Consider the following 114,520-nt stretch of genomic DNA (forward strand, 5'->3'; position numbering starts at 1 on the left):
CTGCTGGACCTGCTGCCGCAGTTCGACTCCAAGCTCATCCCGGGCTCCATGCGGCGGCCCGAGCACCTCGACCCGCGGGCCCGGACCAAGCCCACCCGGATGGTCGCGCGCAGGACCGACGGGACGGAGTTCCCCGTCGAGGTCACCAGCGCGAACCTGGAGAACGGGCAGCAGGCCTACGACAGTTACGGCTACACCGGCGACGAGCTGCTCATGCTCGTCGTACGCGATCTGTCCGGGACCGTCGACACCGAGGCCGAGCTCGCGCGCTCGCAGCGGCAGACCGAGATGATCCTGCGGGCCGCGGCCGAAGGCGTCGTCGGGACCGACACCGACGGACGGATCGTCCTCGTCAACCCGGCCGCCGCCCAGATACTGGGGTACCGGGCCAGCGACCTCGGCGGGCGCGAACTGCACACGCTCGTCCTGCACTCGCGCCCCGACGGCTCTCCCTTCCCCTACGAGGACTCACCGCTCGCCGACACCCTGCGCTCCGGGCGCAAGCACCGGGTGCGCGGGCAGGTGCTGTACGCCAAGGACGGCTCGAAGGTGCCGGTCGACCTGACGACCGCGCCCGTGCGCGACGGCGACCAGCTCGTCGGCGCCGTCATGACCTTCACCGACCGGCGGCCCTACGACGCGGTCGTCGAGGAGAAGGAGGCGGCGGAGAAGGCCCACGCCGAGGAGCTGGAGCGGCTCTCCGAGGAGCATGCCTCCGAGCTGACCGCCCTGCGCCAGCAGCACGTCGCCGAGGTGGAGGAGCTGCGCGAGCGGCACGCCGAGGAGCTCGCCGCGAACGAGGAGCGCTACGCCGCCCTCGGGGAGCGGGAGAAGGACCGCTTCGAGGCGCTCGCCGCCCGGCACGAGCAGCTGCTGACCCTGCTGGGACGCTCCCTGCGCGGGCCGCTGGAGGAACTGCGCCGCGAACTGGCCGCGCTCGCCGCCGACGACGCCGGGCAGCTGTGGCCCGAGGCCAACCAAGTGCTGCACCACCTCTCGGCCGGCTACTCGCGCATCACGACGCTGATCGACAACGTCCTCGGCTACCAGCGGCTCGACGCCGGCAGTGAGAACGTCGCCCGGACGAAGGTGATGCTGGACGCCGTCGTCGCCGCCGGTGTGGACGGGGCCGTCGAGCTCATCGGGCCCGGGCGGGTGCAGTTCGCCGTGCACGCGCCGCCCATCGAGGCCGAGGTGGACCCCCGGCTGCTCGCCACGGCCCTCGCGCATCTCGTCGCGGACGTGGCGGGCGTGGACGCGACCGGCAACACGCCCGTGTCGGCGGGCGGTTACCTGGACAACACCGTCGTGGTGGCGGCGGCGCAGCGCGGTGAGGTCGTCCGCATCGAGGTGCGTGGGCCGTACGCCGGGGGTGACACCGTCCACGAGCCCATCGTGCGCGGGATCGTCCGGGCCCACGGCGGCGTGCTGCAGACGCACGAGGTGCCCGGGATGAGCGGGAGCGCGTACGTGCTGGAGGTGCCGCTCGGGGGCGGGGCCGGGGCCGTCGCCGCGCAGCCGGTGGACGAGGGTGGTGCCGCCGCTCCGGCGGAGCAGACCTCCGGGGGAGGGCGGCGCCGGGCTCGGCGGGGCTCGACCGACGCGTTCCTGGACGCGGACGTTCCGGCGGCCGAGGGTGACGGGGCCGCCGGTGACGGTGCTGCTGCCGGTGCCGATGCCGGTGGTGCCGAAGGGGACGTGCCGACCGGGCGGCGCCGGCGGCGGGCCGCCGGGGAACCGGCCGCTCTTCCCGCACAGGCGTCCGGTGAGGGCGCCGCGTCGGGCGGTACCGGGCGGCGGCGCGGCCGGGCGGCCGAGGACGCGGGTGCGGGTTCCGGTGCGCCTGCCGTCGCGGGTGCGATCGCGGGAGCCCCTGGCGCCGCCACCGCCGGGGCCGTCGGGAGTGCCGTCCAGGGTGTCGCCGAGGGGGCCGTCGTCACGGCCGCCGAGCACGCGGCCGGGACCGCGGCCTCGGGGACGGGGCTGGGCGGGACCGTTCCGCCGCAGGGTGTGCCCGCGCCGCCGTCCGGGCGGCGGGCCCGGCGGGAGCCGGGTGAGCAGCACGCGCTGCCACCGGCCCTGCCCGCGCCCTCGTCCGGTGAGGCCACCGGTGGCCCGGGCGACGCGGCGCAGCAACAGGGTCAGCAGCCGACCGGGCGCCGGCGGCGGGCGCTGGCCGCCGCGAACGAGAGGGCGGCGGCCGCGCAGCAGGCGGCGGGGCCGCGTCCGGTGTTCGCACTGCCGCCCGCCGAGTCCGACCAGACGGCTCCGGCCGGGCAGGAGGCGGTGACGGTTCCGCCCGGCACGGCGGGTTCGCCCGAGGCCGCCGGCGTCCCGGGTGCCGCCGGACCCGCCGGTGCCGGCGGAGCCGGGGCCTCCGCGGCCTCCGGCGACGGAGGTGCCGACGAAGGCCGGCACGACGCCGTGCCGCACGACCAGTCCGCCGATCACACACCTCCGCAGCCGCATCCCACGAGCGCGCCGACCGGGCGCCGGCGGCGTGCGGTCGCTCCCCAGCCGGCCGAGGCGGCCGAGGCGGCTGGGGCGGCCGGAGCGGCCGCGGCCCAGGCGCCGGGTACGGGTGCGCCGAGTACGGCGGTGCCGGTCGCGCCGGATGCGGCGGTGCCGGTCGCGCCCGGTGCGCCGGGGAGTGGGCAGCCGGTGGGGTCGGCGGTGCTGGGTGCCTTGCCGGGTGCCATGCCCGCGGGGCCCGGTCAGAGGGCTGTCACCCAGCAGGATGCCGCTGGTCAGATGCCTCATGCTCGGGTCGGCCCGGGGCATGCCGCTCCGGGGCAGGGCGCGCCCGCGCAGGCCGGGCTGCCCGCCGGTCAGGGGGCGCCGGGTGCGGCCGTTCCGCCGCAGGGCATGGCGGCCGCGGCGCAGGGCCACGCCGTTCCCGCGCGGGACAACGTCCCGCAGGCCGACGTCCCGCAGGCCGACGTCCCTCAGCCGCAGGGAACGGTCCCGCCGCAGGGCATCTCCGCGCCTCCGCCGGGCGTGATCGCACCCGGGCAGGACGTCGCCGTACCCCCACAGGGGGCTGCCGTACCCCCGCAGGGGACTGCCGTACCCCCGCAGGGTGTCGGTGTGCAGCCGCAGGTCGTGTCCGTGCCCGCTCAGGGTGGGCTCGGGCAGAGTGTGCAGGCCGTTCTTCCGGGGCAGGCGCCGGTCCAGGCCGGGCCGCAGGGCGCGCAGCCGCTGCCGCAGCAGGGCGGTGTCGCGCCGGAGGCGCAGGCCTCCGCCGGGCAGCCGCTCCCCGCCGAAGCCGTGGCAGGGCCGAACACCGCCGGTCCGGCCCCCGCCCCCGCGCCGCAGCCCTGGCCCGCCGCCGACGACACCTCGGGAGCCGGTGTCGCCGTACCGCAGGCCGCCGCGCAGCCCGGCACTCCGGCGCCGGGCACCCCGCTGCCCCCGGAGGGCGTGCCGCGGGCGGCGCAGCCGTTGCCCGCCGAGGCCGGGGCGTCCGCCGATCCCCACTCGACGCAGGGGCGGGCGATCAGCGTGCGGACCCTGGGCCAGGGCGTGCCGTTCAACCGGCAGGCGGCGCAGGTCCAGCAGCCGTCGGCGACGCCTCCCCCGCACCAGCCGGGCGGATCCGGCCGTCGCCGCAAGCTCGGCACCCCGCCCGACCCGGCCGCCCGTACCGAACAGGCGGCGCGTCCCGAAGCGACGCCCCGTACCGATCAGGCGCTCCGCACGGAGCAGGCCGCCCGGCCGCATCCGGCGGCCGAGCCGGTGCCCACGCCGGTCCCGGCGCAGGTGCCCGCCCAGGTCTCCGCGCCCGTTCCGGCGCAGCCGTCCCTCGCCGGCCAGTCACGGCCGGCGCAGATGACCGAGGGCGGCGGGCGCTCGTACGCCATAGGTGCCCCGGACGAGAACGCCGCCGAGGGCCCCGAGCCGCTGGACGGTCCGGGCGGTGCCGTCGAGGTGGCCGATCCGCCGCGCCCGCAGCCGATGGACGACGAGTTGCCGCCGGAGCCGCTGGACAACCCGCGCCGGCTGCTGGTGTGGCCGGCGCCGGACGTCAGCACGCAGCAGGGGCTGAGCGACCGCGGCTACCGGCCGGTGATCGTGCACTCGCGCGAGGAGGTCGACGCGCAGATCGCGGCCTTCCCCGCGGCGCTGTTCGTCGACCCGCTGACCGGTCCGATCACGCGGACGGCGCTGCAGTCGCTGCGGCAGGCCGCCGTGGCCGCCGAGGTGCCGGTGCTGGTCACCGCCGGTCTCGGGCAGGCCTCGCGGGACGCGGCGTACGGCGCCGATCCGGCGGTGCTGCTGAAGGCGCTGGCGCCCCGGGACAGCGAGCAGCACCCGCCCCGCGTCCTGCTCGTCGAGGAGCACGCGGAGATCGCGCTCGCGCTGACGGCGACGCTGGAGCGGCGCGGGATGCAGGTCGCGCGGGCCGCCAGTGACGCGGACGCGGTGGCGCTGGCCGGGCAGTTCCGGCCGAACCTGGTCGTGATGGATCTGATGCAGGTGCACCGGCGGCAGGCCGGGTACGCCGGGATCATCGACTGGCTGCGGGCGAACGGGCAGCTGAACCGCACCCCGCTCGTCGTCTACACGGCCGCAGTCGACCAGGCCGACCTGCCGCGGCTTGCGTCGGGAGAAACGGTGCTCTTCCTCGCCGAGCGGTCCACCAGCGGCGAGGTGCAGTCCCGGATCGTCGAACTGCTCAGCCGGATCGGCAACAACTAGCCTCCGGGGGCCTCGGGCTCAGCGCGCCGTGAGTCTGCGCGCCGCCTCCTTCACCGAGGCGCGCAGGCGGTCGCGGTCGGTCGCGTCGTCGCCGACCAGGATGCGCCGCATCTGCGGGACGACGGCGGTCCAGTTGGCGAGGGCGGTCAGCAGGAAGAGCAGGTCGGCCGCCGGGATCGCGTCGGTGACGACGCCCCGGTCCTGACCGTCCTTCAGAGCGGCGACCTTGCGGCGGTAGTGCTCCTGGCGGTCTGACTCGTGGGGCAGCTCGGCGCTGCCGTACTCCAGGCCCTCCCAGAAGAGCAGGCGCAGCAGCTCCGGGTGGTCGGCGTGGTAGTCCATCAGACGGTCGATCCAGCTCTCCAGGTCGTCCGGGTCGACGGGCACGGCCTCGGCGAGGTGGAGCATCTTGCGTTCCAGGACGATCGCGAAGAGCTCCGCCTTGTTGCCGAAGTAGGCGTAGATGAGCTGCTTGTTGGCCTTCGCCTCGGCGGCGATGCGGTCGATGCGGGCACCGGCGATGCCGTGCCGGGCGAACTCGGCGACCGCCGCCTCGAAGATCCGGGCCTTGGTGGCCTCGGGGTCCCTTGCTGCCATGCGATGAGGGTAGCGCGCCAGGTAACCAACCGTTTGGTTGACAGGAATGAACGAGCCGCCCATGCTGTTGGGCAGTTCGCCAACCAACCAGTTAGTTGTTAGAGCCGACTCCAAGGAGTCCTCCCCTCATGTCGTCAGCGACGTCGTCAGCGGCCACGACCGCACCCCACCGCACGGCCCCCGCGCGACGGGACCGCACACCCGCCCCCGGCCTCTTCCTCACGTTGATCGCCGTGTGCAGCGCGGTGACCGCCGCCAACATCTATCTCGCCGCCCCGCTGCTCTCCCTCATGGCCCGCGACTTCGGCTCGGCGCCCTCGGCCGTCGCCTGGATCGCCTCGGTCGCGCAGCTCGGCTACGCCGTCGGCCTGCTGTTCTTCGCCCCGCTCGGCGACAGCGTGAACCGGCGCCGGCTGGTGGCCGGGCTGACACTGGTCACCACGGTCGCGCTGGTCGCCAGCGCGGCCGCGCCGGGCGTCGGGGCGCTCGCGGTGGCCGTCTTCGTCGCCTCGGCGGCGACGGTGATCCCGCAGCTGCTCGTGCCGCTTGTCGCCGAACGCGCCCCAGCGGACCGGCGGGCCCGGCATGTCGCGGCCGTGATCGCGGGCCTGTTCACCGGGATCGTCGGGGCCCGGGTGCTGGGCGGTCTGGCCGGGCAGGCCTTCGGCTGGCGCTGGGTGTTCGCGGGCGCGGCCGTGCTCACGCTCGCCCTGGGGCTGGCCACCGCCTCCGTCCTGCCCTCGCGGCGGCGCGGGACCGGTTCGCTGTTCTCGGGGTTGGCCGCCCTGCCGTCGGTGCTGCGCAGTTCGTCCGACCTGTGGCGGGCCTGTGTGCGGCAGGCCGGCATGTTCGGTGCGTGGAGCGCGCTGTGGACGTCGCTCGCGCTGCTGCTGACCGGGCCGGCGTACGGGCTGTCCACCGCGACGGCCGGGCTCTTCGGACTGTTCGGGCTCACGGCGACGGCGGTGGCGCCGCTGGCCGGCGGGCTGGTGGACCGGTTCGGCGCGACCCGGGTCGTGCGGTCGGCGTATCTGCTGGCCGCCGTGTCGGTGCCGCTGTTCTGGCTGGGCGGGCACGCGCTGGCCGCGCTGTTCGCCGCCGCCGTCCTGATCCACGCGGCGCTCGTCGCGTCGCATGTCGCCAACCAGACCCTCGCCCTGACCGCGACCTCCACCCCGGCCACCGCCAACACGGCCTACGTCGTCGCCGGTTTCGCGGGCGGCGCGGCGGCGTCGGCCCTCGCGGGAGCCGCGTACAGCCACTTCGGCTGGGGCGGGGTGTGCGGGGTGGCGGGATTGTGGCTGGTGCTGGGGTGGGGGCTCAGCCGGCCGCGGCGGTGAGGGCATGGTCGTGGCGGGGAGTCTCCCGGACGGGCCCATGCGGCGAGGAGCCCGCGGCGGACGCCGGGGGCTCCTCGCCGCGGTCAGGTCAGGTCAGGTCAGGTCAGGTCAGGTCAGGGACGTGACGTCCAGCTCGCCCTGTGCGTACTGCCTGCGCAGCACCTTCTTGTCGAACTTGCCGACGCTGGTCTTCGGGACCGACTCGATGACCGTCCAGCGCTCCGGGAGCTGCCACTTGGCGATCTTGCCCTCGTCGGCGAGGAAGGCGCGCAGGGTCTCGAAGGTGGCGGTGGCACCCTCCTTGAGGACCACCGTGGCCAGGGGGCGCTCACCCCACTTGTCGTCGGGGACGGCGACGACCGCGGCCTCGGCGACGTCCGGGTGGGACATCAGCGCGTTCTCCAGCTCCACGGAGGAGATCCACTCACCGCCGGACTTGATGACGTCCTTGGCGCGGTCGGTGAGGGTCAGGTAGCCGTCGGGGGAGATGGTGCCGACGTCGCCGGTCTTGAGCCAGCCGTCCTCGCTGAACTTGTCGGCGGGGCGCAGCGGCTCGGCGTCGGGGCCGTTGTAGTAGGCGCCCGCGATCCAGGCGCCGCGCACCTCCAGCTCACCGGCCGACTCGCCGTCCCACGGGAGGCGTTCGCCGCCCGGGCCGGTCAGCCGGGCCTCGACGCCGGCCGGGAAACGGCCCTGGGTGAGGCGGTAGGCGAACTCCTCGTCCGTGCCGACCGCGGCGGCCGGGGGACGGGCGACCGTGCCCAGCGGGGACGTCTCGGTCATGCCCCAGGCGTGGCAGACCCGCATGCCCAGCTTGTCGAAGGCCTCCATCAGCGACGGCGGACAGGCCGAGCCGCCGATGGTGACCTGGGTGAGGGAGGAGACGTCCCGGGGGTGCGCGGTCAGCTCCGCGAGCAGGCCCTGCCAGATGGTCGGGACGGCGGCGGCGTGGGTCGGCCGTTCGCCCTCGATCATCGCGGCGAGCGGGGCCGGCTGCAGGAAGCGGTCCGGCATCAGCATGTTCACGCCGGTCATGAACGTGGCGTGCGGCAGGCCCCAGGCGTTCACGTGGAACTGGGGGACCACGACCAGGGAGGTGTCCTGGTCGGTCAGGCCCATCGACTGGGCCATGTTGACCTGCATGGAGTGCAGGTAGATGGAGCGGTGGCTGTAGACCACGCCCTTGGGGTCGCCGGTGGTGCCGGAGGTGTAGCACATGGCGGCGGCCTGGCGTTCGTCCAGCTCGGGCCAGTCGTAGGAGGTCGGCTTCCCGGCGATCAGGTCCTCGTACTCGTGGACCTGCGCGGTCGCATCAGCGAGCGCCGAGCGGTCCCCGGGGCCGGTGACGACCACGTGCTCGACGGTCTTCAGGTGCGGCAGCAGCGGGGCGAGCAGGGGGAGCAGCGAACCGTTGGCGATGATCACGCGGTCGGCGGCGTGGTTGACGATCCAGGCCAGCTGCTCGGGCGGGAGGCGGAGGTTCAGGGTGTGCAGGACCGCGCCCATGGACGGGATCGCGAAGTACGCCTCGACGTGTTCCGCGTTGTTCCAGGCGAGGGTCGCCACGCGCTCGTCGGCGGTGACGCCGAGGTCCTCCCGCAGCGCGTGGGCCAGCTGGGCCGCTCGGGCGCCGATCTCCGCGAAGGAGCGGCGGTGCGGTTCGTCCTCACCGGTCCACGTGGTCACCTGCGATGTCCCGTGGATCGTCGACCCGTGGGTCAGGATCCTCGAGATCAGCAGCGGTACGTCCTGCATGGTGCTCAGCACGGCGTCCTCCCGGGGCGACATTGCCTACGCGGTGGTAAGGGTTGCGCTGATTCTGCGCACATACCACGCGGTATGTCACTAGGACCGGGTGATCGATCACATCACGCCATGCGGGCGCGGCAGCTCACAGCGGTGCCGGACAGCGTCCCGTGGAGCCTCTCACCAGGCAGAACGGCGGGCGTCACGAGCGGACGAGCCCCAGCTCGGCGTCCTCGCGCAGCTTGCCCAGGGCCCGGGACACGGCCGACTTCACCGTGCCCACCGACACGCCGAGCACCTCGGCCGTCTGGGCCTCGCTGAGGTCCTCGTAGTACCTGAGGACCACCATCGCCCGCTGCCGGGCGGGCAGCCGCATGATCGCCCGCCACATCGCGTCGCGCAGCGCCTGCTGCTCGGCCGGGTCGTCACCGCCGGGAACCGGGTCCGGCTCGGGCAGCTCCTCGCAGGCGAACTCGTCGACCTTGCGCTTGCGCCACTGCGAGGTCCGCGTGTTCAGCAGCGCCCGGCGCACGTAGCCGTCGAGGGCGCGATGGTCCTCGATGCGCTCCCAGGCGACGTACGTCTTGGCGAGCGCGGTCTGCAGCAGGTCCTCCGCGTCGCTCGGGTTTCCGGTGAGCGAGCGGGCGGTACGCAGCAGCACCGGCTGGCGGGCCCTGACGTACGACGAGAACGACGGGTACGGAAGGGTCTGCGCCGTGGGTGCGGCCGCCTTCGAAGCGCTCGTGCAGACGAGTGTGGTCATGGCTCAACGCTATGAGCGGGGCGGTGCCGGGCGGATCGGCCGCAGGTCCCGAAGCGGGGTCCCCCTCAGGTTGTAGGGGTGGGGGTGACTCCACCTCCTGTAGGTGGAGCGGCGGGAGCCTCGTACTGCGGGTTCACCCCTGCGGGGTACCGGCCAGGACCAAAGCGGAAGGGGGCGTTCTAACCCGGGGGCCGCAAGGGATGAAGCGTTCCCGCACTTTTCGGGCACAGCGCCCCGCTCCGGCGCGTCGCGACCGCTCCCCCTTTCTTTTTTCGAACGTACGTACGAAACTAGAGTCATGGCCACCACCGACCGGCAGGCCACGACGCTGGCCCTCGCACACGCCCTGTCAGCCGCCGAGCGCGGGCTGGCCGTCATCCCCCTGTCGCGCACCAAGCTGCCCGCGCTGCGCTCCCCCCACCGCGACGACCCCACGCCCTCCCCCTGCCACGGCGAGTGCGGCCGCCTCGGCCACGGGGTGTACGACGCCTCCAGCGACCCGGGCCGCATCCGCGAGCTGTTCGCCGCCGCCCCCTGGGCGACCGGCTACGGCATCGCCTGCGGCCTGCCCCCGCACCATCTGATCGGCATCGACCTGGACGTGAAGACCGGCACGGACTCCTCGGCCGCCCTGCGCGAGCTGGCCCTGCGGCACCTGTTCACGATCCCCCCGACGGTGGTGGTGCTGACCCCGTCCGGCGGGCGTCACCTGTGGCTGAGCGGCCCGCCCGACCTGGTCGTCCCCAACTCCGCGGGCCGCCTCGCCCCCGGCATCGACATCCGGGGCGCCGGCGGCTACCTCGTCGGCCCCGGCTCCCGCACGGACCGGGGCGTGTACGCCGCCGCGCCCGGCACCGCCCACCTGCCCCCCGCCCGCTGCCCGCGCTCCCTGTTGCGGCTGCTGCTCCCGCCACCCCGCGCCCACCACCTCACGCCCGCGACGGCCGGCGGACACGGCGAGGGCCTGGTCCAGTTCGTCCTGACCGCGCACGAGGGCCAGCGCAACACCCGCCTGTTCTGGGCGGCCTGCCGGGCCTACGAGGAGGGAAGCGGCCCGGCGCTCGTGACCCCCCTGGTCGAGGCGGCCCTGAACACCGGCCTGTCCGAGCGTGAGGCCCGCGCGACGATCGCGTCGGCGGCCCGGATGACGGGACACCGGCCCTGACCCGAGCCCTGTCCCTGAGCACCGGAAGACCCCCCATGCACCCGTACGGCAACACCCCGGCCATGGCGCTCGCCCGCCTCGTCCTGGCCTCGGGCCGCTCGGTCGACCTCGCCGAGCTGCGCTTCACGTCGACCTACGGCGATCTCCCGGCGGGCTACCCCTGCAAGCCGGTGAACGACCTGCGCATCGCCCGCCTGGTGCGCGCCGCCGAGCGTGCCCGTCCCGGCACGCCGGTCCATCTGGTGCCGCCCGCGCGCGAGTACCCCGACCAGTACGCGGGCGGCCTCGGGCCCGTGGAGGTGCTGCCGGCCGTGGCCTGCCTGGGCACCTTCCAGTCCACGGCCCTGGACCCGGCCCGCGACCCGGTCGCCTACCGCTCGCGCCTGGTCGTCGTCTGGTTCCAGGCCACGCCCCGCCTGCCGTCCGGCTGCGACGCGGAGCCCGCGCTGCGGGACCTCGACTGGGCGGCCCTGGCCCGGGACGCCCGGACCGCCTCGTAGGGTCGTCCGATGAGCGTCTCCCGAACGGAACTGCTGCGTGATCAGTTCGAACTGACCTGGTCGCTGTTCGAGTACCACCTGGAGCGGCTGGAGCCGGAGGACTTCCTCTGGGAGCCCGCGCCGCACTGCTGGACGATGCGCCGGGCCGCCGACGGCACCTGGACCCCGGACTGGGCGGACACCGAACCCGACCCGGTCCCGGTGCCCACGATCGCCTGGGTGAGCTGGCACATCGGCTGGTGGTGGAGCGTCGCCCTCGACCACGCGCAGGGCCGCCCGCCCCGCGACCGCGCGGACGTCGTCTGGCCCGGCGAGGGCACCGCGACCGTCACCTGGCTGCGGGACCTGCGCACCCGGTGGCTGGCGGTCCTGGACGGCCTGGACGAGACGGACCTGGACGCCACGGCCCCCTTCCCGTGGCCCGGCGATCCCCGGTACACCGTGGCGCACATGGCGGCGTGGGTGAACACGGAACTGACCAAGAACGTCAGCGAGATCGGCCAGCTGCGGCTGCTGCGGGTGGCCTCCGCGGTACGTCAAAATCACTAACGGCACGCCTGTGACCTGCGAGAAGGCGGTTCGTTGAAGCGAGCATGCGAATGCGTCTGCTCTCCCGTGCCGCTGTGCTGCTGCTCGCCCTCGTCGTCCTCCAGGTCGGTTCGCCCGCCCTGGCCGGTGAGGGCGGCGGCGGTGACAGCCGGTCGGGCTCCGTCGATCCGCTCACCCCGTTCGCGCAGGGCTCCTCGGCCCTCGCGAGCATGGCCCAGCCGTTCTACACCGCCTTCAGCCAGGCCGTCTCGCCGCCGCCGAGGGCCTGATCCGGCGGCGCCGCCGCGCCGCACATGTCATCGTGAGGGCATGAGCATCGACGTGCGCCCCGCGACGGACTTCGAGGACGTCCGCGCCGTGCTCGGCCCGAAGTCGCCGACCGCCAGCGTCTGCTGGTGCCTGAGCTACCGGATCCCCTCCAAGCTCAACAACGAACTGCGCGGCCCGGCCCGCGGCGCCTACGTCGCCGAGCTGTGCCGCGCGGACGTGCCCCCGGGCGTGCTCGCCTACGACGGCGACGAACCGGTCGGCTGGGCCGCCGTCGCCCCGCGCGCGGACACCTCCTTCGCCCGCAGCCGCAGGATCCCGCACCTCGACGACCTGCCCGTCTGGTCGCTGTGGTGCGTCCGGGTCCGCCCCGGCCACCGCAAGCAGGGCGTCTCCCACGCCCTGATCGCCGGCGCCGTCGACTTCGCCCGGGCCCACGGGGCACCGGCGATCGAGGCGTACCCCCTCGACAACGGCGACGCCAGGGTCGACCTGACGATGGCCTACGCCGGTCTGCGCAGGAACTTCGAGCGCGCCGGCTTCACCCTGGCGGCGGCCACCACCTCGGTCCTGGCCGGTCATCCCCGGGTCCTGATGCGGCTCGACCTGCGCTGAGAAAAGGCCCGACCGCTGGCGACGGGGGATGCACCAGCGGTCGAGCCATGGCCAAGGGTAACAAGCGCTTGCGCACGGCGAGCCGACTGACCGTCAGAACGTCGCACTTGTGACTCGTTTCACTCAACTTCCTTGAAAAACTTGCCTGTTGGGCAAAACAGGGCTCATTCGTCGCACGGCGGATCGTAGGAGAGGCGGGACAGGTACGCGCGCCAGGTGTCCGGCGTCAGCACGCCCCGGGTCATCGCGCAGATGCGGTCCACCGCCCGGTCGACGTCCAGGTCCCAGATCCGGATGGTGTCGGCGCCGCTGGACACCCCGAGCATGTGGCTGCTGGGGCTGAACGCCAGGAAGTTGCCGGTCTCGGCACCCGGGCTCATCGACTGGCCGATCGCGGTGGCCCCGGCGGGGTCGGCGACGTCCCACAGCCGGACGGTGCTGTCGTTGCCGCCGCTGGCCAGGGTGCGGCCGTCCCGGCTGAAGGTGAGGGACACGACCGCTTCCGTGTGGCCGGTGAGGCGCTTGTCCTGGGAGGCACGGGCGGGGTCCGTGACATCCCAGAGGCGGACGGAGGTGTCGTCGCCGGCGCTGGCCAGCGTCCGGCCGTCGCGGCTGTAGGCGAGGGCGTTGACGGCTCCGCGGTGTCCCTTGAGCGGGGTGCCCATCAGGGTGATCCGCGCCGGGTCGTCCGCGTCCCACAGCCGGATGGTGCCGTCCGCGCTGCCGCTGGCGAGCGTGCGGCCGTCGGGGCTGAACACCAGGAAGTTCACATACCCCTTGTGACCGGTGAGGGGCGCGCCGAGCGGCCGGGGACGGGACGGGTCGGCGATGTCCCACAGCCGGATCGTGCGGTCGTCGTGGGCGGTGGCCAGCACGCGCCCGTCGGGACTGAAGGCCAGCGGGTCGGCGTACCGGATGCGCAGGGGGATGGAGGAGCGGTACGGAACAGGGTGCTCCGGATCACTGAGGTTCCACAGCCGCACGGTCCGGTCGCCCGTCACGGCCGCGACGGTGCGGCCGTCCGGGGAGAACTCCAGGGTGCGCACACCGTCCTCGCCCGGCCCGAAGGGCTCGCCGATCCGGACCGGCCTGCCGGGCGTCCGCACGTCCCACAACCGCACCCGGCCGTCCCGCCCCGCCGTCGCGAGCACCCGCCCGTCGGAACGGAACGATCCCGTCCGTCCGGTCATGTCCGACCTCGGCAGCGCCCACAGGCGGACCTTGTTGTCACCCGTGCCGGTGGCGAGGGTGCGGCCGTCGGGGCTGAAGCCGAGCGCGTACATCTCACCGCTGCTGCCCGCCAGGGGCCCGCCGACCTGTGACGCGTACGCCGGATCACCGACCTTCCACAGACTCGCGGTGCTGTCCGCGCTGGCGGCGGCGAGCATGCTGCCGTCCGGGCTGAACGCCACGGACCAGATCGGGCCGGTGTGGCCGGTGAGCGGCGCTCCGATCTGCTTCGGGCGATGCAATTCGGCCATGTTCCACAGGCGGACGGCGTTGTCCTCTCCGCCGCTGGCCAGCGTCCTGCCGTCGGGGCTGAAGGCCACCGAGTGCACGAGGGCGCCGTGGCCGGTCAGCGGCGTGCCGAGCCGCTGCGGACGACCGGGGTCGGCCACGTCCCACAGCCGGATCGTGCCGTCGTCGCCGCCCGCCGCCAGCGTCCGGCCGTCCGGGCTGAACGCCACCGAGCGGGCCGCGGCCGTGTGCCCGGTCAGGGGCTCGCCGCGCGCCCGCGGCCGGCGCGGATCGGCCACGTCCCACAGCCGGACGGTGTGATCGTCGCCCGCGGAGGCGAGCGTGCGGCCGTCCGGGCTGAAGGCGATCAGGTAGATGGTGCCCTCGTGGCCGGTCACCGGCGCGCCGAGCCGCTTCGGACGGCCCGGGTCCGTCACGTCCCACAGCCGGATCGTGCCGTCGTCGGCGGCGCTGGCCAGCGTCCGGCCGTCCGGGCTGAACACCGCGCTGCTCACCCAGCTCGTGTGGCCGGTCAGCGGTCCGCCCAGAGGCTCGGGGCGCCGGGGGTCGGACACGTCCCACAGCCGGACGGTCCGGTCGTAGCTGGCCGTGGCCAGGGTCGTGCCGTCCGGGCTGAACGTCGTGAGGTAGACGGCGCCGGTGTGGCCGATGAGGGGGGTGGCCAGCGGGGCGTTCACGACGGACATCAGGCGGCTGTTCGCGCCCTCGTCGTCCGGCCGGAGCCGGTGGGCGACCAGGTCGAGCTGCGCGGACAGCGAGGGATCGGTGTCCTGGACGCGGTCGGCCTGGGCCAGTACCTGCTCGAACACGGCGTCGTCGCGCTGCTTGAAGGCGATGACCGCCGACCCGACGGCCAGCACCGCGAGCACGACCAGCGCCGCCACCGCGCCCCGGGTGATCCACAGGAAGCGCCGGCGCAGCCGGACCGAGGCGGCCAGGAACTCCACCGCGCTGCGGGTCAGGAACGTGTCCCCGGCCGACCTGGCCCAGGTGTGGGCCTGCTCCAGCCGCGAGCCCCGGTAGAGCAGGGAGGTGTCGCGGTCCGACTCCTCCCAGGCCCGGCCGTCCTCCTCCAGGCGCTGGCGCAGCAGGTTGCCCTGGCGGTCCTCGTCGATCCAGTCGCGCAGGCGCGGCCAGGCGTGCAGCAGCGCCTCGTGGGTGATCTCCACGGTCTCCGCGTCCAGCGTCACCAGCCGGGCGCGGACCAGCGCTTCGAGGGACTCCTCGGTCTTGCCGGGGTCGTTCGACTCGTCCGCGAGCTGCCGCCGGGTGCCGCGCCGCCGGGTGGCCTGGGTGTCCTCGCCGAGCCTGACCAGCCGGAGCAGGAGCAGCCGTGCCGCCGTGCGGGCCGCCGGGTCGAGCCGGGACCAGGCCCGCTCGGCGGTCGCCGCGACCGCGCCCTGGATGCCCCCGGCCGCGCGGTAGCCGGCCAGCGTCAGCCGGCCCGCCTTCCTGCGCTGCCAGGTGGCGAGCAGGGCGTGCGACAGCAGCGGCAGCACACCGGCGTCGTGCGCCCCGCGCGGGCCGTCGGCACTGACCTCCCGGACGATGAGCTCGGCCAGGCCCGGCTCCAGCTCCAGCCCGACGGCCTTGGCCGGTCCGGTCACCGCCTCGCGCAGCTCGGCGGCGGTGAGCGGCCCGAGCACCATGTGGCGGTGCTGGAGCGCGTCGGCCAGCTCCGGATACCGCAGGCAGCGCTCGTAGAAGTCGGCCCGTATGCCCAGGACGACGACCGCCGGGGCCGGTTCGCCGGGGCGGGCGGGTGTGCAGGCGGCGTGCAGGACCTGGATGAAGGCGCGCCGCTCCGCCTCGTCCGGGCAGAGAGTGAACGTCTCTTCGAACTGGTCGACGATGACGACCGGGCGGGCACCGGTGGGGGCCTCGCGCCGGGCCCAGGCGGTGACGGCGGCGCGGACGGCGTCCGGGAGGAGGGGGGCGCGGGTTTCCTCCGGCTCCGCCGCGGCCCGCCCGGCGCTCACCGGGACGACGAGCTCCAGCTCCGGTATCCGCCGGGTCAGCTCCGCGAGCGGATCAGCACCCGGCACGAGCTGCACGACCTGCTCGACCCGACCGGAACCACCGGCACGGTGACCGCCGTGACCGGCCCGGCCGTGACGGGTCCGGCCTTGGTCGGCTCGGCCTTGGTCGGCTCGGCCTTGGTCGGCTCGGCTGTGGTCGGCCCGGGCGTGGTCGGCCCGGGCGTGGTCGCCACCGGGGCCGGGGTTCGCGCTGTGGCTGTGGGTTGCGCCGGGGCCGTGGGTTGCGCCGGGGCCGTGACCAGTGCCCTGACCGTGGCTCGTGCCCTGTCCGGCGTGGCTGGTGCCCTGTCCTCCGGGACTGCCGGCCCGTCCGTGGTCACCGCCCTGCCCCTGACCGGCGCCCTGGCCGCCGGAGCTGATGCCCTGACCGGGGCTGATGCCCTGCCCTCTGGGGCTGATGCCCTGCCCCCCGGGGCTCGTGCCCTGGCCGGTCCCGGCGCCCGGGCCTCCGGTGGCGCCGTCTGCCGCGCGGCCGGCTCCGACCCTGCCGTCCCTGCCGCCCCTGCCGCCCCTGCCGCCCCTGCCGTCATCGTCACCGTCGGCGCCGGTCAGCGCGCCGTCCCGGAGGGCGGGCACCAGACCGGCGTTGAGCAGCGAGGACTTCCCCGCCCCCGACGCGCCCACCAGCATGACCAGACCGCCCGTGCCCGACACCGCCCGGAGCTGGGTGACGAGCGCGTCCGTGCTCCGCTCCCGGCCGAAGAACCACCGGGCGTCCTCCCGGCGGTAGGAGGCCAGCCCCCGGTACGGGCACACACCGCCCGGCGCGGGCGGCGCCTCGGTGGCAGGCCCTTCCTCCGCCGCCGACGCCGCGGGACGCTCGCCCACCGGGTCGGCCACCGCGCGCTCCCACAGCCGCTGCCACTGCGCGAGGTCGTACAGGCCCGGGGAGACCGGCGTCGGCCGCGCCCGGCGCGCCTCGGGGATCAGCACGTGCAGCACCGCCGCGAGGGCGGTGAACTGAGCGGGTACGTTCCGGGCCCGGCGCCAGTCGCTGATCCGCTGGGCGGACACCCGTACGGGCCGCCCGCGTTCGTCGATCCGCTGCAGCCGCCCGACCGACTCGGACACGCGTTTGAGTGGAGGGTTGCCTGCTTCCTTGTACAGCAGTGCGAGGCGTTCCGCGAAGGCGGTGCGTGCCCCCGAGTCGGAACTCAAGGTCTCCACTCCCCACTGGTCACGCCGGGACGTCCGACGTCCGGTCCGGAAAACTCACTCTATACATCTGACCTGCGGCAATACCCTCCGCTTGACCCCGGAACCTCCCCGTCCATGGCCGGAAATGGCAGGATCCGGACCCAGCAATCGCACCCATCCGGTCAGCCTCCGTCCGAGTCGGACGACGGTGACTCCACCGTTCGGCACCGGTCCCCACGAGGGGAGGGACCGGTGTCGGACGACGTGGTGATCCTCCCTGCGGCCGGCGCCCTACAACCCCGCCGACCGCGCTCCCCAACCCCGCCGACCGGGCCGGCCGACGCACCATCCGGCCGGTTCGTACGCGGGATCCGGCCGGTTCGACCCCAGGCCCGCTGGGCAGGCACCTCCCGGTGGGCCGTCACTTCCCGATGCCCACGGTCCGTGACGCCGTCCGGAGGGGGACACAGGGTCATGAAGGTCGTCATGCGGGTCTCCGTCGACCGCGATCTCTGCTACGGATCCGCCGAGTGCGCCCACCGGGCCCCGGCGGTCTTCGACTTCGTCGACGGGTACGGCGTCGTCCGTCCGGGCCGGGAGCGGACGCCGGAGGGCGATCCGGACGTCCTTGAGGCGGCGGAGCGGTGCCCGAGCCAGGCGATCGCCATCACCAGGGCACCGGCGCCCGACCACCCGTGAGCGCGGGCGGACGCATGCCGTTCCCCGACCTGCTCGCGGTCTTCGCCCACCCCGACGACGAGTCCCTGGCCGCGGGCGGTGTCCTCGCGCGGCACGCCGCGGCGGGCGCGCGCACGGCGGTCGTCACGGCGACCTGGGCACCGGACACCCCGCGCGCCGCGGAACTGGCCGAAGCCCTGCGCGTCCTCGGCACCGGCCCGCCCCGGATGCTCGGGTACGCCGACTCCCGCCTCCCGCCCTCGGCCCCGGACCGGCCCCGCCTCCTGGACGCCCCGCTGGACGAGACGGTGCGCGAACTGGTCGCGCACCTCCGCGCGTTCCGCCCGCGGATCGTCCTCACCCACGACGCGTACGGCGGACTGACCGGCCACGAGGACCATGTGCACACCCACCGAGTGGCCCTGCTCGCGGTCCAGGCCGCCGGCCTCGAACGCCTCTACCCGGACGCCGGCGCCCCCTGGCGGCCGGACGCGCTGTACCTGGCCACGCACCCCCACTCGGCCGTCCGCTCCTGGGCCGGCCTCCTGGCTCCCACGGGCAAGCGGATGTACACGGTCCCGGACGACCACGTCACCGCCGCGGTCGACGTGTCCCCCTGGCTGGACCGGAAGGTCGCCGCGATCCTGGCCCACCGCACGGAGGTCGGACGGGGCGCCGCCCCGGGCCTGATCGCCGCGCTGCCGGACCGGGAACGCGCGCTGCTGCTGGGCACGGAGTGGTACACCCGCCTCGGCCTCGCCCCCACGCCCCCGGGCGGCACGGACGCGGACGCGGAGCTGTGGTCATGAGGCCGCACCGAAGCTCCACCGCAGACGGGACAGCGCTCGGGCCCGGGTCTCCACCACGGCCATCCGGGCCTCCCGCTCGCCCCGCTCCATGTGCGCGGCCTTGCCGGTGACCTGCCCCTCCCACTTCCGGTACAGCAGCCCCACCTCCCGCGAGAACCATCCCCGGCTCACGGCGTTCAGCGCGAGCAGCAGGCCCGTGTCCTCCGAGGCGGGCAGCGCCATCCAGCCGCCGAGCGCGAGCAGCAGTTCCCGCCGGACGAACAGCGAGGCCGGATGGACCTGGGCGAGGAACCCGTTGGCCTTCCAGTACTCCAGCACGTCCCCGCGCTCGATCACCCCCTCGGCGGGATCGCCCGGGAACCCGGCCGTCGACCCGTCGGGCAGCAGATCCAGCACCCGGGACGTCACCCAGGCCAGGCCGCGGTCCCCCTCCAGCACCGCCAGATCCCGCGCGAGCACCCCGGGCGCGAGCAGGTCGTCGGCGTCCAGCACCTTCACGTAGGAACCCTCGGCGTGCGCCAGCGCCATGGTCCGCGCCACCCCGGGCCCGCCACCCCGCCCCTGCCGGAACGTCACCCGCCGGTCCTCGGGCACGAACGGCCGCACACCGTCGCCCTCGCCGTCCTGCTGGATCACCCAGTGCCACTCCCACCCCCTGGGCAACCGCTGCGCGCACAGCGACGCGTAGGCCTCCGGCAGGAAGCGGGCATGGGGTCCGTGCACAGCGGTGACGACGACGATGCACCGACTCACAGGGGCTCACAGCCTTTCCGGGTACGGGACGCTCCTGCCGGAACCGGACATGCAAGCGACCCCCGACCGGAGAACCGGGCCGGGGGCCGTGCTCACTGCTCAGCAAGCGGAGGCGGTGGGATTTGAACCCACGGTGACATCGCTGCCACGACGGTTTTCAAGACCGTTCCCTTCGGCCGCTCGGGCACACCTCCCCGCACCTGCCGTGACCGGCGGCGCGGGGACAAGCGTAACGGGTCGGTGCGGGCGGGTGGGGGTCAGTTGTCGCCGACGCGGGAGCCCAGGGTGACCTCGGTGGTGTGCTGCTTGCCGTCGCGCTCGTAGGTGATCGTGACCTTGTCGCCCGGCTTGTGGGTCCAGATCTCGCCGATCAGCGTCGGGCCGGAGTCGATCACGTGGCCGTCGAGCTTGGTGATGACGTCACCCGGCTTCAGGCCCGCCTTGGCGGCCGGGCCGCCCGGCTCGACCGGTGCCGAGCCGCCCGCGCCCTGGTCGGTGATCTGCGCGCCGTCGGAGCTGTCGTCCAGGGAGACGGACGCGCCGATCTTCGCGTAAACCGGCTTGCCGGTCCGGATCAGCTCCTGGGCGACGTACTTCGCCTGGTTGATCGGGATGGCGAAGCCCAGGCCGATCGAGCCGGACTGGCCGGTGCCGAAGCCGCCGTTGCCGGTGGACTGGATCGCGGAGTTGATGCCGATGACGTTGCCGTGCGCGTCCAGCAGCGGCCCGCCGGAGTTGCCCGGGTTGATCGACGCGTCGGTCTGCAGGGCGCTCATGTACGACGCCTGGCTGCCGCTGCCGTCGCTGGAGGCCACCGGGCGGTTCTTGGCGCTGATGACGCCCGTCGTCACCGTGTCGGACAGGCCGAACGGGGCGCCGATCGCGATGGTCGCGTCGCCGACTGCGACCTTGTCGGAGTCGCCGAGCGTGAGCGGCTTGAGGTCGCCGGGGGCGTCCTTAAGCTTGATGACCGCCACGTCGTAGCCCTGCGCGTTGCCGACCACCTGGGCGTCGTACTTCTTGCCGTCCGGGAACGTCGCCGTGACCTTGCCGCCGTCCACCGCGTCCGCCACCACGTGGTTGTTGGTGACGATGTGGCCCTGCTTGTCGAAGACGAAGCCCGTGCCCGTGCCGCCCTCGCCACTGGTGCTCTCGGCTTCGATCGTGACCGTGCTCGGCAGCGCCCTGGCGGCCACGCCCGCGACCGTGCCCGGGTCGCGCTTGACGTCGCCGCCGCTGGTGGAGGAGGAGACCGTCGTCGAGCCGGTGCTGTCGTCGTTGTTCTTCGCCAGGGTGTAACCGAGGCCGCCGCCCAGACCGCCCGCGACCAGCGCGGCGATCAGGATGCCGGCGACCAGCCCGCCGCGTCCGCGGCCGGACTTCGGCGCCGGCTGCTGGTACGACGCGCCCCAGCCGCCCGGGCCGGAGCCGGAGCCGCCGTCGTGCGGACCGGCCGGCGGCGGGGGCGGGGGCCAGGAGGGGTCGGGGGCGGAGGAGGAGACGCCGGGGTGACCGGCGTCGCCGGGGGCGCCCTGTCCGTACGGCCCCTGGGGCGCCGGAGCAGCGGGAGCGTCCACCGGCACGGGGGGTGCGGACGGGGCGGGGGGTACCGCGGTGCCCTCGTTCTCGGTGCTCACAGCTTCTCTCCTCGATCCACGGCTGTCTGTCCTGGGTCGCACTCGGTCGCGCTCGGTCGCGCTCGTCCACGCCGGTCGGCGGGGCCGGCGCGGTACAGCTGTGCTTGTCCCTTTGTATGCCGTCAGCTTTTCCCACAGGCCGTCAGAGCACCATAAGCGGTGGCTGTGGGTCCGGGGCCATTCTTTATATAGGGCATTACTGACTAAAGAGGTGCAATCCCAGTGCTTCCGTCCGGATCCGCCTCTCGGTCCGGTCCGTCCGACCGGACGCGTACCCGCATGCGGTGGCACCATGACGCGGTGACCCACGCTCGCCGGCATCCGATTCAAGTCGTCGCCCACCGCGGGGCCTCCGAGGACGCCCCGGAACACACCCTGGCCGCTTACACCAAGGCGATCGAGGACGGCGCGGACGCGCTCGAATGCGATGTGCGCCTGACCGCCGACGGCCACCTGGTGTGCGTCCACGACCGACGCGTCAACCGTACGTCCAACGGCCGCGGCGCGGTCTCCGCCCTGGAGCTGGCCGACCTCGCCGCCCTGGACTTCGGCTCCTGGAAGACGCGCGACGTCTGGAAGGGACGGGACGAGGAACCCGACTGGGAGCACCGCCCGGAGGACCGCGAGGCGACCTCCGTCCTCACCCTGGAGCGGCTCCTGGAACTCGTCGCCGACGCCGGGCGCCGGGTGGAGCTGGCCGTCGAGACCAAGCACCCCACACGCTGGGCGGGTCAGGTCGAGGAGCGGCTGCTGGTCCTGCTGAAGCGGTTCGGCCTCGACGCCCCGGCCTCCGCGGAGGAGTCGCAGGTCCGGGTCATGAGCTTCTCGGCCCGCTCGCTGCACCGCGTGCGTGCCGCCTCGCCGACCCTGCCGACGGTCCATCTGACGCAGTTCGTCACGCCCCGGCTGCGCGACGGGCGACTGCCCCCCGGCGTGCGGATCGCGGGTCCCTCCGTGCGCATCGTGCGCAACCACCCCGCCCACATCGAGCGCCTGAAGCGGGCGGGCCACCAGGTGCACGTGTGGACGGTCAACGAGCCCGAGGACGTGGACCTGTGCGTCGGCCTGGGCGTCGACGCCATCATCACCAACCGTCCGCGCGCGGTGCTCGACCAGCTGGGCCGCTGAGGTTCCGGGCCGGCGTCGACGGCCCCACGAGTCCCATCAGACCCACGCACACCCCTTGACCCCGCCCCCCGACGGACGGGATGCTCCCCTCTCGGCCACAACGACGATTTCCAGCCACGCAATCTCGGGGAGTGCTCCGGCGCGTTCGATCCGTATTCGATCGTGTGAGTGCGTCACCGGACGTGGATTGGCCGGTTTCCGGTACAGGCCAATGGGGCATCCACACCGTGGCGTGGGGCGAAGGAGGTCTCGGGGGTGGCGTTGGTGGTGGCACAGGAGGTGCCCACGTCGTCGAGCATGGCCGTACCCCATGGCCCTGCGGGCGTGGGGAAGGCGAGACACCGCATGCGGGCGCAGTTGCGCAGCGGCGGTGTAGCGGAATCGGTCATCGACGACGCCGTACTGATCCTCTCCGAACTGCTCAGCAACGCGTGCAAGCACGGCAGACCCCTGGGCGACGCCCTCTCCGGTGACGGCGACGTCCGTGCCGCGTGGCGCGTGGACCCGTCCGGCCGGCTCATCGTCGAGGTCACGGACGGCGGCGGCCCGACCCGCCCCGCCCCCGCGACCCCGTCGGTCACCGCCCACGGCGGCCGCGGGCTGAACATCATCACCGCGCTCGCCGACGACTGGGGTGTCCGGGACGACGTCCGCGGCGAGGTCACGGTCTGGGTCGTCGTCCACCACGACGTCCACGACCCGGACGCCGGCCACCGCCGCGACGACTTCGCGACCCGTGTCACCGCCCCGGCCGTGTCCCGGATACCGGGTCTGGACTTCGCGGACGCCTTCGACGACCTGGACTGAGCGCGGTACGCCTGGCCTGTGGGGAGCGCCGCGCAGCACCCGGCGCCGTCCACATGGACCCGGCGCCGTCCACAGGACCCGGCGTCCACAGGACCCGGCATCGTCCACAGGACCCCGTCCCCCGGGGCACGAACGGCTAGGCTCGCGCCCGTACCAGACGAGCCGTAACCGGGAGACCCATCGATGGCCAAGAAGCGACCCCAGACGAAGGCCAAGCGCCCGCAGACCACGGGCGGGGCCGCCGCCGTCGGCACCGAGGGAGACGTTCCGGTCGTCGGCGCCCGCGAACCCTGCCCCTGCGGCAGCGGCCGCCGCTACAAGGCCTGTCACGGCCGGGCCGCGGCCCACGCCGTGACCGAACTGGTGCGCCGCCCCTTCGAGGGCCTGCCCGGCGAGTGCGACTGGGTCGCCCTGCGCGAGCTGGTCCCGGCGGCCACGGTCGCACTGCCCCTGAAGGACGGTCTGCCCGAGGGCGTCCCGGCGGTCACGCTGGCCACGGTCCTGCCGATGGCCTGGCCCGCCCTGCGCCGCGACGACGGCTCGGTCCTGCTCGGCCTGCAGAACGACACCTCGTCGGGCGACATCAGCCGCGACCTCGCCGACACCCTCCAGCGCGCCCTGGAAGCGGAGCCGGGCACACCGGTGCAGGGCCGCCGCGCCCCGGCCGACGGTCCGCGCCTGCAGGACCTGCTCGACCCGGAGGGCGGCTTCGAGCCAGAAGTGCACAGCGGCTTCGAGTTCTGGGTCCCGGACCCGGAGAACGCCACGCCGGAGGTGGCCGCCTCCCTGGAGCGGGCCAACGCCGCGGCCATCCCGACGGTCAAGCTCCGGGGCGTGGACGCCGCGTACTGGTGCCAGACGCCGGAGAAGAACCACCTGCGGTGGGTCATGCCGCACCCCGAGGAGCAGCTTCTGGACGCTCTCGCGCGGCTGCACGCCACGGGCCGTTCCAGCCTCGGTGAGGGCACCCGCCTGGTCGGCTCCTTCCGCGCTCACGGGCTCACGGTGCCGGTGTGGGACCTGCCGAGCGGCGTCTCGGCCGAGGACGTGGAGAAGCCGGCGGCGGAGTTCGCCGAGCGCCTCGCGACGGCCCTGGCCACGGACGCGCCGCTGACGGCGGACGAGCGCCGGGCGCGGGGCGGGCTGACCAACCGGCAGGTCACGCTGAGCTGAGACCCGGCGCGCGGCAGGCCGGCCGGGACACCGCCCGGCCGGTCCCCCGTGCCCCCGTCGGGTCACAACTCCCGTCGGTGACACGCCAGTCGGTGACTGGAAAGGGCGAGATCGAATTTGCGAACCGCCGATCTCTTGTTACCGTTCCTGTAGCCCGGTTGCTGGTGCATCCCCCGTCGCCAGCAACCGGGTCTTTTCATGGACCCGGCCGCTCACGCAACGCGGTTGCGTGTCAACTCCCGGTTCGTGTGGGTCAGTTGCTCCCGGACCGCAGCAGCAGCGGCCCCTGTCCGGCCCGTCGGGCGAACTCCGCGATCGCCGTGTACGCCACCGGCTCGCCCCGTGCGGGCTCCCGGGGCGTCTCGCAGGTGCCCGGCTCGTCCTGGGCGCCCACCGCACAGGTGATCCGCACGGTCCGGGCCTGCGGCCCCATCAGGGTGAGCGCGGCGTCGAGCGCCTCACCGGTGGCGTTGCGGTAGTAGGTCCGCGCCCAGGTCCGCGCGCCCTGCGTCATCACGCAGGTCTGCGCCTCGACGCCGTCGGGGGAGGAGAGTTCGGGACCGCAGCGCACGGCGGTCGCCAGGCCATGGCCGAGCGTGGGCGGGCGCGGGACGGCGGACGACGCCCCGGGCGCCTTGCCGTCGGACGGGGAGGAACGCCGCCCTACGTGTTCCGTGCCGGAGGCGGCCGTGCCGCCCGCGGTCCGCTCGGACCGCACGGCTCCCGCTGCCGCCACCGCCAGCGGCAGGGCGACCGCGCACGCCACCCCGACACCCGCGAGGGCGAGCAGTCGGGTCTTACGGGGGTCCCGGCGGCGGCCCCGGGAATGACGCGGCATGGCCCCGGAACTTAACGCGCCGGGGCGTGTGCGGCGCCCGGCGCGCCCGACGGCCCTAGAACTCGGGCGCGCTCACACCCGTACGAGTGAGGGCCTCGACCACGGCGTCCACGACGGCCTCGACATCGGGCACCCACGGGGAGGCCGAGCCGGGCAGCGGTGCCCGCTCCCAGCGGATCTCGCCCTGGCCCGTCTCGGAGGGCGGCAGGGCCAGGTAGCCGCCCTCGCCGTGGAAGCGGAGGGAGCCGGGCACGAAGTCCTTGGCGTAGAGCAGTTCGCCGAGCTGCTCCATGGAGTACGGCTTGACCAGGATCGCCCAGCGGGTCGGCGAGGCGACGACCGGGCCGAGCCGCATGCCCGCGTGGTCGAGGACCTTCAGGGCGCGGGCGGCCGGGGCGGCCGGCAGGGAGACCGCGCAGGGGGCCTTGCCGCCGGTGGCCAGGACGATCGGCGCCGTCGGCCGGTTGCTCCACCACCAGCGGACCATGCGTCCGTCGGTGGTGGCCGCGAGCAGGCCGGGGTCGAAGGGATGCGCGCCGGGCACCGTGCAGTCGGGGTCGGGGCAGCTGCAGCGGGAGTGCCCCTGTGGGTCCCCCGCGACGCCCGGCAGCACGGGCCACTGCCATTCCGTCGCGTAGGTCAGGGCCGCGCCGATCGGCTCAGGCCTCCCGTCACTGCGCCGGAACAGGAGCCTGCGTCGCCTTCCGGGGATCTCGCGCATGAGCGCTCGTCCTTTCCGTTGCACGCCTGGCAACACGGTGGTCCATCACAACATGTGTCGATCACTTCACTGTGCGTACCTGTTGGCGCATCACACCCCTGCCTGAGGCAAGGGGAACCCCTATGGGTCGAGCAAGGGCTGCCTCCGCGGCCGTCCCGCCCATACTGCGTCCATCAAGAGCACGGGCGTGGCGTAGGGGTGGCGAAGTATGGCGTTTGCCGTCGCGCGTATTTCTCTCCGCCTCCGCCACGGGAGGATGGGGCACGGTCGTCGGTGGATAGGACGCCCGGTTCCGTCGCCAGGTTCCGGGTGGTTCCCAACCACCCCTGGCCTTCTCCGAGTACGTACCCATCACGACCGTTGTGACGCTCCGTCGAGCAAGCCCAGTCGACCGCAATAAGCCGTCCCCTGCGGCAGTTTCAAGCCAAATTTGCATTTCCGCAAGAGGAAGGCGAGTTGTTCTCTCGAACCTCACGGACACCAGGAATCCCAGCAGGACAATGCTGGACATCTCCTCACGAGTGCGTGTACATGTGGAGCCACTGCTGGCGGCGCAGAATGACATGGGGGTTTGCGATGCTTTTGAGCAGTACGCGCCGGTCGGGAGGCCGGACGCCATGAACGCCCCTCACCCTGCGAAAGTGGCTGGAATCGATTCAACGGTTCCGGCCCCCGCACACACTGTCGCGCCCGCCACGGGTATCACCCCGGCCCCGGCAAACCCACCCGCCCCACCCGGCGCGGTGCTCCAGGACCGTCTCGCCGGCTGGGTGTCCGATCTCACCACCCTGCACGAACTGACCGAACGGCTGGCCCGCACCACCGCGCTCGACGAGGCGCTGCACGAGACGCTGCGGGCGGGCGCCGCCCTCGTCGGCGCCCGGCGCGGCCTCGTCGTCCTGGAACCGGGCGACGGCCTCGGCCCGGACACCACCATCGGCCTGGGCCTGGCCCGCGCCGACCTGGGCCACATCGAGACGGTGCCGCGCAGCGCCCTGTCCCACGGCCGGATCCTCGACGGCCTGCCGGGCGGCGAGGCCGCGATCGCCCAGCCCGACCTCTTCGCCGAGGAGAAGCTCGACCCCCGCCACCGCGAGGTCGCGGCACGCCTCGGTTACGCCGCCAGCTACGCCCTCCCCCTCACCCCCGAGGCCGCCGGCCGCCTCGGCGCAGCCGTCTGGCTCTACGACGAACCCGCCGAACCCAGCGAGCGCCAGCGCCACCTCGCCGGCCTGTACGCCCGCTACGCCGCCGAGCACCTCGCCCGGCTCCTGGAACTGGAGCGCACACGCGCGTCCATGGCGACCATGTCCGACGAGCTGCTGCCCTCCCGGCTGCCCCGGGTGGCCGGTGTCCAGCTCGCCGCCCGGCACCGCACCGGCCCGCACGGCGGCGGCGACTGGTACGACGCGCTGCCGCTGCCCGAGGCCGCCCTCGGTCTCGCGGTCGGCTCCGTCACCGGCGCGGGACCCAGCGCCGTCGCCGCGATGGGGCGGCTGCGGGCCTCCCTGCGCGCCTACGCCGTGATGGAGGGCGAGGACCCGGTCGCGGTCCTGTCCGACCTGGAGCTGCTGCTGCGGCTGACCGAGCCCGCCCGCTCGGCGACCGCCCTGTTCGGCTACTGCGAACCGGCCGCCCGCAAGATCACGCTGGCCGGTGCCGGCCACAGCCCGCCGCTGCTGATCGGGCAGCGGCGCACGGAGTTCGTGGAGACCTCCGTCTCCGCCCCCCTCGGCATGCTCGCCTGCTGGGAGGCGCCCAGCGTGGAGATCCTCGCCGAGCCCGGAGAGACGGTTCTGCTCTACACCGACGGGCTGCTGCACCGCACCGGCGAGGCCACGGACCGGGCCTTCGCCCGGCTGCACGCGGCCGCTGCCGGGGTGCCCCGGGCGCTGCGGGGCGACCCGGGCGCGATCGCCGACCACGTCCTGCGCAGCGTGCTGCCGGACGGGCTGGACGCGGCGCGGGGGGCGGAGGACGTCGTGCTGCTGGCGGCGCGCTTCGAGTAACGCTCCTCGTCACCGGCCCCGGGCCCTCTTCCGTGCCGCCGTACAGTGGACGGTGGTCCAGTGCCGTATCGAGGAGGATGACCGTGGCGGAGGATCTCGCGGAGACCCCGGAGACTGCCGAAGAAGAGCCGATCAAGCAGCGGAAGAACGGACTGTACCCCGGCGTGTCCGACGAGCTGGCCGAGAACATGAGGAGCGGCTGGGCCGACACCGAGCTGCGCGATCTCGAGCCCGTCCCCCAGGCCGCCGAGACCGCCGCCCGCCGGGCCGCGCTGTCCGCGCGCTTCCCGGGCGAGCGTCTGGTGATCCCCGCGGGCAACCTCAAGACCCGCTCGAACGACACCGAGTACGCCTTCCGCGCCTCCGTCGAGTACGCCTACCTCACCGGCAACCAGACCGAGGACGGCGTCCTGGTCCTGGAGCCGAAGGGCGAGGGCCACGAGGCGACGATCTACCTCCTGCCGCGCTCCGACCGCGAGAACGGCGAGTTCTGGCTGGACGGCCAGGGCGAGCTGTGGGTCGGCCGCCGCCACTCCCTCACCGAGGCCGAGCAGCTCTACGGCATCCCCGCCTCCGACGTGCGCGAGCTGCCCGGGAAGCTGCGCGAGGCCACCGGCCCGGTGCGCGTCGTGCGCGGTTACGACGCCGGCGTCGAGGCCGCGCTGACCGACAAGGTCACCGCCGAGCGCGACGAGGAGCTGCGGGTCTTCCTGTCCGAGGCGCGCCTGGTCAAGGACTCCTTCGAGATCGGCGAGCTGCAGAAGGCGGTCGACTCGACCGTGCGCGGCTTCGAGGACGTCGTGAAGGTCCTCGACAAGGCCCAGGCGACCTCCGAGCGCTACATCGAGGGCACGTTCTTCCTGCGCGCCCGCGTCGAGGGCAACGACGTCGGCTACGGCACGATCGCCGCGGCCGGCCCGCACGCGTGCACGCTGCACTGGGTGCGCAACGACGGCCCCGTCCGCTCCGGCGACCTGCTGCTGCTCGACGCGGGCGTCGAGACGCACACGTACTACACGGCCGACGTGACGCGCACGCTGCCGATCAGCGGCCGCTTCAACGAGATCCAGCGCAAGATCTACGACGCCGTGTACGACGCCCAGGAGGCCGGGATCGCGGCGGTGAAGCCGGGCGCCAAGTACCGGGACTTCCACGACGCGGCCCAGCGGGTGCTGGCCGAGCGCCTCGTGGAGTGGGGGCTCGTCCAGGGCCCGGTCGAGCGGGTGCTGGAGCTCGGGCTGCAGCGGCGGTGGACGCTGCACGGCACGGGCCACATGCTGGGCATGGACGTGCACGACTGCGCCGCCGCCCGGACCGAGACGTACGTGGACGGTGTGCTGGAGCCGGGCATGTGCCTGACGGTGGAGCCGGGGCTGTACTTCCAGGCCGACGACCTGACGGTGCCCGAGGAGTACCGGGGGATCGGGGTGCGGATCGAGGACGACATCCTCGTGACGGAGGACGGCAACCGGAACCTCAGCGCCGGGCTGCCCCGGCGCTCCGACGAGGTCGAGGCGTGGATGGCCGCCCTCAAGGCCTGATACCCCGCCGGAAGGCACCAAAAATGCGCAGGTCAGCGCCGGTTGACGTGTGAGATCATGACCGACCTTGCCGGGCCGAATCGGGGAACGGGCGCGATCATCATGAAGAACGTTCAGACGGCGCTGACCATGCAGGACGCCATCCTCACCCTGCAGAAGTACTGGAGCGACAACGGCTGCATGATCACGCAGCCGTTGAACACCGAGGTCGGAGCCGGTACCGCCAACCCGGCCACGGCCCTGCGGGTGCTCGGCCCGGAGCCGTGGAGCGTGGCCTACGTGGAGCCGAGCGTGCGGCCGGACGACTCGCGCTACGGCGAGAACCCCAACCGGCTGCAGACCCACACCCAGTTCCAGGTGATCCTCAAGCCCGACCCGGGCAACCCCCAGGAGCTGTACCTCGGCAGCCTCCGGGCCCTCGGCGTCGACCTGAACGCGCACGACGTGCGGTTCGTCGAGGACAACTGGGCCTCCCCCGCGCTCGGCGCCTGGGGGCTGGGCTGGGAGGTCTGGCTGGACGGCATGGAGATCACCCAGTTCACCTACTTCCAGCAGGTCGGCGGCGTCGCCCTGGACCCGGTGTCGGTGGAGATCACCTACGGCCTCGAACGCATCCTGATGAACCTCCAGGGCGTGTCCCACTTCAAGGACATCGCCTACGCGCCGGGCATCACCTACGGCGAGGTGTTCGGGCAGAACGAGTACGAGATGAGCCGGTACTACCTCGACGACGCCGACCTCGGCACCAACCACCGGCTGTTCGACGCCTACGCGGCCGAGGCCCGGCGGCTGCTCGACCTGGAGCTGCCGGTACCGGCGTACACGTACGTGCTCAAGTGCAGCCACACCTTCAACGTGCTCGACGCGCGCGGCGCGATCAGTACCACCGAGCGGGCCAAGGCGTTCGCGCTGATGCGCGGACTGACGCACGAGTCGGCCAAGCTCTGGGAGCGGCGGCGGGCGGCACTGGAGCACCCGCTCGGGGTCGCGCCCGCGCCCGCCCCGGCCGTACGGGCCCCGCTGCCCAAGGTGCCCGGCGTCGAGACGCTGCTGTTCGAGATCGGCGTGGAGGAGCTGCCCTACGCCGACGTCGTCGCCACCACCGAGGCGGTGCGCGAGTCGGTCACGGCGAAGCTCGCCGAGACACGGCTCGGGCACGGGGCGATCACGGTGATGGCCACGCCGCGCCGGATCGTGATCACCGTCGACGGCGTGCAGCCGCGCGAGCGGGACACCGTGCGGACCGTGCGCGGCCCCAAGGTCGCCGCCGCCTTCAAGGACGGCGCCCCCACGCCCGCGTTGCTCGGCTTCGCCCGCAGCCAGGGCGCCGAACCGTCCGACGTGCGGATCATCGAGGTCAAGGGTGTCGAGTACGTTTCGCTCACCCGGCACGAGTCGGGGCGGCCGGCCGTCGAGGTGCTCAGCGACCTGCTGGCCGAGGTGGTGTCCGGGCTGCGCGCCGGGCGGAACATGCGGTGGAGCGACCCGGGCCTGTCGTTCTCGCGTCCGGTGCGCTGGCTGCTGGCGCTGCTGGGCCGTACTCCGCTGCCCGTGGTGGTCTCCTCGCTCTCCTCGGGCGACACCACGCGGGTGCAGCGGCAGGCGCCCTACCCGGAGGTCCGGGTGACCTCCGCCGAGGGCTATCCGCACTTCCTGCACATGCACGGCATCCTGCTCGACCGGGAGGCCCGCCGCGGGGCGGTGGTGCGCGGGGCCCTGGAGGCGGCGGCCGAGGTGGGCGGACGGATCGACGTGGAGGACCAGGCCGGGCTGATCGACGAGATCACCGACATCCTGGAGTTCCCGTACGCCGTGCGCGGGTCGTTCGACGAGCGCTATCTCGAACTGCCCGCGAGCGTTCTGACCACCGTCATGCGCAAGCACCAGCGCTATCTGCCCGTCCTGGACGGCGACCGGCTCATGCCGTACTTCGTCACCTTCGCCAACGCCCTGTGCGACGACGACGTGGTGCGGGCGGGCAACGAGGCGGTGCTGCGGGCGCGGTACGAGGACGCCGCGTTCTTCTGGCGGGCGGATCTGAAGGTGGCGCCGGAGGAGTTCCGCCGCCGGCTGGACAAGCTGACCTTCGAGGACCGGCTCGGCACGGTCGCCGACCGCGCCGGGCGGCTCGGCTCCCTCGCCCTTGACCTGGCCGGGCGCGCCGGGCTGCCGGAGGAGACGGTGCAGGTGGTGCGGCGGGCCGGGGCGCTGGCCAAGTTCGACCTGGCCTCCCAGATGGTCATCGAGTTCTCCGGTCTCGCCGGGGTGATGGCCGAGGAGTACGCCCGCCGGGCCGGGGAGTCCCCCGAGGTCGCCCGGGCGCTGGCCGAGATGGAGCTGCCGCGCTCCGCCGGAGGCGCCCTGCCCGCCGGGGAAGCGGGTGCCGTGCTGTCGCTCGCCGACCGGTTCGACCTGGTGACGGGCATGTTCGTGATCGGGGCGGCGCCGACCGGGAGTTCGGACCCGTACGGGGTGCGGCGGGCCGCGATCGGGCTGCTCAACGTGTTGCGCAGTGTCCCGGCCGTGGCGGGGATCCGGGTGGGTGACGGGCTGCGCGCCGCGGCCGTGCGGTACGCCGCCCAGGGCGTGGCGGTGCCCGCCGACCGGGTCGCCGAGGCCGCCGAGCTGATCACCCGGCGGTATGAGCAGCAGCTCACGGACGCCGGGCACGAGCACCGGCTGGTGCAGGCCGTGCTGGTGTGGGCCGACCGGCCCGCGCACGGGGACCGGACGCTCGCCACGCTGGAGCGGCATGTCGGCAGCGAGGCGTTCGAGGCGCTCGCCGCCGCGTTCCAGCGGGTGGTGCGGATCCTCCCCGAGGACGGCGTCGACGGGGCCGATCCGTCCCTGCTGACCGCGCCCGCCGAGCTGCGCCTGGCCGAGAGCGTGCAGACCGTGCGTCAGGCCCTGGAGGGCCGGGAGGACGATCTCGGCGCGCTGATCGAGGTCTCCGCCCCACTCGTCGAGGCGATCGGCATGTTCTTCGACGAGGTGCTGGTGATGGATCCCGACCCGGCTCTGCGGGCGGCGCGACTGGCGCTCCTGACGGAGGTGGCGGGGCTGGCGCGGACGACGCTGGACTGGGGAGCGCTGTAGGGCGCACTGCGCAAGGGGTACGGCGGTGTTTCACGTGAAACACCCCCCTGCCGCCAGGTCGGTCAGACCGCCATCAGCGGTGCGCCCTCGCGCCACTTGAGGACCTTGTCGAAGCTCACCACGGCTCCGCCCCGGCCCGGCTTGTTGCCGATGTGGACGTGGTCGGCGAGCTCCTCGATGAGGCACAGCCCCCTGCCGTTCTCGGCTTCGGTGTGCGCCGGCCGGACCGGGGGGCGGGACAGCCCTGCGGAGGCCGCGGGGAAGCCGGGGCCCGCGTCGGCGACCTCGATCCGGCACTTCTCGCCGTCGAGGTAGGCGGTGACCCGGTAGGCCTCCGAACCGGGGCCGCGTCCCGTGTCCCCGCCGTGCTCCACGGCGTTCGCGCAGGCCTCGCTGAGGGCGACGGAGAGGTCGTAGGAGATGTCGGGATCCACGCCCGCGGTCTCCATCGTGCCGATCAGCAGGCGGCGGGCGAGCGGCACGCTCGCGGCTTCGCGCCGCAGATGGAGTGACCACCAGATGCTCATGCTCCAGCCTCCCGGCCGCGGCTCGACATACCGTTACGTATTGCCCTCCGTGCCCGCGTGTAAGCGTGAAGTTGACGTGAGGCCGCCCATACGGCGGATGCGCACTGGTTCTGATCGGTGTATGTGGGGGCGGGCGGCGGCGCAGCGGGGAGCGAGGATCGGCGCAACCGGGGGCGCGCCGGACCAGAGCGTGACGTTCCGGTCGTACGGCATCTTGTTGGACCTGCCGTACGGGACGGGCGCGGCCAGTGCGATGATGAGCCCGCCATGCTTGCCCCCCACACGCCCACGAAGCGCTCCGGAGCCACGCTCCGGATCCTGCGGGCCGCGGTGTTCGCCGCGGTCTGCGTCGTGCTGGCCGGGGCAGGTCACGCCATGGCCTCCTGCGACGGCATCCCGCTGTGGACGCTGGGCGCCGGGTTCCTCGGCGTGGCCGCGGTGGCCGTCCCGCTCGCCGGGCGCGCTCGCACGCTGCCGGGCATCGCCGCCCTGCTCGCGGTCGGCCAGACGGTGCTGCACATGCTGTTCGGCCTGGGCCAGCACGGCACGGCCGCCGTCGCCGCACCGCGGCCGGCGGGTCTGAGCGACGCCGCGCTGGTCCAGCAGGCCGCACGGTTCGTGTGCGGCACGACGGCGGCGGCGATCAGCCCGGCACAGGCCCACAGGATCCTCACCGACGCCAGGGTCCAGCCGCCCGCGGGAGCGCACACGCACCTGGCCACGGACGCCGCGTCCGGGGCGTCGGTCCCGCTGTGGCCGTCCCTGCCGATGCTGCTCGGTCACGTCCTCGCGGCGCTCGCCGCGGGCTGGCTGCTGCGCCACGGCGACCTGGCGGTGCTGCGGCTGGCCGAACTGTCGGCGCAGGGTGTCGCCGAAGGGGCGTTGATCCGCTCGCTGCGGGCCGCGCTCGCGCTGGTCCGAGCCCTGCGCGTCGGACTGCCCGGCGCGCCCGAGGACCGTCCGCGCCCGGCACACGCCCTGCGGCCCGCGCCCCCGATACCCCGCACCATCGCGCTCCAGCACACGGTGATCCGGCGGGGCCCGCCCGCCGCGACGACTTCCGCAGCCGCACTCGCCCTCGCCGCCTGACACGACGCGACCACCACCGCTCCGCCGTCCCGGAACCCGGTTCTTCGAGCCCACGGATGCCCGGACACCCCGGAGGAGGGGGCCGCCGTCGTGCGGCACGCGCGCGTGCGCGTTCCCTCTTCCTCATCCCGACTCACAGCGGAGTGCTTCCTTCCATGAAGGCTTCCCGTATCGCCGCGGCCGGTGCCGCCGCCGGTGTCACCGTCCTCGTCCTGTCCGCCCCCGCCTTCGCGCACGTCACCGTGCAGCCCGAGGGCACGGCCGCCAAGGGCGGTTACGCGGTCGTCGACTTCAAGGTGCCGAACGAGCGCGACGACGCCTCCACCACCAAGCTCGAGGTCACCTTCCCGACCGACCACCCGCTGGCCTCCGTCATGCCCGAGCCGATGCCCGGCTGGAAGATCGAGGTCACCAAGTCCAGGCTGGACAAGCCGCTGGAGATGCACGGCGAGAAGATCACCGAGGCGGTCTCCAAGGTCACCTGGACCGCCGACGGCAAGGGCATCCAGCCCGGCTACTTCGAGAAGTTCCCGCTCTCCGTCGGGCAGCTGCCCGAGGACACCGACCAGCTGGTCTTCAAGGCCCTCCAGACGTACTCCAACAAGGAGGTCGTCCGCTGGATCGAGGTGCCGCAGGAGGGCCAGGAGGAGCCCGACAACCCGGCCCCCGTGCTGAAGCTGTCCGCCGCCTCCGAGGGCGGGCACCACGACGCGGGCGCCGATGACGACGCCGACTCCGAGTCGGCCGAGAAGGCCTCCGCCGAGACCGCCGCGGACGACTCCGGCTCCTCCGACGGCACGGACACCACCGCCCGCGTCCTGGGCATCGTCGGCATCGTCGTCGGCGCGGCCGGTGTCGCCTACGGCGTGCTCGCCGGCCGTCGGCGCAGCAACGCCTGACGCCGCTTCCACGCACGGCGCGCACCGGGAGCACGCCCCCGGTTCACGGGGTCACCCCGGTGCGCGCCGGGCCACCGACATCTGGGACATTTCTCTATGCGCACCAAGACCTTCGCCGCGGCCGCACTGCTCGCCGCCGCATCCCTGACCCTGACCGCCTGCGGCAGCGGCGACGACAGCAACAAGCCCGTCGCCGTGGTGTCGGAGGAGGCCGGTACCGACAAGGCCGCCACGGTCCTCGACAAGCCCTTCGAGAAGCCGGACCTGGTCCTCACCGACACACAGGGCAAGAAGTACGACCTCCGCGAGGAGACCGCGGGCAAGCCCACGCTGATCTACTTCGGCTACACGCACTGCCCCGACGTCTGCCCGCTGACGATGAACAACATCGCCGTCGCCACGAAGCAGCTGCCCAAGGCCGAGCAGGACGACCTGCGCGTGGTGTTCGTCACCACCGACCCCGAGCGCGACACCCCGGCCGAGCTGGCCAAGTGGCTCAAGGGCATCGACTCCCGGTTCGTCGGCCTCACCGGTGACTTCCCCACCGTCCAGGCCGGTGCCCGCACCCTCGGCATCTCCATCGATCCGCCGCACAAGGACAAGAACGGCAAGATCGTCTCCGAGCACGGCACCCAGGTCATCGCGTTCTCGCCGAAGACCGACGGCGGCTATGTGCTCTACGGCGAGGACGCCACCGTCCAGGACTACACCAAGGACCTGCCCAAGATCGTCAAGGGAGAGAACCCGTGAGGCGCCTCGGCCCGGCGGCCCTCGCCATAGCAGGGACCCTGGCCCTGGCGGGCTGCGCGGACTCGGACGCGGGCGGCGACGGCGGCTCGGGCGGCCAGGCGGAGCTTGCCGTCGGCTCCGCCTACATGCCGCAGCCGGTCTCCGAGGAGATGGCGGCCGGCTTCCTCACCGTCACCAACAACGGCGGTGCCGCCGACGAGCTGACGTCGGTCTCCAGCGACATCGCCGGCCGGGTCACCGTGCACGAGACCACCGGCGGGGCCATGCGGGAGGTCAAGAGCCTCAAGATCCCCGCCCATGGGCGGCTGGTGCTGAAGACCGGCGGCGACCACCTGATGTTCGAGCAGCTCAAGCGCAAGCCGAAGGAAGGCCAGACCGTCTCCGTCGAGCTGCGCTTCGCCCACTCCGACCCCGTCGAGGTGGAGATGCCGGTGAAGGCCGCCACCTACACCCCGACGACCGGACACTGACGGAGGGACCCCTGTGACTCCGACCATCGCCCCCCGCGTCCGGACCCTGGTTCTGCTGCTCCTGGCCGCGGTCTGCGCCCTGCTCGCCGGGGCCGGCCCGGTCTCCGCGCACGCCGCGGTGACCGGCAGCGACCCCGCGCAGGGGGCGGTGGTCGACCAGGCCCCGTCCCGGATCTCGCTCACCTTCTCCGAGCAGGTCGCGCTCTCCGACGACTCGCTGCGCGTGCTCGACCCCGAGGGCAAGCGCGTCGACACCGGCAAGCCGTCCGGCGTCAGCGGCACGACGTACGCGGTGCGCCTGCAGCCGGGCCTGTCCGACGGCACCTACACGGTGGCCTACCAGGTCGTCTCGGCGGACAGCCACCCCGTCGCCGGCGCCTACACCTTCTCCATCGGCGCCCCCTCCAAGACGAGCGTGGCCGTGTCCGGGCAGGGAGCCGACGACGGCGTCGTCGGCTGGCTGTACAACCTCGGGCGGTACGTGTCGTACGCCGGGTTCATCGTGATGGCCGGCGGCGCCGCCTTCGTGCTCGCCTGCTGGCCGCGCGGGTCCGGGGTGCGGCCGGTGCAGCGGTTCGTCGTCTCCGGGTGGCTCGCGCTGACCGCCGCGACCCTCGCCCTGCTCCTGCTGCGCGGCTCCTTCACCGGCTCCGGGAAGGTCGCCGACATCGTCGACCTGTCCCTGCTGGGCCAGGTGCTGCAGACCAAGACCGGCGCGGCCCTGGTCTCCCGGCTGCTGCTGCTGGCCGCCGCCGCGCTGTTCATCGCCGTGCTGTTCGGCGCGTACGACAAGCGTGAGGACCCCCAGGAGAAGCGGGATCTGACCTTCGGGCTCGCCATCGGCGGTGTCGTCGTGGCCGCGGGGCTCGCCGCGAGCTGGGCGATGTCCGAGCACGCCTCGGTCGGCATCCAGGCGGGCATCGCCATGCCGGTCGACGTCCTCCACCTGCTGGCCGTCGCCGCCTGGCTCGGCGGACTCGGCGCGCTCCTGGTCGCCCTGTACCGGGCCCCCGCCGACACCCCCGTCGACGCGTCGGCCGTACGCCGCTTCTCCCGGGTCGCCTTCGGCAGCGTGCTCGCGCTGATCGCGACCGGGACGTACCAGTCGTGGCGCCAGCTCGGCTCCTGGCCGGCCTTCACCGACACCCGCTACGGCCAGCTCCTCCTGGCCAAGATCGCCCTCGTCGGCGTCCTCGTCGGCGTCGCGTGGATCTCGCGCCGGTGGACGGGCCGGCTGGCGCCGACGGTGCCGGCAGCGGCGGAGCGGGAGAAGGTACGGGCCGGGGCGGGGGCCTCCGGTGACACGGAGGCCGGCACCGACGCGGGTGTGGCGCCTGCCGGGGAGTCCGCCGCCGAGGAACCCGGAGCCGGGAAGTCCACCGCCGAGACCCCCGCCGAGCCCACCGAGGAGCCCGCCGAGGAGCCCGCCGACGCCGAGCGTGCCGCCCAGCTCGCCCGGCAGCGGGCCGCGCGGGACGCCGCCCGGCAGAAGCGGCTGCGGGACGCCGACCCGAACCGCTTCGGGCTGCGCCGCTCGGTGCTGGCCGAGGCCGGCGTCGCGGTCGTCCTGCTCGCCGTCACCACCGTGCTGACGCAGACCGAGCCGGGGCGTACGGAGCAGGAGGCCAAGGCGGCCACCTCGTCCTCCTCCTCGTCCTCCACCGCCGACGCGGCGACGTCCGGGGCGCTCACCCTGAACATGCCCTTCGACACCGGCGGCCAGGACGGCAAGGGCGTCGTCACCATCGACCTCGACCCCGCCCGCGTGGGCGGCAACGAGATGCACGTCTACGTGGAGCGACCCGACGGCCAGGCCTTCGACATCCCCGAGGTCAAGGTCGAGTTCACCCTCGAGGCCAAGGACATCGGGCCCCTGCCCGTCGTCCCCGACCACCTCGCTACCGGACACTGGTCGGCGAACGGAGTGCAGATCCCCATGGCCGGCGACTGGCAGGTCGACGTGACCGTGCGGACCTCCGACATCGACGAGGTGACCGTCACCAAGAACGCGCAGATCGGCTGAACGACCATGCCCGACCAGTCCTTCCCCCAGGCCCGCACCCCCGAAGCCGCCCCGGACCACACCGAGGCGGCCTCCGCCCGCGAGGGCATCTCCCGGCGACGGCTGCTCGGCACCGCCGGCGCCACCGGACTCGTGCTCGGCACGGCGGGCACCGCCGCGGGATACGCCGCCGCGCCCTCCGAGGCGGCCGCTCCGCTCACCTCACTCGGCACCGACCGGGTGATGTTTCACGGGAAACATCAGCCGGGCATCACCGACGGCCTCCAGGCCCGCGGCCATCTCGTCGCCTTCGACCTGGCGGCGGGCGCCGGCCGCAAGGAGGCCGCCGCCCTGCTCCGCCGCTGGTCGGAGACGGCCCGGCGGCTGATGGCGGGCGAGCCGAGCGCCCACGGTGACACCGACGTGGCCCGCGACGCCGGTCCCTCGTCGCTGACGGTCACCTTCGGCTTCGGGCACAGCTTCTTCGCCCGGACGGGCCTGGAGAAGCAGCGCCCGGTGGCGCTGGACCCGCTGCCCGAGTTCTCCTCCGACCGCCTCGACAAGAAGCGCAGCAACGGCGATCTGTGGGTGCAGATCGGCGCCAACGACGCCCTGGTCGCCTTCCACGCCCTGCGCGCGATCCAGCAGGACGCGGGCCGGGCGGCCAGGGTGCGGTGGCAGATGAACGGCTTCAACCGCTCGCCCGGCGCCACCGCCCACCCCATGACCGCCCGCAACCTCATGGGCCAGATCGACGGCACCCGGAACCCGAAGCCGGACGAGCCCGACTTCGACCAGCGGATCTTCGTCCCGGAGAAGGGCGAGCCGGCCTGGATGGCGAACGGCTCCTACGCCGTCGTCCGCCGGATCCGCATGCTCCTCGACGACTGGGAGAAGCTCTCCGTCAAGGCGCAGGAGGACGTCATCGGGCGCCGCAAAATCGACGGGGCCGCGCTGTCCGGCGGTACCGAGACGACCGCGATGGACCTGGAGAAGACCGACGCCGAGGGCAACCTCGTCGTCCCGATCAACGCCCACGCCCGCATCACCCGGCCCGACCAGAACGGCGGCGCCGCGATGCTGCGCCGCCCGTTCTCCTTCCACGACGGCATCGACGCCGACGGGGTGCCCGACGCGGGCCTGCTCTTCATCTGCTGGCAGGCCGATCCGCTGCGCGGCTTCGTCCCGGTGCAGCGCAAGCTCGACCGGGGCGACGCCCTGTCGCCGTTCGTCCGGCACGAGTCGAGCGGGCTGTTCGCCGTGCCGGGCGGGGCGGCGGAGGGGGAGTACGTGGGGCAGAAGTTGCTGGAGGGGTGAGAGTCGGTCCGTGTGCGGGATTGCGGGGGATAGCGGTTCCGCGGGCCTATTAGGGTGAGGTCATGCCAGCGAGCTATGCGTATCTCGGTCCCGAGGGCACCTTCACCGAAGTCGCCCTGCGCACGCTTCCCGAGGCCGCCACCCGGGAGCTCATCCCGTACGTGTCCGTCCAGTCCGCGCTCGACGCGGTACGCGCCGGCGAGGCCGAGGCCGCGTTCGTGCCGATCGAGAACTCCGTCGAGGGCGGTATCACGACCACGCTCGACGAGCTCGTCGCCGGGGCCCCGCTGATGATCTACCGCGAGGTGCTGCTCTCCATCACCTTCGCGCTGCTCGTCCGCCCGGGCACGAAGCTGTCGGACATCAAGACCGTCTCCGCGCACCCGGCCGCCCAGCCACAGGTGCGCAACTGGCTGAAGAAGCACCTGCCGGACGCGCACTGGGAGTCGGCCGCCTCGAACGCGGACGCCGCCCGGCTGGTCCAGGAAGGCCGGTACGACGCCGCCTTCGCCGGCGAGTTCGCGGCCGCCCGCTACGGCCTGGAGGCCCTGGAGACCGGCATCCACGACGCCGAGAACGCCCAGACCCGGTTCGTGCTGGTCGGCCGGCCCGCCCGGCCCGCCGCCCCGACCGGGGCGGACAAGACCTCCGTCGTGCTGTGGCAGCGCGACGACCACCCCGGCGGCCTGCGCGACCTGCTCGGCGAGTTCGCCACCCGGGGCATCAACCTGATGCTGCTCCAGTCCCGGCCGACCGGTGCCGGCATCGGCAACTACTGCTTCTGCATCGACGCGGAGGGCCACATCTCCGACCGCCGGGTGGCCGAGGCCCTGATGGGCCTGAAGCGGATCTGCCTCCAGGTGCGCTACCTCGGCTCGTATCCGCGCGCCGATGTGCAGCCGGAGCAGGTGCGGCAGCCCCGGCCGGGGACGTCGGACGAGGAGTTCGTGGCGGCGGCGGACTGGGTCGCGCGATGCCAGGACGGCCGCTTCTAGGCTGGTCGCCGGTCTGTCGCCGGCCGGTCGTACCTGCTGATGGTCGTTATCCACAGAAGTTATCCACAGGTCCGCTTCTCGACCTGGGGACAAGTCGACAACGAACCATGAGCCAGTCGACAAATCGCCCTACAGGCCCCTGATGCGTCCATCCACGGGCAGGTCACCGTTCGTCCACCGTTTCCCCTTGCGTAACTCTTTGGGGTGACCCGTTTCCACTCGAAAGTGAAGGTAGAGAGGGTTTGCGGTGGGAATCCTCAAGGACGGCCGCGTCTCGCGGAGTGATCAATTTCGCAGTCCACAGATCTTCCGCACAGCCTGTGGATAACTCTTCGGCGGATGTGGATTCCTGTGGACAACCGAATCCCAAGTCCCGCTCCCCACAAGGTATTCGGGTCAATGGGACGCCCGCCGGATGCCTCGTTCCAGGGAGAGGCACGTCCTTTATTGACACTTCGCGCAATTCACTCATAACGGTACGTAAGACCCGACGGGAATAGTGAGTCGTGGGCGGTCATCCCACACCGGTAGCCTGGAGCGCGTGATTGACCTTCGCCTGCTCCGTGAGGACCCCGACCGTGTGCGCGCCTCCCAGCGCGCCCGTGGAGAGGACGTCGCGCTCGTCGACTCCCTCCTGTCTGCCGACGAGCGGCGCAGGTCGTCCGGCGTCCGCTTCGACGAGCTGCGCGCCGAGCAGAAGGCGCTCGGCAAGCTGATCCCCAAGGCGTCCGGGGACGAGAAGGCAGAGCTGCTGAAGAAGGCGAGCCAGCTCGCCGCCGACGTCAAGGCCGCCGACGCGGAGCGCGACGCCGCGGCCACCGAGACCCAGGAGCTGCTGCAGAAGCTCGGCAACCTCGTCCACCCGGACGTGCCCGTGGGCGGCGAGGAGGACTTCGTCACGCTGGAGACGCACGGCACGATCCGTGACTTCGCCGCCGAGGGCTTCGAGCCCCGGGACCACCTGGAACTCGGCCACCTCCTCGGCGCGATCGACGTCGAGCGCGGCGCCAAGGTCTCCGGCTCGCGCTTCTACTTCCTCACGGGAGTGGGCGCCCTGCTGGAGCTCGCCCTGGTGAACGCGGCGATGGCCCAGGCCACGGCGGCCGGCTTCACGCCGATGCTGACCCCGGCCCTGGTCCGCCCCCAGTCCATGGCGGGCACGGGCTTCCTCGGCCAAGCCGCCCAGGACGTCTACCACCTCCAGGACGACGACCTCTACCTGGTCGGCACCTCCGAGGTCGCGCTCGCGGCGTACCACATGGACGAGATCATCGACGCCGACCGCCTCCCGCTGCGCTACGCGGGCTTCTCGCCCTGCTTCCGCCGCGAGGCCGGCTCGCACGGCAAGGACACCCGCGGCATCTTCCGCGTGCACCAGTTCGACAAGGTCGAGATGTTCTCCTACGTCGCCCCGGAGGACTCGCAGGCCGAGCACCAGCGGCTGCTGGAGTGGGAGAAGCAGTGGCTGACCTCGCTCGAGCTGCCGTTCCGGGTCATCGACGTCGCCTCCGCCGACCTCGGCTCCTCCGCCGCCCGCAAGTTCGACTGCGAGGCGTGGATCCCCACCCAGGGCAAGTACCGCGAGCTGACCTCGACCTCGGACTGCACCGAGTTCCAGTCCCGCCGGCTGTCGATCCGCGTCCGTGACGGCAAGCAGGTCCGCCCGCTGGCCACGCTGAACGGCACGCTCTGCGCGGTCCCGCGCACCATCGTGGCGATCCTGGAGAACCACCAGCAGCCCGACGGCTCGGTGCGCGTGCCCGAGGTGCTGCGCCCGTACCTGGGCGGCCGGGAGGTCCTGGAGCCGGTGGCCAAGTGAGCGACACGGCCCCCTCGGGCGGCTTCCCCTACAAGCTGGTCGCCACCGACCTCGACGGCACGCTGCTGCGTTCCGACGACACGGTGTCGCAGCGCACCCGTGACGCGCTCGCCGCCGCCACCGCGGCGGGCGCGGCGCACATCGTCGTCACCGGCCGCGCGGTCCCCTGGACCCGGCACATCCTCGACGACCTGGGCTACGAGGGTCTGGCCGTCTGCGGCCAGGGCGCGCAGGTGTACGACGCGGGCGCCCGCCGCCTGCTGACCTCGGTCACGCTGGACCGGCAGCTCGCCGGGGTGGCCCTGGCCAAGATCGAGGCGGAGGTCGGCCCGCTGTACCTGGCCGCGAGCCGCGACGGCCTGGACGGCGAGGTGCTGGTGGGCCCGGGCTACGCGGCGCACGGCAAGCTGCCCGCGACCCCCTTCACGGACGCGTCGGACCTGTGGACCGCGCCCCTGAACAAGCTCTACATCCAGCACCCGACCCTGTCGGACGACGAGCTGTGCGAGGCGGCCACCCGGACCGCCGGCGGTTTCGTCACCGTCACGATGGCGGGCCCGGGCATCGTCGAGCTCCTCCCCCTGGGCCTGTCCAAGGCCACCGGCCTGTCGCTGGCGGCCCGCCGTCTCAAGCTCAGGGCGGCCGACACGATCGCCTTCGGCGACATGCCCAACGACATCCCGATGTTCGCCTGGGCCTCCTACGGTGTCGCCATGGCCGACGCCCACGAGGAGCTGAAGGCGGTGGCCGACGAGGTGACGTCCTCCAACGAGGAGGACGGGATCGCGGTGGTGCTGGAGCGGTCGCTGGGCTGAACCTTCGTGACGCGGGTACGGCGGAGGATGCACGGATCGAACGTGCGCGGGCGTCTCGGCCCGACCATGGCTTAGCAAGCCAGTGCCTTACCACTCGGCCAATCCTCCGGGTGGGCGGCCCACGCGAGGTGCGAGTCGCGTGCTCGAAGCGGCCGCCCCGGGCAGCTCCCCGTGTGGGGCAGGCTCCACGGAGAGGTGGCGACTACTCCGGAACCCGCCGCGGGCTGCCCTGACGGGAGCTGGACGTACTGCCGTGCATGGACATCGTCCCGCTCCTCTCCCAGACCGTGACGCCGGGCTCCTCGCCCGGCAGGGACACGACTACTCTGCCCTGCCGGGCGAATGGGACGCCACCGATTAAAACGGCGGGCGGGGACCACCCGTCGGCGGGCATGCCACCGGGCGGGGGGCGTGCATGCCACCGGTCGGCGGCCGGGGGAGGATCAGGCGGCGGGGCAGGGGACCGGACCGGACGGCCCGGACGTCGGACGGCCAAGGCACGGGACCGGAGGCGGTCGCTACCGCTTGCGCCACCTGCGCCGCCGGGCCTTGCTGAAGAACCAGCCCGCGGGCGGCTCGTCGGAGCGCCAGGGCTGCGGCTCCGGTGACTCGCGGCGCCAGCGCGCGGCCAGCATCCGGGCCCGGGCCGACGGCTCGGCGGTCTCGGCGGAGCGTATGAAGTCGTCGTCCAGAACGAGACCGTCCCAGGTGTCGTCCCCGGACCCGGATCCCGGTTGACCGCGGTCGTCGTACTGAGCCCTTTCGCCCGCCATGTGCGTCCCTCCCGGCCGTCCAACTCCCGTGCGGTGGCGCTATGTCCTGTTCGCCCAGTGTGCCTCGACGGGGGTGAAGCCCCCGTCAAGGCCGGGGCACGTCACTCCTCGCCGGCCAGCGTGAGCGAGCGCAGCTTCTGACCGGCGTACCAGGTGGCCAGTACCGTGACGGCGACCAGCAGCACCGTCGCCGTGGTCAGGCCCACGTCCGAGGTCACCAGCTCCCCGCCGGCCATCTTCTGAGCCACCGCCAGCGACCACTGCTGGACGCTCAGCGTGCGCGCGCCCGGCACCAGGGAGCCGAACAGGGCCTCCCAGACCAGGGCGTAGACGAGGCCGAACACCACGGCGTGCCGCGAGACCGTGCCGAGCAGCAGGAACAGGGCCGCGTAGGCGATGGAAGCGACCAGGGCCGCCACCGTGTAGGCCACGGCGATCTGCTGGCCGTTGCCGTTGAGGATGAAGCCGGCGATGAGCGTCGGCACCGCGGAGAACACCATGGTCACCGCGATGGCCACGATCAGCTTGGTGAAGATGATGGTCGGCCGCTTGATCGGCTTGGACAGCAGGTACACCACCGAGCCGTCGTCGATCTCCGGGCCGATGGCGCCGGTGCCGGCGATGACGCCGATGATCGGCACCATCGTGGCCAGGGCGAGGCCGCCGAGCAGGTCGGACGCCGTCTGGTCGTCCGCTCCGGCCAGGGCGCGCACCGCCACGGCGATCACGATGAGCAGCAGCGGCAGCGCGCCGAGGATGAGGGCCCGGCGCCGGCCGAGCAGGGCCCGGTAGGTGAGCCGGGCGACTGTGGGGTCGTACATCAGGGCCTCCTACGCCGCGACGAGGTACGAGAAGACGGACTCGAGGGACTCGTCGGACGGCGAGACCGTGAGCAGGCGGATGCCGTGCTCCCTGGCCACCCGCGGCAGCAGGGCCGTGAAGCGGCCGAAGTCGACGGCCTGGATGCGCAGCACGCCCTCGGCATGGTCGACCTCGATGCCGGACGTCGACGGGTCGGCGATCAGCGCCGCCGCGAGAGCGCGGTCGTCGCTGGAGCGCACCAGGTAGCGGTGCGGCCGGTCCGTCATCAGGCGGCGGATCTTGCGGAAGTCACCGCTGGCCGCGTGCCGTCCGGCGACGACGACCTCGATGTGCCAGGCGAGCTGCTCGACCTCTTCGAGGATGTGGGACGAGAACAGCACCGTGCGGCCCTCGTCGCCCATGCGCCGCAGCAGGTCCATCAGCTGCATCCGCTGGCGCGGGTCCATGCCGTTGAACGGCTCGTCGAGCAGCAGCAGCGACGGGTCGTGCACGAGGGCGGAGGCCATCTTCACGCGCTGGCGCATGCCCTTGGAGTACGTCTGGATCTTGCGGTCCTGCGCGTACTCCATCTCGACCGTGGCCAGGGCCTTCTGGGCCGCCTTGGCGCCCAGGCCGTGCAGCTCGGCGTTGGCGAGGACGAACTCCTTGCCGGTGAGGAAGTCGTACATCGCCTCCCGCTCGGGGACGACACCGATGTGCTTGTAGATCTGCTCGTTGCGCCACACGGCCTGGCCGTCGAGGGTGACCGTGCCGGTGGAGGGGGCCAGGAAGCCGCCCATCATGTTGATGAGGGTGGACTTCCCGGCGCCGTTGGGGCCGAGCAGGCCCGTGACGCCGGGGCCGATGGTCATGGTGATGTCGTTGACGGCGACCACGTTGCCGAACCAGCGGGAGACGTGGTCGATGGAGAGCGTGGTCACAGTCCCACCTTCTTGTAGCGGCGCATCAGGAGGCCGTAGCTCGCCGCGATCAGGCCGAGGGCGACGAGGACGAAGACGACGCCCTCGGCGTTGCCCGGACCCACCCCGCCGGGGAAGGCCGAGGTCGCGCCCAGGAACGCCGACTGCACACCGTCGACCAGGGTGATCGGCGAGAACAGCCCGATCCACGGCACGGCGTCGGCGCTGCCCTGGGCGTCGGCGATGGCCTGGAGGGTGGAGACCGCGCCGTAGGTGATGGTCAGCACGGCGATCACGGCCGCGATGCCGAAGCCGCGGCGCGGGGTGAAGGAGGCGATGACCAGGCCGATGCCGGCGAAGAGCAGTGAAAGCAGTGCCACGGACACGAGTCCCTGTGCGAATCCCTTGGTCTGGTCGGCGAAGTCGAGCTTGGCCAGCAGCGCGCCGACGTAGAGCACGAGCAGGGGAGCGGCCGTGAGGACGAACAGCGCCGAGGCCAGCGCCGCGAACTTGGCGCGGACGTAGTCGGCGGTCTCGATCGGCCGCGAGAAGTACAGGGGCACCGTCTTGAAGCGCAGGTCCCGCGAGACCGACTGGGGCGCCTGCGAGGCGACGTACAGGCTGATGACCGCCTGCATGACGATCGCGTAGCGCGTGTAGTCCAGGGGCAGTTCCTTGGCCTTGGTGGCGACCGCGACGGCGACCATGATGGCCGCGGGCACGCACATCACCACGAAGAGCAGCATCGGCAGGACCTTGGACTTCACCGAGCGGCCGAGGCCGTAGGCGCCGCGCAGCGACTGCGAGTACAGCGAGCGGCGGGCGTAGGCCCGGCCCAGGCGGGGGCCGTCGTAGCTGCGGTAGCCGATGTTGTGGATGCGGGTCTGGTCGCCCGGTGCCGGGGCCGGTGTCCCCGTGGAGTGCTCAACGGCCATGGCCGACCGCCTCCTTCCGCTGCTCGTGCCGGTCGCCGGCCGTGAAGACCTCGGAGATGTGGTGCCGGCGCTGCTCCATGCGCACCAGCCCGAGTCCGAGGTCGGCGATCACATCTCTGACCAGGTCGTACGTGTCCTCGCCCTGCGCGGTCAGCAGCAGGACGTGGCCCGCGCCGGGCAGGCCGCTGCCGTCCTCGGCGCTCACGCCGCGCGCCTGCAGCGCCTCGCGGACCGCTCGGGTGCCGTCCGGGTGCTCGTCGGTGTCGGTGACCTCGATGGCGAGGGTCGTGGTGATCTGCGTGAAGTCCGTGGTGGAGCTGGAGCGCAGGAGCTTGCCGCCGTCGATGACGACGACGTGGTCGCAGGTGCGTTCCAGTTCGCCCAGCAGGTGCGAGGTGACCAGGACCGAGATGCCGAAGTCGGTGTGGATGCGGCGGATCAGGCCGAGCATCTCGTCGCGGCCGACCGGGTCGAGGCCGTTGGTCGGCTCGTCGAGGAAGACCAGCTGCGGGTCGTGGACGAGGGCCTGCGCGAGCTTCACGCGCTGCTTCATGCCGGTCGAGTAGCCGCCGATCGGGCGGTAGCGCTCCTCGTACAGACCGACGTGGCGCAGGGTGTCGGCCGTGCGCTCGCGCGCGGCCGTGGGCGGCAGGCCGGACATGCGCGCCATGTGGACGACGAACTCGGTGGCCGAGACGTCCGGCGGCAGGCAGTCGTGCTCGGGCATGTACCCGACCCGCTCGCGGATGGCGGCGCCCTTGGTGGCGACGTCCAGGCCGAGCACTTCGGCGCGGCCCTCGGTGGCGGGGGACAGACCCAGCAGGATCTTGATCAGTGTGGACTTGCCGGCCCCGTTGGCTCCGACGAGTCCGGTCACACCGGGCCCGACGTCCACGGAGAGCCGGTCAAGCGCGGTCACCCGGGGGAACCGCTTGCTCAGGCTTTCGGTCGCGATCACAGTCACGTTTCGAAGGTAGGGGCCGTGCGCGTGGCGGTCGTCACTCCGCAGAGCTGTCTTGGGATCAGCCTCGAGTATTACGGGCCCTTAGGGGACCTGGTTCTTGAGAGTTACCACGGGCGGGGAGCCACTATTGACGAACTCTCTAACAACTGCCAGATTCGCCGGATGACGTTGCTCACGGGTGCGCGGGAGCGCCGGGTGCACACCGGCGGAGTCGAGCTGTGCGTGGCCGAGCTGGGTGATCCGGGGCGGCCGACCATCGTCCTCGTGCACGGCTACCCCGACAGCAAGGAGGTGTGGTCGCAGGTCGCCGCACGGCTCGCCGGGGACTTCCACGTGGTCGCCTACGACGTCCGCGGCCACGGCCGGTCCACCGCCCCGCGGCCCCTGCGCGGCGGGTTCACGCTGGAGAAGCTGACGGACGACTTCCTGGCCGTGGCGGACGCCGTGAGCCCGGACCGGCCGGTGCACCTGGTCGGGCACGACTGGGGGTCGGTGCAGGCCTGGGAGTTCACCACCGTCCGGCGCACCGAGGGCCGCGTCGCCTCCTTCACGTCGATGTCCGGGCCGTCCCTCGATCACTTCGCCCACTGGATCGACCGGCGTGTGAAGCGCCCCACCCCGCGCCGGGTCGGCCAGCTCCTCGGACAGGGCGCCCGGTCCTGGTACGTCTACCTGCTGCACACGCCCGTGCTGCCCGAACTGGCCTGGCGCGGCCCGCTCGGCAAGCGGTGGCCGAAGGTCCTGGAGCGGGTGGAGAAGGTGCCCCAGGGCGACTACCCCACCCCGTCCCTGCCCTCGGACGCCGCCCACGGGGCCTGGCTGTACCGCGACAACATCCGGCCCCGGATGCGCGGCCCACGTCCGGACGCGTACGCGCACGCGCCCGTGCAGGTCATCACGCCCCTGGCGGACCGGTTCCTGTCGGAGCGGCTCGACGAGGAGCTGGAGCACTGGGTTCCGCAGCTGACCCGCAGGACGATCCGGGCCGGGCACTGGATCCCGCGGACCCGCCCGGACCGGGTGGCCGCGTGGATCGGGGAGTTCGTGACGTCCGTGGAGGGCGGAAGCGCGCCACAGACGGCCGGCGGGACGCACGCCGAGCGGTTCTCCGGGCAGCTGGTGCTGGTCACCGGCGCGGGCAGCGGCATCGGGCGGGCCACGGCGCTGGCGTTCGCCGAGGCCGGCGCACGGGTGGTCGCCGTCGACCGGAACGCCGAGGCCGCGGCCCGCACCGCCGAGTCGTGCCACCGGGCCGGTGCGCCCGGGGCCTGGGCGGAGATGGCCGACGTCTCCGACGAGCGGGCCATGGAGGAGCTCGCCGAGCGGGTCACCGGCGCGTACGGCGTGGTGGACGTCCTGGTCAACAACGCCGGGATCGGGCTGTCCGGCTCCTTCTTCGACACCACGACGGAGGACTGGAGGAAGGTCCTCGACGTCAACCTGTGGGGCGTGATCCACGGCTGCCGGCTGTTCGGCCGGCGGATGGCCGAGCGGGGGCAGGGCGGCCACATCGTCAACGTCGCGTCTGCGGCGGCCTACCAGCCGTCCCGGGCGCTGCCCGCCTACAGCACCTCCAAGGCGGCCGTGCTGATGCTCAGCGAGTGCCTGCGCGCGGAACTCGCCGGACAGGGGATCGGCGTGACGGCGGTCTGTCCCGGCTTCGTCGACACCGCCATCACGTCGACGGCACACTTCGCCGGGGTCGAGGGGCCGCAGGAGAAGCGGCTCCAGCAGCGGGCGGCCCGCCTGTACGGGCTGCGCGGCTACCCGCCGGAGAAGGTCGCGCGGGCTCTCCTCCGGGCGGTCGCGCGGGACGAGCCGGTGGTTGCGGTGACGCCGGAGGCCAGGACCGCCCGGGTGCTGGCGCGGCTCGCGCCGGGGGTGCTGCGCAGGATCGCGAGGGTCAGGCCTCCCCTGTGACAGGACGCCAAAGTCCCTGTCCGGACCGCCAGTTGTCCACAGAGTCGGCCATTTTTCCTGTGGATAACAACACCTGGTTGTGGATCAAACCTGAAGAGTGAAACTCGATCGCGTGATTCACGTCTCTCCCCCACCCTGGTGGGATGGACAATCTTGGCGGGATGGACGAGAGACGCACCGTGAAGGTGTCGAAGTACCTGTCGAAGCATCTGCGCCACCAGCCGGAACGGATCGGGCTCGCTCTCGACGAGGCCGGCTGGGTGGAGATCGACACCTTGATCGCCGCGGCCGCCGCCCACGGCTTCCGGTTCACCCGCGCGGAACTCGATCATGTGGTCGCCACCAACGACAAGCGGCGCTTCGCCGTCGAGGGCACGCGCATCCGCGCCAGCCAGGGCCACAGCATCGAGGTCGACCTCGGCCTGCCGACGGCGGCCCCGCCCGCGTACCTGTACCACGGCACGATCGCCCGCCATCTGGAGGCGATCCGGGCCGAAGGGCTGCGGCCGATGAACCGGCATGCCGTGCATCTCTCACCGGACCGTGAGACGGCGACCCGTGTCGGCGCCCGCCGCGGCCGGCCGGTCGTCCTGACCGTGGACGCGAGCGCCATGCACCGTGACGGCCACGTCTTCCACGTCAGCGCGAACGGCGTATGGCTGACCCAGGCCGTGCCCTCACACTATCTGCGCTTTCCCGGACCCCGCTGACCTGCCGCGTTCCTCCGAGGCCACGGTGACCGTTTCACGTGAAACACGGCGGATCCGCCGGGCTCCCTTAGGCTCGTCGGCATGAGTCTGCGTCTGAGCACCGTGATCCTCCCGTACCGCCGCTGGCACGAAGGCGGCCGTACGGCCTGGACCCGTGCCGAGCAGCTCGGGTTCCACACCGCGTACACCTACGACCACCTCTCCTGGCGCACCTTCCGCGACGGCCCGTGGTTCGGTGCCGTGCCCACCCTCACCGCCGCCGCGACCGTCACCGAGCGGCTGCGGCTGGGCACGCTGGTGACCTCGCCGAACTTCCGGCACCCGGTGACCCTCGCCAAGGAGCTGATCTCCCTCGACGACATCTCCGGCGGGCGGGTCACGCTGGGCATCGGCGCGGGCGGCTCCGGCTTCGACGCCACCGCGCTCGGGCAGGAACCGTGGACGCCGCGTGAGCGCGCCGACCGCTTCGCCGAGTTCGTCCCGCTCCTCGACCGGCTCCTCAGCGAGGACGCGGTGTCGTACGAAGGCGACTTCTACGCGGCTCACGAGGCCCGCAACATCCCCGGCTGTGTGCAGCGCCCCAGGCTGCCGTTCGCGGTGGCCGCGACCGGTCCGCGCGGGATGCGCCTCGCCGCCCGGTACGGACAGGCATGGGTGACCACCGGCGACCCCAAGCTGTACGAGAACGGCACTCCTGAACAGTCGGTTCGGGCCATCCGCGCACAGGCCGACAGGCTCGCCGACATCTGTGCCGAGACCGGCCGCGACATGACCGGCCTCGACCGGATCCTGCTCACCGGGTTCACCCCGGAGCGCACCGGCCCGCTGCGGTCGCTGGACGCCTTCGTCGACTTCGCCGGACGGTACGCGGAGCTGGGGTTCACGGAACTCGTGATCCACTGGCCGATCCCCGACTCGGACTTCGCGGCCGACGAGAAGGTCTTCGAGCAGATCGCCATGGAGGCACCGGCGCAGCTGCGCTGAGCGCTCGGCGAGGCCCGGGGCAGGAAGCCCTGGTGACGGCGGTATCCACTCACCTGTGCACGGCCCCGCACGCCCGTGCAGGCATATGCGGGACAATGGCCGGGTGACCTCAGCGACCCGACAGCACGAGACCGCGGCCGAGACCCTCCCCCCACGGCTGATCGCCACCGACCTCGACGGCACCCTGCTGCGCGACGACAAGTCGGTGTCCCCGCGCACGGTCGCCGCGCTGGCCGCCGCCGAGGAAGCGGGCATCGAGGTCTTCTTCGTCACCGGCCGGCCGGCCCGCTGGATGGACGTCGTCAGCGACCATGTGCACGGCCACGGCCTCGCCATCTGCGGCAACGGCGCCGCCGTCGTCGACCTGCACGGCGGCCCCGGGGCCCACCGCTTCGTGAAGGTGCGTGAGCTGGCCCGGGAGAACGCCCTCGACGCCGTGCGGCTGCTGCGCGAGGCGGCGCCGGGCACGGTCTACGCGGTGGAGCAGACGTACGGCTTCTACCAGGAACCGGCGTACCCGAAGCTGCACATGGAGATACCCGACAACCTCGCCCCGGCCGAGGAACTGCTCTCCGCGGATCACCGGGCGGCCGGCGAGCCCGTGCTGAAGATCCTCGCCTACCACCCCGAGCTGGACCCCGACGCCTTCCTGACCCTGGCCCGGCTCGCCATCGGGGAGCGCGCCAACGTGACCCGCTCCAGCCCCAGCGCCCTGCTGGAGATCAGCGGCCCCGGGGTTTCCAAGGCCAGCACCCTCGCCCTGTGCTGCGCCGAGCGCGGCATCTCGCACGAGGAGGTCGTCGCCTTCGGTGACATGCCCAACGACGTGGAGATGCTCACCTGGGCGGGCCGGTCGTACGCGATGGGCAACGCCCATCCGGACGTCATCGCCGCCGCCTCGGGGCGGACCGTCGCCAACAACGAGGACGGGGTGGCGGTCGTGATCGAGCGGTTGGTGGCCGAGCGGCTCCGGCCGCGGGGCTGACCGGTCAGAGCAACACTCCACGCGCCGCGAGCCAGGAGACCGGGTTCACCGCCGAACCCGACTCCGGCGTGACCCGCGTCTCGAAGTGCAGGTGCGGCCCGGTGGAGTTGCCCGTGCTGCCCGCCTGGCCGATCCACTGGCCCGGATCGACGTGCTCGCCCTGGTCGACCGCGACCGACGCGAGGTGGGCGTACTGGGTGTAGTAGCCGTCCGCGTGCCGCAGCACGATCTCGATGCCGAAGGGCCCGCCGCAGGACACCCTCACCACCCGCCCCGCCCCCACGGCCCGCACCGGCGTGCCGATCGGCACCGCGAAGTCCTGCCCGGTGTGCCGGTTCGCCCACCGGGCACCGCCGCTGCCGTAGGACGAGGACAGCGTGTACGTCTCCACAGGAGCGACCCACGCGCTCGGGAACGCCGTCTCCGGCTGGTCGAGCCGGACGGCTCCGCGGCAGGCCCCGGCAGCGACCGCGGCGTCCGCCTCCCCTTGGAGCTGTGAGCGGGCCGACTCCAGCTTCTGCTCGATGTCCGCCTTCAGCGCGGCCAGTTGCCTGTTCCGCTTCTCCAGCGCCTGCCACTGGGCCGCGGCCTTCGCCTCGTCCGCGCTGAGCCGGGCCTCGGCCCGGCGGTTCTTGGCGATCGCGTTGTTCACGGCGAGATCGGCCTGCACGAAAGCGTGGTGACCGCGCATCAGACCGTCGGGGCTGTCGGCCAGGATCATCTGAGCGGCCACCGGCAGACCTCCGCTCGTGCGGTACTGGGCGCGGGCGATGCGGCCCAGGTCCTCGTGCAGGGCCGCGATGTGCCGCCGCTGGGTGTCGAGGAGTTCCTCCGCCCGCCGGGCCTTGGCCCGTTGCTCCGCCGCCTCCTCGCGGCCGGCCTCGTACATCTGCGTCGCCACCGCGGCCTCCTCGTACAGCCGCACCACCTCGGCGCTGAGTCCCGTGGCCCCGACCCGGCTGTGCAGCTCAAGGCCACCGGCGGGATCGGCGGCTGCCTCGTCCGCGGCCATGGGCCGGGCCCCGAGGACCGCCAGCACGCACAGCAGGACCGGAACGACCACGCGGTGGCGGCGAAGTGAACGCATGTCAGAGATCGTCACCCAGGATCGGGGCCCGGTCGCGCTCATGTCGTACGGCCGGGGGACCGGCTGAGCCGAACGGCTCAGCACGGCGCCCCGGCGGGCCCCGGCCAGGGCACGACGACGAGCGGCGCGCCTCGGCTCCGGCTAAGGCACGACGACGAGCGACTCCGACGCCGCCTCACGCTCGGCCATCTCCCGCAACGGCCCGTCCACCGCCACCAGCTCCGCGTACCGCCCGCGCTGCACCACCCGTCCCCGGTCCAGCACGATCACCTCGTCCACCGCCTCAAGACCCGCCAGCCGGTGGGTGATGAGCAGCGTCGTGCGACCCTCGGTGGCGGCCAGCAGGTCGGCCGTGAGCGCGTCGGCCGTCGGCAGGTCCAGGTGCTCGGCCGGTTCGTCGAGCACCAGGACGGGGAAGTCGGCGAGCAGCGCCCGGGCCAGGGCCAGTCGCTGCCGCTGCCCTCCGGACAGCCGCGCCCCGTGCTCGCCGACGAGGGTGTCGAGCCCTTCGGGCAGGCTGTCGGCCCAGTCCAGCAGCCGGGCGCGGCCGAGCGCGGCACGCAGGTCGTCCTCGCCCGCGTCCTTCCGGGCCAGCAGCAGGTTCTCGCGCAGCGAGCTGTCGAAGAGGTGCGCGTCCTGTGCGCACAGCCCGACGAGCGCGCGGACGTCGTCACCGTGCAGCGCGTACGCGTCCACACCCGCGAGCGTGTACGCGCCCGTGTGCGCGTCGAGGAACCGCAGCAGCACCTGGGCCAGCGTCGTCTTGCCGGAGCCTGAGGGGCCGACCACGGCGATCCGGCGGCCCTCGCCGAGGGTCAGGTCCAGCCCGGTGAGCGCGTCCCGGCCCTGCCCCGCGTACCGCGCGGCCAGCCCCTTGACGACCACCGGGAAGGGCGACGCGGGCGCCTGCCGGGGCCGCTCCGGCTCGACCACGGGCTCCGGCGCGTCCAGCACCTCGAAGACCCGCTCGGCACTGCGGCGCACCCGCTGCCGGTACTGCACGGCGAGCGGCAGGCCCAGCACGGCTTCGAACGCGGCGAGCGGGGTCAGCACGACGACGGCCATGGCGACACCCTCCAGCCGCCCGGCGGCGACGGCCTGTGCCCCGGCCACGGCCGCGGCCGTGACGGTCAGACCGGAGATCAGCGCGGTCAGCCCGGCGCCCAGTGCCGTGGCCGTGGCGGCGCGCGAGGCGATCCGGGTGAGTGCCCCGTCCGCCTCACGGGCCTCGGCGGTCCGCGCGGGCAGGGCACCGGCGACGGTCAGCTCAGCGGTGCCGGTGAGCAGATCGGCCACCCTTGTCGCCAGCACCCCGCGGGCCGGGGCCAGCCGGTGTTCGGCCCGCCGGGCCACGGCACCGGTGAGCAGCGGCACGCCCACGCCCGCGGCCAGCAGTCCGGCCGCGAGCACGGCCCCGGCCTCGGGCAGCAGCCACGCCGTGAAGCCGACGGACGCGGCCGAGACGACGACGGCCGCCCCGGCCGGGAGCAACCACCGCAGCCAGTAGTCCTGCAGCGCGTCCACGTCCGCCACGAGCCGCGAAAGCAGATCACCCCGGCGGGTCCGGCGCAGCCCGGCGGGCGCGAGCCGTTCCAGCCTGCGGAACACCGCGACCCTGGTGTCCGCCAGCATCCGCAGCACCGCATCGTGCGACACCAGCCGCTCGGCGTACCGGAACACGGCCCGCCCGATGCCGAAGGCCCGCGTCGCCGTCACGGCCACCATCAGGTACAGCACGGGTGGTTGCTGGGAGGCGCGGGAGATCAGCCACCCGGAGGTGGCCATCAGCCCCACGGCACTGCCGAGCGCGAGACTCCCCAGCAGCAGAGCGAGGCCGAGCCGCCCGCGCCGGGCACCGGACAGGGACCGGACACGCGCGAGGACACCGCCGGAGGCAGGCACGCCGACCGGCTCGGCCGCGGCCGCGGGCACCGACGGGCCGGCTCCGGCCGACCGCGCTCCACGGATCGCGGCAGGCGCGGTGGGCGCGGTGGGCGCCCCGTATGCCTTGGGTTCCGCCAGCCGCACCACTCGGTCCGCCACCTGAAGCAGCGCCGGCCGGTGCACCACCAGCAACACCGTCCGCCCGGCCGCCAGCCGCCGCACCGCCGCCACGACCTCGGCCTCGGTGGCACCGTCCAGCGCCGCCGTCGGCTCGTCGAGCAGCAGCACGGGCCGGTCGGCGAGGAACGCCCGGGCCAGCGCGAGCCGCTGCCGTTGTCCGGCGGACAGGCCCGCCCCGTCGTCGCCGAGCACGGTGGCGGCGCCCTCGGGCAGCGCGTCCACGAACTCCAGCGCCCCGGCGTCCCGCAGCGCCCGCCGCACCGCCTCGTCGTCCGCGTCGGGCCGCGCCAGCCGTACGTTCTCGGTGATGGTCCCGGCGTACAGGTGCGGCCGCTGCGGGACCCAGGCGATCCGGGACCGCCACTGGTCCAGGTCCGCGTCGGCGAGATCGACTCCCCCGGCCAGGACCCGCCCCTCGGCCGGGGTGACGAATCCGAGCAGGGCGGCGAGCAGCGTCGACTTGCCGGCACCGCTCGGGCCGACCAGCGCGACCGTCTCCCCGGCCTCGACCCGGAACGTCACCTCACGGACGGCGTCACCCGACCGGCCCGGGTACCGGACGGTCACGCCCTCGAAGGCCAGCGCGCCCTCGGGCACGGCCCGGGAGCCGGACACCGGCAGGGGTGTCTCCAGGACCTCGAAGATCTCCTCGGCCGCGGCGAGCCCCTCCGCTGCCGCGTGGTACTGCGCCCCGACCTGCCGCAACGGCAGATACGCCTCCGGCGCCAGGATCAGGATGACCAAACCGATGTAGAGGTCCATCTCGCCGTGCACCAGCCGCATGCCGATCGTCACGGCGACCAGCGCCACCGAGATCGTCGCGAGCAGTTCCAGCGCGAAGGAGGAGATGAAGGCGATCCGCAGCGTCCGCATGGTCGCCCGCCGGTACTCGCCGGTGATCCGCCGGATGGACTCGGCCTGGGCCTTGGCCCGCCCGAAGACCTTCAGCGTCGGCAGCCCGGCGACGACGTCCAGGAAGTGCCCGGACAACCGCGACAGCAACCGCCACTGACGGTCCATCCGGGACTGGGTGGCCCAGCCGATCAGCACCATGAAGACCGGGATGAGCGGCAGGGTGCCCACGATGATGGCCGCCGAGACCCAGTCCTCGGTGACGATCCGCGCCAGCACCGCCACCGGCACGACCACCGCGAGACCCAGCTGGGGCAGGTACCGGGAGAAGTAGTCGTCGAGCGCGTCGACGCCCCGGGTGGCCAGGGCGACCAGCGATCCGGTCCGCTGCCCGCTCAGCCAGCCCGGCCCCAGCCGGGTGGCACGCTCCAGCAGCCGCCCCCGCAGCTCCGACTTGACCGCCGCGCTCGCCCGGTGCGCGGCGAGCTCGGTGAGCCAGCCGACCAGCGCCCGCCCGACCGCGACGGCGACCAGGAGAAGCAGGGGAGTGCCGAGTTCGGACACCGCCCTGCCGTGCTGGAAGGCGCCGACCACCACCTCGGCGATGAGCATCGCCTGCACGATGACCAGCCCCGCCCCGAGCGCTCCCAGGGCGACGACCGCCACCAGGAAGCCCCGGGTGGCACGGGCGTAGCGGAGCAGACGCGGATCGATTGGTTTCACGTGAAACACACCTCAGTGCACGGGATCGGCGATGTGCTGCGTACCGATCCGCTCGCGGAAGACCCAGTACGTCCAGCCCTGGTAGACCATCACGAGCGGCGTGGCGACCGCCGCGCACCACGTCATGATCTTCAGCGTGTACGGGCTGGACGAGGCGTTGGTGACGGTCAGGCTCCAGTCCGGGTTCAGCGTCGACGGCATGACGTTCGGGAACAGCGTCAGGAACAGCACCGCCACCGTGGCCACGATGGTGAGGCCGGACAGGGTGAACGCCCAGCCCTCGCGCCCGGCCCGGGCCGCGACCAGCGCCATGACCAGCGACGCGACGGCCACGACCACGGCGACGAGCGATGCCCCGTCACCCCGGTCGGACTGCGTCCACAGCAGGAAGGCGAGAGCCAGCAGGGCGGTCACCGCTCCGACGCGCAGCGCCAGCTTCCGCGCCCGCTCCCGGATGTCACCGACGGTCTTGAGCCCGACGAACACCGTCCCGTGGAAGGTGAACAGCGCCAGCGTCACCAGGCCGCCCAGCAGCGCGTACGGGTTGAGCAGGTCCAGCACGCCACCGGCGTAGTTGAAGTCCTGGTCGATCTTCACGCCGCGCACGATGTTGCCGAAGGCCACGCCCCACAGGAACGCGGGCAGCAGCGAGGTCCAGAAGATCGCCGTCTCCCAGTTGCGCTGCCAGTTCTCCTCGGGCCGCTTGACGCGGTACTCGAAGGCCACGCCCCGGACGATGAGGCAGACCAGGATGAGCAGCAGGGGCAGGTAGAAGCCGGAGAAGAGCGTGGCGTACCACTCGGGGAAGGCGGCGAAGGTCGCGCCGCCCGCTGTGAGCAGCCACACCTCGTTGCCGTCCCAGACGGGCCCGATCGTGTTGATCAGCACCCGCTTCTCGGGCCGGTCGCGGGCGAGCAGCTTGGTGAGTACTCCGACGCCGAAGTCGAAGCCCTCCAGGAAGAAGTAGCCGGTCCACAGGACGGCGATCAGGACGAACCAGACGTCGTGCAGTTCCATGACGGTGCAGCTCCCTCGGCCTAGTAGGAGAAGGCCATCGGCTTGTCGGCGTCACGGAGGTCGCCGCCGATCTTCGTGGGCGGGTTGAGGTCGGCCTCGGTGAGCTCGGGCGGGCCCGCCTTGACGTACTTGACCAGCAGCTTGACCTCGATGACGGCGAGGATCGCGTACAGCACGGTGAAGACGATCATCGAGGTGAGGACCTCGGCCTGGGAGACACCGGGGGAGACCGCGTCCCGCGTCTGGAACAGTCCGTAGACGACCCACGGCTGGCGGCCCATCTCGGTGAAGATCCAGCCCCAGGAGTTGGCGATCAGTGGGAAGGCCATCGTCCAGACCGCCACCAGCCAGTACAGGCGGGTCAGCCGCGGTCGCAGCGGCGTGCGGAGCAGGACCAGATGCGGCACCTCGTCGTCCCCGGTCCGGAACGCCGCCGGCAGCAGGAACTTCCTCCGGGTGAGCCACAGTCCCAGCAGGCCGATCGAGAACGACGCCATGCCGAAGCCGATCATCCAGCGGAAGCCCCAGTAGGCGACGGGGACGATGGGCTTGTAGTCGCCGGGGCCGAACTTCTCCTGGAGTTCCTTGTTGGTGTCGTTGATGCCCGGCACGTACGACTCGAAGTCGCTGTGGGCCAGGAAGGAGAGCAGGCCGGGTATCTCCAGGGCGACCTTGTTGTGGCCCTTGTCGACGTCGCCGTACGCGAACACCGAGAAGGGTGCCGGCTTCTCGCCGTCCCACAGCGCCTCGGCAGCGGCCATCTTCATCGGCTGCTGCTCGTACATGACCTTGCCCAGGGTGTCCCCGCTGACCGCGGTGAGCAGACCGCCGACGGCGACGGTGACCAGCCCGAGCCGGAGCGAGGTCCGCATCACCGGGATGTGCTTCTTGCGCAGCAGGTGGAAGGCGGCGATCCCCACCATGAAGGCGCCGCCGGTCAGGAACGCCGCGGAGAAGCTGTGGAAGACCTGGTTGAGCGTGGTGTTCTGGGTCAGCACCAGCCAGAAGTCGGTGAGCTCGGCCCGGCCCCTCTCGCCGTTGATCCGGTAGCCGACCGGATGCTGCATCCAGGAGTTCGCGGCGAGGATGAAGTACGCCGACAGCAGCGTGCCGATCGAGACCATCCAGATGCAGGCCAGGTGGATCTTCTTGGGCAGCTTGTCCCAGCCGAAGATCCACAGGCCGATGAAGGTGGACTCGAAGAAGAAGGCGATCAGGGCTTCGAAGGCGAGCGGCGCACCGAAGACGTCACCGACGAACCGCGAGTAGTCCGACCAGTTCATTCCGAACTGGAACTCCTGCACGATGCCGGTGACCACACCCATGGCGATGTTGATCAGGAAGAGCTTGCCCCAGAACTTGGTCGCCCGGAGGTACTTCTCCTTCTCCGTCCGCACCCAGGCGGTCTGCAGCCCGGCGGTGAGCGCGGCCAGCGAGATCGTCAGGGGGACGAACAGGAAGTGATAGACGGTGGTGATGCCGAACTGCCATCGCGCCAGGGTCTCCGGCGCCAAAGCCAGGTCCACGTCGCCGCTCCTTACCTACGCTTGTGAAAGCGTTCACATTCACAAGCCATTATGCAGCACGCACTTTCGACGGATGGAGGGGGGCCGGTGTGACGCTCGTCAACCCTGACGTCCGGGGCGTGAGGGTGCCGGTTTCACGTGAAACAAGAGCCCGGACATGCAGCGAGCCGGCCGGCGCCACGCGCCGACCGGCTCCGCTTGCCTCTCCTGCTCAGCCGCTAGAGCTCCTTGTGGAACCCTTCCGCCACCTTCAGGAAGATGTCGTTCGCCTCGGCCTCCCCGACCGTCACCCGCACGCCCTCGCCCGGGAACGGTCGGATCACCACACCGGCCTGCTCGCACGCCTCAGCGAAGGCCACCGTGCGCTCCCCCAGCCGCAGCCAGACGAAGTTGGCCTGGGTCTCCGGCACCGTCCAGCCCTGGGCGCGCAGTCCGTCGACCACACGCGTGCGCTCACACACCAGCGAGCCGACCCGCCCCAGCAGCTCGTCCTCGGCCCGCAGCGAGGCGATCGCCGCCTCCTGCGCGAGCTGCGTCACCCCGAACGGCACGGCCGTCTTGCGCAGCGCCGCCGCCACCGGATCGTGGGCGATGGCGAAGCCGACCCGCAGCCCGGCCAGGCCGTACGCCTTGGAGAAGGTCCGCAGGACGCAGACGTTGGGCCGGTTCCGGTACAACTCGACACCGTCCGGCACCTCGGGGTCGCGGATGAACTCGCGGTAGGCCTCGTCGAGCACCACCAGCACGTCACCGGGGACCCGGTCCAGGAACCGCTCCAGCTCCGCCCGCCGCACGACCGTGCCGGTCGGGTTGTTGGGGTTGCAGACGAAGATCAGCCGGGTCCGGTCGGTGATCGCGTCGGCCATCGCGTCCAGGTCGTGGACGTCTCCGTCGGTCAGCGGCACCTGCACCGAGGTCGCGCCGCTGATCTGCGTGATGATCGGGTACGCCTCGAAGGACCGCCAGGCGTAGATCACCTCGTCGCCGGGGCCGGAGGTGGCCTGGATGAGCTGCTGGGCGACGCCGACCGACCCGGTGCCGGTGGCCAGGTGGGACAGCGGCACACCGAACCGCTCGGACAGCTCGTTCATCAGCCCGGTACAGGCCATGTCCGGGTAGCGGTTGAAGGAGCAGGCTGCCGCCGTCACGGTCTCCATCACCCCGGGCAGCGGCGGGTAGGGGTTCTCGTTGGAGGACAGCTTGTAGGCCACCGGCCCGCCGGCGGCGGCCGGCTTGCCCGGCTTGTAGGTGGGGATTCCCTCCAGCTCGGCGCGCAGCTTCGGGCTCGTCTCGCTCACCGCAGTCCTCCTCGCGAAGACCGGCGGCCCCTGACCGCCGCCGACATCCAATACTCCTCACCTTATGAGGATTCGGCGCCGCTGCGTATAGCCACGACGAACCGGCGGATGCCGACCTCCCGTGTCCCACCGGCATCAGGGGCATCACCGTACGAAGGCGTACGAATTTGGGGGCGTGCCGCACATATATCTACGCGCCGGTGGTGCACGCCGTGGCGCGCATCCCCCGTGCAGGTGAGTTGAGACCTCTTCGCAACCTCGACGCCTTGGCAGGCCTGTGCGGGCCGACACGCCACGTCTTGGCATGAGAGCGCTCAACACCCTTGCTTTCGACGGCAATTGAGCCTTAATGATCATGCAGAAACGTGCCTGTCAACGCGTGCATATGCGTCCGCACTACCCCACCGCATGAGCCCTACTATCGGCTCGCCATGACAGCAGCAGGGAAGCACCAGGTGAGCCGCGCGGAAACCTCACGACGAGGCAGCCGGCCGGGTCGGGCGGGTATCAGAGACGTGGCCGCCGCCGCCGGAGTCTCCATCACGACCGTCTCCGACGCCCTCAACGGCAAGGGCCGGCTCCCGGACGCCACCCGGCGCCACGTCCGCGAGGTCGCCGACCGGCTGGGCTACCGGCCCTCGGCCGCCGCCCGGACCCTCCGTACCGGCAAGTCGGGCCTCATCGGCCTGACCGTGACCACATACGGGGATGAACCTTTCACCTTCACCGAGTTCGCGTACTTCGCCGAGATGGCACGCGCCGCCACCTCCGCCGCGCTCGCCCGCGGGTACGCCCTCGTCATCCTGCCCGCGACCTCCCGCCACGACGTGTGGTCGAACGTCGCCCTGGACGGCACGGTCGTCATCGACCCCTCCGACCAGGATCCGGTCGTCAGCGAACTCGTCCGGCAGGGCCTCCCGGTCGTCTCCGACGGCCGCCCGGCCGGCGCGCTGCCGGTCACGGCCTGGGTGGACAACGACCACGAGGCCGCCGTCCTGGGCATCCTCGACCACTTGGCCGCCGCCGGCGCCCGCCGCATCGGCCTGCTGACCGGCACGACCACGGACACGTACACCCACCTGTCGACCACGGCGTACCTGCGCTGGTGCGAGCGCGTCGGCCAGGATCCGGTGTACGAGGCCTACCCGGCGCACGATCCGTGCGCGGGCGCCGTCGCCGCCGACCGGCTGCTCGCCCGGCCGGACCGCCCCGACGCCGTCTACGGACTGTTCGACCCGAACGGCACCGACCTGCTCGCCGCCGCCCGCCGTTACGGCCTGCGCGTCCCCGACGACCTGCTGCTGGTCTGCTGCAGCGAGTCCACCGTCTACGCCAACACCGAGCCGCCGATCACCACGCTCTCCCTGAAGCCGCGCCGCATCGGCACGGCGGTGGTGCAGCTGCTGATCGACGCCATCGAGGGCGCGGGATCCGACCATCCGGTGGAGCAGGTGATACCGACGGAGCTGATCGTGCGCACGTCGTCCCAGCGGCGCCCGCCGCGCACGACGGTCAGCCCGCCGCGTTCGCCCGAGGACACGTAGGCCCGCAGCCGGGCCTGGGGAAGGGCGCGCTCCTGGGGAGAAACGGGGCCGGTCCCCCGGAGAGACGGCATCGTTCTCGCGAAGAGAAGAAGAGCGAGGACGGTCACACGGTGGTCGAAGCCCGGTCCAATCGGGGCGAAAGCCGCGGTGAACTGGAGTCTTGCTCTGATTCACCACCCCTGGGTCATCACATGGCGCGATGCGCATTCCTATGATGGGCCCACGACACCGGCGGGCCGCTACGACCAGGCAGTCCGATGCGGTGCAGATGCGGCGCGATGGTGGAGGGGTCGATGACTCAGGGGGCCGGTCAGGGACCCGAGGTGGAGCGGACGGCGACGTTGCGCGACTTCCGGGTGCCCGCGTACGTCCACGAGACCGGTCCGTACGTCCACAGCGTCCACCCCGGCGAGGTCGCTCCGCCGCCGGAGGAGACCTATCCCGAGGGCTACACGCCGACCGAGCGTGACCTCCCCGTCATCAACCGGGGCGACACTGTGCAGGTGACCGTCGACCCCGAGACCACCGCCACTCCACCGGCCTCCACCGGGCAGGGCCCGCTGTACGTGGTGGGTGACGTGCACGGCTACCTCGACCAGCTGGTGGCCGCCCTCCAGGAGAAGGGCCTGCTGGACGCCGCCGGGAACTGGTGCGCGGGCACCGCCCGGCTGTGGTTCCTCGGCGACTTCACCGACCGGGGGCCGGACGGCATCGGCGTCATCGACCTCGTGATGCGGCTGTCCGCCGAGGCCGCCGCGGCCGGCGGCTACTGCAAGGCGCTCATGGGCAACCACGAGCTCCTGCTCCTCGGCGCCAAGCGGTTCGGCGACACACCCGTCAACTCCGGCGCCGGCACCGCCACCTTTCAGGCGGCCTGGCTGCTCAACGGCGGCCAGAAGACCGACATGGACCGCCTCCAGGACCACCACCTGCAGTGGATGGCCCGGCTGGACGCCGTCGAAGAGGTCGACGGCCACCTGCTCGTGCACTCCGACACCACCGCCTACCTCGACTACGGCCGCTCCATCGAAGAGGTCAACGACACCGTCCGCGAGACGCTCACGCGCAACGACGCGGACGAGGTCTGGGACCTGTTCCGCAAGTTCACCAAGCGGTTCTCCTTCCGCGACGAGGGCGGCGCGGACGCCGTGCGCACCCTCCTCGATACGTACGGGGGCACCCGGATCGTTCACGGCCACAGCCCCATTCCGTATCTGCTGGGCGAGGTCGGCTCCGAGGAGGACGAGGACAGCACCGACCCCGTCGTCGAGGGACCGCACGTCTACGCCGACGGACTCGCCATCGCGATGGACGGTGGCGTGACCATGGCCGGAAAACTCCTGGTCCAGCAACTGCCGCTGGTCACGTGAACGTTCACTGGGCAGGTGCGTCCCGTCACCGGACCGGACCGGTGACGGGTCAATTTCGGTAAACCCCCTGTCACCGCCCACCGTCACCGCTCTACCATCGGCTTATCCGTAGCAGGCTCCCCTCCGTTTCTGCCCGACGGCTCGTCAGCATGCCGAGCCACAAGCCCTACGGAGCATCGGGGGATGCAGATGAACAGCGTTCCGCAGCACCTGCTGAGCGAGGACCGCCAGGAATACGAGCGGATCCTCGATGAGGCGCTGCGCTCCGCACCACACCGCCCGGACCTGGCCGCCATCGGACAGCGGCTCAACTCCGAACAGCTGCGCACCATGGCACTGAACGCCACCGCGCTCATCACGGCCGCCGCGTCGGCCGAGTACCGGCACTACGTCAAGGTCCGCGACGAACTCCGCCAGCCCGCGTCGTCGAGCTCGCCGTCCGTGCGCGAGTCCGGCTCCAGCGAGCCGGGCACGGGCGGCTCCGGGATCGCCGCGACCATGGGGGAGGTCGCGGCCGAGACGGCGGGCGCGGGCGCCGTCGCCGTCGTCGCCGTCCTCGCGCCGGTCCTGGCCGGCACCGCCGCGGCGATCTTCCTGCTCGTCGGCTACATCCTGCAGATGCTCGACCCGGAGCAGGGGTTCGCCCGGACCATGCTCACCACGGGCTGGGTCTTCGGCGCCGTGACCGCGGTGGCGATCCTCGTCGCCGCTGTGGGGTTGCTGCTCACCGCCCTGCGCAACAAGCCGACGGCGGAGGGCGGTCCCCACGACGTACGGCAGCGGGAGGTGGATCAGGCCAGAGAGGCCTGGCGGGAGGCGCTGCTGGAGCGCGGCATCCTGCCCTTCCTGCGGGAGGCGCTCGCGGATCCGGGCGCGGCCGCCGCGCTGCACCCCACGTCCGCCCCCGCGCCGGTCAGCCGCATGCCGCACCTCGGCTACGACCGCCCGGGTTTCACCAGCCCGGACGACGGCAGCCGCGGCTCGCGGCCGAGCTTCAGCAGCCCGGACTACACCAGCCCGGACTTCGGAGGACCGGAGCACCAGCCGGAGTAACCGTCGGCACGCGTGCCGGCACCCGTCGGCTTGCGCTTTCCCTGCGGGGACGAGCTTTGGGCAGCGCAAGCCGGACATTCCGGCAGCGCGCCCTGAGCGGCGCCGGAGGATCTGTCCCTCGACCCGCTCGACCGTGCGGCGGCTGAAGGCGTGCACCAGCGCGAGGTGGTAGAGCGCCGGTGCCGTCGGGGCCCACGGTTGGACACGGTCGTCGCGCAGCAGATACCGGACGACCGTCACTGCTGCTGGAACAGCACGGCGGACACCATGCCGGGGCGGCGCCCGCGACGCCGTTGGCACATCGATCCCGTCCATGCCTGCGACCTTGGGGGATCTTGGGCCGGGCCGGGCTCCGCCGTGCTGTTTCCGTGACGCGGTCCTGAGGCCGGGTCAGTCCGCGATCGGCAGGTACACGCGGTTGCCGCTCGCCGCGAACTCCTTCGACTTCTGGGCCATGCCCTCCTCGATCTCGGTCCGGCTGCCGCCGTGTTCACGGCGGATGTCCTGCGAGATTTTCATGCTGCAGAACTTCGGACCGCACATCGAGCAGAAGTGGGCCGTCTTGGCGGGTTCCGCCGGCAGGGTCTCGTCGTGGAACTCCCGTGCCGTGTCCGGGTCGAGGGCCAGGTTGAACTGGTCCTCCCACCGGAACTCGAAGCGGGCGTCGGACAGGGCGTCGTCCCACTCCTGCGCGCCCGGGTGTCCCTTGGCCAGGTCGCCGGCGTGGGCGGCGATCTTGTAGGTGATGACGCCGGTCTTGACGTCGTCGCGGTTCGGCAGGCCCAGGTGCTCCTTGGGCGTGACGTAGCAGAGCATCGCCGTACCCCACCAGGCGATCATCGCGGCACCGATGCCGGAGGTGATGTGGTCGTACGCCGGCGCGACGTCCGTGGTCAGCGGGCCGAGCGTATAGAACGGCGCTTCATCGCAGATCTCCTGCTGAAGGTCGATGTTCTCCTTGATCTTGTGCATCGGGACGTGGCCCGGGCCCTCGATCATCGTTTGTACGTGGAAACGCTTCGCGATCCGGTTGAGTTCCCCGAGCGTCCTCAACTCCGCGAACTGCGCCTCGTCGTTGGCGTCCGCGATCGAGCCGGGCCTGAGGCCGTCACCGAGGGAGTAGGTGACGTCGTACGCGGCGAGGATCTCGCAGAGCTCCTCGAAGTTCTCGTACAGGAACGATTCCTTGTGGTGCGCCAGGCACCACGCGGCCATGATCGAGCCGCCGCGCGAGACGATGCCGGTTTTGCGGTTCGCCGTCAGCGGTACGTACGCCAGGCGCACGCCCGCGTGGACCGTCATGTAGTCCACGCCCTGCTCGGCCTGTTCGATGACCGTGTCCTTGTAGATCTCCCAGGTCAGCTCCTCGGCCCGGCCGTCGACCTTCTCCAAAGCCTGGTAGAGCGGCACCGTGCCGATGGGAACGGGGGAGTTGCGCAGCACCCACTCGCGCGTGGTGTGGATGTTGCGCCCGGTGGACAGGTCCATGACCGTGTCGGCGCCCCAGCGGGTCGCCCAGGTCATCTTCTCGACCTCCTCCTCGATGGAGGAGGTCACGGCAGAGTTGCCGATGTTGGCGTTGACCTTCACCAGGAACCGCTTGCCGATGATCATCGGTTCGATCTCGGGGTGGTTGACGTTGGCCGGGAGCACCGCCCGGCCCGCCGCGATCTCGTCGCGCACGACTTCCGGGGACACGTTCTCCCGGATGGCCACGTACTCCATCTCGGGTGTGATCTCACCGCGGCGGGCGTACGCGAGCTGGGTGACGGCCTTGCCGTCCCGGCTGCGGCGCGGCTGGCGGGGCCGTCCGGGGAAGACGGCGTCGAGGTTGCGCAGACCGCCGCGGGGTGAGGTGTGCTTGATGCCGTCGTCCTCGGGGCGGACGGGGCGGCCCGCGTACTCCTCGGTGTCGCCGCGGGCGATGATCCAGTTCTCGCGCAGCGGCGGCAGGCCCCTGCGGACGTCGGTCTCGACGAGCGGATCGGTGTACGGGCCGGATGTGTCGTACAGCGTGACCGACTGCCCGTTGGTGAGATGCACCTGGCGGACCGGCACCCGCAGGTCGGGGCGGGTGCCCTCGACGTACGCCTTGTGCCAGCCGATGGACTTCCCGGCCTCCGCGGACTGTCCGTCCTGAACGGAGGCAGGCGTGCGTGCGTCCTTGTTGGTCATGAGACCTACTCCCTACGCCGGCATTACCCGGTAACAGGTTCGGCGGTCGACGCAGCGGCTTCCGTCTGCCGACGTTCCGTGTGAAACATCACTCGACTTCGGTGATGTTTCATGTGAAACATCGCTGGGACGGAGGTCAGCGCCCTCTCAGCCCGGTGCTCCGAGCTCCCGCGTGTACAAAAGGTGCCTCCACGCTAGCGGCAATCTTGGCGCGGTGAACAGAGGGCCCCCGTCCTTCTTGCGATGATCGGTCGGTGACCACGACACAGCGTCCCCCGTACCCTCCGCCCGAACCGCCCCGCGGGTCCGGCGCCGGACACGGCAACGGCCCTGGTGACGGCCGGGAGGCCGCCGCCGGGGCCGGGCACGGGCCTGCCCGGGGGGCTGCCCCGGGGCCTGCCCGGGCGCAGGAGCGCGGATACGGGTCGGACTCGGCTTTCGGTGATGCCCAACTCGGCGCCGCGGCCTCCGGTGCGGCTTCGGGGCGAGAGCCCGGTGACGGTTCCCCGGGCGAGTACGGGACCGGATCCGGCGGCGGGTACGGGCCTCGGTCGGATGGCGGGTACTCGCCGCGTGACGACGGCGGGAGCTCACGGCGTGACAGCGGCGGATACGCGCCGCGCGACGGTGCCCCGTTCGGGCAGGGCGACGGCGGTCGCTACGGTCCGGAAGGCGGTGGCGAGTACGGGCCGGCCGGCGGTGGCGAGTACAGGCAGGCCGGCGGTGGCGGGTACACGCCGGCCAACGGGGGCGGCTACGGCCGCGGCGACGGTGGCGGATTCGGGTCGGGCGCCGGTGGCGGATTCGGGTCGGGCGCCGGTGGCCGCCAAGGCGACGGGTCCGGTGGCGAGCACGGCCCGGGCTCCCCGGGGGCGCGTCCCGGCCCCTGGGGCGGTGGGCAGGGCCCCGGCCCGGGAGGCGGCGGTCACGGCGCCGGCGGAGGTGACGGGCACGGCCACGGTCACGGGTCGGCGCCGGGCGGTGGGCACGGGCATTCCCACAACCACGGTCCGGCCACGCCCGTCTCGACGCATCTGCGCAAGGTCATCGCGGCGATCCTGATCCCGTTCGCCGCGGCGGTGCTGGTCGGTCTCGCCGTGCTGTGGCCCGGCGGCGCCCCGCCGCACGAGCGCACCGGCGTCGGTTTCGACCGGCAGACCCAGCAGGCCACGGTCACCGAGGTCGTGGACATCAGCTGCAAGGAGGCCGGTGCCGCGGGCGTCCCGCCGACCGGCGACACCTCCACCGCTGAGGGGTCCTCCGCGGTGCAGCAGGAGAACGGCACCTGCAAGCGGGCCACGATCCGGGTCGACAGCGGCAAGGACAAGGGCCGCACCTTCACCGAGATCGTCCAGCCCGACCAGTCCCGCCAACTGCACGAGGGCCAGGAGGTCGTGGTCGCCTACGAGCCCTCGGCGCCGCGGGACCTGCAGTACTCCGTCACGGACGTCAACCGGCGGGTGCCCCTGGCGCTGCTCGCCGGCATCTTCGCGCTCGCCGTGGTGGCCGTCGGCCGGCTGCGGGGTGTGATGGCGCTGGTGGCGCTGGCCATCAGCTTCCTGCTCCTGAACCTGTTCATCCTGCCCGCGATCCTCCAGGGCTCGAACCCGCTGGTCGTGGCGGTGGTCGGCGCGAGCGCCATCATGCTGGTCGCCCTGTACCTGTGTCACGGCCTGTCCGCCCGGACGTCCGTGGCGGTGCTCGGCACCCTCGTCTCCCTGCTGCTGATCGGCGTCCTGGGCTCGGTGTTCATCGGCTGGGCCGCGCTCACCGGCAACACCGACGACAACACCGGTCTGATCCACGGGCTCTACCCGACGATCGACATGAGCGGTCTGCTCCTCGCCGGCGTCATCATCGGTTCGCTCGGTGTCCTCGACGACGTGACGGTCACCCAGACCTCCGCGGTCTGGGAGCTGCACGAGGCCAACCCGTCGATGGGGTGGCGCGGGCTCTACCGCGCGGGCATCCGCATCGGCCGCGACCACATCGCCTCGGTCGTCAACACGCTCGTCCTCGCCTACGCGGGTGCCGCGCTGCCGCTGCTCCTGCTGTTCTCCATCGCGCAGAGCAGTGTGGGCACCGTCGCCAACAGCGAACTGGTCGCGGAGGAGATCGTGCGCACGCTGATCGGTTCGATCGGTCTGGTCGCGTCGGTGCCGGTCACCACGGCCCTGGCCGCGCTGGTGGTCTCGGCCGACCGCCCGGGAACGGAGTCCGTCGCGGAACCCGCCGCGGTGCGAGGGGGGAAGGGGCGGCGCCGCAAGCGCTGATCCCCGCGGGCGTGGACGGGATACGGATAAGCGTTCCTGCACGGCCCGGCGGCATCCGGTGAAGCGTTCCTCCACCGTGCCGCCGGCCGAGGTCTCACCCGGCGCCCTGCTCCGCGAGGATGCGGTCGAGGGCCTCGTCGAGATGGGCGTCGAAGTCGGCGAGCGAACCCTCCTGGCCCAGCGGGACCAGCTTGTCCGTGCGGTCGAGGAAAGCGACCAGCGGCGCCGTGGACGATCGGAACAGCGCCTGGTCGCTGCCCACCTGAAGCCGGATCAGCACCTCGCCGAGGGCGTCCGGCTCGACCGGCGTGACCCGCACATCGCCCTCGCCGCACGGCCGGCCGACGCCGTCGATCAGCAACTCCCGGCCGAAAGCCCAGGTCACCGGGGCATCACCGGGCAAGTGAAAGGTCAGCCGCACGGCATAGGGATCACTGGTCTCATAGCGCAGCTCCACCGGAATGCGGAAGGAGAGCTCCTCCGACACGAGAAAGCTCATCATGACCTCTGCTTGTACGGACTCGCGCATCGAAAACCCCGTCATTCGCCGTCGACTGGCCGGGTACGAACCTCTGACATCTGGTGGAATCTTGCTGAACGTACACAGCAGATCACAAGGAGTGAGTTTTCACATACTGATAGAGAGCGCGAGCGACCCGAGAAGCCGCCCGATCTCGTTCTGCAACTGCCGGGCCACGGGCAGCAGTCGATCCGACTGGTGGGCGGGCAGGGAGATGGCCACCGTCGCCGCCGTGGTGCCCAGGGTCAGCGGAATCGCGGCGCACACCGCGCCCAGCGCGTACTCCTGACGCTGGATCACCGGTTCCATCCGGCGGATGCGCTCCAGGCGTCTCAGCAGGCTGTGGTTGTCCCGCACCGTGTACGGCGTGAGGGGCTGCACGGGATAGCGGTCGAGGTGGTCGCGGCGGGCCTCCTCGTCCAGTTGGGACAGCAGGCACTGACCGATCGCATGCGCGTGCCCCGTCTCCCGGAAACCGGCCCACTCCTCCACCGCCGGGTTGCCGGGGGTGTCGGAGACGCACATGACCTCGATCTCGCCCTCGCGGTAGACCGCGTAGTACACGGGCACGCCGAGCGCGTCCCGCCAGCGCGCGAGGGCGTCGACCACCGTGCTGCGACGTTTCTGCCGTGCTCCGCTGCTGCTCAGCAGCTCGGCCGCCTCGCCGAGGAAGAACAGGCCCTTGTCCCGGCGCAGATAGCCCTCGTGCACGAGAGTGCGCAGCAGGTGGTACGTCGTGGGCAGCGCCAGCCCGGTCTCGCGGGCCAGTTGCTTGGCCGGGGCGCCGTATTCGTGCCGGGCGACGGTCTCCAGGAGGCGCATCGCGCGCTGCACGGATCCGATGAGGGTTGCCGGAGGCGGGGGTGAGGGCGGGGAGGGGGCCGCCGAACGGGGTTGCGCGGGAACGGTGTGGAGGTGGACAGGGGCGGTGTCAGCCGGGACCAAGGGTCACTCCCGAGGCGCGAGGGGGCAGCCCGTGCGGAGGAACACGGGTGGGGGTGTACGCCGCTCGCGGGGATGTCCCCGCGTCGAGTTCCGGACTCTATTCGCCCGCCACCGCACGCAGACGGCCCGGACGGGAAACTTCCCCCGGCCGAGGGAACCGGTGCTTCCAGCCGTTTCCCGCTACCCCCACCGGTTTCCCACCGGTCTCACCAGTCGCTGCGCGACGAGGACCCCGCGGTGAACTTCCGTACGACGTAGATCAGTCCGCCGACCAGTGCCACGAAGACCAGCAGCTTGAAGAGCAGTCCGATGACGAAGCCGACCACGCTGGCGATCAGCCCTCCGAACACGACGAGGGCGATGACCGGCACCGCGATCCACTTCACCCACCACGGCAGTCCCGTGAAGATCTCTCGCATCGCCCTCGTCCTTACCTCTCCGCACGTTCGAGTGCCGGGTCCTGTCGGTCCTTGATGTTCTGCACTCGATGCTAGGTCCGGGGCGGGGTGCCACGGGGGCCTCGCACCCCTTGTCCTCCCCTGACCGATCCCCTAGGGAACCCGGGGGCGGCCCCTCAGCTCTCCGGCGGAGAGAACACCACCATGACCCGCAGGTCCTCGGTGATGTGGTGGAACTTGTGTGCGACACCGGCCGGCACATAGATCACGCTGCCGCGTGCCACCTGGGTCGTCTCCATGCCCACGGTGATCGCCGCCCGGCCGCTCACGACGAAGTAGACCTCGTCCTGATCGTGCGGCTTCTGTGGATCCTGCTCGCCCGCGTCCAGGGCGTACAGGCCGACCGACATGTTCCGCTCCCGCAGAAACTGCAGGTAGGCGCCGTCGTTGGCGGCGCGCTCCGCCTCCAGTTCATCCAGCCGGAATGCCTTCATCGCCTTGTCCGCCCCTGCCTCTTGTGCCCTTGTCCGATCAGGTCTGCCACGATCAGACACATGATGAATTTCCTAGTCAAGACGATCGCGAACGCGGGTGCCCTGGCAGTCGCCGTATGGCTGCTCGACAAGATCACTCTGACCGGTGACAGCACGGGCAAGAAGGTCGGCACCCTGATCGTCGTCGCGCTGCTCTTCGGCCTGGTGAACTTCCTGGTCAAGCCGGTTGTCAAGCTCCTCAGCCTGCCCCTGCTGATCCTGACGCTGGGCCTGTTCACCCTGGTCGTCAACGCGCTGATGCTGCTGCTCACCTCGTGGCTGGCCGGCAAGCTCGACCTGAGTTTCCACGTGGAGGGCTTCTGGACGGCCGTCCTGGGCGGCCTGATCATCTCGGTCGTCTCCTGGGCGCTGCACGTCGTCCTGCCCGACGAGGACTGAGCCACCATGACGTACCGCGTCTGTTTCGTCTGCACGGGCAACATCTGCCGCTCCCCGATGGCCGAGGTCGTCTTCCGCGCGCGGGTCGCCGGGGCCGGGCTCGACGGCCTGGTGGAGGTGGACAGCGCCGGCACGGGCGGCTGGCACGAGGGCGACGGCGCCGATCCGCGCACGGTGGCCGTCCTGGCCGAGAACGGCTACCCCACGAACCACACGGCCCGGCAGTTCCAGCCGTCGTGGTTCTCCCGCCTGGACCTGGTGATCGCGCTCGATTCCGGCCACCTCGGGGCCCTGCGCCGGCTGGCGCCCACGGAGCAGGACGCGCGCAAAGTGAAGCTGCTGCGCTCGTACGACCCCGCCGCCGGTGACGACCTCGACGTGCCGGACCCGTACTACGGGGGTCCGGAGGGCTTCCAGGAGTGTCTTGAGATGGTGGAGGCGGCGAGCACCGGTCTGCTCGCCGCGGTGCGCGAGGACATGGAGGGACGGGCGGCATGAGTGATTCCGTGACGGGTGACCAGGGCGGAACGACGGGAGACACGAGGCGGACGGCCGCGGCCCCCGGTGACGGCACGCGCGCGGTGCGGGCGGGACTGCCCGAGGCGGTCAAGCACGAGCCCACCCTGCCCGGGCCCGTGTTCGCCGCCCACTTCCATCTGCCGGGCGACCCGACCGGCCCCTACACCTACGGCCGGGACGAGAACCCGACCTGGACGCTGCTGGAGCGCGCCATCGGCGAGCTGGAGGCGCCCGGCGCGGACGATGCCGAGACGCTCGTCTTCGCCTCGGGCATGGCCGCGATCTCGGCGGTGCTCTTCTCCCAGCTGCGCGCCGGTGACGCGTGCGTCCTGCCCGACGACGGCTACCAGGCACTGCCGCTGGTCCGCGCCCAGCTGGAGGCCTACGGCATCGAGGTGCGGACCGCGCCGACCGGGGGCGACGCCCAGCTGGACGTGCTGGACGGCGCGAAGCTGCTGTGGATCGAGACCCCCTCGAACCCGGGGCTCGACGTGTGCGACATCAGGCGGCTCGCCGAGGCGGCACACGCGCGTGGAGCGCTGGTCGCCGTCGACAACACGCTCGCGACCCCGCTCGGTCAGCGCCCGCTGGACCTCGGCGCCGACTTCGCGGTGGCCAGCGGCACCAAGCAGCTCACCGGCCACGGCGACATCCTCCTCGGCTATGTCGTGGGCCGTGACTCCGGGGCCATGGCCGCCGTACGCCGCTGGCGCAAGATCGTCGGCGCGATCCCCGGGCCCATGGAGGCCTGGCTGGCCCACCGTTCGATCGCGACGCTCCAGATGCGCGTCGACCGGCAGTGCGCGACGGCTCTGACGGTCGCCGAGGCGCTGCGCGCACGGCCCGAGGTGACCGGGCTGCGCTACCCCGGGCTCCCCGAGGACCCCTCGCACAAGATCGCCGCGCAGCAGATGCGGCGCTTCGGCTGCGTGGTGTCGTTCACGCTGCCCACGCGCGCGCGTGCCGACCGTTTCCTCGACGCCCTGCGGCTCGTGGACGACGCGACGAGCTTCGGCGGTGTGCGGTCCACGGCCGAACGGCGCGGGCGCTGGGGCGGGGACGCCGTTCCGGAGGGCTTCATCCGTCTGTCCGTCGGGGCCGAGGATCCGGACGACCTGGTCGCGGACCTTCTGCGTGCCCTGGACGCGTCGGCCGTCTGACCTCCCCGCGGACGGTCCGAGCCTCCCCCCTCGTGGCTCGGACCGCCCTCCGGTTCCGCGCGCAAGAACCGCCTGACCAAGGCTAGTTGACTCTCTGTCAGTGTCCAATCACAGTAGCGACAGAGACCTATCGACTTATTTATAGTTGGGCGCGGCCGGGGGGCCGGGAGCGGGGCCGACGAGGGGAGAGTGCCAGTGGACCTGGCCTTGCTGCGGACCTTCGTGACCGTGCACCGGGCCGGCTCCTTCACTCGCGCCGCCGCCCTGCTCGGTCTGTCCCAGCCGGCCGTCACCTCGCAGATCAGGACCCTGGAACGGCAGCTGGGTCGCCCCCTGTTCCTGCGGCAGGCCCGCGGCGTGACCCCGACCAGCATCGGCGACGAGCTCGCCCACAAGGCCGCACCGCATCTCGACGCCCTGGTGGAGATCACCGAGAGCGGCCTCCACGACGACTCCTCCTTACGGACGCTGCACCTCGCGGGGCCCTTGGAGTTCACCGCCGAACGAGCCCTGCCCGCGCTCACCGAGCTCACCGGCGAGGACGGGCAGGGCTTCGCGCTGCGCGCCTCCTTCGGGAACGCCGAGGAGATCCTGGAAGGGCTTTCCGCCGGGCATCATGATCTGGCCATCAGTACGGCCCGCCCGCGGGGCGCCCTGCTCACGGCGACTGCGCTCTGCGACGAGGAGCACGTCCTGGTCGCCGCCCCGCGCTGGGCCGAGCAGATCGGCGCCGGAGAGCCGGACCGCAAGCCGGAGCCGTCCCTGGAGCAGGTGCCCGTGGTGGAGGTACACGAGTCGCTGCCCTTCGTCTCACGCTACTGGGCCTCCGTCTTCGACTCACGCCCGGCCGCCCCGGGCACGGTCGTCGTCCCCGACCTGCGCGCGGTCCTCGCCTGCGTGATCGCGGGGGCGGGACTGGCGGTGCTGCCGCGGTATCTGTGTGCGGAGGCGCTGGAGCGGGGCGATGTCGTCGCGCTGCACGAGCCGGCGGTGCCGCCCCTGCGGACATACTTCCTGGTCGTCCGGACCGGGACCATGGCCATGCCGCACATCGCGCGGGCACACGACTGGTTGCAGCGGGCGGCGAGCGAGTGGTGCTGAGCCCCTGGCAAGCGAGGCGGCGGGATCACGAAGGCCGGCCGACCGGGACTCGTGAGGGGGGGGTTCACGGGGCCCCGGGCCGCTCGGGAAGGCCCTTCACCCGGAGCACCCGGCCGGTGACATGTCGCGATGTTTCACGTGGAACCAACCGGGCCACATTTCCCCCATGACCGTCCGACCCGTGGTCAAGCGCACCGCCCGCGCCGTCCTCCTGGACGGTGACGACCTGATCCTGATCAAGCGCACCAAGCCGGGCCTCGATCCCTACTGGGTGACGCCCGGCGGCGGGGTCGAGCCTGACGATCCGACCGTCGTCCACGCCCTCCACCGGGAGGTGTACGAGGAACTGGGCGCGAAGATCGCCGATGTGGTGCCCTGCTTCGTGGACACCGTGGAGCACATCGGGGAGGACGGTGGCGCGGCAGGTGTGAAGGTGCAGCACTTCTTCGTCTGCCGGCTGGAGTCCATGGACACCTCCCTCCGCCACGGCCCCGAGGTCGACGAACCCATCGGCACGTACGAGATCGTGCGCGTGCCGTTCACCCGGATCGGCATCGCCTCCGTGCATCTCGTTCCGCTGTCGCTGCGGCACTACCTCGACGGCAACATCGAGGGCGTACGGGCCATGCACGCGCCTGACCTGGGCTGAGGCGCGGCGGATCAGTTCCCGGCGGAGACCAGTTCCTCGATGGAGTCGTGCCGTATGCGGTCCGACGGGATGCCGATGTCCCTCAGGGTGTCCACACCTCTGCGGATCATCCCCGGCGGGCCCGACAGGTAGGCGTCGTACTCGTTCCACGGCCCGTAGGCGCGTACGGCGTCCGGGAGCTGCTGGTGCGCCTGCTGGTCGATGATCGCGCGGACCGAGAGCCAGGGGTGCGTCTGCTGGAGGCGGAGCATCGTGTCGATGTCGTACAGGTCGTGGTCGGTGCGGGCGCCGTAGAAGACCTCGACCGGGCGGCGCTCCCCGTGCTCGGCGACGTCCTCGACCAGCGCCTTGATGGGGGCGATGCCGGTGCCGCCGCCCAGGCAGAGCAGCCCGCTGTCGGTGGTGTGGTCCACGGTCATGGAACCGGCGGGCGGGCCCAGCCGGATGATGTCACCGGGGCGGGCGCGGTGCACCAGGGCGTTGGAGACCCAGCCGGCCGGAACGGCCTTCACGTGGAACGACAGCAGACCGTCGGAGCGCGGCGCCGAGGCGAAGGAGTAGTGCCGCCAGATCCGCGGCCACCAGGGGGTCTCCACGCTGGTGTACTGCCCCGCGAGGAACGGATACGGCTGGTCGGGCCGGACGGTGACGACCGCCACGTCCGGGGTTCTGAGCTCGTGGGTGACGACCTCGGCGTACCACCAGGCCGGTGCCCGCAGTTCGTCGGCGGCCGCGGCGTCGATCATGATCTGCGAGATGGTGGTGTAGGTCCGGACCCAGGCGGCCTCCATCTCCTCGTTCCAGACCCCCGCGGCGTACTTGCTCAGCGCGCCGATGAGGCACTCGCCGACGGCCGGGTAGTGCTCGGGCCGGGTGCCGTACTTGCGGTGCCCCCGGCCGAGATTCTGGAGGTAGTCGACGAGGACGTCGGTGTTGTCGATGTGCTCGGCGGCCGTGAGCAGCGCCCGGAGCAGCCGGTCCCGTTGGGTGTCCATCGACGCGGGGAACAGTGACCGCAGATCGGGATGGCGGACGAAGAGCAGGGCGTAGAAGTACGAGGTGACCTTGTCGGCCACGGGGGTGACCTCGGCCATGGCACGGCGGACGAGGAGGGCGTCCGGGGACGCCTCGGGAGCGGAGGGCGACGGCGCCGGTGCGGGCCGCTGGGCAGGGACACGTGAGGCGGCGGGAGGTGCCACACTCGAGGCGAAGGGTGCCGGGGTGAGCGTCGTGGGCGCGGGACCCGTCGACGGGGCCGTGGGCCGGCCGACGGGGCGTATCGCCGCCGGGCGGCGTCCTCCCGCGGGAGCGGGCCGTTCCGCCGGGCCGGGCTCGCTGACAGGCTGCGGCTTCTTCCGGGGCGTGAACCATTCGCCCCCGCCGCCAGAAGTGCCGTTGTCGGCCGACGTGGTGGTCGGAGCGTCCATGGTGTGCCTCGCCTCGAGCATCTTTCGGTCGGTCTGCGCACTTCCCCGTGGGAAGGTGCCTGCTTCCCCCGTGGACGGGCCGTGTTCCCATCCCTGTCGCGGCCAATGCGGCCACATTCAACCCCTGATCCGGCGCCGTACGGACAAGTAAGGCGAGAGTGTGACATTGCCCGCAGTACTCTCTTCGAGCTTCCCACTCGCCTGGGCGGTTCTCGTCGCATTAACCGGAAACGCGGGTTTTCGATCTCTCCGTCCCTTTAAGCTGCATTGCCTACACTCGGTCCACACGAAACGGGTCACCCGTCCCTGACGCGAACCGGAGTCGACCCTACCGGCAGCCGCTGTGCACACAAGTCCCCCCTGCCCCCGTCACGAATGAGGGCAGGACGCGAATCATCGAGGGAGCAACTGGCGCGCGGAATGGACGCATTGCCCCTCCCCATCGGTCACCTGCTGTTCTTACGTGTTTCACGTGAAACAGCAACTTCGCGTACACGCGCTCCGCACGCGACTGCAACTGGCCAAAAGCTCGTATGACTCCGCCGAAACAGGTGGACGCCGAGGGCTCCTGTCGGACAGCCTGACCTGCGTGTCGACTCCTTCCCTTGCCGCTCTGCCCATCCGCCGTCTGACGCTGCGCGATCTCGCCGCCTGCGCCGATTTGTCCGAGGACCGGGGGTGGCCACGGGAGGAGCACAAGTGGGGCTTCCTCCTCACCTCCGGGAAGGGTTGGGGCATCGACGACCCCGATGGCGGCCTGGTCAGCGCCTGCGTCGTCACCGAGTACGGACCGCACGAACGCCCCGCCCTCGCCGCGATCGGCATGGTCCTGGTCGCCGGACGGCACGCCCGGCAGGGCGTCGGACGCCGGCTGATGCGCCACGTCATCTCAGCGATGGGCACCACGCCTCTCACCCTGCACGCGACGCCGAACGGCCGCCCGCTCTACGAGGAACTCGGCTTCAAGGCCACCGGACGGGCGGAGATGGTGGTGGGGCGCTTCACCCCCGGTGGACCGGAGCCGGCGGTCGCCACCCGTGCGGCGACCGCCGAGGACCTCCCGGCGATCCTCCGGCTCGACGAGCAGGTCTTCGGGACCGACCGCACCCACATCGTCACCCGACTGCCCGCCTTCGCCGACCAATTGCGCGTGGCCGAGGAGGACGGGCGGATCGTCGGCTACGCGGCCGCCTGGCCCAACATGGCGACACACGTCGTCGGTCCGCTCATCGCCCGGGACACGGTCGTGGCCCAAGCTCTCATCGCGTCTCTCGCGGCCCGCACCGACCGCCCGTTGCGCACCGACATCGACGTGCGACACGAGGAGTTGCTCACCTGGGTGAAGGAGCGCGGTCTGGCATCCGTCGCCTTCAACTCGGTGATGACGTACGGCCTCACCGAGCTGCCCGGAGACTGGAGCCGGCGCTTCGCTCCGGTCACGGTCGCGGCGGGCTGACGGGCCTGGACACGCCGAACGCCGGCTCCCCGGGCATCGGGGAACCGGCGTCGCTATCCGAGGACCCTGGCGGTCAGGCGAGGGCTTCCACGGCGGCCGTGGCGAAGGCGTGGTCCTGCTCGGGGGCTCCGCCACCGACGCCGATCGCGCCGATGAGGCGGCCGTCGCGGTGCACCGGCACACCGCCGGCGATGAACAGCAGCGGCCGGTCGAGCGCGGTGGGCAGGGTGTGGAAGAGGCCTCCGGGCTGTACGGCGTCGACGAGGTCGGCGGTGGGCGCGTTCAGCTGGAGCGCCGTGTAGGCCTTGCGGGTGCTGGTCTCGCCGGAGATCAGCACGGCGCGGTCGTCCCGCCGGAAGGCGAGCAGGTGCCCGCCCGCGTCCAGGACGGTGACACTGACGGTGACGCCCGCGGCTTCGGCGGCACGGCTCGCGGCGGCGACAAGGGCGTCGGCGTCCTGGGTGGTCAGCGGGGCGACAGCGGTGGTGGTGCTCATGGGGGTGGTTCTCCTGGAGGTTGTGCGGGTGGGACGGGTCGGAGTGGTCCGGCCGCTCAGTGGTGGACGGCGGCCCGCTGCTCGGCGGGAGCCGGCCCGGTGATGACCGTGCTGGGCACACCGGCGCGGCGCTCCAGGGCGGCCGAGAGGACGGCCAGGAGCAGGGCACCGGCGGCGAGGGCGGCACCCACCCAGTTGGGGGCGGTGTAGCCGAGGCCCGCCGCGATCACCAGGCCGCCGAGCCAGGCGGACAGGGCGTTGCCGAGGTTGAAGGCGCCGATGTTCACCGCGGAGGCCAGGGTCGGGGCGCCGTGCGCCTGGTCGAGGACCCGCTTCTGGAGCGGGGGGACGGTGGCGAAGCCCAGGGCGCCGATCAGCGCGATCGTGACGGCCGACAGGACCTTGTCGTGCGCGGTGAGCGTGAACAACGCCAGGACGACGGCCAGGGCACCCAGGGAGACGTACAGCATGGGCATCAGGGCGCGGTCGGCGAACCTGCCGCCGACGAGGTTGCCGCCGACCATGCCGAGGCCGAACAGGACCAGCAGCCAGGTCACCGAGCCGTCGGCGAAGCCGGCGACGTGGGTCATCATCGGCGCGATGTAGGTGATGGCGGCGAAGACACCGCCGAAGCCGAGGACGGTCATCGCCATCGCGAGCAGCACCTGAACGTTCTTGAAGGCGGCCAGCTCGTGTCGCAGGCGCACACCCTCCGGCTTGGGCATGTCGGGGACGAGCCGGGCGATGCCGAGCAGGCCGATGACACCGAGGGCGGCGACGATGCCGAAGGTGACCCGCCAGCCGACGGACTGCCCCACGAGCGTGCCGAGCGGGACGCCGACGACGTTGGCGACGGTCAGGCCGGTGAACATCATGGCGATGGCTCCGGCCTTCTTGTCCGGGGCGACCAGATCGGCGGCGACGACCGAGCCGATGCCGAAGAAGGCGCCATGGGCCAGCGAGGCGACGATCCGGCCGATCAGCATGACGCCGAAGCCGGGGGCGAGCGCCGAGAGCAGGTTGCCGATGACGAACAGGCCCATCAGCAGCATCAGCATCCGCTTGCGGGAGATCTTGGTGCCGAGGACGGTCATCAGCGGGGCGCCGAACATGACGCCGAGCGCGTAGCCGGTGACCAGGTATCCGGCGGTGGGGATGGAGACCCCGTAGTCGCCCGCGACCTCGGGCAGCAAGCCCATGATCACGAACTCTGTCGTTCCGATCCCGAAGGCCCCGATCGCGAGGGCCAGAAGCGCGAGAGGCATGGAGGGGTAACCTTCCCAAACGATTGCAGGAGCGCTTTGCGTGCGTCCACAATAGTTGCACACGCGGGCTAAGTGCAACCGCCCTATATTGCGCCGGTGCTCTATCCTGGATGTCAGCGGCTCCGGGACGGAGGAACCCCAATGACAGCGACGGACCCCGCGCTCACCGCCCTCGCCCAGGGCTGGTGCGCCCTCTCCCTGCTGCACGGGAGGATCGAGGCCCACATCGAGCGCGCCCTGCAGGCGAAGCACGACCTCAGCGCGCGCGAGTACTCCCTGCTGGACGTGCTCAGCCGACAGCACGACGGCGACGGCGGCCATCTGCAGATGAAGCAGGTCGCCGACGCGGTCGTCCTCAGTCAGAGCGCCACCACACGCCTGGTGACCCGTCTGGAGGACCGTGGGCTCCTGGAGCGCTACCTGTGCCCCACCGACCGCCGGGGCATCTACACGAACGTCACCGAGGCGGGCCTGAAGCTGCTGGAAGAGGCGCGGCCGACCAATGACGCCGCCCTGCGCGAAGCCCTCGACGAGGCGGCGAAAAACCCCGAACTGGCCCCGCTGGTCCAGGTCGTCGAGACGCTGAAGGCCCCGGTGCCCGCATAAGCCACCCCGGTGCCGACCTGCGTACGGTGCACCCATGGGAGATCTTGAAATACGCACCGCCGTCGCCGGTGACGTCCCGGCGATCGTCGACCTGCTGGCGGACGACCCGCTGGGCGCACAGCGCGAGTCACCGGACGACCTCACCCCGTACCTGACCGCGCTCGAGCGGCTCAGCACCGACCCGAACCAGCGCCTGGTCGTGGCGGTCCGCGAGGGCCGCGTCGTCGGCACGCTCCAGCTCACGATCATCCCCGGGCTGTCCCGGCGCGGCGCGATCAGGTCGATCATCGAAGGCGTGCGCGTCCACGCCGAGGAGCGCGGCAGCGGTCTGGGGTCCCGGCTCATCGAGTGGGCCATCGGCGAGTCCCGTGAGGCGGGCTGTCAGCTGGTCCAGCTGACCTCCGACAAGTCCCGCACCGACGCCCACCGCTTCTACGAGCGGCTCGGCTTCACGGCCTCCCACACGGGCTTCAAGCTCCAGCTCTGACCGATAGACGGAGGCGCCCGTGTTTCACGTGAAACACGGGCGCCTCCGTCTGCCTTCCGCTCAGCCGATCCCGCGCCAGCCCTCGGGGTCGACCCCTCCGGGCACCGGAGCCGTCTCGTCGTACGGCTGCCGCGTGAACACGAACGAACCGAGGTCCAGATGGCTCACGGATCCGTCCGGCCTCCGTACGGCCTTGAGCAGCTCTCCGGCGTAGTAGCCCTCCAGGCCGGTCCAGGTGCCATCCCCGTTCGGGCGGAAGCGCGAGCGGCGCCCGTTGCCGGACAGCGGCTCCAAGGAGACGAGCCCGTCGGCCGTGAGCCGCAAGGCGAAGGCGTACGTCCCCCAGTACCACTGTCCCGCCAGCTTCAGCACCGCCGGCTCCACCTCACGCATGGGGGCCCACGGAGCGGGAACGCGCGGCTCCGCCTCGGCGACGATGCGGACAAGGTCGGCGGCGACCGCCGACACCAAGGGACCCGAGGTGCAGTTGGCCAGGACGACCGCCGCCACGTCGTCCTCCACGCTGATGCTGACGTTCGCCAGGAAGCCCGGCAGGGATCCGCTGTGCCCCACGAGCAGGCGGCCGTGGCGGTGCTGGATCTGCAGGCCGAGGCCGTAGGCGTCGCCGGACATGACGTCCACGGCCTCCGCGGGCGCCGCCGGGGTGCGCATCTCCAGCAGGGACTCGGGGCTCAGCACCCGCTCGTCGCCCCGCACGAGGAAGGCCGCGAACCGGGCCAGGTCCGCGGTGGTCGACCAGAGTTGCCCCGCGGGTGCCATGCGGCCGAGGTCCTCGGCGGGCTCGGGCAGCAGCACGTCGGCCCAGGGGTGCACCGCCCATCCGCCCGCATGCGGGGTACTCGGCCGTACGCTCGTCCGGTCCAGCCCCAGGGGTTCGAGCACTTCGCGCCGTAGTGCCTCCTCCCATGAGGTCCCGCGCAGTTCCTCCACGAGCGCGCCCAGCAGCGTGTAACCGGGATTGGAGTAGTGGTGCCGCCGGCCGACGGGGTGCACAAAGGGCTGCTCGCCGAGGACGTCGGACAACTCCGGCCGCAGGGATCCCGGGGTGCGTTCCCACCAGGGCTCGGGCGTCTCGGCCGCCAACCCGCTCGTGTGCGCGAGCAGTTCGGCGATCGTGGCCTCCCCCGCGCCCGTACCCGGCAGATGCTTCTCCAGCGGATCCCCGAGCCCGAGCAGTCCTTCGTCGCGCAGCCGCATCACGAGGACGGCGGTGAAGGTCTTGGTGATCGAGCCGATCCGGTACTGCACGGTGTGATCGGGCCCGTGCCCCTCCACCGATGTCCGGGCCCCGTGCCACACCACCCGGCCGTCCCGGACCACGGCCGCGACCAACGACGGCGCCCGTCCCTCAGCCTGTGCCACGGCGATCCGGTGCAGCAGTGCGCGCCGCGTGGCGGGAAGCAGCTCTTCCTGAGGTGTCGTCATGGGCCCAGTCCATCCGGCCCGGTCGCAGGAGTCGACTTCTTTTACCGCGCGTCTTGTCACCGCGCGGCGTGGATCAGGTCTGCGCCATGTCCACGAACCGCGAGTAGTGGCCCTGGAAGGCGACGGTGATCGTCGCGGTCGGGCCGTTTCGGTGCTTGGCCACGATCAGGTCCGCCTCGCCCGCGCGGGGCGACTCCTTCTCGTAGGCGTCCTCGCGGTGCAGCAGGATGACCATATCGGCGTCCTGCTCGATGGAACCGGACTCACGCAGGTCGGAGACCATCGGCTTCTTGTCCGTGCGCTGCTCGGGGCCACGGTTCAGCTGGGAGAGCGCGATGACGGGGATCTCCAGTTCCTTGGCGAGCAGCTTGAGGTTACGGGACATGTCCGAGACCTCTTGCTGACGGCTCTCCGCCCGCTTGGACCCGCCGGACTGCATCAGCTGGAGGTAGTCGATGACGACCAGCCGCAGGTCGTTGCGCTGCTTGAGGCGACGGCACTTCGCGCGGATCTCCATCATCGACAGGTTCGGGGAGTCGTCGATGTAGAGCGGAGCGGCGGAGACGTCCGGCATCCGCCGGGCCAGACGCGTCCAGTCGTCGTCGGTCATCGTGCCGGAGCGCATGTGGTGCAGGGCGACCCGGGCCTCGGCGGACAGCAGACGCATCGCGATCTCGTTGCGCCCCATCTCGAGGGAGAAGATCACGCTCGGCAGGTTGTTCTTGATCGAGGCCGCACGGGCGAAGTCGAGCGCGAGCGTCGACTTACCCATGGCGGGACGTGCGGCGATGACGATCATCTGGCCGGGGTGCAGGCCGTTGGTGAGCGAGTCGAAGTCCGTGAATCCCGTGGGCACGCCGGTCATCTCGCCGCTGCGCGAGCCGATCGCCTCGATCTCGTCGAGAGCGCCCTCCATGATGTCGCCGAGCGGCAGGTAGTCCTCACTGGTGCGCTGCTCGGTGACGGCGTAGATCTCAGCCTGGGCGCGGTTGACGATCTCGTCCACGTCGTCGTCGGCCGCGTATCCCATCTGCGTGATCCGCGTGCCCGCCTCGACCAGGCGGCGCAGGACCGCACGCTCGTGGACGATCTCCGCGTAGTAGGCCGCGTTGGCCGCCGTGGGCACCGTCTGGACGAGGGTGTGCAGATAGGAGGCCCCGCCGACCTTGTTGATCTCTCCGCGTTTGGTGAGCTCGGCCGCGATCGTGATCGGGTCGGCCGGCTCGCCCTTGGCGTAGACGTCGAGGACGGCCTGGTAGATCGTCTCGTGCGCCGGCTTGTAGAAGTCGTGGCCCTTGAGGATCTCGACGACGTCGGCGATGGCGTCCTTGGACAGCAGCATGCCGCCGAGGACGGACTGCTCGGCCTCGATGTCCTGCGGGGGCACCCGCTCGAACGACGTGCCCGAGCCGCCGTCCCACACCCCGTTGTCCGGACCGCGCTCGTGCTGTTCCTCGCGGGCCCGGGCGCCGTCGCCCCGGCGGCGGGAGGAGGGCAGACGATCACTGGGCCCGCTGTCGGCCCACGGGTCGTCCAAGGGCTCGGAAATGCTCACCGAGCCACCTCCTCCCGTCCGCCGCAGCAGACCTCGCCGTGCCTCTCTGTTCTACGGCACGGCACTGACAAATGAGAGGCCCAACTCCGGTTGGCTGGCGCCGGTTTTGTGGCGTTTCGAAAACCGGCGGACGGAGCGGGCGCCGGACCACGGTAGGCCTCTCGGCACCGTCAGCCAATCTGGTTATCCACAGGCCATGTGGACGACGGCCCAGATGCTGTGGAGAACTCGGCCAAACCTGTGCACGACCCGGTGGACAGGCCTGTGAACAAGCAGCACCCCTACCTAACCAAACCTCTCTGACCTGCACCTTTGCCATCCACCGGCTGTGCAGAAGAAAAACTTCACCAAGCGGCGCAAGATCGCTTCGAAAGGTGCACAGCAGTGCGCACCCCGGAACGAAAAGTAAGGGTCACAAAAGCTTTGCATCTCTTACCTGTGGACGATTAGATTGGTGCACATGACACAGGCCCCCGCGCGCCGTCGAGACGGCCGGAGACAGCACGACCGTGAGATCGTCGCGCTGGCCGTGCCGGCCTTCGGCGCACTCGTCGCCGAGCCCCTCTTCCTGCTGGCCGACACCGCCATCGTCGGCCATCTGGGCACGGCCCAGCTCGCCGGTCTCGGTGTCGCCTCGGCCCTGCTGATGACCGCCGTCAGCGTCTTCGTCTTCCTCGCCTACGCCACCACGGCGGCGGTCGCCCGCCGCGTCGGCGCGGGTGATCTCCAGGCCGCCATCCGTCAGGGCATGGACGGCATCTGGCTGGCGCTGCTCCTCGGCGCCGCCGTCGTGGCCGCCGCCCTGCCCACGGCACCCCACCTCGTGGATCTCTTCGGGGCGTCGGAGGCGGCAGCCCCCTACGCCACCACCTACCTGCGCATCTCCGTGCTCGGCATCCCCGCCATGCTCGTCGTCCTCGCCGCGACCGGCGTCCTGCGCGGCCTGCAGGACACAAAGACCCCGCTCTACGTCGCCATCGCCGGATTCGTCGCGAACGGCGCCCTCAACGCCGGGCTCGTCTACGGAGCCGACCTGGGGATCGCCGGCTCCGCCTGGGGCACGGTCATAGCGCAGTGCGGCATGGCCGCCGTCTACCTCGTGGTGGTCCTGCGGGGCGCCCGCAAGCATGGTGCCTCGCTGCGTCCGGACGCCGCAGGGATCAGAGCATCCGCGCAGGCGGGTGTGCCCTTGCTCGTGCGCACCCTCTCCCTGAGGGCGATCCTGATGATCGCCACGGCGGTCGCCGCCCGGCTCGGAGACGCCGACATCGCGGCCCACCAGATCATCCTGTCCCTGTGGAGTCTGCTCGCCTTCGCCCTCGACGCCATCGCCATCGCGGGGCAGGCCATCATCGGCCGCTACCTCGGAGCCGGTGACGCCCAGGGCGCCCGTGACGCCTGCCGTCGGATGGTCGAGTGGGGCGTCGCCGTCGGGGTCGTCCTCGGCATCCTGGTGGTCATCACCCGCCCGGTGTTCCTGCCCCTGTTCAGCAGCGACCCCGCGGTCAAGGACGTGGCCCTGCCTGCCCTGGCCATCGTCGCCCTCGCCCAGCCGATCTCCGGCATCGTCTTCGTGCTGGACGGCGTGCTGATGGGTGCCGGCGACGGCCCCTATCTCGCCTGGGCGATGCTGCTCACTCTCGCGGTGTTCACCCCGGCAGCTCTGCTGGTGCCGGTGCTGGGCGGCGGGCTCACCGCGCTGTGGGCCACCATGACGCTGATGATGACCGTGCGGATGCTGACCCTGTGGCTCCGCAGCCGCTCGGGGCGCTGGATCGTGACGGGCGCGACCCGCTGACCGTTTCACGTGAAACATCGACGGTTTCACGTGAAACAGGGACGCTCCCCAGACCGGACCGTTTCACGTGAAACCGGTTCCGCCGTCCGGAGACGGAATCCCACGCCAGACACGACGATGGGGTCGCGCCCCGCAGGGCACGACCCCATCGCTCACTGCTTCAGCGAGCGCGGCACTCAGGCCGCGACGACCTCGACGTTGACCTTGGCGGCAACCTCGGGGTGCAGACGCACGGACGTCTCGTGAGCGCCCAGCGTCTTGATCGGCGAGCCCAGCTCGATGCGGCGCTTGTCGACCTCGGGGCCACCGGAAGCCTTGATCGCGGACGCGATGTCGGCCGGGGTGACGGAACCGAAGAGACGACCGGCGTCGCCCGAGCGGACGGCCAGACGGACCTTGACGCCCTCGAGCTGGGCCTTCACCTGGTTGGCCTGCTCGATGGTCTGGATCTCGTGGATCTTGCGAGCACGACGGATCTGCTCGACGTCCTTCTCGCCACCCTTGGTCCAGCGGATCGCGAACTTCCGCGGGATCAGGTAGTTGCGAGCGTAGCCGTCCTTGACGTCGACGACGTCGCCAGCGGCGCCGAGGCCGGAGACCTCGTGGGTGAGGATGATCTTCATGAGTCGGTCACCCTTCCCTTATCGCGCGGTGGACGTGTAGGGCAGCAGCGCCATCTCACGGCTGTTCTTCACGGCCGTGGCGACGTCACGCTGGTGCTGCGTGCAGTTGCCGGTCACGCGGCGGGCACGGATCTTGCCGCGGTCGGAAATGAACTTCCGCAGCATGTTCGTGTCCTTGTAGTCCACGTACGTGACCTTGTCCTTGCAGAAAGCGCAGACCTTCTTCTTCGGCTTGCGCACAGGCGGCTTCGCCATGGTGTATCTCCTGTGGGATCAAGAAGTGTGGGTGCGAACCCGCCCTTAGAAGGGGGGCTCGTCCGAGTAGCCGCCGCCACCGCCGCCGCCGGAGTTTCCACCCCAGCCGCCGCCACCGCCGCCCTGGCTGCCACCGGCGGGAGCGCCGGTCGCCCACGGGTCATCGGCAGGAGCTCCGCCGCCCTGCTGGCCGCCGCCGGGGCCGCCGCCCCAGCCGCCGCCACCCTGGCCGCCGCCACTGCCGCCGCCGTAACCGCCCTGGCCACCGCGGCCGCTGGTCTTGGTGACCTTGGCCGTGGCGTTGCGCAGGCTGGCGCCGACTTCCTCGACGTCCAGCTCGTAGACCGTGCGCTTGACACCCTCACGGTCCTCGTAGGACCGCTGCTTCAGCCGGCCCTGCACGATGACGCGCATGCCTCGCTGGAGCGACTCCGCGACGTTCTCCGCCGCCTGACGCCAGACCGAGCAGGTCAGGAACAGGCTCTCGCCGTCCTTCCACTCGTTCGTCTGGCGGTCGAAGGTGCGGGGAGTGGACGCGACACGGAACTTCGCGACGGCCGCACCGGAGGGGGTGAAGCGCAGCTCGGGGTCGTCGACAAGATTGCCGACCACCGTGATGACGGTCTCGCCTGCCATGGGGGAACCTCTCGGCGGGTTTGCTCTGGCTGCTTGCTACTCGAATCCCGGGATCAGCTGAGCGTGAAGCTCAGTGCATCTCGGGACGGAGGACCTTGGTCCGGAGGACCGACTCGTTCAGGTTCATCTGGCGGTCGAGCTCCTTGACGACCGCAGGCTCGGCCTGCAGGTCGATGACCGAGTAGATGCCCTCGGGCTTCTTCTTGATCTCGTACGCGAGACGACGACGACCCCAGGTGTCGACCTTCTCGACCTTTCCGCCGCCGTCACGGACGACAGAGAGGAAGTTCTCGATCAGCGGGGAGACAGCGCGCTCCTCGACGTCGGGGTCGAGGATGACCATCACCTCGTAGTGACGCATGTGGAACCCACCTCCTTCGGACTCAGCGGCCACGGTCGTTCCGTGGCAGGAGGGTTGTGATGCGTAGGCAACGGTATCGGCCACCACTGACAATCAGGGGATCTGTGGAGAAGCCCTTGCCGTGACATGGGCAGACACCGGTGCGGACGGTACACACTACCCGCACGGTGGCTTCCGGTTGAAATCCGGTCGCGAGGGCAGCCAATCTGTACACATCGGGTGTGTATGGCGCTACGATGCGCCGACTTTCGCAGGAGGTGCCCTATGGCACAGGTATTGCGACCCAACGCCGCCGGCGGCCTCTTCGCCACGGACGGCAAGCCCCACCCCCTCCAGGACACGCTGCTCGCGGTGACCCTCGTGCTGGGCCTCGCCGCGTTCCTCACGGCGATCATCAGCGACGACCTGCACGTGCTCAGCTCCTGGGCCGGCCTGGTGGGCATTCTCACGGGCGCCTACGGCCAGTGGGTCTCGGAGACGACGCGTGAGCGCTTCGGCCTGATCCTGGGGCTGGGCGCGTCGGGCGTCGGTTTCTTCCTGGGCATGATGCACGGCGGCCTCATCGGCTGACGCCAGAGCACCCCTTCTCGAACAGCGGACGACGCCCCGGCCGTCGTAGGGCCGGGGCGCAGGTTCCGTACGCCCAACCGGCGCGCTCCCACGGCGCAGTAGGCTTCGCGCGAGAGCCGGAGCCCCTGAACCCATGGGGACACACCAGCCCGAGGAGCGCCCCGAATGAGCCTGACCCTGAGGACCATCAGTCGAGAGCAGCATCTGGCCTACATCCAGAGCCTGCCGTCGGCGAGCCACATGCAGGTCCCGGCCTGGGCTGATGTCAAGGCGGAGTGGCGCTCCGAGAACCTCGGCTGGTTCGACGAGCGCACCGGCGAGCTGGTCGGCGTGGGTCTCGTCCTCTACCGGCAGCTTCCCAAGATCAAGCGCTACCTCGCGTACCTGCCCGAGGGCCCGGTCATCAACTGGTTCGCGCCGAATCTGCAGGAGTGGATCGAGCCGATGCTGGCGCACCTGAAGCAGCAGGGTGCCTTCTCGGTGAAGATGGGACCGCCGGTGATCATCCGGCGCTGGGAGGCCACCTCCATCAAGGCGGGCATCCAGAACCCTGACGTGAAGCGGCTGCGGGACATCGAGGCCGATCACATCGAGCCGCGCGCGTTCGAGGTGGCCGACAAGCTGCGCCGCATGGGCTGGCAGCAGGGCGAGGACGGCGGCGCGGGCTTCGGCGACGTCCAGCCGCGCTACGTCTACCAGGTTCCGCTGGCGAACCGTTCCCTGGAAGAGGTCCACAAGAACTTCAACCAGCTGTGGCGCCGCAACATCAAGAAGGCCGAGAAGGCCGGCGTCGAGGTCGTCCAGGGCGGCTACCAGGACCTCGAGGAATGGCAGCGACTGTACGAGATCACGGCCGTGCGCGACCACTTCCGGCCGCGCCCGCTGTCGTACTTCCAGCGCATGTGGACGGCCCTCAACTCCGAGGACCCCAACCGCATGCGGCTGTACTTCGCGCGGCACAACGGCGTGAACCTGTCGGCGGCGACGATGCTGATCGTCGGCGGACACGTCTGGTACTCCTACGGCGCCTCCGACAACATCGGCCGCGAGGTCCGGCCGTCGAACGCGATGCAGTGGCGGATGCTGCGGGACGCCTACGCGCTCGGCGCGACCGTCTACGACCTGCGCGGCATCTCGGACTCGCTGGACGAGACCGACCACCTCTTCGGCCTGATCCAGTTCAAGGTGGGCACCGGTGGCCAGGCGGCCGAGTACCTCGGCGAGTGGGACTTCCCGCTCAACAAGCTGCTGCACAAGGCGCTCGACATCTACATGTCGCGTCGTTGATGTCCCGTTCAGTGCTTCTATACCTCTGACACACGGCAACCACGAGAAAGGTTCCAGGTCCGGCCATGGCGCTCACGCTCTACGTCGACACCGCGCGCTGGCGGGCGCACCACAAGCACGTGCAGGAGCAGTTCCCCGGCCTCGTGCCGGTCTGCAAGGGCAACGGCTACGGTTTTGGGCACGAGCGGCTGGCGGAGGAGGCCACGCGGCTGGGCTCGGACGTCCTCGCCGTCGGCACGACGTACGAAGCCGCCCGGATCAAGGACTGGTTCAGCGGGGACCTGCTGGTGCTGACGCCCTACCGGCGCGGCGAGGAGCCGGTGCCGCTGCCGGACCGGGTGATCCGCTCGGTCTCGTCGATAGACGGTGTGTACGGCCTCGTCGGTGCCCGTGTGGTGATCGAGGTGATGTCCTCGATGAAGCGGCACGGCATCGGTGAGCAGGACCTGGCCCAGCTGCACGCCGCGATCGAGAACGTCCGCCTGGAGGGTTTCGCGCTCCACCTGCCCCTGGACCGTACCGACGGCTCGGACGCGGTCGAGGAGGTCATCGGGTGGATGGACCGGCTCCGCGCGGCCCGGCTGCCGCTGCACACGATGTTCGTCAGCCACCTCAAGGCCGAGGATCTCGTCCGGCTCCAGCAGCAGTTCCCGCAGACCCGGTTCCGTGCCCGCATCGGCACGCGCCTGTGGCTGGGGGACCACGACGCCACCGAGTACCGCGGCGCCGTCCTCGACGTCACGCGCGTAGCCAAGGGCGACCGTTTCGGCTACCGGCAGCAGAAGGCGGCCTCCGACGGCTTCCTGGTGGTCGTGGCGGGCGGAACGTCGCACGGGGTGGGCCTGGAGGCCCCGAAGGCGCTGCACGGCGTCATGCCGCGCGCCAAGGGCGTCGCCCGAGCCGGCCTCGCGACGGTGAACCGGAACCTCTCTCCCTTCGTCTGGGGCGGCAAGCAGCGCTGGTTCGCCGAACCGCCGCACATGCAGGTGTCGATCCTGTTCGTCCCCGCGGACGCGCCCGAGCCGAAGGTCGGTGAGGAGCTGGTGGCCCATCTGCGGCACACCACCACGCAGTTCGACCGGCTCGTGGACCGCTGACCGCCGTAGTTCAGCGAGAAGGCCGTACAGGGTCTCCCTGTACGGCCTTCCGCATGACCGGTGCCGGCGTCCGGCGCCGTTCGCTCAGAGCGGACCGCTGGCGGCGTCCTGCTTGCCCCACTCGATGGGCGTTCCCGCGGCGCGGGCGTCCGCCTGCCGCCGGGAGCGCGCCGCGGGTCCCAGCACGAAGACGTCCTCGGCACCGTCGAGCACTCCGCCCGAGGGATCGTCGTCGCCGGACCGGCGCACCGGGTCGCGCTCCGGCAGGAAGATGTCGCGCACGACCATCACGCAGAGGTAGAGCGTGCCCAGCAGGTGCAGGGCGATGGCCCAGTGGTAGCCGTCGGTGGGCAGCCCCTTGTGGGCGTCCCCGCTGGTCGTGTACGCGAGGTACAGCCAGATCCCCAGGAAGTACGCCACCTCGCAGGCCTGCCAGATCAAAAAGTCCCGCCACTTGGGCCGGGCGAGGGCGGCCAGGGGCACCAGCCACAGCACGTACTGGGGTGAGTAGACCTTGTTGGTGAGGATGAACGCCGCGACGATCAGAAAGGCGAGCTGGGCGAACCGCGGACGGCGCGGAGCGGTCAGCGCGAGGGCCGCGACACCCGCGCAGCACACCAGCATCAGCAGCGTGGCGAGGGTGTTGACGGTGTCGGTGGCGAGCGGGTCGTCCGAGTTCTGGGCCATGATCAGCCAGAAGGAGCCGAAGTCGACGCCCCGCTCCTGGCTGAACGTGTAGAACTTCGACCAGCCTTCGAAGGCGAAGAGCATCACCGGCCCGTTCACGACGATCCAGGCGACGGCCGCGCCGCCCACGGCCGTGGCGAACTCGCGCCATCGGCCGGCGCGCCAGCACAGCACCAGCAGCGGCCCCAGCAGCAGGAAGGGATAGAGCTTGGCGGCCGTGGCGAGCCCCAGCAGGACGCCGAAGGCCAGCGAGCGGCCGCGGGACCACATCAGCATCGCCGCGGCCGTCAGAGCGACCGCCAGCAGATCCCAGTTGATCGTCGCCGTCAGCGCGAAGGCGGGCGCCAGGGCGACCAGCAGCCCGTCCCAGGGACGCCGGGCGTGGGTGCGGGTCACGCAGACGGCGATGACGGACGCGCAGACCATGAGCATCCCGGCGTTGACCATCCAGTACCACTGCTCCTGGTCCTGGATGGTGCCGCTGCCGGGCGTGAGCCAGGAGGCGACCTCCATGAAGACGCCGGTCAGCACCGGGTACTCCAGGTACTGCATGTCGCCGGGGAGCCGGTCGAAGTACGGCACGAGCCCGTCGGCGAATCCGCGCCCCTGGTAGAGGTGCGGGATGTCCGAGTAGCAGGCGTGCGTGTACTGCGAGCTGGCGCCGAAGAACCAGGCGCCGTTGTAGCAGGGCGCCTTCTGGACCAGGCCGAGGGCGAACATCCCGATCGCCACCAGGGCGATCACCCGGACGGGAGTCCACCAGGACGCCCCGAGCAGGGCGCGCCGCCCGAGCGGGCCGCCGATCAGCTCGCTGCCGGCCGCGGCGACCCCGTCCTCCTGGGTCGGCCGCACCGGGTCCGGCTCGTGGACGCTCGCTGGCGTCGTTTCTGCGCTGGGCATGTCGCACATCCTGCCGTACGGGTCCGGAAAAACGTCGAGAGCCGCCGTACCCGGGGGGTACGGCGGCCCTTGTTTCACGTGAAACAACGTGTTTCACGTGAAACACCCAAGCCGGGCGATCGTCGGCTATCCGGCGGGGCCTCCGAAGATGCCTCCGTTGCCATTGCCTCTGGTGTTGCCACCGTCCAGGTTCGTATCGGTCGGCGTGGGCTCGCTACTCGCTCCTCCGTCCGTGCCCCCGTGGTCCTCGCCGCCGTTCTGCCCGCCGTTGTCCTCCTCGTCGCAGCCGAAGAAGCCACAGGTGTCGCTGGGCGTGGGCGACGGCGAGGTCGGCGTCTCGCTGGGCGTCTCGCTCGGGGTCTCGCTCGGCGTCTCACTCGGCGTCTCACTGGGAGTCGGCGTCGGCGACGGGGCACCCACCGCGTCCTGGACGTCGCCGATCGGCTCGGCCTCGGGGAAGCCGAGGTCGGGCTTGCCCTTGAGCGCGGCCTTCATGTACTCGGTCCACACCAGCGTCGGGACGTCACCACCGTGGATGGACTCCTCGCCCGCCGTGCCGTTCATGGAGAGCAGCTTGGCGCTCTTGGGGTCCTCACGGAACATCGCGACCGAGGTCGACAGCTGCTGCGTGTAGCCGACGAACCACGCCGACTTGTTCTCGTCCGTCGTACCGGTCTTGCCGGCCGCCGTACGGCCCAGGGACAGCGCGTTCTTACCCGTACCGTTCTGGATGACGTTCTCCAGGACGTCCGTGACGTTGTTCGCCACGTTTTCGGGCATCGCCTGCGTGATCCTCGGCTTCTCGAAGCCGTCGATCTCCTCACCGTTGAACTTGACGCTGGTCACCGAGTACGGAGCGGCCTGCTTGCCGGCGGCGGCGAACGTCGCGTAGGCATCGGCCATGCGGATCGCGCTGGGGGTGGACGTGCCGAGCGCGAACGACGGGTTGAGCGTGGCGAAGCTGCTGTCCAGGATTCCGGCCTTCTCGGCCACATCCCGCACGTTCCTCATCCCCACGTCCATGCCGAGCTGCACGAACGGCGTGTTGACGGACTGCTCCATCGCCTTGCGCAGGGTGATGTAGCCCCAGGGGCGGGGGCTCTCGTTCTTCTGCAGGAACGGCGTGTTGTCCTTCTTCAGGACGTACGAGCCGTCGTTGTTCAGGACCTTCAGGCGGTCGTTGCCGTTGTACTTGCTCATCGGCGAGAGCGGACCGTCACTGCGGTAGGTCCCGTACTCCATGGCGGCCGCGAGCACGAACGGCTTCCACGTCGAACCGACGGGGACACCCGAGGTGTCCGCGTTGTTGTTGAAGTGGCCGTTCTCGTAGCCGGCGCCGCCGTAGAGCGCGACGATCGCACCGTCCTTGGGCTTCACCGACGCCGCGCCGAACTGGACGTGCTTGTCCCGCTCGCGCTTCTCCGGGTCCAGCTTCTCCTTCTCGATCTTCCTGACGGCCTTGGCCAGGGCCTCGACCTTGCTCTTCTCGAAGGTCGTCCTGATCTGGTAGCCGCCCTGGTCGAACTGCTGCTCCGTGATGTTGGAGTGGTTCAGGACGTACTTCTTGGCCGTGTCCACCAGGTAGCTGATCTGGCCGCTCATGCCCTTGGTGGCCTTGCGGCCCTGCGGCGTGGGGTAGTCCTTGATCGCTTCCTGGTACTGGGCGTCCGTGAGCTTGTCGTCGTTGTGCATCTGCTCGAGGATCCAGGCCCAGCGCTCCTTGGACCGCTTGAGGTTGTCGTCCTTGTTCGCCGCAGGGTCGAGGCTCTCGTTGCCCGCCGGGTCGTAGTACGTCGGGCCCTTGAGCAGGGCCGCGAGGAAGGCGCACTCGCTCGGCTCGAGTTTGTGGGCGTCCTTGCCGTAGTACGTCTGGGCAGCGGCCTGGATGCCGTAGGCGCCCCGCCCGTAGTACGAGGTGTTGAGGTAGCCCTGGAGGATCTGCTTCTTGCCGAGCTTCGTGCCCACCTTGATGGAGATGAACATCTCCTTGAACTTGCGGGAGACCGTCTGCTCCTGGCTCAGGTACGTGTTCTTCACGAACTGCTGGGTGATCGTCGAACCACCCTGCGTGTCGCCGCCCCGGGCCATGTTCGCCAGGGCCCGCGCGATGCCCATGGGGTCGACGCCCGAGTCCTCGTAGAAGGTCTTGTTCTCGGCCGAGATCACGGCGTCCTGCATGGCCTTGGGGATCCGGTCGATCGTGACGTTCTGCCGGTTCTGGCCACTGCCCGTCGCGACCATCTGCTGGCCGTTGGACCAGAGGTAGACGTTGTTCTGCGAACGGGCCGCCGCGTTCTCCTCGGTGGGGACGCCCACCATGGCGTAGCCGATGCCCGCCACGGCCACCAGGCTGCCGAAGAAGCCGAGGCACAGGCCGGAGACGAGCTTCCAGGACGGCAGCCAGCGCTGCCAGCCGTACTTGCCGGCCCGCGGATAGTCGATCAGCCGCTTCTTGTCGGACACGGCGCCCGCACGCCCCCGGCCGGCGGCGGCTGCCCCGGCCGCGCCCATGGCTGCGCCACGCCGGCCGCCCCGCGTCGGTTCGGCCGCTCTCCGGCGGCCGCCCCCACTTCTCTGCTGCGCCGCACGCCGGGCCTCGGCACGGCCGCCGTACGCACGCTCCTCACCCCCCGAGCCGTAGGAGTCCGACCCATAGGAGTCGGACGGAGACCCGGTGGCGCCTCGCGGTGCCGCTCGGCGGCCGGAGGACGAGCCGGACTGGCCGCGTCGGGCCGCGGCACGTCCGCCTCCCTGCGGCTGCGGCGGTTTGCGACGGTGCTCGCTCATCGAACGACTACTCCTCGGGCAGGCGCACCCGTGCGCGCCTGGAAACGGCGGCTGGTTTCCGGTCCCCCCGAAGTACGGATGCGGTCGGCTCCGCATTCATCGGTCCCGCATGCACCCGTACTACACCGAAGACCACGACGCTCTCGGGCGTCACTCGGTTCCCGGTGATGTGCATGGCGCACAGACTACGCACCGTCAAAACCTGCCGAGCCCCGAAGTTCACCTCAAATCAGGCAACTCGCGTCCGATGAATCGGTGATGTGATCCCGTTCACCACACCCCCTCTTGTCGCAGCCGGAAGGCCGTTCTATCGTCGTGATGTATCGAGTCGATACATCAGCTCGACACATCGCTCCGAGACATCGGAGCGATACACCGGACGGAGACCCGCACACCGGGCGGAGAGGAGGCGACGATGAGCCGGCGTTCCGGCATCCTCGAGTTCGCCGTACTCGGCCTGCTCCGCGAATCTCCGATGCACGGCTACGAGCTGCGCAAACGCCTCAACACGTCCCTGGGCGTGTTCCGTGCGTTCAGCTACGGGACGCTCTACCCCTGCCTCAAGACGCTGGTCGCCAACGGCTGGTTGATCGAGGAACCGGGGAACGAGTCCGAGGCCGTGCCCCTCACCGGCCGCCGCGCAAAGATCGTCTACCGGTTGACGGCGGAAGGTAAGGAACATTTCGAGCAGCTGCTCTCGCAGACCGGGCCCGACGCCTACGAGGACGAGACCTTCGCCGCCCGTTTCGCGTTCTTCGGGCAGACCTCACGCGATGTACGCATGCGCGTACTGGAAGGCCGCCGCAGCCGGCTGGAGGAGCGCCTGGAGAAGATGCGCGCCTCCCTGGCCCGGACCCGCGAGCGACTCGACGATTACACGCTTGAGCTTCAGCGCCACGGGATGGAGTCCGTGGAGCGCGAGGTGCGCTGGCTGAACGAGCTCATCGAGAGCGAGCGGGCGGGACGGGACCTCAAGGGCCCCGCCTCCGGGGACCCCGCCTCGCGTGACACCACATCTGGAGCGTCGGGCGGCCTGCCCCGGCCGGGGGACGACCCCAGGCCGGATACGCCCGACGACACCGCCACGTGAGAGCCCTTCGCGGGCCTCACTCGTACACACAGGGAGCAACCGGAATGGGTTCGGTGCGCGTAGCCATCGTCGGCGTGGGCAACTGTGCCGCGTCGCTGGTGCAGGGAGTCGAGTACTACAAGGACGCCGACCCGGCGGCCAAGGTGCCGGGCCTGATGCACGTCCAGTTCGGCGACTACCACGTCCGCGACGTCGAGTTCGTCGCCGCGTTCGACGTGGACGCCAAGAAGGTCGGTCTCGACCTCGCGGACGCCATCGGCGCCTCCGAGAACAACACCATCAAGATCTGCGACGTGCCCCGCACCGGCGTGACGGTCCAGCGCGGCCACACCCTCGACGGCCTCGGCCGGTACTACCGCGAGACCATCGAGGAGTCCGCCGAGGAGCCCGTCGACGTCGTCCAGGTCCTCAAGGACCAGCAGGTCGACGTCCTGGTCTGCTACCTGCCCGTCGGCTCCGAAGACGCGGCGAAGTTCTACGCCCAGTGCGCCATCGACGCCAAGGTCGCCTTCGTCAACGCCCTCCCGGTCTTCATCGCCGGCACCAAGGAGTGGGCCGACAAGTTCACCGAGGCGGGCGTCCCGATCGTCGGCGACGACATCAAGTCGCAGGTCGGCGCCACCATCACGCACCGTGTCATGGCGAAGCTGTTCGAGGACCGGGGCGTCGTCCTGGACCGCACGATGCAGCTGAACGTCGGCGGCAACATGGACTTCAAGAACATGCTCGAGCGCGACCGCCTCGAGTCGAAGAAGATCTCCAAGACGCAGGCCGTCACCTCCCAGATCCGCGACCGCGAACTGGGCGAGGGCAACGTGCACATCGGCCCGTCCGACTACGTCGCCTGGCTCGACGACCGCAAGTGGGCCTACGTCCGCCTGGAAGGCCGCGCCTTCGGTGACGTCCCGCTGAACCTGGAGTACAAGCTGGAGGTCTGGGACTCCCCGAACTCCGCCGGCGTCATCATCGACGCCCTGCGCGCCGCGAAGATCGCCAAGGACCGCGGCATCGGCGGCCCGATCCTGTCGGCGTCGAGCTACTTCATGAAGTCCCCGCCCGTGCAGTACTTCGACGACGAGGCCCGCGAGAACGTCGAGAAGTTCATCAAGGGTGAGGTCGAGCGCTGACACGCCACAACCAGTCGCTCCTGCCAGGGCTGTGAGGGTCCCCGGGTCGCATGACCCGGGGACCCTCCCCGTATGTGAGGCTGGTCCCCATGGCCGTCGTCCGTGACCTGCGCGTACTGCTGCGCTTCCAGGGCTTCCGGCGCCTGCTCGCCGTCCGCCTGCTCTCCCAGGGCGCCGACGGTGTGTACCAGGTCGCGCTCGCCGCCTACGTCGTCTTCTCCCCGGAGAGACAGACCTCGGCTGTCGCGATCGCCTCCGCGATGGCCGTACTGCTGCTCCCGTACTCGCTCGTCGGCCCCTTCGCCGGCGTCCTGCTCGACCGCTGGCGGCGCCGCCAGGTCCTGCTCCACGGCAGCCTGCTGCGCGCTCTGCTGGCCTGCGCGACGGCCCTGCTGATACTCAGTCCGGCACCGGACTGGCTCTTCTACGTCTCCGCCCTGTGCGTCACCGCCGTCAACCGCTTCGTGCTGTCCGGCCTGGCCGCCGCCCTGCCGCGCGTGGTCGACACCGAGCGGCTCGTCCTCGCCAACTCCCTCTCCCCGACCGCCGGAACGCTGGCGGCCACCGCGGGCGGCGGCCTCGCCTTCGTCGTCCGCCTGGTGGTGGCGGACTCCGACGCCGCGGTGGTGCTCGTGGCGGCCGGGCTGTACCTGTGCGCGGCCCTGGCGACGCTGAGCATGGCGCGGGAACTCCTCGGCCCCGACCGCAGCGCGGTGCGCGTGCGGATCGGCGACGCGATCACCGGCACGGTGCGCGAACTCGCGGCGGGCGTAAGGCACCTGGCCGCACCGCAACGCCGGGAGGCCGCCTGGGCCCTCGCGGCGATGTCCCTGATGCGGTTCTGCTACGGCGCTCTGCTCGTCATGCTGCTGATGCTCTGCCGGTACGCGCTCACCTCGACCACGGACGACGGACTCGCCCTGCTGGGGCTCGCGTTGGGTGTCTCGGGCGCCGGCTTCTTCGCGGCGGCGGTGGTGACCCCCTGGGCCGCGGGACGGCTCGGACCGGGTCGCTGGATCGTCGTGTGCGCCGCTGCCGCAGCCCTGCTGGAGCCCGCGCTCGGCCTGCCGTTCGCCACCGTGCCCCTGCTGGTCGCCGCGTTCGTTCTCGGTCTGACCACCCAGGGCGCGAAGATCTCCACGGACACCATCGTCCAGTCCTCCGTGGACGACGGTTTCCGTGGCCGGATCTTCTCCGTTTACGACGTCCTGTTCAACGTCTTCTTCGTCGGTGCGGCCGCCGTGGCCGCCCTGATGCTGCCGCCGGACGGCCGATCCGTGCCGCTGGTGATCACGATCGCCGTTATCTACGCGACGGTAGCGGCTGCTATGGCCCGGTATGGCCGTGAGTCAGTGTCACATCAATGACACAGAGCCACTCCTGAGTACTGCGTTGTCAGTGGGGACCGCTACTTTACGTGGGTCTTATCCCGCGACATGTTCGCGTCACTCATCCATGTTTTTAGGGGGACCCCCAAGTGTCTACTCCGCCGCCCCAGGGCAACCCGTTCGCGCAGAACCAGCCCGCGGGTCAGCCCCAGGCTCCGTACCCGCCGCAGGGCGGCTACCCCCAGCAGCCCGGCCAGCCCGGCATCCCGCCGCAGGGCGCGGGTCCGTACGCCCCGGTTCCGCCGCAGCCGTCCGGCCGCAAGCTGAGCTTCAAGACCATCAAGAACATCGTGATCGTCGTCGCGGTGGCGGGCATTGCCATCGGCGGCTGGATCACCAGCCGGGACGACGCCAACACGGCGGCCGTCGGTGACTGCATGCACCGGGGCAGCACCAACGACAACAACCCGGACCTCGAGGTCGTCGAGTGCAGTGACGCGAAGGCTCAGTTCAAGGTGCTGGCCAAGATCGAGGGCGCGTACATGACGGAGACCCTGGCGTCGAGCAAGTGCGAGGCCGAGGCCAAGGACTTCCAGTACACGTACACCGAGAGCGGTGACGGCAAGGACTTCCTGCTCTGCCTGCAGGACTACAACAAGTAACGCGGACGCGGGAAGGGGCGGTGTTTCACGTGAAACACCGCCCCTTGTTCTGCCTCCGGCTCTCCCGGTTTGGTTCGGTTCGGGGTCATGTTTCACGTGAAACATGACCCCGTTCCACAGGCTCAGCCCTCCTGCTCGGCCCACCACTCCTTGAGCACCGCGACGGCCGCGTCATGCTCCATCGGCCCGTGCTCCAGCCGCATCTCCAGCATGTGCTTGTAGGCGCGACCGATGACCGGACCGGGGCCCACGCCCAGGATCTCCATGATCTGGTTGCCGTCGAGGTCGGGGCGGATGGAGTCCAGCTCCTCCTGCTCCTGCAGCCGGGCGATCCGCTCCTCCAGCCCGTCGTACGCCCGGGACAGTGCCGCCGCCTTGCGCTTGTTGCGCGTGGTGCAGTCCGAGCGGGTCAGCTTGTGGAGGCGGTCGAGGAGCGGGCCGGCGTCACGGACGTAGCGGCGGACCGCGGAGTCCGTCCACTCGCCGGTGCCGTAGCCGTGGAACCGCAGGTGGAGTTCGACGAGGCGGGAGACGTCCTTCACCAGCTCGTTGGAGTACTTCAGCGCGGTCATGCGCTTCTTGGTCATCTTCGCCCCGACCACCTCGTGGTGGTGGAAGGAGACCCGGCCGTCCTTCTCGAAGCGCCGGGTGCGCGGCTTGCCGATGTCGTGCAGCAGGGCGGCCAGCCGGAGCGTCAGATCGGGACCGTCGTCCTCCAGTGCCATCGCCTGCTCCAGGACGATCAGAGTGTGGTCGTAGACGTCCTTGTGCCGGTGGTGCTCGTCACGCTCCAGACGCAGGGCCGGCAGCTCGGGCAGCACGCGGTCGGCGAGGCCGCTCTCCACGAGCAGCGACAGTCCCTTGCGCGGGTGCGGGGAGAGGATCAGCTTGTTCAGCTCGTCCCGGACCCGCTCGGCCGAGACGATCTCGATCCGTCCGGCCATCTCCTTCATCGCGGAGACGACCTCGGGGGCGACCTCGAAATCGAGCTGGGCCGCGAAGCGCGCGGCCCGCATCATCCGCAGCGGGTCGTCCGAGAAGGAGTCCTGCGGAGTGCCCGGGGTGCGCAGGACACGCGCCGCGAGATCCTCCAGGCCCCCGTGCGGGTCGACGAACTCCTTCTCCGGCAGCGCGACGGCCATCGCGTTGACGGTGAAGTCCCGGCGGACGAGATCCTCCTCGATCGAGTCGCCGTACGACACCTCGGGCTTGCGCGAGGTCCGGTCGTACGCTTCCGACCGGTAGGTGGTGACCTCGATCTGGTAGCCACCCTTGTGGGCGCCGACCGTGCCGAAGGCGATCCCGACCTCCCAGACGGCGTCCGCCCAAGGGCGCACGATCTTGAGCACGTCCTGGGGACGGGCGTCGGTCGTGAAGTCGAGGTCGTTGCCGAGCCGGCCCAGCAGCGCGTCCCGGACCGAGCCGCCGACCAGGGCGAGTGAGAACCCGGCCTCCTGGAAGCGGCGGGCGAGGTCGTCGGCGACAGGGGCGACCCGCAGCAGTTCACTCACCGCGCGGTGCTGCACCTGGCTCAGGACACTGGACGTTTCTTCGTTGGCGTTCGGCACAAAAGAAGAGGGTACGTGGCTCGGGCACCCCTGAGCGCCCCGTATATCGGGTGGGGACACGCCCCGCCATACACACACAAGGGCTGCCCTTGAGCGGTAAAGAACCGCTCCCTTCCATAGGGCCGCATACCGGGCAACGGGGCGCCGGCCCGCGATCTTGTGGGGCGGACCGCGGCACTTCCCCTCAGCGCGCATCGTTACCATGCGTGGACGCACATTCCGACGACCACTGACGACGACGAGGGACGGGCGAGCGCGTGGCCGACGCGGCAGACTTCCAGGGGACCAGTGCCTCACCTGCCCGCCGGTGGCTGCGGCGCACCGGGGCACTGCTCGCCGGTGCGCCCCTGCTGACCGGACTCCTCCAGCTGCCCGGCGCGACCTCCGCGGACGCGGCAGGCCAGGAGTCCCCGCAGGCGGCCTCCGGGGCGGGCTCGGTCTCCGTCGCGGTCGACTCGCTCACCCCCAGCGCCCCCACCGAGGGGGACACGGTGACGGTGTCGGGCACGGTCACCAACAACGGCAAGCAGGCGGTCACCGACGCCCACGTCGACCTGCGGGTGGGCCCTCAGATCGGCACCCGCTCGTCGATCGACACCCTGGCCAGGAAGAGCGACGACATCCAGGGCCCCGTCGGCGAGGAGGTCGGCGGCAAGTACACCGAGAAGTTCCCCAGACTCACCCCGGGCGTTGCCGAGCCCTTCACGATCTCCGTGCCGGTGGACGAGCTGGACCTCGGCGGGGACGGCGTCTACCAGCTGGGCGTCACCCTCTCCGGGGAGACGGCCGCGCAGCCCTGGGACCGGGTCCTCGGCATCCAGCGCACGTTCCTGCCCTGGCAGCCGGAGGAAGCCGGCACGAAGACCAGGACCACGTTCCTGTGGCCGCTCGTCTCCACCTCCCACATGGCGGCCGAGACCGGGTCGAACGAGCAGCAGACGCCGGTCTTCCGCGACGAGGAGCTCGCGAAGGAGATCTCCCCGGGCGGCCGCCTCGACCAGATGGTGTCGCTGGGCAAGAGCCTCGACGTCACGTGGGTGGTCGACCCGGACCTGCTGGCGTCCGTCGACGCCATGACGAGGAGCTACGAGGTTCGCCCCGCGGACGGCACCACCACCCCCGGCAGGAACCAGGAACTCGCCAAGAAGTGGCTGACCGAGCTCCAGCAGGCGGTCGCCGGCAAGGAGGTCGTCGCCCTGCCCTACGGCGACCCCGACCTGGCCTCCCTCGCCCACAACGGCACGAGTGTCACCGGCTCGCTGAGCCACCTCAAGGAAGCCACCGACGTCGTCGACGACACGGTGAAGACGATCCTCCATGTGAAGCCGGACACGGACTTCGCCTGGCCCGTCGACGGTGCCGTCGACCCGTCGATCGTGAAGGTCGCGACGTCCGCGGGTGCCGACAAGGTGATCGTCCGCGGCGACAGCCTCCAGGACAACCTGTCGTACACGCCCTCCGCCGCCCGGCCCATCGGTGGCGGCACCACGGCGGTCGTGGCGGACGCCAGGATGTCCACGCCGTTCCAGGGCGATCTGACGAGGGCCTCCGCGTCCACGCTCGCCGTGCAGCGCTTCCTCGCCCAGAGCCTGACGCTGGGCCTGCAGACCGGCAAGCAGCGCAGCGTCGTCGTCGCCCCGCAGCGCATGCCCACGGTCAGCCAGGCCCAGGCCATGTCGGAAGCCCTGGCGGCCCTGCAGGGCGGGAACTGGTCCGAGTCGCAGGACCTCGCGGACGCCGCCAAGGCCAAGCCCGACCCCGCGGCGAACACGAAGGTGCCGCCGGCGTCGGACTACCCCCGTGACCTGCGTGGGCAGGAACTGCCGCGGGCCGCGTTCGAGCAGATCGCCAGGACGCAGGGCAAGCTCGACAAGTTCAAGGTGATCCTCACCATCCAGTCCCGTGTGGTCACCCCGTTCGGCCGGGCCATGAACCGCGAGATGTCCACGTCCTGGCGCGGCCGGAACGTCGCGGCCGTGGGCTACCGCAGCGACATCGAGTCCTACCTCGACGGGCTCATCGACGGGGTCAAGCTGATCAAGAAGACGGAGACCAAGCTCTCCGGCCGCAGCGCCACGATCCCCGTGACCGTTCAGAACAACCTGGTGCAGGGCGTCGAGCACCTGCAGCTGCGGCTCACGTCGCAGAACCCGACCCGCCTCAAGATCGGCGACGCCGCGTACAAGGAGCAGCCCGTCGCGGTCAACGGCGGCCACAGCCAGTCGGTGAAGTTCACCACGTCCGCCAACGCCAACGGTCAGGCCAAGGTGGTCGCCCAGCTGTACACGGAGGACGGCCGACCCTACGGCGACCCCGTCGCCTTCGATGTGCGGGTGACCGAGGTCACCCCCACCGTGATGCTGGTCATCGGCGGCGGCTTCCTGCTTCTGGTCCTGGCCGGCTTCCGGATGTACACCCAGCGCAAGCGCGCCGCCGCCCGCGAAGCCGCCGAGCCGGAAGCCGAACGCGAGGAGGCTGCCGGCGATCCGCAGGAACCGGTCGGCGCCCCACAGAACCCGCACACCGCCGGCGACCGTCTCAGGGAGGAGTCCGCTGCCGGCTCCCGGGCAGGCGCCCCGGAGCAGCCGAGTGACGCGGCCCCGGACACCGCAGCGGAAAGCGCCGACCCGTCCGGCACGGGTGAGAGAGTGGACCGTTGAGATGTCGTGGCCGGTGGGCCCGGGACGATGAGGTGGGGTAACCATGAACGCGCCGTACGACGGTGACCGCGGTCGTGCCGCGGGCAGCCCGGGCCACCCCGAGTCGGGCGGGCCCGAGGGCTCGCCGGCCGAGCACGGCCAGGTACCGCCGCAGCCGCCCGCGGACATGTACCTCCAGGACGCCTACGCCCCGGACCCTTACCAGGCACACGACCTCGCCGCCCAGGACCCGGCCGGCGAGGCGCTCTACGACCGCGCCGCGCACCCGCCGCCCACCCCGGGCACCTACCAGCCGGAGCAGCAGCTGTACGCCCAGCCGCCGCAGTCGCCGTACGCCCCCGACCCGCGGGTGTGGGCCCAGACGCCCGCGCCCGAGCCGGAGGGCCCGACGCGGCACCTGCCGTACGGCGACGACCCCCGCACCACGCAGTTCGTCGGCGTGGACGACCTCGTCTCCCAGGCGGGCGAGCCGCGCCAGGAGCCGGACGCGTTCGCGCACCTCTTCCGCGACCAGCAGCAGAGCAGCGGCCACCCCTCCTACGAGTCGCCCCCGGTCCCAGGCCCGTCCCCGGCGCCCATGGCGCAGGGCCAGTACGCGGCACCGGCGCAGACCGTGGCGACGGCATCCCTGACCGACGAGCCCTCCGACCCGGAGCCCACCGCCGCGCCCGCCCCGAAGAAGGCCGGCCGCGCCGGGGGCCTGATGAAGTCCAGCGCCGTGATGGCGGCGGGCACGATGGTCTCCCGCCTCACCGGCTTCGTCCGGTCGGCGCTGATCGTCTCGGCGCTGGGCGTCGGCCTTCTCGGTGACACCTTCCAGGTCGCCTACCAGCTGCCGACGATGATCTACATCCTCACCGTCGGCGGCGGTCTGAACTCCGTGTTCGTACCGCAGCTGGTGCGCGCCATGAAGGAGGACGAGGACGGCGGCGAGGCGTACGCCAACCGGCTGCTGACCCTGGTCATCGTCACGCTCGGCGGGCTCACCGCGCTCTCGGTGCTCGGCGCGCCGCTGTTGATCCGCGTGCTGTCCAACGGGGTCGCCAGCGATCCGGCGGCGAACCAGGTCGCCATCACCTTCGCCCAGTTCTTCCTGCCCACGATCTTCTTCATGGGCATCCATGTCGTGATGGGCCAGATCCTCAACGCCCGCGGCAAGTTCGGCGCGATGATGTGGACCCCGGTCCTGAACAACATCGTCATCATCGTGACGCTGGGCATGTTCATCTACGTCTACGGCACCGCCGCCGACTCCGGGATGGAGGCCGCGACCATCCCGCCGGAGGGCCAGCGCCTGCTCGGCGTCGGCGTCCTGCTCGGCCTCGTGGTCCAGGCGCTGGCGATGATCCCCTATCTGCGGGAGACCGGGTTCCGGCTGCGGCTGCGCTTCGACTGGAAGGGCCAGGGGCTCGGCAAGGCCGTCACGCTCGCCAAGTGGACGGTCCTGTTCGTCCTCGCCAACCAGGCGGGTGCCATGATCGTCATCCAGCTGTCCACCGCGGCGGGCAAGGCCTCGCCCGTCGACGGCACCGGCTTCGCCGCCTACGCCAACGCGCAGCTGATCTGGGGCCTGCCGCAGGCCATCATCACGGTCTCCCTCATGGCCGCCCTGCTGCCGCGCCTGTCGCGCTCGGCGGCCGAGGGCGACGGCGGCGCGGTCCGGGACGACATCTCCCAGGGGCTGCGCAACACGGCCGTCGCGATCGTGCCGATCGCCTTCGGGTTCCTCTCGCTCGGCATCCCGTTGTGCACGCTGATGTTCGGCTCCTCGGGCACCAGCGAGGCGACCAACATGGGCTACATGCTGATGGCGTTCGGCCTCGGCCTGATCCCGTACTCCGTGCAGTACGTGGTCCTGCGCGCCTTCTACGCCTACGAGGACACCCGAACTCCCTTCTACAACACGGTCATCGTGGCCGCGGTGAACGCCGGCGCCTCGGCGGTCTGCTACTTCGTCATCCCGTCCCGCTGGGCCGTGGTCGGCATGGCCGCCTCCTACGGACTGGCCTACGCGATCGGCGTCGGCGTCGCCTGGCGCCGGCTGCGCAAGCGGCTGGGCGGGGACCTCGACGGCGCCCGCGTCCTGCGGACGTACGCCCGGCTGTGCATCGCGTCGGTCCCGGCCGCCCTGCTCAGCGGCGCTGCCGTCTACGGCATCGGCCACACGCTCGGCCAGGGCGTCGCGGGCTCGCTCGCCGCGGTGTTCGCCGGAGGTGTCGTACTGCTCGGGGTCTTCTTCGTCGCCGCCCGCCGCATGCGCATCGAGGAGCTCAACTCGCTGGTCGGCATGGTCCGCGGGCGCCTGGGACGCTAGGGCCGGGGGGAGGCGCACAACCATCGTCAGCCACCGCGTGTCGTGCATAGCGGCGGACTGTGGGCACAATTGGTTTCGGCGTCGGACGGCGCGCAACGGCTGCCGGCCGGCGCGCAATGGATGGGGAGGCAGGAACGACGGTGGCGGAACGGAGTACGGCTGCCGTCGACGTGGCAGACAACAGCGGCGACACGTCGCTGACCGCACAGGCGGACCAGTCCACGGCCGACGGGGTGGCCAAGAACCGGGAGCGGGACACGGACAGCGACGAGGTACAGGAGAGCACCCGGGCCGGCGGTTCCGGAAAGACCTCGACGCCTGAGCTGCACAGCGGTCACAAGCTCGCCAGACGCTACCGCCTGGAGGAGTGCGTCACCCGTCTGGACGGTTTCAGCAGTTGGCGTGCCGTGGACGAGAAACTCCGCCGTGCCGTCGGCGTGCACATCCTGCCCGCGGGCCACTCACGGGCCCGGTCCGTCCTGGCCGCCGCCCGCTCCTCCGCGCTCCTCGGCGACCCGCGCTTCGTGCAGGTTCTGGACGCGGTGGAGGAGAACGACCTCGTCTATGTGGTCCAGGAGTGGCTCCCGGACGCGACGGAGCTGACCACGCTCCTCGCCTCCGGGCCGCTGGAGCCGTACGACGCCTACCAGATGGTCAGCCAGGTCTCCGCCGCCATGGCCGCCGCCCACCGTGAGGGCCTCGCCCACCTGCGCCTGAACCCCAACGCCGTCCTGCGCGCCTCGACCGGCCAGTGGCGCATCCGCGGCCTCGCTGTGAACGCCGCGCTGCGCGGCATCTCGTCCGACACCCCGCAGCGCACCGACACCGAGGCCATCGGCGCCCTGCTGTACGCGGCGCTGACCCAGCGCTGGCCGTACGAGAGCGACGCCTACGGGCTGTCGGGGCTTCCGAAGGACATCGGCCTCATCGCACCGGACCAGGTGCGGGCCGGGGTCCACCGCGGCCTGTCCGAGCTCGCCATGCGCGCCCTCGCCAACGACGGTGCCACCGCCTCACGGCACGAGTCGCCGTGCACCACGCCCGAGGAGCTGGTGAAGGCGATCGGCGAGATGCCCCGCATCCGCCCGCCGGAGCCGGCGTTCACCGCCCCGCCCGAGTACCAACGCACGACCTACCAGCAAGGCACGTACGGCCGCCAGGCCCCCGGCGCCGCCCAGCCGATCGTGCCTCCGCCGCCCCCGTTGCAGAGCCGCACCGGCAAGGCCCTGAAGTGGGCCGTGTCCGCACTCCTGATCGCCGCGCTGGGTCTGGGCAGCTGGCAGCTGGCCGACGCCCTCATGGACCAGGGCGGCACCTCGGACGACCCGACCAAGACGCAGAACAACGAGGGCGGAGACAAGAACAAGAACCGCCCGGCCCCGAAACCGCTCGTGATCAAGGGCTCCGAGGAGTACGTCGCCAAGGGCCAGGCCCAGCACGCCGCCGACGTCGGCAAGACCTACGACGGCGACACGTCCACGGGCTGGCGGACCAACAGCTACCTCGACGGTCCGAAGATGGTGATAAAGCCGGGTGTCGGCATCGTCTACGACCTCGGATCCGAGCAGCAGGTCTCGGCCGCGTCCCTGTCGCTCCGGTACGGCGGCGACCACACCACGGTCGAGCTGTACGCTACCGACTCCCTCGGTTCCTCCACTCCGCTGAGCTCCATGAAGAAGCTCGGCGACGCGACGACGAGCGGCACCTCCGCGAAGGTCACCGTCGACAAGCCCGTGCAGAGCCGGTACGTCCTGGTCTGGCTGACGGCGCTGCCGTACTCGGGCGCCGACCCGTCGAACTTCAGCGACCCGGGTTACAAGCAGGCCATCACCGAAGTGAAGTTCACGGGCTGAGAGCCGACCGAGGGGAGGGGTTCCATGGGGGACCGCGCCGAGCACAGCGGTGCCACGGATCAGGATCTCCTCGCCCGGCATGTCGAGGGCGACCCCGATGCCTTCGGTGAGATCGTCCGGCGGCACCGCGACCGGCTCTGGGCCGTCGCCCTGCGGACGCTGGGGGACCGCGAGGAGGCCGCTGACGCGGTTCAGGACGCCCTCGTCTCCGCCTACCGGGCCGCCCACACCTTCCGGGGCCAGTCGGCCGTCACGACCTGGTTGCACAGGATCACGGTGAACGCCTGCCTGGACCGGGCCCGCAAGGTCGCCTCCCGGAAGACCTCCCCCGTCGACGACACCGAGCGGCTGGAGCAGCTGCTGGAGCCGCACGAGTCGGCCTCGGCCCCCGCCGAGCGCAACGATCTGCACCGGCAGCTCGTCGAGGCGCTGGGCACGCTGCCGGCCGACCAGCGCGCGGCGCTGATCCTGGTGGACATGCAGGGCTACCCCGTCGCGGAGGCGGCCCGCATCCTCGATGTGCCGACCGGCACGGTGAAGAGCCGGTGCGCACGCGGCAGAGCGAGACTCCTGCCGCTGCTCACCCACCTCCGGCCGGAGGGCAGCGGCAAGAAGACGGGCGCGGAACGGAACCGGACGCCGGAGTCGGCCGTCCCACCCGCAGCGGGGCCGCTCCCAGCGGAACCGCCGGACCCAGGACCGAGCGACTCAGCTGTAGTGAAGGGCGGAGGTGGACGAGCGTGACGTCGACGACCGACATGGCCGGGCACCCGGACGTCGCGGAGATCTCCGACCTCGCCGAGGGCCTCCTCCCACCAGCCCGGAGCAGCGACCTGCGACGGCACCTCGACTCGTGTGAGCTCTGCGCGGACGTCTACGCGTCCCTGGAGGAGATCCGCGGGCTGCTCGGCACCCTGCCGGGCCCGCCGCGCATGCCCGCCGAGGTCGTCGGCCGCATCGATGCCGCTCTCGCCGCCGAGGCTCTGCTGACGGCCACGCGTCCGGAGGTCTCCGAGAACCCGGCCGCACCCACCGATGCTTCCGGCTCAGGGCCGGGCTCCGCTGCCGAGTCCGACGAGGGCGCCCGTCCCGACAGCGACTCCGGCTCCGACGCCCGCCCCGGCTCCGGCTCGGAGGACGACAGCGGTGCGCATGTTTCACGTGAAACATCGACGCCCGTTGACCGGCCCGCCGGACGCCCTCGCTCCTCCACCACCGGCCCGGGACGCAAGGGACGCACACGGAACGGACGTCGCAGGATCGCCGTTCTCGGCACCGTCTTCACCGTCGCAGCCCTGGGCCTGGGATCCGTCCTGCTGTCGTCCCTCGGCGACGGGCAGCCCGCGCATGACACGGCAGAAGGTCGGCAGACCGCCCCCGCGGACACCTTCTCCGAGGGGAAGCTGCGGAGCCAGGTCTCCGGCCTCCTCTCCGAAAACAAGAGCGAGACCGAGGGCGGCGGCGACTCACGCAGCCCCTTCGGTGCGGCCACTGCCCCGGGCACCAACCACCCCAGGGTCCTGAAGGGGGTCGTAGTACCCGGCTGCGTGCGTGACGGCATCGGGCGTGAGGACAACGCCCTCGCCGTCGAGAACGGCAGGTACCAAGGGAAGAAGGCCATGCTCGTGCTGCTTCCCGACGCTGCCGACGCGACGCGGGTCACCGCCTACATCGTCGACGCGACGTGTGTGGATCAGCAGGGCTCCGCCTCCAAGGGCACGGTCCTCCTGGAGCGCTCCTACCCGTCTCCCTGAGCCGGCGCTTCGCCTCTCTCCCCCGCGGTATCCGCGCGGTGGGACATCTCCGTGTGCCCGGACACAGCGGGAATGCGCGCCCCTTAGGATCCGTTGGGTGGGGTGAGAGCTCCGAGAGAAGCTCCCACCGGTCCAACGACGCAGTCCAGAGACGAGGAATCAAGCCGTGAGCGACGTCCGAAACGTGATCATCATCGGCTCCGGGCCCGCCGGTTACACGGCGGCGCTGTACACCGCACGCGCGTCGCTGAAGCCCCTGGTGTTCGAGGGCGCTGTCACCGCGGGTGGTGCGCTCATGAACACCACCGACGTCGAGAACTTCCCGGGCTTCCAGGACGGCATCATGGGCCCCGAGCTCATGGACAACATGCGCGCCCAGGCAGAGCGCTTCGGCGCCGAGCTCGTCCCGGACGACGTGGTGGCCGTCGACCTGACCGGTGAGATCAAGACCGTCACGGACACGGCCGGTACCGTCCACCGGGCCAAGGCCGTCATCGTGGCGACGGGCTCACAGCACCGCAAGCTCGGTCTGCCGAACGAGGACGCCCTCTCCGGTCGCGGCGTGTCGTGGTGTGCCACCTGTGACGGGTTCTTCTTCAAGGACCAGGACATCGCCGTGATCGGTGGTGGCGACACCGCGATGGAGGAAGCCACCTTCCTGTCCCGGTTCGCCAAGTCCGTCACCGTCGTCCACCGCCGGGACACCCTGCGAGCCTCCAAGGCCATGCAGGAGCGCGCCTTCGCCGACCCGAAGATCTCGTTCGTGTGGGACAGCGAGGTCGCCGAGATCCAGGGCGACCCGAAGCTCTCCGGCCTGAAGCTGCGCAACCTCAAGACCGGCGAGCTCTCGGACCTGCCGGTGACCGGTCTGTTCATCGCCATCGGTCACGACCCCCGCACCGAGCTCTTCAAGGGCCAGCTCGACCTGGACGAGGAGGGCTACCTGAAGGTGAACGCGCCGTCGACGCGCACGAACCTGCCGGGTGTCTTCGGTGCGGGCGATGTCGTGGACCACACCTACCGGCAGGCGATCACCGCGGCCGGGACCGGCTGCTCCGCCGCTCTGGACGCCGAGCGCTTCCTGGCCGCTCTCGCGGACGAGGAGCAGCCGGAGCCCGAGAAGACCGCTGTCTGACCCCTCCCTACCCGCCCCACGCACCAACAGTTAAGGAGCCCGCCGTGGCCGGCACCCTGAAGAATGTGACCGACGACTCCTTCGAGCAGGACGTCCTCAAGAGCGACAAGCCCGTGCTGGTGGACTTCTGGGCCGCCTGGTGCGGTCCGTGCCGTCAGATCGCGCCGTCCCTCGAGGCGATCGCCTCCGAGTACGGCGACAAGATCGAGGTCGTCAAGCTGAACATCGACGAGAACCCGGGTACGGCTGCCAAGTACGGCGTCATGTCGATCCCGACCCTGAACGTCTACCAGGGTGGCGAGGTCGCCAAGACGATCGTGGGCGCCAAGCCGAAGGCCGCGATCGTCCGCGACCTGGAGGAGTTCATCGCCGAGTGAGACGGCTGAGCCGTCGCTCCGGCGGTGCATGTTTCACGTGAAACACGAATGGGCCGGCCCGGAAGGGCCGGCCCATTCGTGTGTCTGCCTGCCGCTACAGCGGTCGTAGCGCCGGTTCCTTCTGGACGGCTCCCAGAAGCCGGTCGAGTGCCATCTCCACGTCTTCCTTCCACGAGAGCGTGGATCGCAGCTCCAGTCTCAGCCGTGGGTGGGCGGGATGTTGCCGGACCGTCTTGAAGCCCACCGCCAGGAGATGGTCGGCGGGCAGCACACAGGCCGGCTCCTTCCAGCGCGCGTCTCCGAATGCCTCGATCGCCTTGAAGCCGCGCCGCAGCAGGTCCTTCGCGACCGTCTGCACCATCACCCGGCCCAGCCCCTGCCCCTGGTAGCCCGGCAGAATGAACGCGGTCATCAGCTGGACGGCGTCAGGAGAGACCGGGCTCGTGGGGAAGGCCGCGGAGCGGGGGACATAGGCGGGAGGGGCGTAGAGCACGAAGCCCACCGGCACGTCATCCACGTAGACGACCCGGCCGCAGGAGCCCCAGTCCAGCAGGACCGCTGAGATCCAGGCCTCCTTTTCCAGGTCGGACGTGCCCGCCTTTACCGCTGCCTCACCGCTGACCGGGTCGAGTTCCCAGAAGACACACGAGCGACAGCGCTGGGGAAGGTCCTGAAGGTTGTCCAGCGTGAGCGGTACAAGCCGACGCCCCATGAAGGCTGTTCCTCGCTTCCTTCGCCCGCCGCATCGCAGGCGGCTGTGAGAGCACTCCGTTCCCTGAGGAGACTGCCGATGAACCCACCGACGGCTCCCAGCCCCAAACCGGCGCTCACCAGACCGGTGCGGCTCATCGTTCGCATCGCCCTAGTCTCCCTCTCAGAGGTGCTGCCGGGTGGTCGCGCCGTACCCGAACGCATCGTATCGATGATGCGATTCCATCGAAACCGCCCGAAAGGAAAGAGCGGGCCACGTTCCGGTACACACCGGACACGGCCCGCTCTGTCGGATGCACAGCCGAGACTCCGTCCGGAGACTCAGGACTCGCTTTCCTCGGAGTCGCCCTCCAGAAGACTCTTCTGCAGGACCGGCCCCTCGCCGGGAGCGAGAGAACCGAGGATCCGCTCAAGATCCTCCATCGAGGCGAACTCGACGGTGATCTTGCCTTTCTTCTGCCCGAGGTCGACCTTCACCCGCGTCTCGAAGCGGTCCGAGAGCCGCGTGGCGAGCTCGGACAGCGCGGGCGAGACCCGGGCCCCGGCCCGCGGTCCCTTGGGCCGCTGAGCCTTCTGGGGCCGCGACCCCATGAGGGTCACGATCTCCTCGACGGCACGCACCGACAGCCCTTCGGCGACGATGCGGTGGGCCAGCTTGTCCTGCTCCTCCGAGTCCTCGACGGACAGCAGGGCCCGGGCATGGCCGGCGGAGAGCACACCCGCGGCGACCCGGCGCTGCACGGCCGGCGAGAGCTTCAGCAGCCGCAGGGTGTTGGAGACCTGCGGCCGGGAGCGGCCGATGCGGTCCGCCAACTGGTCATGCGTGCAGTTGAAGTCCCTGAGCAACTGGTCGTAGGCGGCGGCCTCTTCCAGCGGGTTCAGCTGAGCGCGGTGCAGGTTCTCCAGCAGGGCGTCCAGGAGGAGCTTCTCGTCCTCCGTGGCCCGGACGATCGCCGGGATCGCCTCCAGGCCCGCCTCACGGCAGGCCCGCCAGCGACGCTCGCCCATGATGAGCTCATAGCGGGCGGGGCCCACCTGGCGGACGACGACCGGCTGGAGGAGCCCCACCTCCTTGATGGAGGTGATGAGTTCGGAGAGCGTGTCCTCGTCGAAGACCTCACGCGGCTGCCGCGGGTTCGGCGTGATCGCGTCGAGCGGGATCTCGGCGAAGTGCGCACCGATGGGCGCAGCGGGCAGGGCCGGGGCAGCGGGCTGCGCCGGTTCCTCGGTTTCACGTGAAACAGCCGGCAGCGTCGCAACCTTCGCTGCGGCCACCCCACGGTCGTGGGGCAGCACGGGCACTGCCGCAGGAGATGTGGCAGCGGCACCCCCCGTCGCGGCCTGGGCCACCGACTTCTCTGTCGGGGCGGCAGGGATCAGTGCGCCGAGACCACGGCCCAGCCCCCTCCGTCGCTCGCTCACTGAATGCCCTCCACCATGCTCGGGTCGTTCTGCTGTGCGCCGATGTGGGCGTGTGTGGCGTCATAGCTGATGCCCACGCCCCTCAGCGCGATCTCTCGTGCCGCCTCAAGATATGAGAGGGCACCACTCGATCCTGGATCGTAAGTCAGGACCGTCTGCCCGTAGCTCGGCGCCTCGGAGATACGGACGGACCGGGGGATACTCGTCCGCAATACCTCGTCGCCGAAGTGCGTGCGCACCTCCTCGGCGACCTGCGACGCCAGACGCGTCCGGCCGTCGTACATGGTGAGCAGGATGGTCGACACGTGCAGGGTGGGGTTGAGGTGCCCCCGCACCAGGTCGACGTTGCGCAGCAACTGGCCCAGACCCTCCAGCGCGTAGTACTCGCACTGGATCGGAATCAGGACCTCCTGGCCCGCCACCAACGCGTTGACCGTCAGAAGTCCGAGCGAGGGCGGGCAGTCGATGAGGATGTAGTCCAGCGGCTGCTCGTACGCCTGGATGGCGCGCTGCAGTCTGCTCTCCCGCGCCACCAGGGAAACCAGCTCGATCTCCGCACCGGCGAGATCGATCGTGGCGGGGGCGCAGAAGAGACCCTCCACATCCGGAACCGGCTGGACGACCTCGGAGAGCGGCTTGCTCTCCACCAACACGTCGTAGATGGACGGAACTTCGGCATGGTGGTCGATTCCCAGCGCGGTGGACGCGTTCCCCTGCGGGTCGAGGTCGACCACCAGAACCCGGCCGCCGTGCAGAGCCAGCGACGCGGCCAGGTTGACGGTCGTCGTCGTCTTGCCCACACCGCCCTTCTGGTTGGCGACCACGATGATTCGGGTCTGCTCGGGCCGTGGCAGGCCCTCGCCGGCGCGGCCCAGAGCCTCCACCGCCAGTTGGGCAGCACGACCGATGGGAGTGTCGTCCATCGGAGGCGGTGTTTCACGTGAAACATCCGCCCCCATCGACTCGGTACGGGGACCGGGGACCGGATCGGTCATCGGTCCCGCGATGTTGGCGTCGGACCGCAAGGATTCACTCTCCTCGACTTCAGGCTCGCAATGAACAGAGCCTCCCATGTCTTCGGGGTCGCGAACCAGTGAGGCCTGGCGTTCTGTGGAGAAATCCACCTCTGTGGACAACTCGGTTCCCTCGTCGAGTGAACCGAGGGGCTTACGGTCGCGGGGTTCGGCCGCAGCGCGGCCACGACTGATGATGCCGTGCAGCAGTGAGCGACGTTTCACGTGAAACACGATGCAGGGCAGCCACGGCCGGACAGCCGCGACACTCCGGCATGCGTAGGTTTGGCAGCTTGTGTGGAGTACGTCTCGTCCGCAGGACGGATCAGCGCCGCCGACGCGCGCGGCCTGTCCGAGCCGCCTTGGCCCGCTTCGCGGCGAAGCGCACGCCACCCGGGCTCTCCCCGACCTCGACCCGCACGACTGTGGACATCGGGTCCACCACGCCCTCGCCCACATGCAGGATGGAGGTTCCCACGGCTCCCAGCTTGCTGAGGGCCGTCGAGGCGCTCTTCAGCTCCTCCTCGGCCGCATCGCCCTTCAGCGCGAGCATCTCTCCGTACGGGCGCAACAGCGGAATGCCCCACGTGGCGAGACGGTCGAGGGGCGCGACGGCTCGGGCGGTCACCACATGGACGGGCTGGATCTTCCCCATCACCTCTTCGGCCCGGCCGCGCATGACCGTCACATGATCGAGGCCGAGCAGCTCCACGACCTCGGTGAGGAAGTTGGTTCGCCGCAGCAGCGGCTCCAGCAAGGTGATCTTCAGGTCCTCCCGGACCAGCGCCAGCGGAATGCCCG

Annotated in this window: 96 protein-coding genes and 2 tRNA genes (2 of these 98 running past the window's edge); 55 read left to right on the forward strand and 43 right to left on the reverse strand. The window is 71.4% G+C overall.

The window, feature by feature from the left end:
• A protein-coding gene (locus tag ABTZ58_RS02985; protein ID WP_351349773.1) for a PAS domain-containing protein crosses the window boundary here: on the forward strand, positions 1-4,698 show its 3' portion. It extends 162 nt beyond the left edge of the window; 4,698 of the gene's 4,860 nt are visible here — the last part of the coding sequence; its start codon lies beyond the left edge, outside the window; it ends in the stop codon at positions 4,696-4,698.
• 18 nt (positions 4,699-4,716) lie between these two features.
• On the opposite strand, the gene ABTZ58_RS02990 is transcribed toward ABTZ58_RS02985, so the two are convergent.
• Positions 4,717-5,295, reverse strand: coding sequence for a TetR/AcrR family transcriptional regulator (locus ABTZ58_RS02990; protein WP_351349775.1), 579 nt, complete (start codon positions 5,293-5,295; stop codon positions 4,717-4,719).
• 128 nt (positions 5,296-5,423) lie between these two features.
• Here ABTZ58_RS02990 and ABTZ58_RS02995 point away from each other — a divergent pair, with 128 nt between their 5' ends.
• A complete protein-coding gene (locus ABTZ58_RS02995; RefSeq protein ID WP_351349777.1) occupies positions 5,424-6,635 on the forward strand; it encodes an MFS transporter in 1,212 nt (403 codons plus the stop codon).
• 108 nt (positions 6,636-6,743) lie between these two features.
• Here ABTZ58_RS02995 and ABTZ58_RS03000 read toward each other — a convergent pair whose 3' ends face one another.
• Together ABTZ58_RS03000 and ABTZ58_RS03005 are read right to left on the reverse strand one after the other, a co-directional pair.
• A complete protein-coding gene (locus ABTZ58_RS03000; protein WP_351349779.1) occupies positions 6,744-8,423 on the reverse strand; it encodes a long-chain fatty acid--CoA ligase in 1,680 nt (559 codons plus the stop codon).
• A gap of 160 nt (positions 8,424-8,583) precedes the next feature.
• A complete protein-coding gene (locus tag ABTZ58_RS03005) occupies positions 8,584-9,144 on the reverse strand; it encodes a SigE family RNA polymerase sigma factor (RefSeq protein ID WP_351349781.1) in 561 nt (186 codons plus the stop codon).
• Positions 9,145-9,442: 298 nt separating this feature from the next.
• Here ABTZ58_RS03005 and ABTZ58_RS03010 point away from each other — a divergent pair, with 298 nt between their 5' ends.
• From ABTZ58_RS03010 to ABTZ58_RS03030, 5 genes are all read left to right on the forward strand, one after another.
• Positions 9,443-10,309 carry a bifunctional DNA primase/polymerase gene (locus tag ABTZ58_RS03010; protein WP_351349783.1) on the forward strand — a complete coding sequence of 289 codons (867 nt, stop codon included), beginning with the start codon at positions 9,443-9,445 and terminating at the stop codon, positions 10,307-10,309.
• Positions 10,310-10,371: 62 nt separating this feature from the next.
• Positions 10,372-10,809 carry a hypothetical protein gene (locus tag ABTZ58_RS03015; RefSeq protein ID WP_351350389.1) on the forward strand — a complete coding sequence of 146 codons (438 nt, stop codon included), beginning with the start codon at positions 10,372-10,374 and terminating at the stop codon, positions 10,807-10,809.
• Between the two features lie 9 nt (positions 10,810-10,818).
• Positions 10,819-11,358, forward strand: a complete 540-nt coding sequence (locus ABTZ58_RS03020; RefSeq protein WP_351349785.1) for a DinB family protein — start codon at positions 10,819-10,821, stop codon at positions 11,356-11,358.
• Positions 11,359-11,402: 44 nt separating this feature from the next.
• Positions 11,403-11,627 (forward strand): hypothetical protein, encoded by a 225-nt coding sequence (locus ABTZ58_RS03025; RefSeq protein WP_351349787.1) that lies wholly within the window; start codon positions 11,403-11,405, stop codon positions 11,625-11,627.
• A gap of 40 nt (positions 11,628-11,667) precedes the next feature.
• Positions 11,668-12,240 carry a GNAT family N-acetyltransferase gene (locus tag ABTZ58_RS03030; RefSeq protein ID WP_351349789.1) on the forward strand — a complete coding sequence of 191 codons (573 nt, stop codon included), beginning with the start codon at positions 11,668-11,670 and terminating at the stop codon, positions 12,238-12,240.
• Positions 12,241-12,404: 164 nt separating this feature from the next.
• Here the strand turns inward: ABTZ58_RS03030 and ABTZ58_RS03035 are convergent, their stop codons facing one another.
• Complete coding sequence (locus ABTZ58_RS03035) at positions 12,405-16,925, reverse strand: nSTAND1 domain-containing NTPase (protein ID WP_351349791.1); 4,521 nt, start codon at positions 16,923-16,925, stop codon at positions 12,405-12,407.
• Positions 16,926-17,369: 444 nt separating this feature from the next.
• Here ABTZ58_RS03035 and ABTZ58_RS03040 point away from each other — a divergent pair, with 444 nt between their 5' ends.
• Both ABTZ58_RS03040 and ABTZ58_RS03045 read left to right on the forward strand, forming a co-directional pair.
• Positions 17,370-17,594, forward strand: a complete 225-nt coding sequence (locus ABTZ58_RS03040) for a ferredoxin (RefSeq protein ID WP_502995999.1) — start codon at positions 17,370-17,372, stop codon at positions 17,592-17,594.
• 14 nt (positions 17,595-17,608) lie between these two features.
• Positions 17,609-18,382, forward strand: a complete 774-nt coding sequence (locus ABTZ58_RS03045) for a PIG-L deacetylase family protein (protein WP_351349793.1) — start codon at positions 17,609-17,611, stop codon at positions 18,380-18,382.
• Here ABTZ58_RS03045 and ABTZ58_RS03050 read toward each other — a convergent pair.
• The 3 genes from ABTZ58_RS03050 to ABTZ58_RS03060 form a co-directional block, all read right to left on the reverse strand.
• Positions 18,377-19,135 carry a glycosyltransferase family 2 protein gene (locus tag ABTZ58_RS03050; protein ID WP_351349795.1) on the reverse strand — a complete coding sequence of 253 codons (759 nt, stop codon included), beginning with the start codon at positions 19,133-19,135 and terminating at the stop codon, positions 18,377-18,379. The two genes, ABTZ58_RS03045 and ABTZ58_RS03050, sit on opposite strands and share 6 nt — an antisense overlap.
• Positions 19,136-19,242: 107 nt before the next feature.
• Positions 19,243-19,329 (reverse strand) — tRNA-Ser (locus tag ABTZ58_RS03055).
• Positions 19,330-19,392: 63 nt separating this feature from the next.
• Positions 19,393-20,772 carry a S1C family serine protease gene (locus ABTZ58_RS03060; protein WP_351349797.1) on the reverse strand — a complete coding sequence of 460 codons (1,380 nt, stop codon included), beginning with the start codon at positions 20,770-20,772 and terminating at the stop codon, positions 19,393-19,395.
• A 300-nt stretch (positions 20,773-21,072) separates the two neighbouring features.
• On the opposite strand from ABTZ58_RS03060, the gene ABTZ58_RS03065 reads away from it, so the two are divergent.
• The 3 genes from ABTZ58_RS03065 to ABTZ58_RS03075 all read left to right on the forward strand — a co-directional run bounded on the left by ABTZ58_RS03065 (position 21,073) and on the right by ABTZ58_RS03075 (position 23,880).
• Positions 21,073-21,900: a glycerophosphodiester phosphodiesterase gene (locus tag ABTZ58_RS03065; RefSeq protein WP_309098016.1), complete on the forward strand. Its 828-nt coding sequence runs from the start codon at positions 21,073-21,075 to the stop codon at positions 21,898-21,900.
• Between the two features lie 168 nt (positions 21,901-22,068).
• Positions 22,069-22,707 carry an ATP-binding protein gene (locus ABTZ58_RS03070; RefSeq protein ID WP_351349799.1) on the forward strand — a complete coding sequence of 213 codons (639 nt, stop codon included), beginning with the start codon at positions 22,069-22,071 and terminating at the stop codon, positions 22,705-22,707.
• 183 nt (positions 22,708-22,890) lie between these two features.
• The gene (locus tag ABTZ58_RS03075; RefSeq protein ID WP_351349801.1) at positions 22,891-23,880 is read left to right on the forward strand and encodes a DUF5926 family protein; all 990 of its coding nucleotides are present in this window, start codon (positions 22,891-22,893) and stop codon (positions 23,878-23,880) included.
• A 253-nt stretch (positions 23,881-24,133) separates the two neighbouring features.
• On the opposite strand, the gene ABTZ58_RS03080 is transcribed toward ABTZ58_RS03075, so the two are convergent.
• A complete protein-coding gene (locus ABTZ58_RS03080) occupies positions 24,134-24,718 on the reverse strand; it encodes a hypothetical protein (RefSeq protein WP_351349803.1) in 585 nt (194 codons plus the stop codon).
• A gap of 55 nt (positions 24,719-24,773) precedes the next feature.
• A complete protein-coding gene (locus ABTZ58_RS03085; protein ID WP_351349805.1) occupies positions 24,774-25,439 on the reverse strand; it encodes a bifunctional DNA primase/polymerase in 666 nt (221 codons plus the stop codon).
• A gap of 500 nt (positions 25,440-25,939) precedes the next feature.
• On the opposite strand from ABTZ58_RS03085, the gene ABTZ58_RS03090 reads away from it, so the two are divergent.
• From ABTZ58_RS03090 to ABTZ58_RS03100, 3 genes are all read left to right on the forward strand, one after another.
• Positions 25,940-27,448: a PP2C family protein-serine/threonine phosphatase gene (locus ABTZ58_RS03090; RefSeq protein WP_351349807.1), complete on the forward strand. Its 1,509-nt coding sequence runs from the start codon at positions 25,940-25,942 to the stop codon at positions 27,446-27,448.
• A 77-nt stretch (positions 27,449-27,525) separates the two neighbouring features.
• A complete protein-coding gene (locus ABTZ58_RS03095; protein WP_351349809.1) occupies positions 27,526-28,989 on the forward strand; it encodes an aminopeptidase P family protein in 1,464 nt (487 codons plus the stop codon).
• A 102-nt stretch (positions 28,990-29,091) separates the two neighbouring features.
• Complete coding sequence (locus tag ABTZ58_RS03100) at positions 29,092-32,085, forward strand: glycine--tRNA ligase (protein WP_351349811.1); 2,994 nt, start codon at positions 29,092-29,094, stop codon at positions 32,083-32,085.
• 62 nt (positions 32,086-32,147) lie between these two features.
• Here the strand turns inward: ABTZ58_RS03100 and ABTZ58_RS03105 are convergent, their stop codons facing one another.
• Positions 32,148-32,612: an ATP-binding protein gene (locus tag ABTZ58_RS03105; RefSeq protein ID WP_351349813.1), complete on the reverse strand. Its 465-nt coding sequence runs from the start codon at positions 32,610-32,612 to the stop codon at positions 32,148-32,150.
• A gap of 267 nt (positions 32,613-32,879) precedes the next feature.
• Between ABTZ58_RS03105 and ABTZ58_RS03110 the strand changes: the two genes are divergently transcribed.
• The 9 genes from ABTZ58_RS03110 (at position 32,880) to ABTZ58_RS03150 (ending at position 42,768) form a co-directional block, all read left to right on the forward strand.
• Positions 32,880-33,701, forward strand: coding sequence for a hypothetical protein (locus ABTZ58_RS03110; RefSeq protein ID WP_351349815.1), 822 nt, complete (start codon positions 32,880-32,882; stop codon positions 33,699-33,701).
• A gap of 155 nt (positions 33,702-33,856) precedes the next feature.
• Complete coding sequence (locus ABTZ58_RS03115) at positions 33,857-34,600, forward strand: YcnI family copper-binding membrane protein (RefSeq protein WP_351349817.1); 744 nt, start codon at positions 33,857-33,859, stop codon at positions 34,598-34,600.
• A 96-nt stretch (positions 34,601-34,696) separates the two neighbouring features.
• Positions 34,697-35,350 (forward strand): SCO family protein, encoded by a 654-nt coding sequence (locus ABTZ58_RS03120; RefSeq protein WP_351349819.1) that lies wholly within the window; start codon positions 34,697-34,699, stop codon positions 35,348-35,350.
• Positions 35,347-35,820, forward strand: coding sequence for a copper chaperone PCu(A)C (locus tag ABTZ58_RS03125; RefSeq protein WP_351349821.1), 474 nt, complete (start codon positions 35,347-35,349; stop codon positions 35,818-35,820). Before ABTZ58_RS03120 ends, ABTZ58_RS03125 begins: the two co-directional genes overlap by 4 nt.
• Before the next feature lie 13 nt (positions 35,821-35,833).
• On the forward strand, positions 35,834-37,843 hold the full coding sequence (locus ABTZ58_RS03130; RefSeq protein ID WP_351349823.1) for a copper resistance CopC/CopD family protein: 2,010 nt from the start codon (positions 35,834-35,836) through the stop codon (positions 37,841-37,843).
• A 6-nt stretch (positions 37,844-37,849) separates the two neighbouring features.
• Positions 37,850-39,139, forward strand: a complete 1,290-nt coding sequence (efeB, locus tag ABTZ58_RS03135) for an iron uptake transporter deferrochelatase/peroxidase subunit (protein ID WP_351349825.1) — start codon at positions 37,850-37,852, stop codon at positions 39,137-39,139.
• A 62-nt stretch (positions 39,140-39,201) separates the two neighbouring features.
• Positions 39,202-40,134 carry a prephenate dehydratase gene (gene pheA / locus ABTZ58_RS03140; protein WP_351349827.1) on the forward strand — a complete coding sequence of 311 codons (933 nt, stop codon included), beginning with the start codon at positions 39,202-39,204 and terminating at the stop codon, positions 40,132-40,134.
• A 541-nt stretch (positions 40,135-40,675) separates the two neighbouring features.
• Positions 40,676-41,953: a serine--tRNA ligase gene (gene serS / locus ABTZ58_RS03145; RefSeq protein WP_351349829.1), complete on the forward strand. Its 1,278-nt coding sequence runs from the start codon at positions 40,676-40,678 to the stop codon at positions 41,951-41,953.
• The gene (locus ABTZ58_RS03150; RefSeq protein ID WP_351349831.1) at positions 41,950-42,768 is read left to right on the forward strand and encodes an HAD family hydrolase; all 819 of its coding nucleotides are present in this window, start codon (positions 41,950-41,952) and stop codon (positions 42,766-42,768) included. Before serS ends, ABTZ58_RS03150 begins: the two co-directional genes overlap by 4 nt.
• Before the next feature lie 21 nt (positions 42,769-42,789).
• Here the strand turns inward: ABTZ58_RS03150 and ABTZ58_RS03155 are convergent.
• The 6 genes from ABTZ58_RS03155 to ABTZ58_RS03180 form a co-directional block, all read right to left on the reverse strand.
• A tRNA-Ser gene (locus tag ABTZ58_RS03155) sits at positions 42,790-42,876 on the reverse strand.
• 410 nt (positions 42,877-43,286) lie between these two features.
• Complete coding sequence (locus tag ABTZ58_RS03160) at positions 43,287-43,541, reverse strand: SGM_3592 family protein (RefSeq protein ID WP_351349833.1); 255 nt, start codon at positions 43,539-43,541, stop codon at positions 43,287-43,289.
• Between the two features lie 101 nt (positions 43,542-43,642).
• Complete coding sequence (locus ABTZ58_RS03165) at positions 43,643-44,362, reverse strand: ABC transporter permease subunit (protein ID WP_351349835.1); 720 nt, start codon at positions 44,360-44,362, stop codon at positions 43,643-43,645.
• 9 nt (positions 44,363-44,371) lie between these two features.
• Positions 44,372-45,283, reverse strand: a complete 912-nt coding sequence (locus ABTZ58_RS03170) for an ABC transporter ATP-binding protein (protein WP_351349837.1) — start codon at positions 45,281-45,283, stop codon at positions 44,372-44,374.
• A complete protein-coding gene (locus ABTZ58_RS03175; protein WP_351349839.1) occupies positions 45,280-46,197 on the reverse strand; it encodes an ABC transporter permease in 918 nt (305 codons plus the stop codon). The genes ABTZ58_RS03170 and ABTZ58_RS03175 overlap by 4 nt, the downstream gene beginning before the upstream one ends.
• Positions 46,187-47,155, reverse strand: a complete 969-nt coding sequence (locus ABTZ58_RS03180; RefSeq protein WP_351350393.1) for an ABC transporter ATP-binding protein — start codon at positions 47,153-47,155, stop codon at positions 46,187-46,189. The genes ABTZ58_RS03175 and ABTZ58_RS03180 overlap by 11 nt, the downstream gene beginning before the upstream one ends.
• A gap of 168 nt (positions 47,156-47,323) precedes the next feature.
• On the opposite strand from ABTZ58_RS03180, the gene ABTZ58_RS03185 reads away from it, so the two are divergent.
• The 4 genes from ABTZ58_RS03185 to ABTZ58_RS03200 all read left to right on the forward strand — a co-directional run bounded on the left by ABTZ58_RS03185 (position 47,324) and on the right by ABTZ58_RS03200 (position 51,760).
• Positions 47,324-49,081: an SDR family oxidoreductase gene (locus tag ABTZ58_RS03185; protein WP_351349841.1), complete on the forward strand. Its 1,758-nt coding sequence runs from the start codon at positions 47,324-47,326 to the stop codon at positions 49,079-49,081.
• A gap of 161 nt (positions 49,082-49,242) precedes the next feature.
• The gene (locus ABTZ58_RS03190; RefSeq protein WP_351349842.1) at positions 49,243-49,791 is read left to right on the forward strand and encodes an RNA 2'-phosphotransferase; all 549 of its coding nucleotides are present in this window, start codon (positions 49,243-49,245) and stop codon (positions 49,789-49,791) included.
• A gap of 81 nt (positions 49,792-49,872) precedes the next feature.
• Complete coding sequence (locus ABTZ58_RS03195) at positions 49,873-50,775, forward strand: LLM class flavin-dependent oxidoreductase (protein ID WP_351349844.1); 903 nt, start codon at positions 49,873-49,875, stop codon at positions 50,773-50,775.
• A gap of 85 nt (positions 50,776-50,860) precedes the next feature.
• A complete protein-coding gene (locus tag ABTZ58_RS03200; protein ID WP_351349846.1) occupies positions 50,861-51,760 on the forward strand; it encodes a Cof-type HAD-IIB family hydrolase in 900 nt (299 codons plus the stop codon).
• Positions 51,761-51,764: 4 nt separating this feature from the next.
• Here the strand turns inward: ABTZ58_RS03200 and ABTZ58_RS03205 are convergent, their stop codons facing one another.
• The 5 genes from ABTZ58_RS03205 to hisC form a co-directional block, all read right to left on the reverse strand.
• The gene (locus tag ABTZ58_RS03205; RefSeq protein ID WP_351349848.1) at positions 51,765-52,847 is read right to left on the reverse strand and encodes a M23 family metallopeptidase; all 1,083 of its coding nucleotides are present in this window, start codon (positions 52,845-52,847) and stop codon (positions 51,765-51,767) included.
• A 141-nt stretch (positions 52,848-52,988) separates the two neighbouring features.
• On the reverse strand, positions 52,989-56,486 hold the full coding sequence (cydD, locus tag ABTZ58_RS03210) for a thiol reductant ABC exporter subunit CydD (protein ID WP_351349850.1): 3,498 nt from the start codon (positions 56,484-56,486) through the stop codon (positions 52,989-52,991).
• A 12-nt stretch (positions 56,487-56,498) separates the two neighbouring features.
• On the reverse strand, positions 56,499-57,503 hold the full coding sequence (gene cydB, locus ABTZ58_RS03215; protein ID WP_351349851.1) for a cytochrome d ubiquinol oxidase subunit II: 1,005 nt from the start codon (positions 57,501-57,503) through the stop codon (positions 56,499-56,501).
• 20 nt (positions 57,504-57,523) lie between these two features.
• On the reverse strand, positions 57,524-59,029 hold the full coding sequence (locus ABTZ58_RS03220) for a cytochrome ubiquinol oxidase subunit I (protein ID WP_351349853.1): 1,506 nt from the start codon (positions 59,027-59,029) through the stop codon (positions 57,524-57,526).
• A 218-nt stretch (positions 59,030-59,247) separates the two neighbouring features.
• Entirely contained in the window at positions 59,248-60,327 is a 1,080-nt protein-coding gene (hisC, locus tag ABTZ58_RS03225) for a histidinol-phosphate transaminase (RefSeq protein ID WP_309093661.1), read from the reverse strand.
• Positions 60,328-60,758: 431 nt separating this feature from the next.
• On the opposite strand from hisC, the gene ABTZ58_RS03230 reads away from it, so the two are divergent.
• The 3 genes from ABTZ58_RS03230 (at position 60,759) to ABTZ58_RS03240 (ending at position 64,294) form a co-directional block, all read left to right on the forward strand.
• Positions 60,759-61,871 (forward strand): LacI family DNA-binding transcriptional regulator, encoded by a 1,113-nt coding sequence (locus ABTZ58_RS03230; RefSeq protein WP_351349856.1) that lies wholly within the window; start codon positions 60,759-60,761, stop codon positions 61,869-61,871.
• Positions 61,872-62,149: 278 nt separating this feature from the next.
• Positions 62,150-63,241 carry a metallophosphoesterase family protein gene (locus tag ABTZ58_RS03235; protein ID WP_351349858.1) on the forward strand — a complete coding sequence of 364 codons (1,092 nt, stop codon included), beginning with the start codon at positions 62,150-62,152 and terminating at the stop codon, positions 63,239-63,241.
• Between the two features lie 183 nt (positions 63,242-63,424).
• Positions 63,425-64,294, forward strand: coding sequence for a hypothetical protein (locus tag ABTZ58_RS03240; RefSeq protein WP_351349860.1), 870 nt, complete (start codon positions 63,425-63,427; stop codon positions 64,292-64,294).
• 390 nt (positions 64,295-64,684) lie between these two features.
• On the opposite strand, the gene thiC is transcribed toward ABTZ58_RS03240, so the two are convergent.
• Together thiC and ABTZ58_RS03250 are read right to left on the reverse strand one after the other, a co-directional pair.
• A complete protein-coding gene (thiC, locus tag ABTZ58_RS03245; RefSeq protein WP_351349862.1) occupies positions 64,685-66,469 on the reverse strand; it encodes a phosphomethylpyrimidine synthase ThiC in 1,785 nt (594 codons plus the stop codon).
• Between the two features lie 590 nt (positions 66,470-67,059).
• Positions 67,060-67,464: a hypothetical protein gene (locus ABTZ58_RS03250; RefSeq protein WP_351350408.1), complete on the reverse strand. Its 405-nt coding sequence runs from the start codon at positions 67,462-67,464 to the stop codon at positions 67,060-67,062.
• A gap of 84 nt (positions 67,465-67,548) precedes the next feature.
• On the opposite strand from ABTZ58_RS03250, the gene ABTZ58_RS03255 reads away from it, so the two are divergent.
• Positions 67,549-68,742, forward strand: coding sequence for a YibE/F family protein (locus ABTZ58_RS03255; RefSeq protein WP_502996000.1), 1,194 nt, complete (start codon positions 67,549-67,551; stop codon positions 68,740-68,742).
• Between the two features lie 94 nt (positions 68,743-68,836).
• On the opposite strand, the gene ABTZ58_RS03260 is transcribed toward ABTZ58_RS03255, so the two are convergent.
• The 4 genes from ABTZ58_RS03260 to ABTZ58_RS03275 form a co-directional block, all read right to left on the reverse strand.
• The gene (locus tag ABTZ58_RS03260) at positions 68,837-69,271 is read right to left on the reverse strand and encodes an SsgA family sporulation/cell division regulator (protein ID WP_031115219.1); all 435 of its coding nucleotides are present in this window, start codon (positions 69,269-69,271) and stop codon (positions 68,837-68,839) included.
• A gap of 99 nt (positions 69,272-69,370) precedes the next feature.
• Entirely contained in the window at positions 69,371-70,096 is a 726-nt protein-coding gene (locus ABTZ58_RS03265) for an IclR family transcriptional regulator (protein WP_351349864.1), read from the reverse strand.
• A 317-nt stretch (positions 70,097-70,413) separates the two neighbouring features.
• Complete coding sequence (locus tag ABTZ58_RS03270; RefSeq protein WP_094054830.1) at positions 70,414-70,626, reverse strand: DUF5326 family protein; 213 nt, start codon at positions 70,624-70,626, stop codon at positions 70,414-70,416.
• 155 nt (positions 70,627-70,781) lie between these two features.
• Positions 70,782-71,099: a cupin domain-containing protein gene (locus tag ABTZ58_RS03275; protein WP_351349867.1), complete on the reverse strand. Its 318-nt coding sequence runs from the start codon at positions 71,097-71,099 to the stop codon at positions 70,782-70,784.
• 60 nt (positions 71,100-71,159) lie between these two features.
• Here ABTZ58_RS03275 and ABTZ58_RS03280 point away from each other — a divergent pair, with 60 nt between their 5' ends.
• From ABTZ58_RS03280 to ABTZ58_RS03300, 5 genes are all read left to right on the forward strand, one after another.
• A complete protein-coding gene (locus tag ABTZ58_RS03280; RefSeq protein WP_351349869.1) occupies positions 71,160-71,537 on the forward strand; it encodes a phage holin family protein in 378 nt (125 codons plus the stop codon).
• 6 nt (positions 71,538-71,543) lie between these two features.
• On the forward strand, positions 71,544-72,035 hold the full coding sequence (locus ABTZ58_RS03285) for a low molecular weight protein-tyrosine-phosphatase (protein WP_351349871.1): 492 nt from the start codon (positions 71,544-71,546) through the stop codon (positions 72,033-72,035).
• Complete coding sequence (locus ABTZ58_RS03290; protein ID WP_351349873.1) at positions 72,032-73,216, forward strand: cystathionine gamma-lyase; 1,185 nt, start codon at positions 72,032-72,034, stop codon at positions 73,214-73,216. The genes ABTZ58_RS03285 and ABTZ58_RS03290 overlap by 4 nt, the downstream gene beginning before the upstream one ends.
• Positions 73,217-73,411: 195 nt before the next feature.
• A complete protein-coding gene (locus ABTZ58_RS03295) occupies positions 73,412-74,317 on the forward strand; it encodes a LysR family transcriptional regulator (protein ID WP_351349875.1) in 906 nt (301 codons plus the stop codon).
• Between the two features lie 166 nt (positions 74,318-74,483).
• Positions 74,484-74,966 carry an NUDIX domain-containing protein gene (locus ABTZ58_RS03300; protein WP_351349877.1) on the forward strand — a complete coding sequence of 161 codons (483 nt, stop codon included), beginning with the start codon at positions 74,484-74,486 and terminating at the stop codon, positions 74,964-74,966.
• A gap of 11 nt (positions 74,967-74,977) precedes the next feature.
• Here the strand turns inward: ABTZ58_RS03300 and ABTZ58_RS03305 are convergent, their stop codons facing one another.
• The gene (locus tag ABTZ58_RS03305; protein WP_502996001.1) at positions 74,978-76,393 is read right to left on the reverse strand and encodes a globin domain-containing protein; all 1,416 of its coding nucleotides are present in this window, start codon (positions 76,391-76,393) and stop codon (positions 74,978-74,980) included.
• A 589-nt stretch (positions 76,394-76,982) separates the two neighbouring features.
• Here ABTZ58_RS03305 and ABTZ58_RS03310 point away from each other — a divergent pair.
• Positions 76,983-77,849 carry a GNAT family N-acetyltransferase gene (locus ABTZ58_RS03310; RefSeq protein ID WP_351349881.1) on the forward strand — a complete coding sequence of 289 codons (867 nt, stop codon included), beginning with the start codon at positions 76,983-76,985 and terminating at the stop codon, positions 77,847-77,849.
• A gap of 73 nt (positions 77,850-77,922) precedes the next feature.
• Here the strand turns inward: ABTZ58_RS03310 and ABTZ58_RS03315 are convergent, their stop codons facing one another.
• Together ABTZ58_RS03315 and ABTZ58_RS03320 are read right to left on the reverse strand one after the other, a co-directional pair.
• The gene (locus tag ABTZ58_RS03315) at positions 77,923-78,345 is read right to left on the reverse strand and encodes a GlcG/HbpS family heme-binding protein (protein WP_094054822.1); all 423 of its coding nucleotides are present in this window, start codon (positions 78,343-78,345) and stop codon (positions 77,923-77,925) included.
• A 56-nt stretch (positions 78,346-78,401) separates the two neighbouring features.
• A complete protein-coding gene (locus ABTZ58_RS03320; RefSeq protein WP_351349883.1) occupies positions 78,402-79,610 on the reverse strand; it encodes an MFS transporter in 1,209 nt (402 codons plus the stop codon).
• A gap of 141 nt (positions 79,611-79,751) precedes the next feature.
• On the opposite strand from ABTZ58_RS03320, the gene ABTZ58_RS03325 reads away from it, so the two are divergent.
• Positions 79,752-80,216 carry a MarR family winged helix-turn-helix transcriptional regulator gene (locus ABTZ58_RS03325; protein ID WP_351349885.1) on the forward strand — a complete coding sequence of 155 codons (465 nt, stop codon included), beginning with the start codon at positions 79,752-79,754 and terminating at the stop codon, positions 80,214-80,216.
• 34 nt (positions 80,217-80,250) lie between these two features.
• Positions 80,251-80,703, forward strand: coding sequence for a GNAT family N-acetyltransferase (locus ABTZ58_RS03330; protein ID WP_351349887.1), 453 nt, complete (start codon positions 80,251-80,253; stop codon positions 80,701-80,703).
• 60 nt (positions 80,704-80,763) lie between these two features.
• On the opposite strand, the gene ABTZ58_RS03335 is transcribed toward ABTZ58_RS03330, so the two are convergent.
• Together ABTZ58_RS03335 and dnaB are read right to left on the reverse strand one after the other, a co-directional pair.
• Positions 80,764-82,149 carry a serine hydrolase domain-containing protein gene (locus tag ABTZ58_RS03335; RefSeq protein WP_351349889.1) on the reverse strand — a complete coding sequence of 462 codons (1,386 nt, stop codon included), beginning with the start codon at positions 82,147-82,149 and terminating at the stop codon, positions 80,764-80,766.
• 73 nt (positions 82,150-82,222) lie between these two features.
• Complete coding sequence (gene dnaB, locus ABTZ58_RS03340) at positions 82,223-83,704, reverse strand: replicative DNA helicase (protein WP_309093680.1); 1,482 nt, start codon at positions 83,702-83,704, stop codon at positions 82,223-82,225.
• Between the two features lie 460 nt (positions 83,705-84,164).
• Between dnaB and ABTZ58_RS03345 the strand changes: the two genes are divergently transcribed.
• Positions 84,165-85,502: an MATE family efflux transporter gene (locus ABTZ58_RS03345; protein WP_351349892.1), complete on the forward strand. Its 1,338-nt coding sequence runs from the start codon at positions 84,165-84,167 to the stop codon at positions 85,500-85,502.
• 176 nt (positions 85,503-85,678) lie between these two features.
• On the opposite strand, the gene rplI is transcribed toward ABTZ58_RS03345, so the two are convergent.
• The 4 genes from rplI to rpsF form a co-directional block, all read right to left on the reverse strand.
• Positions 85,679-86,125: a 50S ribosomal protein L9 gene (rplI, locus tag ABTZ58_RS03350; protein ID WP_094054815.1), complete on the reverse strand. Its 447-nt coding sequence runs from the start codon at positions 86,123-86,125 to the stop codon at positions 85,679-85,681.
• Positions 86,126-86,143: 18 nt separating this feature from the next.
• The gene (gene rpsR, locus ABTZ58_RS03355) at positions 86,144-86,380 is read right to left on the reverse strand and encodes a 30S ribosomal protein S18 (RefSeq protein ID WP_003949403.1); all 237 of its coding nucleotides are present in this window, start codon (positions 86,378-86,380) and stop codon (positions 86,144-86,146) included.
• Positions 86,381-86,425: 45 nt separating this feature from the next.
• Entirely contained in the window at positions 86,426-87,016 is a 591-nt protein-coding gene (locus ABTZ58_RS03360; RefSeq protein WP_351349894.1) for a single-stranded DNA-binding protein, read from the reverse strand.
• 70 nt (positions 87,017-87,086) lie between these two features.
• Positions 87,087-87,377 carry a 30S ribosomal protein S6 gene (rpsF, locus tag ABTZ58_RS03365; RefSeq protein ID WP_030237450.1) on the reverse strand — a complete coding sequence of 97 codons (291 nt, stop codon included), beginning with the start codon at positions 87,375-87,377 and terminating at the stop codon, positions 87,087-87,089.
• Positions 87,378-87,641: 264 nt separating this feature from the next.
• On the opposite strand from rpsF, the gene ABTZ58_RS03370 reads away from it, so the two are divergent.
• From ABTZ58_RS03370 to ABTZ58_RS03380, 3 genes are all read left to right on the forward strand, one after another.
• Positions 87,642-87,947 (forward strand): hypothetical protein, encoded by a 306-nt coding sequence (locus tag ABTZ58_RS03370; protein WP_351349896.1) that lies wholly within the window; start codon positions 87,642-87,644, stop codon positions 87,945-87,947.
• Between the two features lie 165 nt (positions 87,948-88,112).
• Entirely contained in the window at positions 88,113-89,234 is a 1,122-nt protein-coding gene (femX, locus tag ABTZ58_RS03375; RefSeq protein ID WP_309093684.1) for a peptidoglycan bridge formation glycyltransferase FemX, read from the forward strand.
• Between the two features lie 65 nt (positions 89,235-89,299).
• Entirely contained in the window at positions 89,300-90,331 is a 1,032-nt protein-coding gene (locus ABTZ58_RS03380) for an alanine racemase (protein ID WP_351349899.1), read from the forward strand.
• 84 nt (positions 90,332-90,415) lie between these two features.
• Here ABTZ58_RS03380 and ABTZ58_RS03385 read toward each other — a convergent pair whose 3' ends face one another.
• Positions 90,416-91,927: a glycosyltransferase family 87 protein gene (locus ABTZ58_RS03385; RefSeq protein ID WP_351349901.1), complete on the reverse strand. Its 1,512-nt coding sequence runs from the start codon at positions 91,925-91,927 to the stop codon at positions 90,416-90,418.
• 117 nt (positions 91,928-92,044) lie between these two features.
• Positions 92,045-94,705 (reverse strand): transglycosylase domain-containing protein, encoded by a 2,661-nt coding sequence (locus tag ABTZ58_RS03390; protein ID WP_351349903.1) that lies wholly within the window; start codon positions 94,703-94,705, stop codon positions 92,045-92,047.
• 415 nt (positions 94,706-95,120) lie between these two features.
• On the opposite strand from ABTZ58_RS03390, the gene ABTZ58_RS03395 reads away from it, so the two are divergent.
• The 4 genes from ABTZ58_RS03395 (at position 95,121) to ABTZ58_RS03410 (ending at position 98,912) form a co-directional block, all read left to right on the forward strand.
• Positions 95,121-95,795 (forward strand): PadR family transcriptional regulator, encoded by a 675-nt coding sequence (locus ABTZ58_RS03395; protein WP_351349905.1) that lies wholly within the window; start codon positions 95,121-95,123, stop codon positions 95,793-95,795.
• A 44-nt stretch (positions 95,796-95,839) separates the two neighbouring features.
• Positions 95,840-96,922 carry an inositol-3-phosphate synthase gene (locus ABTZ58_RS03400; protein WP_309093688.1) on the forward strand — a complete coding sequence of 361 codons (1,083 nt, stop codon included), beginning with the start codon at positions 95,840-95,842 and terminating at the stop codon, positions 96,920-96,922.
• 89 nt (positions 96,923-97,011) lie between these two features.
• The gene (locus ABTZ58_RS03405) at positions 97,012-98,289 is read left to right on the forward strand and encodes an MFS transporter (protein ID WP_351349907.1); all 1,278 of its coding nucleotides are present in this window, start codon (positions 97,012-97,014) and stop codon (positions 98,287-98,289) included.
• A gap of 110 nt (positions 98,290-98,399) precedes the next feature.
• Positions 98,400-98,912 carry an LppU/SCO3897 family protein gene (locus tag ABTZ58_RS03410; protein ID WP_351349909.1) on the forward strand — a complete coding sequence of 171 codons (513 nt, stop codon included), beginning with the start codon at positions 98,400-98,402 and terminating at the stop codon, positions 98,910-98,912.
• A gap of 122 nt (positions 98,913-99,034) precedes the next feature.
• On the opposite strand, the gene ABTZ58_RS03415 is transcribed toward ABTZ58_RS03410, so the two are convergent.
• Complete coding sequence (locus ABTZ58_RS03415; protein WP_351349911.1) at positions 99,035-100,480, reverse strand: CCA tRNA nucleotidyltransferase; 1,446 nt, start codon at positions 100,478-100,480, stop codon at positions 99,035-99,037.
• A 257-nt stretch (positions 100,481-100,737) separates the two neighbouring features.
• Here ABTZ58_RS03415 and ABTZ58_RS03420 point away from each other — a divergent pair, with 257 nt between their 5' ends.
• The 7 genes from ABTZ58_RS03420 (at position 100,738) to trxA (ending at position 110,573) form a co-directional block, all read left to right on the forward strand.
• Positions 100,738-103,140, forward strand: a complete 2,403-nt coding sequence (locus tag ABTZ58_RS03420; protein WP_351349913.1) for a DUF6049 family protein — start codon at positions 100,738-100,740, stop codon at positions 103,138-103,140.
• A 43-nt stretch (positions 103,141-103,183) separates the two neighbouring features.
• Positions 103,184-105,454 (forward strand): murein biosynthesis integral membrane protein MurJ, encoded by a 2,271-nt coding sequence (gene murJ, locus ABTZ58_RS03425; protein ID WP_351349915.1) that lies wholly within the window; start codon positions 103,184-103,186, stop codon positions 105,452-105,454.
• Between the two features lie 140 nt (positions 105,455-105,594).
• On the forward strand, positions 105,595-107,307 hold the full coding sequence (locus ABTZ58_RS03430; protein WP_351349917.1) for a protein kinase family protein: 1,713 nt from the start codon (positions 105,595-105,597) through the stop codon (positions 107,305-107,307).
• A gap of 24 nt (positions 107,308-107,331) precedes the next feature.
• Complete coding sequence (gene sigM, locus ABTZ58_RS03435) at positions 107,332-108,051, forward strand: RNA polymerase sigma factor SigM (RefSeq protein WP_351349919.1); 720 nt, start codon at positions 107,332-107,334, stop codon at positions 108,049-108,051.
• On the forward strand, positions 108,048-109,061 hold the full coding sequence (locus ABTZ58_RS03440; RefSeq protein ID WP_351349921.1) for an anti-sigma factor family protein: 1,014 nt from the start codon (positions 108,048-108,050) through the stop codon (positions 109,059-109,061). The genes sigM and ABTZ58_RS03440 overlap by 4 nt, the downstream gene beginning before the upstream one ends.
• Positions 109,062-109,227: 166 nt before the next feature.
• Positions 109,228-110,196, forward strand: a complete 969-nt coding sequence (gene trxB / locus ABTZ58_RS03445) for a thioredoxin-disulfide reductase (RefSeq protein ID WP_309093697.1) — start codon at positions 109,228-109,230, stop codon at positions 110,194-110,196.
• A 44-nt stretch (positions 110,197-110,240) separates the two neighbouring features.
• Positions 110,241-110,573, forward strand: coding sequence for a thioredoxin (gene trxA, locus ABTZ58_RS03450; RefSeq protein ID WP_010032728.1), 333 nt, complete (start codon positions 110,241-110,243; stop codon positions 110,571-110,573).
• Positions 110,574-110,667: 94 nt separating this feature from the next.
• Here trxA and ABTZ58_RS03455 read toward each other — a convergent pair whose 3' ends face one another.
• From ABTZ58_RS03455 to rsmG, 4 genes are all read right to left on the reverse strand, one after another.
• Positions 110,668-111,285 carry a GNAT family N-acetyltransferase gene (locus tag ABTZ58_RS03455; protein WP_351349924.1) on the reverse strand — a complete coding sequence of 206 codons (618 nt, stop codon included), beginning with the start codon at positions 111,283-111,285 and terminating at the stop codon, positions 110,668-110,670.
• A 320-nt stretch (positions 111,286-111,605) separates the two neighbouring features.
• On the reverse strand, positions 111,606-112,706 hold the full coding sequence (locus tag ABTZ58_RS03460) for a ParB/RepB/Spo0J family partition protein (protein ID WP_351349926.1): 1,101 nt from the start codon (positions 112,704-112,706) through the stop codon (positions 111,606-111,608).
• Positions 112,703-113,779 carry a ParA family protein gene (locus ABTZ58_RS03465; protein WP_351350395.1) on the reverse strand — a complete coding sequence of 359 codons (1,077 nt, stop codon included), beginning with the start codon at positions 113,777-113,779 and terminating at the stop codon, positions 112,703-112,705. Before ABTZ58_RS03465 ends, ABTZ58_RS03460 begins: the two co-directional genes overlap by 4 nt.
• A gap of 265 nt (positions 113,780-114,044) precedes the next feature.
• On the reverse strand, positions 114,045-114,520 hold the 3' portion of the coding sequence (gene rsmG / locus ABTZ58_RS03470) for a 16S rRNA (guanine(527)-N(7))-methyltransferase RsmG (RefSeq protein ID WP_094054798.1). The gene runs 241 nt beyond the window's last position; the window shows 476 of its 717 coding nt (coding positions 242-717); its start codon lies off the right edge, out of view; it ends in the stop codon at positions 114,045-114,047.

The sequence above is a fragment of the Streptomyces sp. NPDC094143 genome, assembly GCF_040303825.1.
Classification (GTDB): Bacteria; Actinomycetota; Actinomycetes; order Streptomycetales; family Streptomycetaceae; genus Streptomyces.

Bases quoted from the DNA above. Each gene is read 5' to 3' on its own strand.
- ABTZ58_RS02990 (WP_351349775.1), bottom strand. From the start codon at position 5,295: ATGGCAGCAAGGGACCCCGAGGCCACCAAGGCCCGGATCTTCGAGGCG.
- ABTZ58_RS02995 (WP_351349777.1), top strand. From the start codon at position 5,424: ATGTCGTCAGCGACGTCGTCAGCGGCCACGACCGCACCCCACCGCACG.
- ABTZ58_RS03000 (WP_351349779.1), bottom strand. From the start codon at position 8,423: ATGTCGCCCCGGGAGGACGCCGTGCTGAGCACCATGCAGGACGTACCG.
- ABTZ58_RS03005 (WP_351349781.1), bottom strand. From the start codon at position 9,144: ATGACCACACTCGTCTGCACGAGCGCTTCGAAGGCGGCCGCACCCACG.
- ABTZ58_RS03010 (WP_351349783.1), top strand. From the start codon at position 9,443: ATGGCCACCACCGACCGGCAGGCCACGACGCTGGCCCTCGCACACGCC.
- ABTZ58_RS03015 (WP_351350389.1), top strand. From the start codon at position 10,372: ATGGCGCTCGCCCGCCTCGTCCTGGCCTCGGGCCGCTCGGTCGACCTC.
- ABTZ58_RS03020 (WP_351349785.1), top strand. From the start codon at position 10,819: ATGAGCGTCTCCCGAACGGAACTGCTGCGTGATCAGTTCGAACTGACC.
- ABTZ58_RS03025 (WP_351349787.1), top strand. From the start codon at position 11,403: ATGCGAATGCGTCTGCTCTCCCGTGCCGCTGTGCTGCTGCTCGCCCTC.
- ABTZ58_RS03030 (WP_351349789.1), top strand. From the start codon at position 11,668: ATGAGCATCGACGTGCGCCCCGCGACGGACTTCGAGGACGTCCGCGCC.
- ABTZ58_RS03040 (WP_502995999.1), top strand. From the start codon at position 17,370: ATGAAGGTCGTCATGCGGGTCTCCGTCGACCGCGATCTCTGCTACGGA.
- ABTZ58_RS03045 (WP_351349793.1), top strand. From the start codon at position 17,609: ATGCCGTTCCCCGACCTGCTCGCGGTCTTCGCCCACCCCGACGACGAG.
- ABTZ58_RS03075 (WP_351349801.1), top strand. From the start codon at position 22,891: ATGGCCAAGAAGCGACCCCAGACGAAGGCCAAGCGCCCGCAGACCACG.
- ABTZ58_RS03080 (WP_351349803.1), bottom strand. From the start codon at position 24,718: ATGCCGCGTCATTCCCGGGGCCGCCGCCGGGACCCCCGTAAGACCCGA.
- ABTZ58_RS03085 (WP_351349805.1), bottom strand. From the start codon at position 25,439: ATGCGCGAGATCCCCGGAAGGCGACGCAGGCTCCTGTTCCGGCGCAGT.
- ABTZ58_RS03090 (WP_351349807.1), top strand. From the start codon at position 25,940: ATGCTGGACATCTCCTCACGAGTGCGTGTACATGTGGAGCCACTGCTG.
- ABTZ58_RS03095 (WP_351349809.1), top strand. From the start codon at position 27,526: ATGACCGTGGCGGAGGATCTCGCGGAGACCCCGGAGACTGCCGAAGAA.
- ABTZ58_RS03100 (WP_351349811.1), top strand. From the start codon at position 29,092: ATGAAGAACGTTCAGACGGCGCTGACCATGCAGGACGCCATCCTCACC.
- ABTZ58_RS03105 (WP_351349813.1), bottom strand. From the start codon at position 32,612: ATGAGCATCTGGTGGTCACTCCATCTGCGGCGCGAAGCCGCGAGCGTG.
- ABTZ58_RS03110 (WP_351349815.1), top strand. From the start codon at position 32,880: ATGCTTGCCCCCCACACGCCCACGAAGCGCTCCGGAGCCACGCTCCGG.
- ABTZ58_RS03115 (WP_351349817.1), top strand. From the start codon at position 33,857: ATGAAGGCTTCCCGTATCGCCGCGGCCGGTGCCGCCGCCGGTGTCACC.
- ABTZ58_RS03120 (WP_351349819.1), top strand. From the start codon at position 34,697: ATGCGCACCAAGACCTTCGCCGCGGCCGCACTGCTCGCCGCCGCATCC.
- efeB (WP_351349825.1), top strand. From the start codon at position 37,850: ATGCCCGACCAGTCCTTCCCCCAGGCCCGCACCCCCGAAGCCGCCCCG.
- pheA (WP_351349827.1), top strand. From the start codon at position 39,202: ATGCCAGCGAGCTATGCGTATCTCGGTCCCGAGGGCACCTTCACCGAA.
- ABTZ58_RS03160 (WP_351349833.1), bottom strand. From the start codon at position 43,541: ATGGCGGGCGAAAGGGCTCAGTACGACGACCGCGGTCAACCGGGATCC.
- ABTZ58_RS03165 (WP_351349835.1), bottom strand. From the start codon at position 44,362: ATGTACGACCCCACAGTCGCCCGGCTCACCTACCGGGCCCTGCTCGGC.
- ABTZ58_RS03175 (WP_351349839.1), bottom strand. From the start codon at position 46,197: ATGGCCGTTGAGCACTCCACGGGGACACCGGCCCCGGCACCGGGCGAC.
- ABTZ58_RS03185 (WP_351349841.1), top strand. From the start codon at position 47,324: ATGACGTTGCTCACGGGTGCGCGGGAGCGCCGGGTGCACACCGGCGGA.
- ABTZ58_RS03190 (WP_351349842.1), top strand. From the start codon at position 49,243: ATGGACGAGAGACGCACCGTGAAGGTGTCGAAGTACCTGTCGAAGCAT.
- ABTZ58_RS03195 (WP_351349844.1), top strand. From the start codon at position 49,873: ATGAGTCTGCGTCTGAGCACCGTGATCCTCCCGTACCGCCGCTGGCAC.
- ABTZ58_RS03200 (WP_351349846.1), top strand. From the start codon at position 50,861: ATGCGGGACAATGGCCGGGTGACCTCAGCGACCCGACAGCACGAGACC.
- ABTZ58_RS03205 (WP_351349848.1), bottom strand. From the start codon at position 52,847: ATGCGTTCACTTCGCCGCCACCGCGTGGTCGTTCCGGTCCTGCTGTGC.
- cydB (WP_351349851.1), bottom strand. From the start codon at position 57,503: ATGGAACTGCACGACGTCTGGTTCGTCCTGATCGCCGTCCTGTGGACC.
- ABTZ58_RS03230 (WP_351349856.1), top strand. From the start codon at position 60,759: ATGACAGCAGCAGGGAAGCACCAGGTGAGCCGCGCGGAAACCTCACGA.
- ABTZ58_RS03235 (WP_351349858.1), top strand. From the start codon at position 62,150: ATGGTGGAGGGGTCGATGACTCAGGGGGCCGGTCAGGGACCCGAGGTG.
- ABTZ58_RS03240 (WP_351349860.1), top strand. From the start codon at position 63,425: ATGCAGATGAACAGCGTTCCGCAGCACCTGCTGAGCGAGGACCGCCAG.
- thiC (WP_351349862.1), bottom strand. From the start codon at position 66,469: ATGACCAACAAGGACGCACGCACGCCTGCCTCCGTTCAGGACGGACAG.
- ABTZ58_RS03250 (WP_351350408.1), bottom strand. From the start codon at position 67,464: ATGCCCGTGCCCACCGCCCGGCGCCGACCCGTGACCGTGGCCGTGCCC.
- ABTZ58_RS03260 (WP_031115219.1), bottom strand. From the start codon at position 69,271: ATGCGCGAGTCCGTACAAGCAGAGGTCATGATGAGCTTTCTCGTGTCG.
- ABTZ58_RS03270 (WP_094054830.1), bottom strand. From the start codon at position 70,626: ATGCGAGAGATCTTCACGGGACTGCCGTGGTGGGTGAAGTGGATCGCG.
- ABTZ58_RS03275 (WP_351349867.1), bottom strand. From the start codon at position 71,099: ATGAAGGCATTCCGGCTGGATGAACTGGAGGCGGAGCGCGCCGCCAAC.
- ABTZ58_RS03280 (WP_351349869.1), top strand. From the start codon at position 71,160: ATGATGAATTTCCTAGTCAAGACGATCGCGAACGCGGGTGCCCTGGCA.
- ABTZ58_RS03285 (WP_351349871.1), top strand. From the start codon at position 71,544: ATGACGTACCGCGTCTGTTTCGTCTGCACGGGCAACATCTGCCGCTCC.
- ABTZ58_RS03290 (WP_351349873.1), top strand. From the start codon at position 72,032: ATGAGTGATTCCGTGACGGGTGACCAGGGCGGAACGACGGGAGACACG.
- ABTZ58_RS03300 (WP_351349877.1), top strand. From the start codon at position 74,484: ATGACCGTCCGACCCGTGGTCAAGCGCACCGCCCGCGCCGTCCTCCTG.
- ABTZ58_RS03305 (WP_502996001.1), bottom strand. From the start codon at position 76,393: ATGGACGCTCCGACCACCACGTCGGCCGACAACGGCACTTCTGGCGGC.
- ABTZ58_RS03315 (WP_094054822.1), bottom strand. From the start codon at position 78,345: ATGAGCACCACCACCGCTGTCGCCCCGCTGACCACCCAGGACGCCGAC.
- ABTZ58_RS03320 (WP_351349883.1), bottom strand. From the start codon at position 79,610: ATGCCTCTCGCGCTTCTGGCCCTCGCGATCGGGGCCTTCGGGATCGGA.
- ABTZ58_RS03325 (WP_351349885.1), top strand. From the start codon at position 79,752: ATGACAGCGACGGACCCCGCGCTCACCGCCCTCGCCCAGGGCTGGTGC.
- ABTZ58_RS03330 (WP_351349887.1), top strand. From the start codon at position 80,251: ATGGGAGATCTTGAAATACGCACCGCCGTCGCCGGTGACGTCCCGGCG.
- ABTZ58_RS03335 (WP_351349889.1), bottom strand. From the start codon at position 82,149: ATGACGACACCTCAGGAAGAGCTGCTTCCCGCCACGCGGCGCGCACTG.
- ABTZ58_RS03345 (WP_351349892.1), top strand. From the start codon at position 84,165: ATGACACAGGCCCCCGCGCGCCGTCGAGACGGCCGGAGACAGCACGAC.
- rplI (WP_094054815.1), bottom strand. From the start codon at position 86,125: ATGAAGATCATCCTCACCCACGAGGTCTCCGGCCTCGGCGCCGCTGGC.
- rpsR (WP_003949403.1), bottom strand. From the start codon at position 86,380: ATGGCGAAGCCGCCTGTGCGCAAGCCGAAGAAGAAGGTCTGCGCTTTC.
- ABTZ58_RS03360 (WP_351349894.1), bottom strand. From the start codon at position 87,016: ATGGCAGGCGAGACCGTCATCACGGTGGTCGGCAATCTTGTCGACGAC.
- rpsF (WP_030237450.1), bottom strand. From the start codon at position 87,377: ATGCGTCACTACGAGGTGATGGTCATCCTCGACCCCGACGTCGAGGAG.
- ABTZ58_RS03370 (WP_351349896.1), top strand. From the start codon at position 87,642: ATGGCACAGGTATTGCGACCCAACGCCGCCGGCGGCCTCTTCGCCACG.
- femX (WP_309093684.1), top strand. From the start codon at position 88,113: ATGAGCCTGACCCTGAGGACCATCAGTCGAGAGCAGCATCTGGCCTAC.
- ABTZ58_RS03380 (WP_351349899.1), top strand. From the start codon at position 89,300: ATGGCGCTCACGCTCTACGTCGACACCGCGCGCTGGCGGGCGCACCAC.
- ABTZ58_RS03385 (WP_351349901.1), bottom strand. From the start codon at position 91,927: ATGTGCGACATGCCCAGCGCAGAAACGACGCCAGCGAGCGTCCACGAG.
- ABTZ58_RS03390 (WP_351349903.1), bottom strand. From the start codon at position 94,705: ATGAGCGAGCACCGTCGCAAACCGCCGCAGCCGCAGGGAGGCGGACGT.
- ABTZ58_RS03395 (WP_351349905.1), top strand. From the start codon at position 95,121: ATGAGCCGGCGTTCCGGCATCCTCGAGTTCGCCGTACTCGGCCTGCTC.
- ABTZ58_RS03400 (WP_309093688.1), top strand. From the start codon at position 95,840: ATGGGTTCGGTGCGCGTAGCCATCGTCGGCGTGGGCAACTGTGCCGCG.
- ABTZ58_RS03405 (WP_351349907.1), top strand. From the start codon at position 97,012: ATGGCCGTCGTCCGTGACCTGCGCGTACTGCTGCGCTTCCAGGGCTTC.
- murJ (WP_351349915.1), top strand. From the start codon at position 103,184: ATGAACGCGCCGTACGACGGTGACCGCGGTCGTGCCGCGGGCAGCCCG.
- sigM (WP_351349919.1), top strand. From the start codon at position 107,332: ATGGGGGACCGCGCCGAGCACAGCGGTGCCACGGATCAGGATCTCCTC.
- ABTZ58_RS03455 (WP_351349924.1), bottom strand. From the start codon at position 111,285: ATGGGGCGTCGGCTTGTACCGCTCACGCTGGACAACCTTCAGGACCTT.
- ABTZ58_RS03465 (WP_351350395.1), bottom strand. From the start codon at position 113,779: ATGGGAGGCTCTGTTCATTGCGAGCCTGAAGTCGAGGAGAGTGAATCC.